At 40.0% G+C, this 115,343-nt stretch carries 106 protein-coding genes and 1 pseudogene (1 of these 107 running past the window's edge); 13 read left to right on the forward strand and 94 right to left on the reverse strand.

Features of this window, described 5'->3' with window-relative positions:
* Positions 1-117 precede the first annotated feature (117 nt).
* Entirely contained in the window at positions 118-873 is a 756-nt protein-coding gene (locus ACTWQB_RS06930; protein ID WP_443138463.1) for an ATP-binding protein, read from the reverse strand.
* Between the two features lie 138 nt (positions 874-1,011).
* Here ACTWQB_RS06930 and ACTWQB_RS06935 point away from each other — a divergent pair, with 138 nt between their 5' ends.
* A complete protein-coding gene (locus tag ACTWQB_RS06935; protein ID WP_443138464.1) occupies positions 1,012-2,688 on the forward strand; it encodes an ATP-grasp domain-containing protein in 1,677 nt (558 codons plus the stop codon).
* A 25-nt stretch (positions 2,689-2,713) separates the two neighbouring features.
* Here the strand turns inward: ACTWQB_RS06935 and ACTWQB_RS06940 are convergent, their stop codons facing one another.
* The 22 genes from ACTWQB_RS06940 to ACTWQB_RS07045 all read right to left on the reverse strand — a co-directional run bounded on the left by ACTWQB_RS06940 (position 2,714) and on the right by ACTWQB_RS07045 (position 34,571).
* On the reverse strand, positions 2,714-3,745 hold the full coding sequence (locus tag ACTWQB_RS06940; RefSeq protein ID WP_443138465.1) for a CapA family protein: 1,032 nt from the start codon (positions 3,743-3,745) through the stop codon (positions 2,714-2,716).
* A gap of 72 nt (positions 3,746-3,817) precedes the next feature.
* Positions 3,818-5,464 (reverse strand): acylphosphatase, encoded by a 1,647-nt coding sequence (locus tag ACTWQB_RS06945; RefSeq protein WP_443138466.1) that lies wholly within the window; start codon positions 5,462-5,464, stop codon positions 3,818-3,820.
* An 11-nt stretch (positions 5,465-5,475) separates the two neighbouring features.
* Complete coding sequence (locus ACTWQB_RS06950; RefSeq protein WP_443138467.1) at positions 5,476-7,092, reverse strand: acylphosphatase; 1,617 nt, start codon at positions 7,090-7,092, stop codon at positions 5,476-5,478.
* A gap of 30 nt (positions 7,093-7,122) precedes the next feature.
* Positions 7,123-8,529 carry an ATP-grasp fold amidoligase family protein gene (locus tag ACTWQB_RS06955; protein ID WP_443138468.1) on the reverse strand — a complete coding sequence of 469 codons (1,407 nt, stop codon included), beginning with the start codon at positions 8,527-8,529 and terminating at the stop codon, positions 7,123-7,125.
* Positions 8,522-10,663 carry a glycosyltransferase family 2 protein gene (locus tag ACTWQB_RS06960; protein WP_443138469.1) on the reverse strand — a complete coding sequence of 714 codons (2,142 nt, stop codon included), beginning with the start codon at positions 10,661-10,663 and terminating at the stop codon, positions 8,522-8,524. The genes ACTWQB_RS06955 and ACTWQB_RS06960 overlap by 8 nt, the downstream gene beginning before the upstream one ends.
* Positions 10,664-10,678: 15 nt before the next feature.
* Positions 10,679-12,553 (reverse strand): glycosyltransferase family 2 protein, encoded by a 1,875-nt coding sequence (locus ACTWQB_RS06965; protein WP_443138470.1) that lies wholly within the window; start codon positions 12,551-12,553, stop codon positions 10,679-10,681.
* A 15-nt stretch (positions 12,554-12,568) separates the two neighbouring features.
* Positions 12,569-14,098, reverse strand: coding sequence for an ATP-binding cassette domain-containing protein (locus ACTWQB_RS06970; RefSeq protein WP_175615277.1), 1,530 nt, complete (start codon positions 14,096-14,098; stop codon positions 12,569-12,571).
* An 18-nt stretch (positions 14,099-14,116) separates the two neighbouring features.
* A complete protein-coding gene (locus ACTWQB_RS06975) occupies positions 14,117-14,908 on the reverse strand; it encodes an ABC transporter permease (protein ID WP_443138471.1) in 792 nt (263 codons plus the stop codon).
* A gap of 29 nt (positions 14,909-14,937) precedes the next feature.
* Positions 14,938-15,741 (reverse strand): glycosyltransferase family 2 protein, encoded by an 804-nt coding sequence (locus ACTWQB_RS06980; RefSeq protein ID WP_443138472.1) that lies wholly within the window; start codon positions 15,739-15,741, stop codon positions 14,938-14,940.
* 6 nt (positions 15,742-15,747) lie between these two features.
* Complete coding sequence (locus ACTWQB_RS06985) at positions 15,748-16,869, reverse strand: glycosyltransferase (protein WP_443138473.1); 1,122 nt, start codon at positions 16,867-16,869, stop codon at positions 15,748-15,750.
* A 15-nt stretch (positions 16,870-16,884) separates the two neighbouring features.
* The gene (locus ACTWQB_RS06990; RefSeq protein ID WP_443138474.1) at positions 16,885-18,006 is read right to left on the reverse strand and encodes a glycosyltransferase; all 1,122 of its coding nucleotides are present in this window, start codon (positions 18,004-18,006) and stop codon (positions 16,885-16,887) included.
* Between the two features lie 67 nt (positions 18,007-18,073).
* Positions 18,074-19,387, reverse strand: a complete 1,314-nt coding sequence (locus tag ACTWQB_RS06995; RefSeq protein WP_443138475.1) for a UDP-glucose dehydrogenase family protein — start codon at positions 19,385-19,387, stop codon at positions 18,074-18,076.
* On the reverse strand, positions 19,387-21,105 hold the full coding sequence (locus tag ACTWQB_RS07000) for a phospho-sugar mutase (RefSeq protein WP_443138476.1): 1,719 nt from the start codon (positions 21,103-21,105) through the stop codon (positions 19,387-19,389). Before ACTWQB_RS07000 ends, ACTWQB_RS06995 begins: the two co-directional genes overlap by 1 nt.
* Before the next feature lie 60 nt (positions 21,106-21,165).
* Entirely contained in the window at positions 21,166-22,038 is an 873-nt protein-coding gene (gene galU, locus ACTWQB_RS07005) for a UTP--glucose-1-phosphate uridylyltransferase GalU (protein WP_443138477.1), read from the reverse strand.
* A 13-nt stretch (positions 22,039-22,051) separates the two neighbouring features.
* The gene (locus tag ACTWQB_RS07010; protein ID WP_091774243.1) at positions 22,052-22,990 is read right to left on the reverse strand and encodes an LCP family glycopolymer transferase; all 939 of its coding nucleotides are present in this window, start codon (positions 22,988-22,990) and stop codon (positions 22,052-22,054) included.
* A gap of 313 nt (positions 22,991-23,303) precedes the next feature.
* Positions 23,304-25,694 (reverse strand): M14 family metallopeptidase, encoded by a 2,391-nt coding sequence (locus ACTWQB_RS07015; protein ID WP_443138478.1) that lies wholly within the window; start codon positions 25,692-25,694, stop codon positions 23,304-23,306.
* Between the two features lie 601 nt (positions 25,695-26,295).
* A complete protein-coding gene (locus tag ACTWQB_RS07020) occupies positions 26,296-27,300 on the reverse strand; it encodes an NERD domain-containing protein (protein ID WP_443138479.1) in 1,005 nt (334 codons plus the stop codon).
* A gap of 950 nt (positions 27,301-28,250) precedes the next feature.
* Positions 28,251-31,310, reverse strand: a complete 3,060-nt coding sequence (locus ACTWQB_RS07025; RefSeq protein ID WP_443138480.1) for an efflux RND transporter permease subunit — start codon at positions 31,308-31,310, stop codon at positions 28,251-28,253.
* Positions 31,310-32,185 carry an efflux RND transporter periplasmic adaptor subunit gene (locus tag ACTWQB_RS07030; RefSeq protein ID WP_443138481.1) on the reverse strand — a complete coding sequence of 292 codons (876 nt, stop codon included), beginning with the start codon at positions 32,183-32,185 and terminating at the stop codon, positions 31,310-31,312. The genes ACTWQB_RS07025 and ACTWQB_RS07030 overlap by 1 nt, the downstream gene beginning before the upstream one ends.
* Positions 32,185-33,018 carry a TetR/AcrR family transcriptional regulator gene (locus tag ACTWQB_RS07035; RefSeq protein ID WP_443138482.1) on the reverse strand — a complete coding sequence of 278 codons (834 nt, stop codon included), beginning with the start codon at positions 33,016-33,018 and terminating at the stop codon, positions 32,185-32,187. The genes ACTWQB_RS07030 and ACTWQB_RS07035 overlap by 1 nt, the downstream gene beginning before the upstream one ends.
* Positions 33,019-33,051: 33 nt before the next feature.
* Positions 33,052-33,789, reverse strand: coding sequence for a hypothetical protein (locus ACTWQB_RS07040; RefSeq protein ID WP_443138483.1), 738 nt, complete (start codon positions 33,787-33,789; stop codon positions 33,052-33,054).
* Between the two features lie 296 nt (positions 33,790-34,085).
* A complete protein-coding gene (locus ACTWQB_RS07045) occupies positions 34,086-34,571 on the reverse strand; it encodes a competence protein ComK (protein ID WP_443138484.1) in 486 nt (161 codons plus the stop codon).
* A gap of 194 nt (positions 34,572-34,765) precedes the next feature.
* Here ACTWQB_RS07045 and ACTWQB_RS07050 point away from each other — a divergent pair, with 194 nt between their 5' ends.
* Positions 34,766-34,951 carry a YjfB family protein gene (locus tag ACTWQB_RS07050; protein ID WP_443138485.1) on the forward strand — a complete coding sequence of 62 codons (186 nt, stop codon included), beginning with the start codon at positions 34,766-34,768 and terminating at the stop codon, positions 34,949-34,951.
* An 85-nt stretch (positions 34,952-35,036) separates the two neighbouring features.
* Here the strand turns inward: ACTWQB_RS07050 and ACTWQB_RS07055 are convergent, their stop codons facing one another.
* The 6 genes from ACTWQB_RS07055 to ACTWQB_RS07080 form a co-directional block, all read right to left on the reverse strand.
* Positions 35,037-35,264, reverse strand: coding sequence for a hypothetical protein (locus ACTWQB_RS07055; RefSeq protein WP_443138486.1), 228 nt, complete (start codon positions 35,262-35,264; stop codon positions 35,037-35,039).
* Positions 35,265-35,697: 433 nt separating this feature from the next.
* The gene (gene fabZ / locus ACTWQB_RS07060; protein WP_443138487.1) at positions 35,698-36,135 is read right to left on the reverse strand and encodes a 3-hydroxyacyl-ACP dehydratase FabZ; all 438 of its coding nucleotides are present in this window, start codon (positions 36,133-36,135) and stop codon (positions 35,698-35,700) included.
* Between the two features lie 21 nt (positions 36,136-36,156).
* A complete protein-coding gene (locus ACTWQB_RS07065) occupies positions 36,157-36,456 on the reverse strand; it encodes a DNA-directed RNA polymerase subunit beta (RefSeq protein WP_443138488.1) in 300 nt (99 codons plus the stop codon).
* Between the two features lie 57 nt (positions 36,457-36,513).
* Positions 36,514-37,344: a flagellar hook-basal body protein gene (locus ACTWQB_RS07070; protein ID WP_443138489.1), complete on the reverse strand. Its 831-nt coding sequence runs from the start codon at positions 37,342-37,344 to the stop codon at positions 36,514-36,516.
* A 23-nt stretch (positions 37,345-37,367) separates the two neighbouring features.
* Positions 37,368-38,186: a flagellar hook-basal body protein gene (locus ACTWQB_RS07075; RefSeq protein ID WP_443138490.1), complete on the reverse strand. Its 819-nt coding sequence runs from the start codon at positions 38,184-38,186 to the stop codon at positions 37,368-37,370.
* 289 nt (positions 38,187-38,475) lie between these two features.
* On the reverse strand, positions 38,476-39,471 hold the full coding sequence (locus tag ACTWQB_RS07080; protein ID WP_443138491.1) for a rod shape-determining protein: 996 nt from the start codon (positions 39,469-39,471) through the stop codon (positions 38,476-38,478).
* A gap of 312 nt (positions 39,472-39,783) precedes the next feature.
* Here ACTWQB_RS07080 and ACTWQB_RS07085 point away from each other — a divergent pair, with 312 nt between their 5' ends.
* A complete protein-coding gene (locus tag ACTWQB_RS07085) occupies positions 39,784-41,373 on the forward strand; it encodes an acyl-CoA synthetase (protein WP_443138574.1) in 1,590 nt (529 codons plus the stop codon).
* Positions 41,374-41,480: 107 nt separating this feature from the next.
* Positions 41,481-41,957, forward strand: a complete 477-nt coding sequence (locus ACTWQB_RS07090) for a hypothetical protein (protein WP_443138492.1) — start codon at positions 41,481-41,483, stop codon at positions 41,955-41,957.
* Between the two features lie 81 nt (positions 41,958-42,038).
* On the opposite strand, the gene spoIIID is transcribed toward ACTWQB_RS07090, so the two are convergent.
* From spoIIID to spoIIR, 29 genes are all read right to left on the reverse strand, one after another.
* Positions 42,039-42,296: a sporulation transcriptional regulator SpoIIID gene (gene spoIIID, locus ACTWQB_RS07095; RefSeq protein WP_443138493.1), complete on the reverse strand. Its 258-nt coding sequence runs from the start codon at positions 42,294-42,296 to the stop codon at positions 42,039-42,041.
* 336 nt (positions 42,297-42,632) lie between these two features.
* Positions 42,633-43,301 (reverse strand): peptidoglycan DD-metalloendopeptidase family protein, encoded by a 669-nt coding sequence (locus ACTWQB_RS07100; RefSeq protein ID WP_443138494.1) that lies wholly within the window; start codon positions 43,299-43,301, stop codon positions 42,633-42,635.
* Positions 43,302-43,657: 356 nt separating this feature from the next.
* Positions 43,658-44,158, reverse strand: coding sequence for a hypothetical protein (locus tag ACTWQB_RS07105; RefSeq protein WP_443138495.1), 501 nt, complete (start codon positions 44,156-44,158; stop codon positions 43,658-43,660).
* A 48-nt stretch (positions 44,159-44,206) separates the two neighbouring features.
* A complete protein-coding gene (gene spoIID / locus ACTWQB_RS07110; protein WP_443138496.1) occupies positions 44,207-45,205 on the reverse strand; it encodes a stage II sporulation protein D in 999 nt (332 codons plus the stop codon).
* 193 nt (positions 45,206-45,398) lie between these two features.
* Positions 45,399-46,709 carry a UDP-N-acetylglucosamine 1-carboxyvinyltransferase gene (gene murA, locus ACTWQB_RS07115; protein ID WP_443138497.1) on the reverse strand — a complete coding sequence of 437 codons (1,311 nt, stop codon included), beginning with the start codon at positions 46,707-46,709 and terminating at the stop codon, positions 45,399-45,401.
* A gap of 35 nt (positions 46,710-46,744) precedes the next feature.
* Positions 46,745-47,389 carry a YwmB family TATA-box binding protein gene (locus tag ACTWQB_RS07120; protein ID WP_443138498.1) on the reverse strand — a complete coding sequence of 215 codons (645 nt, stop codon included), beginning with the start codon at positions 47,387-47,389 and terminating at the stop codon, positions 46,745-46,747.
* A gap of 70 nt (positions 47,390-47,459) precedes the next feature.
* Positions 47,460-47,693 carry a DUF1146 family protein gene (locus tag ACTWQB_RS07125; RefSeq protein WP_443138499.1) on the reverse strand — a complete coding sequence of 78 codons (234 nt, stop codon included), beginning with the start codon at positions 47,691-47,693 and terminating at the stop codon, positions 47,460-47,462.
* Positions 47,694-48,086: 393 nt separating this feature from the next.
* Positions 48,087-48,491, reverse strand: coding sequence for a F0F1 ATP synthase subunit epsilon (locus ACTWQB_RS07130; RefSeq protein WP_443138500.1), 405 nt, complete (start codon positions 48,489-48,491; stop codon positions 48,087-48,089).
* 60 nt (positions 48,492-48,551) lie between these two features.
* Positions 48,552-49,952 carry a F0F1 ATP synthase subunit beta gene (gene atpD, locus ACTWQB_RS07135; protein ID WP_443138501.1) on the reverse strand — a complete coding sequence of 467 codons (1,401 nt, stop codon included), beginning with the start codon at positions 49,950-49,952 and terminating at the stop codon, positions 48,552-48,554.
* 32 nt (positions 49,953-49,984) lie between these two features.
* On the reverse strand, positions 49,985-50,845 hold the full coding sequence (gene atpG / locus ACTWQB_RS07140; protein ID WP_443138502.1) for an ATP synthase F1 subunit gamma: 861 nt from the start codon (positions 50,843-50,845) through the stop codon (positions 49,985-49,987).
* A gap of 36 nt (positions 50,846-50,881) precedes the next feature.
* Entirely contained in the window at positions 50,882-52,390 is a 1,509-nt protein-coding gene (atpA, locus tag ACTWQB_RS07145) for a F0F1 ATP synthase subunit alpha (RefSeq protein WP_443138503.1), read from the reverse strand.
* 17 nt (positions 52,391-52,407) lie between these two features.
* Positions 52,408-52,953: a F0F1 ATP synthase subunit delta gene (locus tag ACTWQB_RS07150; RefSeq protein WP_443138504.1), complete on the reverse strand. Its 546-nt coding sequence runs from the start codon at positions 52,951-52,953 to the stop codon at positions 52,408-52,410.
* Complete coding sequence (gene atpF, locus ACTWQB_RS07155) at positions 52,950-53,465, reverse strand: F0F1 ATP synthase subunit B (protein ID WP_443138505.1); 516 nt, start codon at positions 53,463-53,465, stop codon at positions 52,950-52,952. Before atpF ends, ACTWQB_RS07150 begins: the two co-directional genes overlap by 4 nt.
* A 189-nt stretch (positions 53,466-53,654) precedes the next feature.
* A complete protein-coding gene (gene atpE / locus ACTWQB_RS07160) occupies positions 53,655-53,861 on the reverse strand; it encodes a F0F1 ATP synthase subunit C (RefSeq protein ID WP_443138506.1) in 207 nt (68 codons plus the stop codon).
* A 111-nt stretch (positions 53,862-53,972) separates the two neighbouring features.
* Positions 53,973-54,698, reverse strand: a complete 726-nt coding sequence (atpB, locus tag ACTWQB_RS07165; RefSeq protein WP_443138507.1) for a F0F1 ATP synthase subunit A — start codon at positions 54,696-54,698, stop codon at positions 53,973-53,975.
* A 1-nt stretch (position 54,699) separates the two neighbouring features.
* Positions 54,700-55,092, reverse strand: coding sequence for an ATP synthase subunit I (locus tag ACTWQB_RS07170; RefSeq protein WP_443138508.1), 393 nt, complete (start codon positions 55,090-55,092; stop codon positions 54,700-54,702).
* A 1-nt stretch (position 55,093) separates the two neighbouring features.
* Positions 55,094-55,282: an AtpZ/AtpI family protein gene (locus tag ACTWQB_RS07175; protein WP_443138509.1), complete on the reverse strand. Its 189-nt coding sequence runs from the start codon at positions 55,280-55,282 to the stop codon at positions 55,094-55,096.
* Positions 55,283-55,525: 243 nt separating this feature from the next.
* A complete protein-coding gene (locus ACTWQB_RS07180) occupies positions 55,526-57,661 on the reverse strand; it encodes a S8 family peptidase (protein ID WP_443138510.1) in 2,136 nt (711 codons plus the stop codon).
* Between the two features lie 167 nt (positions 57,662-57,828).
* Complete coding sequence (gene wecB / locus ACTWQB_RS07185) at positions 57,829-58,968, reverse strand: non-hydrolyzing UDP-N-acetylglucosamine 2-epimerase (protein WP_443138575.1); 1,140 nt, start codon at positions 58,966-58,968, stop codon at positions 57,829-57,831.
* Positions 58,969-58,981: 13 nt separating this feature from the next.
* On the reverse strand, positions 58,982-59,611 hold the full coding sequence (gene upp / locus ACTWQB_RS07190) for a uracil phosphoribosyltransferase (RefSeq protein ID WP_443138511.1): 630 nt from the start codon (positions 59,609-59,611) through the stop codon (positions 58,982-58,984).
* A gap of 155 nt (positions 59,612-59,766) precedes the next feature.
* The gene (glyA, locus tag ACTWQB_RS07195; RefSeq protein ID WP_443138512.1) at positions 59,767-61,014 is read right to left on the reverse strand and encodes a serine hydroxymethyltransferase; all 1,248 of its coding nucleotides are present in this window, start codon (positions 61,012-61,014) and stop codon (positions 59,767-59,769) included.
* A gap of 70 nt (positions 61,015-61,084) precedes the next feature.
* Positions 61,085-61,630, reverse strand: coding sequence for a TIGR01440 family protein (locus ACTWQB_RS07200; protein ID WP_443138513.1), 546 nt, complete (start codon positions 61,628-61,630; stop codon positions 61,085-61,087).
* A gap of 61 nt (positions 61,631-61,691) precedes the next feature.
* On the reverse strand, positions 61,692-62,132 hold the full coding sequence (gene rpiB, locus ACTWQB_RS07205; protein ID WP_443138514.1) for a ribose 5-phosphate isomerase B: 441 nt from the start codon (positions 62,130-62,132) through the stop codon (positions 61,692-61,694).
* A complete protein-coding gene (locus ACTWQB_RS07210; RefSeq protein WP_443138515.1) occupies positions 62,129-62,578 on the reverse strand; it encodes a low molecular weight protein arginine phosphatase in 450 nt (149 codons plus the stop codon). Before ACTWQB_RS07210 ends, rpiB begins: the two co-directional genes overlap by 4 nt.
* Positions 62,579-62,682: 104 nt before the next feature.
* Entirely contained in the window at positions 62,683-63,159 is a 477-nt protein-coding gene (locus tag ACTWQB_RS07215) for a hypothetical protein (protein WP_443138516.1), read from the reverse strand.
* 118 nt (positions 63,160-63,277) lie between these two features.
* On the reverse strand, positions 63,278-63,823 hold the full coding sequence (locus ACTWQB_RS07220; protein ID WP_443138517.1) for a manganese efflux pump MntP: 546 nt from the start codon (positions 63,821-63,823) through the stop codon (positions 63,278-63,280).
* Between the two features lie 93 nt (positions 63,824-63,916).
* The gene (locus ACTWQB_RS07225; protein WP_443138518.1) at positions 63,917-64,936 is read right to left on the reverse strand and encodes an L-threonylcarbamoyladenylate synthase; all 1,020 of its coding nucleotides are present in this window, start codon (positions 64,934-64,936) and stop codon (positions 63,917-63,919) included.
* Between the two features lie 63 nt (positions 64,937-64,999).
* Positions 65,000-65,407 (reverse strand): hypothetical protein, encoded by a 408-nt coding sequence (locus ACTWQB_RS07230; RefSeq protein ID WP_443138519.1) that lies wholly within the window; start codon positions 65,405-65,407, stop codon positions 65,000-65,002.
* A gap of 96 nt (positions 65,408-65,503) precedes the next feature.
* On the reverse strand, positions 65,504-66,100 hold the full coding sequence (gene spoIIR, locus ACTWQB_RS07235; protein ID WP_443138520.1) for a stage II sporulation protein R: 597 nt from the start codon (positions 66,098-66,100) through the stop codon (positions 65,504-65,506).
* Positions 66,101-66,247: 147 nt separating this feature from the next.
* Between spoIIR and ACTWQB_RS07240 the strand changes: the two genes are divergently transcribed.
* Positions 66,248-66,790 carry a GNAT family N-acetyltransferase gene (locus ACTWQB_RS07240; RefSeq protein ID WP_443138521.1) on the forward strand — a complete coding sequence of 181 codons (543 nt, stop codon included), beginning with the start codon at positions 66,248-66,250 and terminating at the stop codon, positions 66,788-66,790.
* A gap of 377 nt (positions 66,791-67,167) precedes the next feature.
* Here the strand turns inward: ACTWQB_RS07240 and prmC are convergent, their stop codons facing one another.
* The 20 genes from prmC to ACTWQB_RS07340 all read right to left on the reverse strand — a co-directional run bounded on the left by prmC (position 67,168) and on the right by ACTWQB_RS07340 (position 90,470).
* On the reverse strand, positions 67,168-67,995 hold the full coding sequence (gene prmC, locus ACTWQB_RS07245) for a peptide chain release factor N(5)-glutamine methyltransferase (protein WP_443138522.1): 828 nt from the start codon (positions 67,993-67,995) through the stop codon (positions 67,168-67,170).
* A gap of 7 nt (positions 67,996-68,002) precedes the next feature.
* Positions 68,003-69,073 carry a peptide chain release factor 1 gene (gene prfA, locus ACTWQB_RS07250; protein WP_443138523.1) on the reverse strand — a complete coding sequence of 357 codons (1,071 nt, stop codon included), beginning with the start codon at positions 69,071-69,073 and terminating at the stop codon, positions 68,003-68,005.
* Between the two features lie 131 nt (positions 69,074-69,204).
* Positions 69,205-69,831: a thymidine kinase gene (locus ACTWQB_RS07255; RefSeq protein ID WP_443138576.1), complete on the reverse strand. Its 627-nt coding sequence runs from the start codon at positions 69,829-69,831 to the stop codon at positions 69,205-69,207.
* Between the two features lie 386 nt (positions 69,832-70,217).
* Positions 70,218-70,463, reverse strand: coding sequence for a type B 50S ribosomal protein L31 (locus ACTWQB_RS07260; protein WP_054754793.1), 246 nt, complete (start codon positions 70,461-70,463; stop codon positions 70,218-70,220).
* Positions 70,464-70,590: 127 nt separating this feature from the next.
* Complete coding sequence (gene rho / locus ACTWQB_RS07265) at positions 70,591-71,871, reverse strand: transcription termination factor Rho (RefSeq protein ID WP_443138524.1); 1,281 nt, start codon at positions 71,869-71,871, stop codon at positions 70,591-70,593.
* 284 nt (positions 71,872-72,155) lie between these two features.
* On the reverse strand, positions 72,156-73,148 hold the full coding sequence (locus ACTWQB_RS07270) for a nuclease-related domain-containing protein (RefSeq protein WP_443138525.1): 993 nt from the start codon (positions 73,146-73,148) through the stop codon (positions 72,156-72,158).
* Positions 73,149-73,468: 320 nt separating this feature from the next.
* Positions 73,469-74,440: a class II fructose-bisphosphatase gene (gene glpX / locus ACTWQB_RS07275; protein ID WP_443138526.1), complete on the reverse strand. Its 972-nt coding sequence runs from the start codon at positions 74,438-74,440 to the stop codon at positions 73,469-73,471.
* 30 nt (positions 74,441-74,470) lie between these two features.
* On the reverse strand, positions 74,471-75,757 hold the full coding sequence (locus ACTWQB_RS07280) for a UDP-N-acetylglucosamine 1-carboxyvinyltransferase (RefSeq protein WP_443138527.1): 1,287 nt from the start codon (positions 75,755-75,757) through the stop codon (positions 74,471-74,473).
* A gap of 64 nt (positions 75,758-75,821) precedes the next feature.
* Positions 75,822-76,469 carry a fructose-6-phosphate aldolase gene (fsa, locus tag ACTWQB_RS07285; protein ID WP_443138528.1) on the reverse strand — a complete coding sequence of 216 codons (648 nt, stop codon included), beginning with the start codon at positions 76,467-76,469 and terminating at the stop codon, positions 75,822-75,824.
* Between the two features lie 255 nt (positions 76,470-76,724).
* On the reverse strand, positions 76,725-77,588 hold the full coding sequence (fba, locus tag ACTWQB_RS07290) for a class II fructose-1,6-bisphosphate aldolase (RefSeq protein WP_443138529.1): 864 nt from the start codon (positions 77,586-77,588) through the stop codon (positions 76,725-76,727).
* Positions 77,589-77,658: 70 nt separating this feature from the next.
* Complete coding sequence (locus ACTWQB_RS07295) at positions 77,659-78,027, reverse strand: response regulator (RefSeq protein ID WP_443138530.1); 369 nt, start codon at positions 78,025-78,027, stop codon at positions 77,659-77,661.
* Between the two features lie 65 nt (positions 78,028-78,092).
* Complete coding sequence (locus ACTWQB_RS07300) at positions 78,093-79,709, reverse strand: CTP synthase (RefSeq protein WP_443138531.1); 1,617 nt, start codon at positions 79,707-79,709, stop codon at positions 78,093-78,095.
* A 198-nt stretch (positions 79,710-79,907) separates the two neighbouring features.
* Complete coding sequence (gene rpoE, locus ACTWQB_RS07305; protein ID WP_443138532.1) at positions 79,908-80,375, reverse strand: DNA-directed RNA polymerase subunit delta; 468 nt, start codon at positions 80,373-80,375, stop codon at positions 79,908-79,910.
* Between the two features lie 718 nt (positions 80,376-81,093).
* On the reverse strand, positions 81,094-84,318 hold the full coding sequence (gene icmF / locus ACTWQB_RS07310; protein WP_443138533.1) for a fused isobutyryl-CoA mutase/GTPase IcmF: 3,225 nt from the start codon (positions 84,316-84,318) through the stop codon (positions 81,094-81,096).
* A 4-nt stretch (positions 84,319-84,322) separates the two neighbouring features.
* Positions 84,323-84,940, reverse strand: a complete 618-nt coding sequence (locus tag ACTWQB_RS07315; RefSeq protein ID WP_443138534.1) for a TetR/AcrR family transcriptional regulator — start codon at positions 84,938-84,940, stop codon at positions 84,323-84,325.
* Positions 84,933-85,877, reverse strand: coding sequence for a methylmalonyl Co-A mutase-associated GTPase MeaB (gene meaB / locus ACTWQB_RS07320; RefSeq protein WP_443138535.1), 945 nt, complete (start codon positions 85,875-85,877; stop codon positions 84,933-84,935). Before meaB ends, ACTWQB_RS07315 begins: the two co-directional genes overlap by 8 nt.
* Positions 85,878-86,089: 212 nt before the next feature.
* A complete protein-coding gene (locus tag ACTWQB_RS07325) occupies positions 86,090-87,229 on the reverse strand; it encodes an acyl-CoA dehydrogenase (protein WP_443138536.1) in 1,140 nt (379 codons plus the stop codon).
* Positions 87,230-87,242: 13 nt separating this feature from the next.
* Positions 87,243-88,382, reverse strand: coding sequence for an acyl-CoA dehydrogenase (locus ACTWQB_RS07330; protein WP_443138537.1), 1,140 nt, complete (start codon positions 88,380-88,382; stop codon positions 87,243-87,245).
* Between the two features lie 13 nt (positions 88,383-88,395).
* Positions 88,396-89,247, reverse strand: coding sequence for a 3-hydroxybutyryl-CoA dehydrogenase (locus ACTWQB_RS07335; protein ID WP_443138538.1), 852 nt, complete (start codon positions 89,245-89,247; stop codon positions 88,396-88,398).
* A 35-nt stretch (positions 89,248-89,282) separates the two neighbouring features.
* Positions 89,283-90,470: an acetyl-CoA C-acetyltransferase gene (locus ACTWQB_RS07340; protein WP_443138539.1), complete on the reverse strand. Its 1,188-nt coding sequence runs from the start codon at positions 90,468-90,470 to the stop codon at positions 89,283-89,285.
* A gap of 297 nt (positions 90,471-90,767) precedes the next feature.
* Between ACTWQB_RS07340 and ACTWQB_RS07345 the strand changes: the two genes are divergently transcribed.
* Positions 90,768-91,232 (forward strand): hypothetical protein, encoded by a 465-nt coding sequence (locus tag ACTWQB_RS07345; protein WP_443138540.1) that lies wholly within the window; start codon positions 90,768-90,770, stop codon positions 91,230-91,232.
* A gap of 439 nt (positions 91,233-91,671) precedes the next feature.
* Here the strand turns inward: ACTWQB_RS07345 and ACTWQB_RS07350 are convergent, their stop codons facing one another.
* The 10 genes from ACTWQB_RS07350 to ACTWQB_RS07395 all read right to left on the reverse strand — a co-directional run bounded on the left by ACTWQB_RS07350 (position 91,672) and on the right by ACTWQB_RS07395 (position 103,089).
* Entirely contained in the window at positions 91,672-92,334 is a 663-nt protein-coding gene (locus tag ACTWQB_RS07350) for a hypothetical protein (protein ID WP_443138541.1), read from the reverse strand.
* Positions 92,334-93,212: an ATP-binding cassette domain-containing protein gene (locus tag ACTWQB_RS07355; RefSeq protein WP_443138542.1), complete on the reverse strand. Its 879-nt coding sequence runs from the start codon at positions 93,210-93,212 to the stop codon at positions 92,334-92,336. The genes ACTWQB_RS07350 and ACTWQB_RS07355 overlap by 1 nt, the downstream gene beginning before the upstream one ends.
* Positions 93,209-93,586 carry a GntR family transcriptional regulator gene (locus ACTWQB_RS07360; protein ID WP_443138543.1) on the reverse strand — a complete coding sequence of 126 codons (378 nt, stop codon included), beginning with the start codon at positions 93,584-93,586 and terminating at the stop codon, positions 93,209-93,211. Before ACTWQB_RS07360 ends, ACTWQB_RS07355 begins: the two co-directional genes overlap by 4 nt.
* A gap of 249 nt (positions 93,587-93,835) precedes the next feature.
* On the reverse strand, positions 93,836-94,666 hold the full coding sequence (locus ACTWQB_RS07365) for a VOC family protein (RefSeq protein WP_443138544.1): 831 nt from the start codon (positions 94,664-94,666) through the stop codon (positions 93,836-93,838).
* A 112-nt stretch (positions 94,667-94,778) separates the two neighbouring features.
* Positions 94,779-96,629 (reverse strand): oligopeptide ABC transporter substrate-binding protein, encoded by a 1,851-nt coding sequence (locus ACTWQB_RS07370; RefSeq protein ID WP_443138545.1) that lies wholly within the window; start codon positions 96,627-96,629, stop codon positions 94,779-94,781.
* Between the two features lie 91 nt (positions 96,630-96,720).
* Entirely contained in the window at positions 96,721-97,566 is an 846-nt protein-coding gene (locus tag ACTWQB_RS07375) for an ABC transporter permease (protein ID WP_443138577.1), read from the reverse strand.
* A gap of 119 nt (positions 97,567-97,685) precedes the next feature.
* Entirely contained in the window at positions 97,686-98,648 is a 963-nt protein-coding gene (gene opp4B / locus ACTWQB_RS07380; RefSeq protein ID WP_443138546.1) for an oligopeptide ABC transporter permease, read from the reverse strand.
* 7 nt (positions 98,649-98,655) lie between these two features.
* Positions 98,656-99,585: an ABC transporter ATP-binding protein gene (locus ACTWQB_RS07385; RefSeq protein WP_443138547.1), complete on the reverse strand. Its 930-nt coding sequence runs from the start codon at positions 99,583-99,585 to the stop codon at positions 98,656-98,658.
* Positions 99,566-100,588 carry an ABC transporter ATP-binding protein gene (locus ACTWQB_RS07390; RefSeq protein ID WP_443138548.1) on the reverse strand — a complete coding sequence of 341 codons (1,023 nt, stop codon included), beginning with the start codon at positions 100,586-100,588 and terminating at the stop codon, positions 99,566-99,568. The genes ACTWQB_RS07385 and ACTWQB_RS07390 overlap by 20 nt, the downstream gene beginning before the upstream one ends.
* A 380-nt stretch (positions 100,589-100,968) precedes the next feature.
* Positions 100,969-103,089, reverse strand: a complete 2,121-nt coding sequence (locus ACTWQB_RS07395; protein ID WP_443138549.1) for a (Fe-S)-binding protein — start codon at positions 103,087-103,089, stop codon at positions 100,969-100,971.
* Between the two features lie 195 nt (positions 103,090-103,284).
* Between ACTWQB_RS07395 and ACTWQB_RS07400 the strand changes: the two genes are divergently transcribed.
* On the forward strand, positions 103,285-104,454 hold the full coding sequence (locus ACTWQB_RS07400) for a phospholipase D-like domain-containing protein (protein WP_443138550.1): 1,170 nt from the start codon (positions 103,285-103,287) through the stop codon (positions 104,452-104,454).
* Between the two features lie 68 nt (positions 104,455-104,522).
* Here ACTWQB_RS07400 and ACTWQB_RS07405 read toward each other — a convergent pair whose 3' ends face one another.
* The 3 genes from ACTWQB_RS07405 to ACTWQB_RS07415 form a co-directional block, all read right to left on the reverse strand.
* Positions 104,523-105,020: a YwgA family protein gene (locus tag ACTWQB_RS07405; RefSeq protein WP_443138551.1), complete on the reverse strand. Its 498-nt coding sequence runs from the start codon at positions 105,018-105,020 to the stop codon at positions 104,523-104,525.
* 13 nt (positions 105,021-105,033) lie between these two features.
* Positions 105,034-106,329, reverse strand: coding sequence for an HD domain-containing protein (locus tag ACTWQB_RS07410; protein ID WP_443138552.1), 1,296 nt, complete (start codon positions 106,327-106,329; stop codon positions 105,034-105,036).
* Between the two features lie 461 nt (positions 106,330-106,790).
* Entirely contained in the window at positions 106,791-107,096 is a 306-nt protein-coding gene (locus tag ACTWQB_RS07415; RefSeq protein WP_443138553.1) for a hypothetical protein, read from the reverse strand.
* Positions 107,097-107,176: 80 nt separating this feature from the next.
* Between ACTWQB_RS07415 and ACTWQB_RS07420 the strand changes: the two genes are divergently transcribed.
* Positions 107,177-107,998, forward strand: coding sequence for a lipoate--protein ligase family protein (locus ACTWQB_RS07420; protein ID WP_443138554.1), 822 nt, complete (start codon positions 107,177-107,179; stop codon positions 107,996-107,998).
* Positions 107,999-108,060: 62 nt separating this feature from the next.
* Here ACTWQB_RS07420 and ACTWQB_RS07425 read toward each other — a convergent pair.
* Positions 108,061-108,551: pseudogene (locus ACTWQB_RS07425) on the reverse strand (catalase); the annotation flags it as partial.
* Positions 108,552-108,727: 176 nt separating this feature from the next.
* Here ACTWQB_RS07425 and hemQ point away from each other — a divergent pair.
* The 4 genes from hemQ (at position 108,728) to ACTWQB_RS07445 (ending at position 111,222) form a co-directional block, all read left to right on the forward strand.
* Positions 108,728-109,471 carry a hydrogen peroxide-dependent heme synthase gene (gene hemQ / locus ACTWQB_RS07430; protein ID WP_443138555.1) on the forward strand — a complete coding sequence of 248 codons (744 nt, stop codon included), beginning with the start codon at positions 108,728-108,730 and terminating at the stop codon, positions 109,469-109,471.
* 161 nt (positions 109,472-109,632) lie between these two features.
* The gene (locus ACTWQB_RS07435) at positions 109,633-110,055 is read left to right on the forward strand and encodes a cell wall hydrolase (RefSeq protein ID WP_443138556.1); all 423 of its coding nucleotides are present in this window, start codon (positions 109,633-109,635) and stop codon (positions 110,053-110,055) included.
* 216 nt (positions 110,056-110,271) lie between these two features.
* A complete protein-coding gene (gene gerQ, locus ACTWQB_RS07440) occupies positions 110,272-110,832 on the forward strand; it encodes a spore coat protein GerQ (protein ID WP_443138578.1) in 561 nt (186 codons plus the stop codon).
* A 108-nt stretch (positions 110,833-110,940) separates the two neighbouring features.
* Positions 110,941-111,222: a hypothetical protein gene (locus ACTWQB_RS07445; RefSeq protein WP_443138557.1), complete on the forward strand. Its 282-nt coding sequence runs from the start codon at positions 110,941-110,943 to the stop codon at positions 111,220-111,222.
* On the opposite strand, the gene argS is transcribed toward ACTWQB_RS07445, so the two are convergent.
* Positions 111,185-112,855 carry an arginine--tRNA ligase gene (argS, locus tag ACTWQB_RS07450; RefSeq protein ID WP_443138558.1) on the reverse strand — a complete coding sequence of 557 codons (1,671 nt, stop codon included), beginning with the start codon at positions 112,853-112,855 and terminating at the stop codon, positions 111,185-111,187. The two genes, ACTWQB_RS07445 and argS, sit on opposite strands and share 38 nt — an antisense overlap.
* Positions 112,856-113,296 carry a DUF1934 domain-containing protein gene (locus ACTWQB_RS07455; RefSeq protein ID WP_443138559.1) on the reverse strand — a complete coding sequence of 147 codons (441 nt, stop codon included), beginning with the start codon at positions 113,294-113,296 and terminating at the stop codon, positions 112,856-112,858. It lies immediately after the preceding gene.
* A 211-nt stretch (positions 113,297-113,507) separates the two neighbouring features.
* Between ACTWQB_RS07455 and ACTWQB_RS07460 the strand changes: the two genes are divergently transcribed.
* A protein-coding gene (locus tag ACTWQB_RS07460) for a transglycosylase domain-containing protein (RefSeq protein WP_443138560.1) crosses the window boundary here: on the forward strand, positions 113,508-115,343 show its 5' portion. The gene runs 108 nt beyond the window's last position; only the first 1,836 of its 1,944 coding nucleotides appear in the window; it begins with the start codon at positions 113,508-113,510; its stop codon lies off the right edge, out of view.

Consider the following 115,343-nt stretch of genomic DNA (forward strand, 5'->3'; position numbering starts at 1 on the left):
CTGTAGTAACATGGTTCATAGGGAAGACCTCTTTTCTGTGAATTTTGTCGGCTAACTTAATTCTACAAAAAGGGTCTTCCTTTTTCTATGTTCTAAAAATCATTTACACAAAATATTTTATACTCTCAGACTGTAACCTTGTTCTTGTAAAACTTCATATACCTCATCATCAATTTTAATAGGTCTAGCGGCTAAGTATGGGTTGCTTTTACGAGATTCATTTTTTTGATCGATTAGCTCTTTAATGGTACTAACTCCATCGCCTATCACCTTTGCTGGTACTCTTTTTATTCCAGCAACTACTTTGTCTTCTATTACATATAACCTAATGTCATCACCATTAAAATATTGCTCTACTATAACATTCTTAAAACCTAATTTATTTCTTACTCGCTTTAATGCTTCTTTTAGTTCTTCATCGTTTTTAATATTAATAACAACGCCCTTACTAAGCGTTCCATACGTAGGTTTAACAATTAATGGATAACCTAATGTTTTAGACTTTTCAATGATTTCATCATTTGTTACTGATTTATCAAACTGTAAGCTATCAAGAATATTCGCTCCGCTTTCCTTTAGATACTGTTTTGTAAGTTGCTTACTTTGTGCAATTCTAACCGCTTCATTACATACTTTATCTCCTCTAGATTGATTAAAGTAATGAGTACGATCTTTTGAGGAAAAAGAATAATTTCTTCCAATTAGCTTTTTTCCTTGAGTTCTAATGTCAGAATATTGATGAATATCCACATAATAATTTAATTTTAAACCTCTTCTCCACCCTTCTAAACCTATTAAAAAAGCACATAAATTAAATCCTGTAATTCCTTCAACCATCTTTGATGTTACGAATTGATTTTTTTCCTTAGACACTATCATTCACTCCAAATTCCATAATATTTATTGATTATAACACAAAGTATTAAACGTTCTGTTATAATTTAATAGACTTAAGGTTTATGCTAAAATTAATTAGTATTATTTACAATTTGTATAAGGAGTAGATGGATTATGAGTTCCGAAGAAAAAAGATTTCTTCCTCATCTCGAAAATAGCCTTCCCAAAAGTGCTAATAATTACATGTTAAGTACATATAGTATTATATTAGAGGCATGGAGAAGAGGATTAAATATAACTATTAGGATATTAAGAGAAGCTAGTGGTAATATAGAACCTTATTTTACCCTAAGTGATGGAACTAAGAGTCATCAATTTAGTGTAACTAGAGGAGATAAAGTATCTGTTGAAGCCAAAAAACTTACTAAAAATAAATTTTCTACCAAAGAGTACTTAACAAAAAACAATGTTCCTAATCCTGAAGGTAAGTTATTTGAAGAAAATTCAACGAATCAAGAAATTATTTCATATGCAGAAACCTTTAAATATCCAGTAGTATTAAAACCTTTACAAGGTACTGGCGGAAAAGGTGTTATAGCCAATATTAAAAATAAGGAAGAACTAACTGAGGCTTTAGAATATGTTAGGGGAAAACTAAATTCTTCTGAAGTACTCATTGAGCGATTTTTTCCAGGTGTTGATTATAGACTATATGTTATAGGAGATAAAGTAGCTGCGGCATTAAAAAGATTACCAGCACATGTTATTGGTGATGGTGTGAATACTATTAGCGATCTCATTAAACAAAAAAATGTCGAAAGAACAAAAGTACCTTCTTTATCTAATAGACCTATAAAAGTTGACGATGAAACAAGAAATTTACTAAAACAAAACGGCTATAATCTGAATTCAATACCAAAGAAAGATGAAACTGTATACTTGAAAACTAAAAGTAATGTAAGCTCTGGCGGAGACTCAATTGATGTATCTGGTCAAGTGAGTGATAAAATTAAAGAAATTGCTATAGCTGCTGCAAAGTCCTTTGAAGACTTACCACATTGTGGAATAGATATGATTGTAAACGAAGATGAGGATACGGGAGTAGTCCTTGAAATTAATTCAAGAGCCCATATCACACAACATTTATATCCTTTAGAAGGACAAGCAAGAGATATTCCTTCTGATATAGTTGATTTTTATTTTCCTGAAACGAAAAACGTGGATAAAACTGAGGCAAATAAATTATATATTGATTATGATTATATTTATGATTCATGTTTACAGCGCTCTGCTAGTGAAATCAAGATACCAAAGTTACCAAGCGGACCTATTAAATTAACTAGGTTTGTTATTACAGATTGCAACTATTCTATAAAATTTGCTAAACAGATTAGAAGAATTGCTTTCAATCATAAGATAAATGGATATATTAAATCTCTTTCTAACGGAGATGTTGCAATTGTTATTGGTGGTAATGAAGGAAATGTCAAAAAATTTACCAATGCCTTGAATAAAAAGGTTAAGAAAAACTTCTCAAATGCAACTATTTCAGAAAAACAAAGAAAGAGTCCAGTCAAACACGGCTTTACAATTGTAGGCGATAATGAAGGAGATTCTGAGCAAAGTTCAAAGAAAATAAGTGATGAGTATTTCAAAAAATATAGTGATCTCAAAAATGATCACCAGAAGTTAGTTAGAAAGCTTACAGAATTCGAACAAAAAGAGAAATATTACAATCTGATGGAAAAACAAAATAAAAACCTTAAAAAACGATTGAAACAAATGGAAAGTAGTACATCTTGGAAGGTAACTAAACCTTTGAGAAAAGCTATAAAAATCATTAAAAAATAACCGAAGCAGTTGCTTCGGTTATTTTTTAATTCAATTTAATTTCTGGCATCCAATTCTTAAATCTATTAGATAGTTCACTATAAACTTCTAATGAATCAAATTCACCATGAGTTGTCCTAATATAAGGATTCTTACTAATATAATCTAGTAAATTGTGCATCTGGTAACCTGCTTTTTTATTTGCATCCACAAATGTTAACTTTAATTCTGGATTTTTTATATTTATCTGACCTTGTTTCTTTTCGATGTCTAAAGATAATGCTCCACCAATTTGTCTGTACAAACCCTTTTGTCCAGAATAGAAGTTACCTAAAGAATAAATACAGAATGTCTTCTTACCTCTTGAGTTAATAATCCATTCAGCTGGTTGAAGTACATGCGGATGGTGACCTATAATAATGTCTGCCCCTGCATCCGAAACTGATGCTGAGATTTCTTTTTGCGAAGATACAGGTAATAATGGGTACTCACGACCGTAATGTAATGACACGACTACAACATCTGGATTTTCTTCTTTTTTCAAACGTTCGATAGCTTGTCTAACAAATTTGGTTTGTCCCTTAACAATTCTGTTTAAAAGATAATTTTTTCCTTTCGGTGGGTTTTTCCCTAAAGTAACTGCAGTATATGATAAAAAACCAACCTTAATACCTTTTCTTTCAATAATGCGATGCCTTTTAGCATCCTTTTTCGATTTATGAGAACCCACATATTCTAGATTTATTTTTTCTAGATTTTCTAATGACTTTAGAACACCAGCTTCCCCTAAATCCATAGTGTGATTATTAGAATTAGAAACAATATCTGTACCAAATTCCTTTAAATTTTCTGCTAGCTCTACCGGATTATTAAATTCAGGAAATGAGGAAAGCCCCATCTCTTCACCGGCTACTAATGATTCTAAATTAACTATTGAAATATCACCAGAACTTAGAATATTTTTAGCAGGCTTAAGTTTATCTCTAAAATCATATTTTCCATCACTTGTTTTGCTTATGTTATATATTCGATCATGCAGTAACACGTCTCCTGTAGCGACTAATTTTATTGTCGACATAAATCTACCTCCAACATTAAGCACTTAATATAATACTATTAATAATTAAAATCCACCTACTTAATATAGCCTTTAATTGTGTTTACCTTTGAGTGCACCACTTATTTTTCTTAGAGGAGCTGTATATTTCCATGAGTGACTATTTAATATGTGTTGGTTATCTTTAACAACGCGATCTCTTAACCTTGTTTTTTGAACTAGTTCGCTTTCCATCTTTTTGGCTGCATATTGCACCGATTTCATACTTGTTGTTTTATAATCATATGTTATATCAAAACCAATTGTAAATGGTTCGTCGCAGTATTCTTCTTTAATTAAATCCACCCTAGATCGTTGAGGGTATTGCCTTATTCTACTTTTGAAAGTTTTAATGGCTTCTTTGTCATTACCTGCAACAAAGATTTCAATTTCATCAAATACGTTGTTGTTTACATAACCGTGTAACCCTAACTCAATGGCACTTTTCTTAAGAAACTGATGGTAACTATAGTGCTGTACATTACCTTTCACAATATATTTTCTAGAAGTAATTTTCCCTTGTGGCATCGGTGCTACTTCCACCTCTAGAGCCATTCTGTTTTCAAGTGGTTCTAATACTTTTGTAAGATCGAAATAGACTCTTGAATCGGATGTATCAAACCCTTTTGTTTCTGGAAAATAATAATCCACGATTGCTTTTGGTATATCTCGTGCCTTACCTCTAAGCGGGAAGAGGATTCCACCGATTTGGGCAGTTGGGTTTAATTCTATTACAACACCTTCTGCTTCTGTGTTGTTACTCTCATTAACAATAATATCAACACCACCATGGTAAAGGCCTGGTACAGCTTTCATAGCATTGATGGCGATGCTTTTAATTTCTTCAGATATAGTATCTGTGACATCGATCGGGTCTCCACCTGATGATACATTCGTTTTTTGTCTTAGAAGGATTTGTTCTCCTTTATCTGGAACGCTTCCTAAAGTGTAACCTGATTCTTGGATGAATTCTAAGACTTCCACATCTATATCAATTAAACAACTGTTGAGTCTGGCATTTTTTCTTCTCTCACGGTTTTTTAAGTCGATTAACTCTTCAATCGTATGAATGCCATCACCCATAACGTTAGCAGGTTTACGATTATAGGCTGCAATGACTTGGTCTTCTATAACATATACCCTATATTCCTCACCTTTAATATACTGTTCAACGATAACTTCACCATATTCTAATGTGTGACGCACATATTCAATGGCTTTTCTTAGTTCTTGTTCGTTTTTGATATTGGTGACAACCCCGTTACCAAGACTGGCATTTGTAGGTTTAAGAACTAATGGGAAACCTAGTTTTAAACTATAATTGTAAATTTCTTCATCCGTTGCATCTTCTTCAAAACCTGTTCCTAATGGTACCGGTACTCCAGCTTTTTTAAGCCACTCTTTCGTATCATCTTTCTCAGAACCGATTTCTACTGCTTCGTTCGTTACTTTATCTCCACGCGTTCTGAAAAAGTAATGGGTGCGTTCATCTGAACTTAAAGAGAATAATCGACCTGGAGGGTTTACTCCAAAGATAATCATATCTTGAAAATGCTCTGAGTCTTTAGTATACCATTTTAATTTTAGACCTCTTCTCCATCCTTCTAATGCAATAGCAAATGCATCAAGTCTTGTCTTTCTAGCATTTTTAACAATTTCATTTGTTAAATGGGGAAGACTTATACCTTGCTGTTCACTCATCATTTTTCCTCCTATTTTATCCTCTTTACGATTGCACCGAATAATCGAATTGGCGATGATACTTTCCATGAGAAACTTTGTTTAAATTTCCTTCTCTTCTTCTCTTCTTTTTTAATTTCTAAATCAAGACGCTCTAACTGTTTTTTATAGTCATTGATTTCATTAATTTGAGTTTTGAGATCTAATTTGATTTCAAAACCTACATTTAAAAAGCCTTCATACGGTTCTTCTCTTACCTCTTCAACTTCTGATCTTTCTGGATCCTCATATAATCCATTTTTAAAATCATCTACCATCTCTGGGTCGAGGCCGGCGACTACGACTTCAATCCCTTCATCCTCAATGCTCATGACATAACCATGTAATTCACGTTCAAAAGCTTGCTTTCTTAATCCTCTATGATAACCAATATTTTGCACATCACCCGTGACGATATATTTTTTAGCAAACACTTTTCCTAATGGTGCTGGTGTTACTGTTGTTGAGCTTGCTTCATAGTTAAAAAGTGGATCAAGGACATCATAGAAATCAAAGAACATTTGAGATTTCGTTCCATTTATATGTTTTGTCTCTGGGAAGTAATAATCAATAATAGCAGATGGAATATCTCGGCTTTCTCCTTTAATTGGGAATAATAAACCACCGATTTGAGCTGTTGCATTGACTTCAATCACATAAGCTTGACCATCACGATCTACCATTAAGTCCACTGCCCCATGGCTCATATTTGGTATAGCTTTTAAAGCATTAATCGCTATTTGTTTCGCATCTGGGCTAATATCATTAAGAACATCGATTGGATCCCCACCGATTGAAATGTTGCATTTTTTACTCAAGAAGATTTGTTTTCCTTCTTCTACAACCGTGTCTAACGATAAATTGTGTCGACCAATGTAGTCTTTCAGCTCATTGTTTATTTTTATTTGGCAATTAATTAATCTTGGGTTGTCCTGACGAATTAGGTTCTTTTGCTCGATTAATTGACGAATAGTATGTTTTCCATCTCCAACGACATTTGGTGGAATACGCTTCATCGCACCAACTACTTCATTTTCAATTACGTAAAGACGAAAGTCTTCTCCATCCACATACTTTTCGATGATGATTCTGTCGGTGTTTAATTGTTCTCTAAGATTTTGAACGGAGAACTCTAACTCACCATCACTCAAAACGTTAGTATAGACACCTCTACCGAAACTACCATCTGTTGGTTTTACTACGACGGGATATCCAAGACTTTCTGCATAAGCTTTTATTTCCTCAATCGTAGATTCTTCGTTAAATTCTTTGCCTTCAGGAACTTTTACATTTGCTTTCTCTAAGTATTCCTTAGTCTTTTGCTTACTCTTTCCGATTTCAACTGCTTCATTTGTAATTAAGTCCCCTCTTGTTCGGAAAAAGTAATGTACTTTTTCTCCATTACTTAACGAAAAAAGTTGACCTGGTTCGTCCACAAACCAAGTCTTGAGGTCTTTAAACTTCTCATGATCCTTAATATGCCATTTGAGTGTTAGTCCTCTGCGCCATCCCTCAAGGGCTACCATATATGAATCGAGATAATTTCCTTGAATGCCGTCTAGTATTTCTTTTGGCAGGTGTTTAAGCCAATTCTCCTGATTGTCTGCCATTCCTTTGTCCTCCTAAATAAATCCATTCTTTTATTTGTTTTTATCTTCTAATAAACGAAACTTTTTTCCATTTAATAAATCATGAGTTAATCGATTGTCCGCCTCTAAGTACTCATTACCTAACCACTCATCTATTTCATCACTGAATTCGTCATAGTTTCCTGGTTTAGGGGTAAATTCGCCAAATACTAAGCCATCTTCACTTTTTAGAAAATCTATTCTTAAAAAAGGTGCTGGGATGTTTAAGCTTAATTCTTCAACCATCTTAAGTTCTTCAGCGTCAACACCTTCACCTTTAAATAGTTCATGTTCATATTTACCTGTTTTAATCGGTTGACCATCCCTTGTCCACCAACAATATTGTAATTCTGGATAACGTGTAATTTCTAATATAAGGGCTACTTTTCCATAGAAACAATAAAATTTAATATCTCTTGCTGGGATGTGTTGGGTTTGATCTTCGTAAATTAATTCTTCAATTTTCCATTGGTCAGATTCGACCCAGCCACTGTTTAGGTCTTGTTCCATATGTTTTTTCAACTGTTCAATACTGAATAACGTTTGGTTACGTTTAATATCTGCAATTTTAGTGGAACTATGAACTAGATAAACACCACGGGAACCAGCGCCATCTTCTGGTTTAATGACGATTCCATCTTTAGTAGGTATTTTATCTAGTGAATATACCATATCATCTGTGTATGGCCTTCTAACGTCAAATTGATCTACAAACTGGTATGCTAGTTCCTTTTGATCCAGTGGCCATTCAGGTAAGGATTGGGTTAATTGTTGTTGTCTCATTCGCATCGTTAAGCTTGCTCTAAAGGATGCAGCTGGTGATAATGATACTGGATTGTCCTTAAACCCGATCCTGACCATAAATTCTGGAATATCTTCTGTCTTTAAAGCATTTAATATTTGATCATAAGCTACTTTTTGATAGTCCTCTTTGCCTTTCATTAAGAGTCGAGCTGCGTGGTGTAATGTATTTTTGTAATTTTGATCATGTAGTTCTTTTTGTTCAATCAGGTTTGAAAGGTATTGTAGTAAATTACCTCGATGATGTTCTTCAGCCAACATTTGCATTATTTTGTACGTATTGAGTTGGCGATCGTTGACGTTTAATAAATTCAGTTCTGATTTTGTTGTATACAATAACGCTTTTAGCGATTGGATCTGGTCTTCTAGTTCTTTAATTTGATATTGATTTGTTTTTTGTACAGACTTTAGCTTTTGAAACCACTTAGCCACTTTCCACATCGGGCTTTTTTGCATATTTTTCATAACTTTTTCATCATGCTTGATTTCTAAATTTAACTGTTCAATCTCTCTTTCTAGTTCGTATAAGCTGCGTGAAAGATTGACTTCTTTTTCTTTTTCCACTAACAAAGGGGAGGTGTTTTGGTCGGCTTTGTGTTGTTTATTTTGATTATTCATTCGTCACATCCCCTTTCTTAGATAATAGGTGACAGTCTATAAATTCTTTAAACGAATCATGGTTCTTCATCAAATGATTCCAGTTATGAATCGATAATTTAATGTTTTTAAGTTCTCTTAAATGTCGTTCTTTTAACTGACCTCGTACAGAATCATTTATAGGGTACCATTTACCTTTATGTCCGAAATATTGTATTAATCGATGTGAACTAACTCTGATTGGTTGCTTTTTATCAGATCTCAACTTAGTTACAATCATTTTTACGCTGCTTGGTTTAATACTTGGAATGTAGCGTTGATCTTCGTACAAAATAGATAAATCATAGACTAAAAGTAATTCGCATTCAATCTGTTCTCCAAAAACCACGACCTGAAGTTGTTCTCCATCGATTAATTGGCGATATACATCGGCCATTCTATATGGAAGGTTAAAATTATATTCACTTATTTGTGCTAATCCGACTTTGAATTCCATCTGTTTTAAAGATCGAATGTTATGAATCACTGATTCATTCAACTGTCTAAAATCCGCTGCTATTATTATATCAAACTGACGAATTTTCGAGCGATTTTTATTTGGAAGCATTGGCTCAGGTACTGGAAACAATCTCGATGTAGGTGAAATTGGATATTGTAATGATTCACCGTATTCATGGTAGTATTCAAAACTTTCAACGTATTCTTTTCTTGCACCTTTAAAATGTCCATCATACCCAAATGCCGAGCTGCTCGTTAAAGATCCTGCTGCTTGTCTTGGAAGTGATAATGGACCTGTTTCGAGATCGACAATTCGTTCTTTTCCAAATGTTTTTAACAAGCGACGTTTAAACTCTCCGTCCCCTGCAAATCTTACTTCATCCCAATAACCGATTGAATTAAGTACTTCATCTTTACGGAACATTAGAGATGACATATTTGAAAAAATGTAACGACCAAATAACCCTCTTCTATAGAAGGTTAATTCTTCTGTCAGCCTTGCGTGTTCAGATGTGTTGGCTATTACCTCTGGATGATCTATTAAATGCTGAGCTTGAATTCCGATTTTTTCAGCATGTGACCAGTCATCAGCATCGTTAACGGTAATCAAATCACCTCTGGCTTGGGCTAACGCAATGTTGCGCGCAACGTATGGTCCACTATTTTGTGGTGTTTGTAAAACTTTTACACGTTCGTCTTGTTCTTCATAACGTTTGGCTACAAATAATGTATCATCCTGACTATGGTCATCAACGATGATGAGTTCGAGATTCTTCCAGGTTTGATTTAAAATCGATTCAATTGCCGTCGCTATACCATCTTCAGCATTATAAGCAGGTAAAATGACCGTCACTTTAACATCTGAATCGGTTGTTTGTTTCCCTTGTAAAATGGTGTCTAGTTGATCATAGAGTTGATCATGCAATGCTTGATTAAACTTAATGGGACTTAATTGATACATTTCAAGTGCCTTGTTAATAAATTGTTCCTTTTTATCCTGATCTTCTTCTAGATTTGTTAGAGCAAAGTAAAGGTCTGGATGATCTCCAAGTTTCAAAGCTTCGTTAATGACATTTCGAGCCTGGTGGGCGTATCCTAATCGTTGTAAACATTCAGCTTCTATAATCGAAAGTTTTCTTAGTTGTTCGCGATTCGTTTCTTTATGACTCAACTCTTTTAAATAGGTTAGTGCTTTGTGTGAATCTTCTACCGTTAGTTGATTGGCATGCCACAATAATAGCATTTCTGCGACTGCTTTTTTGTGATACTTATTTCTAGGATTGTGATACATTTGTTCCAACTCAAATAAAACAGTAGATTCAAAGCCGTATTCGTACAAATACTTCTGGTATTTTTTGAGCTTGTTTTGTTCAAATTTTTGTTTATAGGTACGACTATACAATTGTCTAAGATCTCGTCTACCTAATAAACCTCCAACTAATGTCCGACAAACTTTCATAACTTTCCTAATTGAAGTTGATATGAACGTCCGAAACTTTTGTACTTGGTTGAAATAATATTGCTTTTCGACCATTTCTTTATGAACTTCATGACGTTCTTTTAGTTTTTGTTTTCTTAATTCATTTAGTTGGTTAATTTTTAGTTCAAGCTCTTGATTCTTTTGGCGATACGACTTTAAATCTTCGTGGTTATGCAACACAACCGTCTCCTTTTAAGTCAATAATGACGTTACGAGTCGATCAATTCTTGTACTCTCTTTATTGACAAATGTTCCTGGCTTCCCAAAATAAGTGACTAAGTGATCATTCTTACGATAATCCGCTTCACCTAGTACTTGTATCTGTTGAGCCTTAATCGTTGGGACATATTTTTGCCACTCGGTTAAGACATGTTCATTTTCAATAATTAAATAATCTGTTGAAATGTTTTCTCCATAAACCAGCATGTGAACTTGCGGGTTATAAAGTAACTGACGTATAGTTGATGGTACTTCTTGTTTGGTTTCATAATCAAATTCGTACATCTGAACTAAACCAATTCGATAGTTGGTATTCATTAATTCTCGAATTAAGCTATTCCAACCTATATCATATTCCTCTATTAATCGAAAATCAGTTGCAATAACTAAATCAAACTCACGAGATCCGCCTTGTTTATCTTCACGCTGTGGCCACATTGGTTCAGGTACAGGAAATGGTCGTACTTGAAGTGGATACGGATAATATAGTGAGTGACCATTACGTTGATAATGTTCTAAGCTTTCAACGTACTCTTTACGGACTCCCATAAAGAAGCCATTATATCCAAATGCTGAACTACCTGTTAGAGATGTCACAGATTGTCTTGGCAGTGATAATGGGCCTGATTTCAAATCGACGTACCGTGAACGGCCAAATGTTCGAATGAGTCTTCTTTTAAACTCCCCATCCGCTGCAAATCGAACGCTATCCCAATATCCAATTTCTTTTAATACGAGATCTCTACGAAACATAATCGAAGACATATTCGGGAAAATATACCGGCCAGGGTTCCCACGTCTATAGAAATTTAACTCCTCAGTTAGACGTGCGTGCTCCGACGTATTAGCGACCACATTTTTATGTTTGATTAGATGATTCGCTTGGATTTCGAGCTTTTGTACATGGGACCAATCATCCGCGTCGTTAATCGTGACAAACTCACCTGTTGCAGCTCTTAATCCAATATTACGCGCGATATAAGGGCCACTATTGACAGGTGTTTGGAGTAATTGGATTCTTGGATCCTTCTCCATGTATTGCTTGACCACTTCAACTGTGCCGTCCTGGCTTTGGTCGTCAACCACGATTAACTCTAAATTACGCCATGTTTGGTTTTGAATGGATTCGATTGCTGTTTGAATCCCATCTTCAGCGTTATAAGCTGGTAAGATTACACTGATTTTAGGTCCTTGAACGGCTGATCCTAATGAAACGTTTTCTAAATCATCATACGTGATATTTTCACCATGTTGATTGAATTGAATAGGGATTAAATCGTATTGTTTAATCGCTTGATTCATCCAGTACAGTTTATCCTCTGGCGAATCTTCTAAATTGGCTAATCCTAAGTAAATATCTGGGTGCTCTTTTTGCTTTAACGTTTTTAGTAATATTCGACATGCTGAATCACGAGCTCCTAATTGATCGAAGCATTCAGCGCTTAATATCGCATAACGTCTTTGTTGTTCTAAATTCGTTTCTTGTTTGGATAAAAATTTAAGATAGTCGATGGCTTTTCGACTATCTGCTTTGGTGTATTCATTCGCATGCCATTGAGCTAATTCCCATGCGGCTAACGATTTTAAATGCTGGTCATCAGTCGTTTCATAAATCTCTTTTAAATCTTCATAAGCTTTATGAATAAAGCCATAGTTATACAAATGACGTTTAATCTGTTTAATATATTGTTGATTTGTATGCTTTCGTCCTTTACCGATTATTTTTCTTATAACGGCTTTTTGTTGATCGGTTAAAGAGTCGGCTATTTTTTTCTTCGTTTTTTCATCTAATACTTTATATAAAACGCCATCAATAACTGAACTGACCGCTTTTTTGACTAAGTGCATCGTTGTGACACCATCCTATTGTTTCTTTTTTGCTCTTAATACTTTCTTTCCTTTTTGATTAGCCCCAGTCGCTTCTCGATAAGCTTTGACCACATCTTCTGCTTTTCCGTCCATGCGAATTTGACCTTGTTCAATCCAAATCCCACGTGTACAGATTTTTTCTACAAATGTCATACTATGAGAGACAATAATAACGGACTTCGCTTGTTCCATCATATCTTGAATACGTTCAGATGCTTTCTCTTTAAATTCGACATCTCCCGTTGATAAAGCTTCGTCAATGATAAAAATATCTGGTTTAAGTGTGGCAGCTATACTAAAGCCAAGTCTTGCTTTCATACCACTCGAGTAATTTTTAATTGGACGGTCAATGGCTTTTCCTATACCAGAGAATTCAACGATCTGATCAAATTGGTCGTGTACTTTTTTCTTGGAAATCCCTAATAGCATTGCATTTAGATAAACATTATCCCGACCTGTTAGTTGTGGGTTAAATCCTGTTCCGTATCCTAGTAACGTTGAGGTTTGACCATTGACTTCGAGTTCACCTTCATCTGGCCTCAATATATTCGTTAAGGCTTTACATAACGTACTTTTCCCAGCTCCATTGTGACCGATAATACCTACAATTTCGCCTTCTTTAATTTCAAAGTCTAAATGTCTTAAAGCCCAATGTTTCTCACCGTTATTTAAGTTGAAGCTCACGCCAACATTTTCTGCTTTCACGACGGTACGGTCTTTAACTTCTGTTTCCGTTTTCGTTAATTGTAAACTGCGTCGTTTCTTTTTCTCGATTTTAGGTAATGAGGCACGGTAATTAGCAATGACTGTTTTGGGATCACCAATTTCTTGGATATGACCTCTGTCTAACCAAATTAAACGATCACAATTACGTTGAGCATATCTTAGGCTGTGCGTCACAATAATGACCATCTTCGCCTCTTTTACCAGCTCACGCATCTTGTCTGCTGCTTTTTGCCCGAAACGAGCATCCCCTGTATTTAATGCTTCATCTAAAATTAATACTTCAGGCTGTAAATGAGCAGCTACACTAAAACCTAAACGGGCTTTCATACCGCTGGAATAATATTTCATCGGCTGATCCATAAATTTGCCAATCTCAGAGAACTCATGAATATCGTCAATGTATTGATGAATGAGTTCTTTATCAATCCCAAGCATCATACCGTTTAAATAAACGTTTTCTCGACCAGTTAATTCTTTATTAAAGCCCATACCAAATGAGAATAAAGCCGTGACTTTTCCATCAACGTCAATATCCCCTTTATCTTCAATCAATATTTTTGAGATCACTTTACTTAAAGTTGTTTTTCCAGCACCATTCGATCCAATAATTCCTAAAATCTCACCTTCGTATCCTTCAAAAGTGATATCTTCAAGTGCCCAAGTGTGCTTGGATCTTTTCTTTTTCTTCTCATTCGAGAAGATACGAAATGCTTTTGATTTTAGATCGTCCTGATCATTTTCGTAAAAAGCGACACCTACGCCTTTTGATTGAATAATTTCATTTTGTTTACTCATCATGATCAACTACTTTCTAAACTATAGAGCTTTAATGATTTTATGCTCATTCTTGCTATAATGATATAGCATGGTAATGGCCACAATGGATGACACCACAAAGATAATTCCTAATCCTACAAAATTTGGTGTTGTATTAAACATCAGAACATCACGATACGAATTAACGATGACCGCAATCGGATTATAATCAACAATCCAATCTAAATTATATTCTGATCCTTTCAATCTTCCGCCTTCCCAAATAATCGGTGAAGCGTAGAAAAAGATTCTAATGATATGCGTCATCACATTATCAATATCTCGTACGAATACATTAACATAACCTAATACAAAACCAATTGCCATTAAAAATACAAGCGTGACTAATATAATTAATGGTAAGAAAATAATTTCCCACCCTGGAACAATTCCGTTAAATGCTAAGAAGATCGCTACTACAATTAGTCCAAATAGGAAGTTAAATAACTGTGAAATCGTAAATGATAATGGGAATATCGATTTTGGTAAATAGACTTGGTTAATAATTGTGCTATATCTTAAAATGGATTTAGATGCACTATTTATACTTGAACTAATCCATCTCCAAGCAACTAAACCGATGACTAAGAATACAGCATAGTTAAAGTCATCATTCTCTCGACCTAAAACAATAACAACTAAGAAATAATAAACGAGTACGTTTAGTAATGGATCCAATAACCACCAGAAATAGCCTAAATAACTATTACGGTGTTCCGCTTTTAATCCTGATTTAACTAGGTAATATAATAAATCTTTTCTTTTTATAATCTCTTTCAAATAATTCTTCATAATGGTTTTTGCACCACCTGTAGTTCCTTTTAAGTTCGGTTTTTCAGTTTCGATTTAAGCGTGTTCTTAATCCCATAGAACGTATAATGCACGAAATAATACAGACTTTTAATTACGTTTAATTTTTCAATCTCTCTATAAACATACCATTGACTTTTCGATGCTTTAAGCTTGTTACTTGAAACCGTATTATGTCCAAGGCGATATTTCGCTAATACTTCAGGTAAACCATACGCCTTATAACCTGCTTTAGTCAATGTTAACCATAATGCATAGTCTTGTCTTCTTCTAATATTCTTCATCTGAACGTGACCGATTTGATCACGATCTAACATGACGGTTAAACACCCTATTACACAATGCTTTAATAAGTCCGTATACACCACTTCACTCGGTGCTTTTGAAATGTTTTGAGTTAATTCACCGTTTTCTTTCATTCTTCTATATTTCGTAAAAGAAAACGCGACACCTGTATCCAACATAAATGCTACTTGTTTTTCTAGTTTTTCCGGATACCACCAATCATCGCTATCTAAAAACGCAATAAACCGGCCTTCTGCGTGATTCATCGCTGTATTTCGTGCAACGGCCGCTCCTTGGTTTGTCTCAAGCTGAATCAATTTAATTTTGGGCTCTTGTTGAGCATAAGATTGGACGATTTCAACTGTTCGGTCTTTAGAGCAGTCGTCGACAATGACCATTTCATAGTTGTCATACGTTTGATTCAGAACAGATTGTATGGTTTCTTCAATATGTTCTTCTGCATTATAAGTTGGTGTAATTACTGAGACTAATGGTGTCTGACTATGTTGTTTTTCCTTATCCATCATCATCACCTTTTACGTGGTCCACTCATCATAAAGCTCGATGAGTCGATTGGCTTGTGTTTGCCAGTTCAATTGTTCTTGAACAGCCTTCTTTCCATTTAACCCCATTTGTCTAGCTTCATTCGGGTTTTGAATTAAATATTCAATCGCATCATGGATTGCCGTTTCATCGTATGGGTCCACAGCAATTCCACATTGGTACTGATCAATAATTTCTTTCCACCTATCAAAGTTCGAGCAAATAATTGGAAGACCAGCATTCATATACTCGAAAAACTTGGTGAGCTCTTTTTTTAAATAATGCTCAGTTGGTGGAAATAACGCAATACCTGCAAGCCAGTTGCGGCTGAGATAAGCCTGTTCTATGTCTTCTTTTTCAACAAAGCGATCAATACCTGTGATATGAATCCTATCTTGATGATCGCCAGCGATCTCTTTCATTTCATTCGCATAACGACTTGGACATTTTCCAATGAAATGAACCTCTACTTCTTGATGGATGTTTGGGATTTTCGGGTGTATATGAGCCCCTCTTTGAACATCCACATTACCTGTGTAAAGAAGTTTCTTTTCAATTGGCTGATTTGAACGATCATGCTGTAAAAACTGTTCGTTCACAGTTGGGTAATTTAAAACCCAATGTCCTTCAGGGTAAATTTCACTATAATATTTTTCAGCCAAAACTTTCTTGAAGTTTTTGGTAAAAAAGCCTTCAATCGTACGGAAACTTATTTTAATCAAACGTTTGATTGACTTTTTAAGATAGTCTTTCTTAATCAAACTAGTTACGAAATCTTCATGAATATCATACACGACTGTATTTCGTTTGTTCTTTAATAACCATGCAATCATCATGAGTTCTGGATCATGAAAATGATAGACATCTGCTTTTTCTTTCTTAGCTATGCGGTAGACTTCCCATGAGCCTTGAATCATTCGTTTTAATTTAGATGAATAGCTATTAATCGGGATATGCTTAATCGGTGTTTCTTTTTGACCTTCTGGTGCTTCTTGCGCAATTAATGTTACATCATATCCCGCCTCATGCAAGGATAAGCATTCTTTATGATAGATTCTTGGGTCATATGGGTGGTGAACACTCGTTAAATGCACCACTTTCTTACTTGATCGCATGATTTCAACCCCAATTTATTTCAATGTTTTCTCAAATACTTGTTCATATTGTTTAACAATTTCTTGTGCATCAAATTCATTAGCACGACTCAGACCTTTTTGGATAATGGTTTCTCGATCATCCTGAGATTTCGATAATGCTTCAATTATAGCATCTGCTAGTTGTCTTTCATCACCAACTGGTGTAATCGTACCATAATGGCCATTTTCAAGAATTTCTTCGGCGCCAGGTTTACAGTTAGTCGTTACAACTGGTGTTCCAACAGCTAACGCTTCCACGATGACATGTCCAAATCCTTCATTTTTCGAAGTTAACGTAAACAAATCTGATTGTTGTAAAAAGGCATATGGATTTGTTTGGAACCCGGCAAAATAAACATTTTCTGAAATTCCTAATTGTGATGCTAGGTTTTCAAGTTCATCTTGTAATGGTCCCTCACCTAAGATCACCAGTTTAGCTTTTTTAGTTTCAACCACTTTTTTAAATGCTTTTAATAACGTGGGATGATCTTTTTCTCGAACGAGTCGACCAGCTGTTACAATTACTTGAGCATCACCTTGATAAATTCTTTTATATTCTTCTGGTATTTGTTCAATTCCTGTACTGCCTCGGATATGGTCTAACTCGACTGGATTATAGATGACGTCAATTTTGTTGGGATTAACATCATATTTATCCATTAAGTTTTGCTTCACACCATTTGATAAAGCGACAACTCTCTTGGAGAAACGATAAAACAGTCCATATAGTTTTAGCTTTAAGTTTTCTTTTTTATTTTGACCTAAAAACGCCGCTTCTCTCACCACGTTTCGGGCTTTTGTAAAAGACAATAAACGAGCTACTATCGCAATAACATTGTAATTCGGAATCGTGCTAAAGACGACTTGAGGGCGTTCGTTTCGAATCAGTTTAGCCAAAGGTATGATGGCTGACCTTAATCGTTTTGTTGGTAGTTTTACAAACTTTATATCTTGGTTTAAATAACTCTCGTAATTTCCTTCATAATTACAAGTTACTAGAATTGGTTCAAATCTATTTCTGTCTATGTTATTCAATATATTTAGAAAGGTTCGTCCTGCTCCACCTGACCCTAAATAGTAGATAAGAAACAGGACTTTTATTTTTTTCTTTGGCATATAACTTCCCTCTTATCATTAAAAACACACTGTAAGAATTATATCATAGAGCTATTGTTGTGTAATTTTAAATTTTAGTTACGCTTGGACGTCCGATCGAATGGTATTCGACAGACGCTTTTTCAGCCTCTTTCGGGTCGTAACAATTACGTCCGTCAAAAATAATTGGTGTTTTCATTAATTTTTTAAAGGTATTGAATTCAAGTTGTTTAACTTGATCCCATTCCGTGATAATCAATGCGACATCCGCGTTAGTGAGTGCTTCTTCAATATTGGTCGTATAATTAACGTTTTCTTTGATTACTTTTTTCGCTTGATCGATCGCAATTGGATCGTAGGCTGTAATATTGACGTTATATGAAGATAGCTTATTGATGACATCAATTGAAGCCGCTTCTCTCATATCATCAGTATTGGGTTTAAACGCTAATCCTAAAACTGCGATTTTCATTTGTTCTAGGCTTGAGCCAAATCGCTCTATTAATTGATCGACGAGCTTTACTTTTTGCTGGTGGTTAACCTCAACAACTCCCTTTAAAATTTCGAAATCATAATCGACTTCTTTAGCAATATGAATGAGAGATTGCGTATCCTTTGGAAAACAAGAACCACCGAATCCGATTCCTGCATTTAAAAACTTGCTACCGATTCGGTCATCCATTCCCATACCTTTTGCCACATCAGCTACGTTCGCTCCAGTCTTCTCACAAATATTGGCGATTTCATTGATGAAACTAATTTTTGTAGCGAGAAAAGCGTTAGATGCATATTTAATCATTTCTGCACTGTTCACATCGGTGCGATAGACGGGTACGCCAAACGGACGGTTAATTTCTTCTAATGTGTTGGCTGTGTTTTCATCATCTGTTCCAATCACAATACGATCACCATTAAACGTATCATAAACTGCGGAACCTTCCCGCAAAAACTCTGGATTGGATGCGACTTTAATGTTGACGTCTTGCTGCAAGTTCTCTTTAATCCAATTTTGAATTTTGTGATTCGTTCCAACAGGTACCGTACTTTTCGTTACAACAATTAGGTCGTTTTGTGCATATTTCGCTATATCTTTTGACACTGCCTCAACGAATGTCAAATTAGCCGAACCGTCTTCATTCTCTGGAGTTCCTACTGCGATATAGACGATTCCCTTGTTAGCTAAACCAGTAGCATAGTCTGTTGTGAAGTCCAGACGATTGTTTTCAATATTATTTTGAAGGAGTTCTTCCAAGCCAGGTTCATAGATCGTTGAACGACCGGACTGTAATGTTTTTATTTTTTCAGGGTCAATATCGATGCATGTTACATGGTGCCCTATTTCTGCTAAACATGTTCCTGTTACAAGACCTACATAACCCGTTCCAATTACTGCAATATTCATTATTTAGCACCTACTTTGTTTAATTGTGATAATATGGATTCTTTTAATATAGATAACTTTCGCTGACTGTCCTCGGCTGTTTTCCTTTTTACACCGAAATAGAACTTGAGTTTTGGTTCCGTTCCAGAAGGTCTTAAACAGCACCAAGAACCATCCGTAAACTTGAATTTAACCACGTTAGCTTTTGGTAAATGAATGGATTCTGTATCGTTACTTTGAATGATGTGTTTTTTTCTTGAAACATAATCCTCTATTGAATGTAATGATAACCCATCGACCTGTAAAGCGTTTTGGTTCCTAAAATAAGTCATCGTGTCATCGATTTGTTTCATACCTTCAAGCCCCTCTAGTTTAAGAGAGTGAAGGTCTTCTAAGTAATATCCGTATTGTTCATATAATTCTTCAAGACGATCATATAACGTCATATTTTTTGCTTTATAGTAAGCAACCATTTCAGCAACGATGATAGCCGCTTGGATTGCATCTTTATCTCGCACAAAATCTTCTACAAGGCATCCATAGCTTTCTTCATAGCCGAAAACAAATTGATGTTTGGAATCCTTCTCTAAGTTTTTAATTTTTTCTGCTATAAATTTAAAGCCAGTTAAGACGTCTTGTGCGATACCGCCATGGTGTTTTGTAATGTCAGCTCCCAATTCTGAAGTAACAATTGTTTTGAACATAACGGGTGTGACGTCCCTGATCGTTCGATGAGTTAAGATATAATCTAATATAAGTGCTCCAAGTTGATTACCCGTTAAAATGCTGAATTGTTCTTGGTTATGACGGGTAGCTACGCCAATTCGATCGGCATCTGGGTCTGTCGCCATGAGGACATCGGCGTTAATGTCTTCTCCCAGCTTAATCGCTTTTTCAAATGCTTGAGCTTCTTCTGGATTCGGAAGTTCCACATGTGTGAAATCAGGATCTGGTGGACGTTGTTCTTCCACAAACGATAGATGCTGTACTCCTAGCTGTGTTAACCCTTTTTCGACAAGCTGACTTGCCGTACCATGAAGTGGCGTGAAAACAACTGAAATGTCCTCTTCCATCGCGTTTTTATTAATTGTGATTTTGTTTAATTCATTTAAGTAAGCATTGTCGACTTCATCCTCTAACCAAACTAATAGGTTTTGCTGCTCTAGATCACTCTGTTCAAGCACGTCTACCGCAAACTCATTTTCAATAGAGTTGACTTTTTCTAATAATTGTTTGGACGCTTCTAACGAAAGTTGTGCCCCTTCTTCATTGTACACTTTAAAACCGTTATACTCTGGTGGGTTATGACTTGCTGTGATCATCACTCCAGCAGCTGTTGATAAATATCGAACAGCAAACGATAATAACGGCGTCGGGCGAATATCTTTAAATAAATATGTTTTAATCCCATGAACGCCCAATACTTTTGCAACTTCTAATGCAAAAGTAGACGACTGATGTCTCGGGTCATGGGCCACAACCACTCCCTGCTGTTTCGCATCAGTACCTTGTTGCTCGATATGTAAGGCTAATCCTTTTGCCGCACGCCGAACCGTATATATGTTCATTCTGTTAATACCCGGTCCAAGCTTACCTCTCATTCCACCCGTACCGAATGTTATATGCTCATGGAAAGCTTCTTCTAATTCAGTAGAATCCATTTGGTTTAATTGTTGTTTTAAGTTTGGGTCTAAGTTTTCATATGTTAACCACTTTTGGGATGCTATTTTCCAATCCACTCACCCTACACTCCCTTCATTCTCGAAAAAATCCCCCAAATATAAACTTGGGGGAATCCTTTATCTTGTTTCATTTAGTATTTGTTTTAAGAATGGCAATAATTCTTCTCTAATATCATCACGTTGTAATGATAATTCAATTGTCGTTTTTAAGAAACCTTTTATTTCACCTACGTCAAAACGTTTGCCATCAAATTCGTAAGCATAAACAGACTGCACTTCATTCAAGCGTTGAATGGCATCTGTTAATTGAATTTCATTACCTGAACCATACTCTTGGTCCTCTAAATAACTCATAATTTCAGGTTTTAATACATAACGTCCCATAATGGCAAGGTTCGATGGTTCCTCACCTAACGGCGGCTTTTCAATAAATTGATTCACTTGATATAGGCTGCTATTTTTATTTAACGGATCAATAATCCCATAACGGTTTGTTTCACCTTCAGGGACTGTTTGAACTCCAATGATGGAACGATCTGTTTCATTGTATTGATTGATGAGCTGCTTTAAACCAGGTGTTTCGGACTGAACAATATCGTCACCAAGTAAAACAGCAAACGGTTCGTTCCCAATAAATTTCCTTGCACACCAAACGGCATGACCTAATCCTTTAGGTTCTTTCTGACGAATATAGTGAATGTCTAGGTTCGATGATTTTTTGACCTTTTCTAGTAAATCGTATTTTTCACGTTTCCTCAAGGTTTCTTCTAATTCACTTGAAGAATCAAAATGGTCTTCTATGGCTCTTTTACCTTTTCCGGTTACGATAATAATATCCTCAATACCAGACTCAATCGCTTCTTCTACAATATACTGAATGGTTGGCTTATCTACAATTGGTAGCATTTCTTTCGGTAGTGCTTTGGTTGCTGGTAAAAAACGAGTGCCTAAACCTGCTGCTGGAATAATTGCTTTTTTGACTGGTTGCATATTAAAACCTCGCTTATTTTTTGTTCATATGTTCTTCTACGACGCTTTGGATTCTTTGTTGTTCTTCATTTGGAACAACATAATACCATCCGTTTCCAATGGTTTGACCGCTTCCTTGAATTTCTTCTCGGATCGTTTTGTCACGAGTTCCTCTATAATCAAGGAATAACTTACGCATTTCGTTCATTTGAAGGTTCGTTTCAACGTTGTCTCCAACGGTCGTTAAGATTGAATCAACTTTAGTAAATGATTCGAATGACATTCCTTCTTGAATGATCGCATCTATAATTTTTTGTTGACGATCATTACGACCTAAGTCCCCACGGCTATCTTGTTTACGTTCTCGGGCGTAGCTTAGAGCTGCATCTCCATTTAGAGTGATCTCACCTTCGGGGAAATCGTGCCCTTCATAACTAAACGCACGTTCATTATTAATCGTAACACCACCGAGGGCATCAACACCATCTTTTAACCCTTCCATATTAACTTTACTATAGAAGTGGATCGTTGTATCAAGAAATTCCTCAACCGTCTGGACAGATAATTCAGCCCCACCAAAAGCATAGGCATGATTAATTTTATCTTCACCACGGCCAGGGATGTTCACACGTGTATCTCGTGGAATGCTGAACATCAACATTTCTTCTGTATCAGGGTTAAGTGATAAGAACATCATTGTATCTGAACGTCCACGATCTCCTTCACGTTCATCTACCCCTAACAGAAGAACATTAATCGTATCTTTATTACTTAAACGATCTTTAATCTCATCCTCTTTTTCCCCATCTGAATCAAGAGGTGTATACATCGTATCGACCGTATCATTCAATTTATTGTAAAAGTATAATCCATAAATTAACAGACCAACTAGTAAGACTCCAATTATAATCCATAAATATTTCCATTTTTTCTTAGTCTTCTTTTGCTTCTTGAGCTCTTTACGACTCTGCATTGGCACTTTTCCTTTCTTTTAACAATATTAGACAAATGCCTATCAACTATTATATATGATAGACCATTAGATTGGTATTAATACGAGATTACATTTCCATTAGAAAACCAGCTACTATTGATAGCTGGTTTTCTCTAAGTATTAGACGTTTGTAGAAGGAAATAGTTTCAATTGAGCCGACATTTTTTAACAAAAAACTTTCTAAATGGTATCACGGGGAGCTAGTAAATATTTTTCTTTCAATCAGTATATAATTTCTATCAAAAAACACCCTAGCCTGCAACTAAGCGTCGCAGAACCAGGGTGGGGGTAGCTATTCTTGTATTTGTAATGTGATTGAATTATAGTTTTGACCGTTTCCTAGTGGGTTGTAATTCTTCTCGATATTTCCTGCTGGGTCCACTGCAAACCAGTTAACGGTGGTCGTTTCATCGATGGTTAATGTTTCTGCTGGCTCGCGTGTACCGCCGAGTTGTAATTGTTCGGATTCAAATGTAGGGCGGCTGCCATCTAAGGTGTAATAGATGGTTGCCGGCTCACTTGTTTCAAATTCTAATTCCACTGGTTCGTCATATTCACCTTCACCAGGTGTAACATTTGATTTTGGTGGTTGGTTGTCTTTCGAGTTTTGGTAAGCGACTTCGAATAAGCCGATTAAACCGTTAGCAAATTCCATCGCTTCTTCGTGACCTTCTTCATATGGTGGTTGGAAGCCGACTGGTTGCCAGCGCTGTTCCTCGTCATTCCAAAGGTCCGCACCAACTTCGAAGTTCCACGCATAAATTCCTTTTTCATACCATAGGTAGTCGGCAGAGTTCCCTCCAGCTGAATAAAGAACGTCCGGAATTGGACCCGTTCGGCTTGGAAGAATCACGGTGCCTCTATGGTCTTGTATTTTATTTAAAATGTGATTAGACGCTGCCCAGTAGAAGGCTTCTTCGCCTGCTGTTGGTCTTGGCAGTGGTTCGCGATTTTGATCATAGGCTCCTGGTGACCACATGAAGTAACCACCGTAGCTGTGAATGTTCATTGCGAAATCGATGTTATCGAATTCATCTGCTAACCAGACTAAGTTCTGTGATTCTGGTTCAGAGTGCTCTTCTGGTCCAGCGTATACGGCACTCGTACAATTCGTAGAAGCCCCGACATAACCGTCATGAATGGAGCCAATTGAATGGTTACGGTTAAGGTCGACACCCCAGTAGTCTCTTGCGCCAAAATCGCTTAATTCTTCTGGACAGTGGTTGGTCATATTTTTACGTTGCCAGTTGTAATCATAAAAGCTATAGGTCGCACCGTCTGGGTTAACGGATGGGACTAAGAAAATATCTAAATTGTTGACTAGCTGTTTTGTCTGGCCGTCATGGGCATAGTTTCTGAGTAAACGTTCGGCCGTTTCAATCGTCACGAGTGGGGTGACCCATTCACGTGCGTGTTCTTGAGCGTAGCCAAGGACACCTGGTTTTGAACCGTCACGGTGTTTACCGATTCTTAAGGCTTTCACCGTTTGTGGTTCGCGTGATATATGCTCTGGAGCGCTTAATCCGTCTGTTAAATCAGCTGACGCTGGTTGTGCTGTGCCTGAACCTGGGTAGCCACGGTATGTTGATGCCGTAACCAAGTCCCCCGCTTCAGCATTAAGCGCATTAATAACGTCTTGTGCCGTGCTTACAACACCACCATTTTCATCCGTTTCAAGGGAGACTGCGATGTGCTGCCCTTCAACTGCCACTTCAAGGTCGGATGAATTTTCACCAGCTAGGAGTTCAACGGATAAATCATTGCCTCCTTCATGGCCCCATGCCTCTGATGTTACGACCACGGCAGAGTTTGCTTGGGTGCCTAACGTTGCTTGGGCATAGCGTCTGTAACCGTTCGTTTCGTTTGGCATTTCGATGATTTCTACAAGGTCCGGGAACTCCTCAGCGAGCTGTTCCATTCGCTCGTTCAGCTCATAAGGGTCCATGTAGTGATCGACGAATTCTTTGGCATAGTGATCATCTGGCTTGCCAGGCTTGTCCTCACCTAGCCATTCAGTCACATCTGCGGTGACGTCGTTTCCTAAATTACTCGTGACCGTCACTTCGCTTGGAACCATGTCGATCGGAATAAATAAATAGTGGTATAGATACTCGCCAAAATCCGATTTTCTCGTTAATGAAATTGGAGCTTCATTTCCGTTCCAATCAGCCGTCAAACTTGTGCTCGCAATTTCACCAGCGCTGGATTTGACCTCTAGATAGAGGAACGTTTCTGATTGATTCGTGAAGTGATTCGCACGAAGGAACTGTAGCTCTTCTTCCTCTGCTTCAATTTGATTTTGTTTGTCTATGGTTTGGGTACGTTCATCAACACGTTCTTGCCACATTTCTTCTGTGATGAGCGTGTCTTTGACCGTGATACCGTATTGCGCAAGTCTTTCAATCTCTGAATCTGTCACAACCGCATCGACTTCAATTTCACCGTCGTGGATGTGAGCGCGGTGAGTCAGGTCAATCCCTAATTCCAGTAACTGATCCAGTGCCTCCTCGTTCGGCACTTCTAACTGTACAATCTGAGATGGCTCGTTCACAACCTCAACAGGCCTGTCCTCTAAATCCGCCGAGACGGATGGACTCTCGTTATTGTTTACGTAGATAGAACCAATTGCTAGTCCCACAGCAGACGCCAACAATAACCATTTCACATGCTTAACTTTTGACAATACCTACCACCTCCATAAAAGATTAACTCTATATTAAAATACTTTTTCAGAATATTCAGTAGATAATGCGACTTAATTTTACGTGCTATTCCGACAAAGGATGACAGGGTGGGGCATTGGTCACGAAGTGTGGGAAATGATTGTTGGCAAAGGGGTTGAGGGTTAAACAGACTTGTAACGCAGTTCTATTTACCCTCGTTCGTTAGGAGTATTACAACTCTATCGACATTCCGTAGTTCTCTATCGCAATTCGGAGCTTCCATATCGACAGTTGCGGGCTCTCTATCGACAATTTGGGTGCGCCAATCGACATTCGGGGCTTCCTTATCGACATTCGAGCGCCGCCAATCAACATTCGGGGCTTCCTTATCGACATTCAGAGCTTCCTTATCTACATTGGAGCGCTGCCAATCGACATTCGGGGCTTCCTTATCGACATTCAGAGCTTCCTTATCGACATTCGAGCGCCGCCAATCAACATTCGGGGCTTCCTTATCTACATTGGAGCGCTGCCAATCGACATTCAGGGCTCTCTATCAACAAAGCGTCCTATCCTAATTGTTTTAAACACAAAATGAAGGCTCCCGGACGAGCCGGGAGCCTACCTTATTTTATTCAAGTACAATTTTTTATTGTAACTTAGTAGATATTCGAAGTCAGTTCGGTAATCGTATTCTAGTAAATAAGACCTATAACGTTTGCCGCCTTTACTTTGGAATCCTTGATTTTTTAATAGTCTACTTGCCGTTGTGGAATCAACGTTTAACCATTGGCTGAGGGTGTCGGAAGAGATTTCGGAGCCAAATATAAGATAGTAATCTTTAAGCACCTCCTGTAAGGTGTTGGTGTTTTGTGTATGGCAGTATTCACACGTGAAGTTTGAACGATAGTAGATCATTCTTTTTCTGAAACAATTAGGACAGACTGCACCTGGGGCAAGGTCGTTTTCGCTGAGCTCTAACTCTTCTAATAGGTTCATATCATAGATTTGGTTATTGCGCTGTAATTCTTGGAATATCTGCATGCGATTGGTGATTGATGGTTGGTTTTTATACATGTTTTCAAGTTGGTAATAAGCGTGGCTTAGTTTGTAACCAGAGATGACCCTCTGATCAAGTTGCTGATGGTCATGCTCAATGATTGCATTTTTGTTCGTGAAAACGACTAGCGTCTCAATTGGCACTGTTATTCCTTTTTGTCTTAACCAATTTGAGAGTAACCTTGCATGTTTTTCGACTTGAAGAATGGGGTCTTGGTAACTGGTCAGTTCCCCCTTATAGTTTTGGACCATTTGCCCGACATGGTGATCAACTGAAATTCTTCCGACTACATTCTTCACTTGTAGTAAGAGGATGAACTTTTCACAAAATAAAATTGTATCGATTTCGAAATAAATTCCGTTCAACTTTAATCTAATGTTACTTAATTTCGGAAGATTTTCTAATATGTATTTTAAATGATAATCTATTGAGACTTCACCATAATAGCCAGAGCTATACCGGGCTATCTGTTCTTCTAATACAGTTAACACCTTATGACCAGGGATAATTTGACGGTTTATGGCCAGCAGTTTTAACAGCTTAACTGATGTCGGTTGATCTTTCAATCAAATGCCTTCTTTCTTAGAGGGAGTGGTCAAGATTAGCGAAGTGGGTCGTTTGGCCTTCCCCGGAACCAAACTGTAAAAAGGAGATGATTATTTTTACACGAGACTAATTTTAGATGGAATCCTTATATTATTCTTCAACTAATCTTGACACCTTAGTTATACCCTGTGAAATTGTTTGACACAAGGTAGTGAAAAATCAATTTACTATAATATAAAAATTTAATTTTTATATGTGAAATTAAACTTTTACGTCATTTTTACGGTAGAAAATTCAATTTCGATAAAATTTGGATTTTTTATATACTAAGAGATCTGCTCTTTCTACTGTTGGGTTTTTTCTATCGGCAAGACGATCTTCTCTATTGACTATTTGGGCTTCTTAATCGACAGTCGCGGCTTTCCAATTGACATTCGGTGCTCTCCTATCAACAGTCAGCACTTCCCAATCGAAAAATTGAGACTCCCAATCGACAGTCAGCACTTCCCAATCGAAAAATTGAGACTCCCAATCGGCAGTCAGCGCTTCCCAATCAACAAATCGAGCTTCCCTATCGACATTCGGTGCTTCCCAATCAACAAATCGAGCTTCCCTATCGACATTGGCGCGTTCCCTATCGACAAACCGAGACTCCCAATCGACAGTCGGCGCTTCCCAATCAACAAATCGAGCTTCCCTATCGACATTGGCGCGTTCCCTATCGACAAACCGAGACTCCCAATCGACAGTCGGTGCTTCCCAATCAACAAATCAAGCTTCCCTATCGACATTGGCGCGTTGCCTATCGACAAACCGAGCTCCCCAATCGACAATTGGACCTGCTCTATCGACTTTTGCTGCGTCTCAATCAAAATTTCAAACAAAAATTAAGAAGCTTTTGCGCCCCGTGCGCAAAAGCCCCATCCTACTCCAAACGAAAAGCTCCCGCCGTGGCGGGAGCTTTCTTACTTTAGGCTTTTTTCTTGGTGAATTTGTTTGATAGGTCATCAAATAATGTGTAGACAACCGGGATGAGCACGAGTGTGATTAGCATCGAGAATAGGAGTCCGAAGATAATCACAACGGCTAGTGGTTGTTGGGCTTCGCCGCCTTGGCCGAGTCCTATTGATAATGGGATCATACCCAGAATCGTTGTGAGTGACGTCATTAGGATCGGTCGTAGACGGTTGGCTCCGGCTTCGATAATGGCCTCGAATCGTTCAACGCCTTTTCGTCTTAGGATATTAATGTAATCCACGAGGACGATGGCGTTGTTGACGACAATTCCGGCGAGCATAATCACCCCTATGAATGCCGGAATCGATAACGGCAAGCCTGTGACAAACAGGCCGAGAATGACACCGATGATCATCGTCGGTAGCGAGAACATGATGATGAATGGGTGCAGGAAGTTTTCAAACTGCACGGCCATGACAGCGTAAACTAAGAAGATTGAGAACACCAGTGCGAGTGCTAAATCTTCAAAGGCTTCCATCATGTCTTCTGCTTGACCACCGATGTTGTAGCTGTAACCTTCTGGGAACGTGAGTCCGCTCAGGCGTTCGTCAATTGCGGATGTGACGCTACCTAAGTCACTCCCGACGAGTCCAGCTGAGACAACGACGCGGCGTTGTTGATTTTGCCTTGTTAAGGATGTTGGTCCTTCGACTTGGTCAATGTTCGCTACAGTTTCTAAGCGGATTTGGTCACCTGTTGGTGTTGCAATTTTCAAGTCGCGAATTTCTTCTAATGTGTCACGGTCTTCTTTAGGCGTCAGTACGCGAACGTCGAGTTCACTTCCTTCTGACCTAAATTGTGTTGCGACTTGGCCGTTTAGCTGTGAGCTAATTTGACCCATGATTTGAGCGCGTGTCATGCCAAACTCAGCTGCCGCGTCACGATCGACTAAAATTTGCATTTCTGGACGTCCTTCATCGGCTGATGTGCCTGGGTTGTGAACGCCTTCGATGTCTTCAATGACAGTTACGACTTGGTCTGCTAGTTCGGATAGTACATCATGGTCGGGTCCGTTCAATTCGACTTGTACGGGATCACCTGCACTAACCGATGCCCCGAGGACACTGACGCTTATGTCTGCACCCGCAATCTCTTGAATTTGCGAATCCCATTTTTGCATGACATCTTCTGTTGATAGGTCACGCTCGCCTTTTGTTACGAGTTGAACCATGTAGGACGCACTATTCGATGTGCCGCCCATGCCCATTTGTCCGCCTGAGCTTCCAACTGTGGCAAAACTTGATTCAATCATGTCGGCGTCTTTTTCCATAATAGTGTTAACTTGTTCTACGACATTCATCGTCTCATCTAAGTTTGAACCTGATGGTGTCTCCACGGAAATTTCAATTTGTCCTTGATCCGCTTCTGGTATGAACGCGAGCCCGAGACGTGGTACGAGTGCTAAGCTTGCAGCTATGACCACAACCGCAACTAAGATACTTGTTTTTCTATAAGTCAGGGTGCGTCTTAAGATGCCTTGGTAAAAGTTAATTATTTTTCCAAGTAAGCGGTCGAACCAGTAGCGTCGACCATTCCCTTCGCCTAACTTTTTCAACATCTTAGATGACAGCATCGGAATAATTGTAAGGGATGCTGCGAGCGATGCGATTAGGGCGAATGCGACGGTTAACGCAAGTGGCGTGAAAATTTCAGACGCGATGCCTTCAACAAACACAATTGGTAAAAAGACGACTAATGTCGTGGTCGTTGAGGCGATCACGGCTGGTGCGATTTCGGATGCGCCTTTTCGTGCCGCTTCCTTCATCGAATAACCGCGTTCCCGGTATGTGACGATGTGCTCGAGTATGACGATGGCACTGTCGACCATCATTCCGATTCCGAGTGCGAGTCCACCCATCGTCAGGATGTTCACGGTTTCGCCGGTAAAGTACATTAACGTGAATGTCGTAATGACGGCGATTGGAATCGATAAACTGATGACGAGTGTTGCGCGGAAACTTTTTAGGAATAAAAGTAAAATTAGAATCGCGAACACGGCACCGAGTAATAGGTTTTGCACGACTGAGTCAATTGACATTCGAATGAAGTCGGCTGTGTCGAATACGACGTTTAGCTCGACACCTTCTGGTAAGTTCGCGCGAGCATCATCGAGCGTGCTTTGGATCGCATCAGATACTGCAACTGTGTTTCCGTCTGTCTTTTTCAAAATGTTCATGACGACGGCTTCTTGCCCGTTGACCATGGATTTGCCGGTTTCGTCAGTTACACGTCGTTCAACGGTTGCAATGTCACCGAGTTCGATCATTTCTTCTTGTGGTGTCTGAATCACTGTTTCTCTTATGTCATCGAGTGATTCGTACTCACCTAGAATACGTATTTGTAATTCCTGGGTTCCCCGCGAGATGACACCTGCTGACATAGATTGATTGGAACCTCGTATGGCTTCCATGACTTGTTGTGACGATAGACCGAATTGATTAAGCCTCTGTTGGTCTAGAACGACACGGACTTCTTCGGTGATGCCACCTTCTATTCCAACAGATCCTACCCCTTTTTGTCGTTCAAAAATCGGCTGGACTTCGGTTTCAGCTAATTCTTGTAAGGTGGCTTTGTCATCCCCGGTTAGGCCTACCCACATGACGGGCATTTGTTGTGGGTCAAAGCGCAATACGTTCGGTTCGCCGGCACTGTCCGGTAGAAAGCCTTTGACCTGGTCGACTTTTTCCCGAACATTGAGTAAGGCATTGTCTAAATTAGTGTCAGTTGAAAACATCAGGACAACGAGTGAATTTCCTGGCTGTGACTGGGCCTGAATCGTGTCGACACCTTCGATTGTAGCAACGGAAGACTCAATTGGTTTCGTGACGAGTTCCTCGACCTCTTGTGGAGCCGCGCCTTCATAGTTCGTTGCGACAACCGCAATCGGTAGGTCGATATCTGGATATAAGTCTACGGATAAATTACGGAATGAGACGAAGCCTAGCGCAAGGATCGCGAGGACAATCATCGTCACCCCGACTGGTCTTTTAATGGATGAATTGACGAGGCGCATTATTCAGCCTCCTCGTTGATTGAGATTTCTTGGTCGTCAGATAACGTTAACTGCCCACGGATAACGACTTGGTCGCCTTCTTCAAGTGTGTTATCTTCTACTGGTTTGATCGCTGTTTCTTTTGATTGCATAGCGATGACTTCAACTGGGATGCGAACAGCTTTATCGTCTTTTGCCACAAAAACGACTCGCTCTTCACCTCGCTCAACAACCGCTTCAGTTGGAACGATCAGCGCATTTTCAGCAACCATTTTTTCTAATAAAACTTGCGCGGAAACGCCTGATAAAATGTCTTGATCCTCATTTTCGATTTCTGCTTGGATTTCAAAGGTTCCCGTTTCCACAGCACTGTCGGCAACGGTAGTAATCGTTGCGGTGCCTTCTTGGTCAAGCTGGGATACGGTGAAGTTTACTTCGTCGTCTTTTGAGAAGTTTTGAACCTCACTTGCTGGCACGTTAAAAGTTAGATTTAAAGGGTCAATCGTGACGACGATGGCTGCTGGTTCTTCATTTGTTACCATACGACCTTCAGCCATATTTAATTGTTGAATTTGACCGTCCATTGGTGCTTCAAGGTCTCTGCGTCCATATTGAGGGTGGACGATTTCAGCTAAAACATCGCCTTCTTCAACGACGTCCCCTTGCTCAACATGTAACTCATCGACTTCCCCTGCGATTTCAGAAACCACTGGCATTTGATCGCTCGGCATTGTACGCGCGACAAAGGTTCTCGTTTCGGTAAAATCCGATTGCGTCACTTCCGCTACTTCCACAGGCGTTGCGACTGTTTCTGTTTCTTCCTCCTCTGGCTCATCATTACAAGCAACTAATACAACACTGAGTATTGCGATTATTAGGACTAGGAATTTTTTCATTATATTTCACGCTCCAATGTGTTTTCTAATATTAAAATGTCATCATGGATGACGCTGAGCTTTTTCAAATGTTCAAGCATGGATTCGATGATAATTTTTTGTGGTGAATCCTTTTTGATTTCGCTTTGAATGACGTCGAGTGCTTCAAGGGCCTTATTAGGTTGGTCCTTAATGCTGCTATGTATTTTCTGCCTAATTTTTGCTAACAATAGGGCACGTTCTTCAAAAACGTGCGGCAGCTTCTGAATCGGTGGTTCGCTGCCATCAGTGATGAGGCCTTGGCACATATGGTCAAGCTGGCTCGTGATGAATTGCGGTAACTTCTCGCGGTTGATGGTGCTTTCGTCCACGACAAGCCAATTCGTGTAGCTGTTAATCATGCCTTCGAGTATGATTGCCGCATCATTTTCGAATGGTTTAATCGCATCACCGTAAATGGCTACAATATTGTCGCGAGTCCAGTTAAAATTTTGCTGACGAGTCTGGATAATAAATGACTCCGCATCTCGACCGAGTGGCACCTGATCTCGCAACAACATCACGATGAGCGGTTTATTTTCAATAATAAAATCAAAGTAAATTTCGAGCTGTTTCATCAGCGCATCTCTAGGGTTCGATTCTTGCTTCGCTTCCTTCATTCTTTCCATGATCGTCGCATAATAATAGTCGTAGATCGAAACAATTAATTCATCCTTCGACTCAAAATAATTATAGAACGATCCCTTCGCAACCCCCGCATGTTCAGCTATCTCCTGAACCGACGTGGTATGGAAACCTTTTTTGGCGAAAAGCTCAATACTTCCCTTGATAATGCGTATTTTCTTTTCATTCATAAAATAACTCCTCTACTTAGGATGACCAGTCAGTCATTTTCTAATATACTCCAGTTTATTTGATGTTACAACTAAGCGGGCTTTGAAAATTTTGAAGATATCGTGAACATTAATTATGATGTTCCGACTTATTGACAGTCGGTGCTTTCCTATCGACAGACACGGCTTTCCTATCGACAGTCGCGGTTCCCAATCGACAAATGGAGCTCCCCTATCGGCATTCACGGCTTCCCAATCAACAAACGGGGCTCCCCTATCGACAGTCGCGGCCTCCCAATCAACAAACGGGGCTCCCCTATCGACAGTCGCGGAGTCCCATTCAACAAACGGGGCTCCCCTATCGGCATTCACGGCTTCCAAATCGACAAACATGGATTCTCTATCGACAGTCGCGGAGTCCCAATCGACAAACGGGGCTCCCCTATCGACAGTCGCGGAGTCCCAATCGACAAATGGGGCTCCCCTATCGACAGTCGCGGAGTCCCAATCAACAAATGGGGCTCCCCTATCGGCATTCACGGCTTCCAAATCGACAAACATGGATTCTCTATCAACATTCACGGCCTCCCAATCAACAAACGGGGCTCCCCTATCGACATTCACGGCCTCCCAATCAACAAACGGGGCTCCCCTATCGACATTCACGGCTTCCCAATCGACAAACATGGCTCCCCTATCGACATTCACGGCCTCCCAATCGACAAACGGGGTTCCTCTATCGACAGTCGCGGAGTCCCAATCAACAAATGGAGCTCCCCTATCGGCATTCACGGCTTCCCAATCAACAAATGGGGTTCCTCTATCGACATTCTCAGCTCACCAATCAACAAACGGGGTTCCTCTATCGACAGTCTCAGCTCACCAATCAACAAACGGGGTTCCTCTATCGACAGTCGCGGAGTCCCAATCAACAAATGGGGCTCCCCTATCGGCATTCACGGCTTCCAAATCGACAAACATGGATTCTCTATCGACATTCTCAGCTCACCAATCAACAATCCGACTTTTCTAATATAAAAAACCACCTCCCCCGCTCTTTTACGAGTAAAAGTTTGGGGTTGGGTGGTTTAGGAGATGTACTTATTTTTGATGAAGTAGCCGAATACGTGGGCGGCTAGCATGACTTGGTTGTGCATTTTGGATGGTGATAGGTCGACCTTGTGTGACTGGTTGTTGTAGAAGATAACTTCGGTTTCGTTTTTATGACCTAAGATGGATTGGCAATCTTTGATGTGGCAGTAGTCGATCCAAGTGCAGTCTGGGTGTCGGACTTTCATGGTAGGGATTAGGATGATGCCTTTGCTTGGGTCGACTGGTATTGGAATCATGACCTTTTTCTTGGTGACGATCTCGATGGCCTTTTTCCGACCGTCCAGAGTCGCTCCGCCCTCTTGGATACAGGAAGAGTCAATGATTTTTATCGGTGTTTGCTTTGCGAGGACGGTTCTGTTTGTTTCGATAATTTTGCTTTGATAAATGGGATCGTAATTGGGTGAAATGACCATCGTATGATTGTTAATATAGTAATGCTCAACTTTTTCAATCTGTACCATGACTACTCCTCCTCATAATCTCATTTTTACAAACATTATTTTACAATATTTTAAAATTATTTGAATATTTTTTCTCAAAATTTTAGTTCTTAAAAGGAACTTTTTGCCTATTGTTCTAGTTATTTAGTCCTGTTTTGTTAAACTTTTGGAAATTATGTCGATATTACAGGAAAGGCTCAAGTGAGGTGATTTGTATGGATGTCGCTGCGGCATCAGTGATCATGAGTCAGGCTAAGCTGCAACAACAAGCAGGTGTCAAGATGATGGGAATGACTAAGGATCAAATGGAGGCTCAGGCTGAAGGTTTACAAAAACTTATGGATTCAGCTCAAGTGCCTCAACACCCCGATTTGGGAAACCGACTGGATGTTAAAGCTTAGTTAGATTGAAAAATCCTGCGGGCACAACCGCAGGATTTTTTTAATGAAAGAAGCTTCCGCAACTAGTGCGAAAGCCTCTACATTTTTAGTTATTTTCTTCTTCTTTATTTTCTGGGTCATCCATGTCATCTTGCATCATGTCGTCTTCTTCATCACCCATGCCACCATTGTCGTCACCATTTTCTCCATTGTCGCCGCCATTATCACCATCATCATTTGGCTGTTCTTGATCTGGCTCTTGCTCATCAGTGGCACAAGCGCCTAGAGTTCCTAAGACTAACATTGCTGCCATCAGTAATTTAAGTAATTTCATTTTTGTACCTCCTAAAGTTGTATTTCTCGAGAATAGTGTTACCATAATTTAAATTATTATCATGGAATTGGAAAATTTTTTTGCTGAAATTAAAGGTTGAGGCTTTTTTCCTATAAGATGACGTTGCTTTTGCGCTTGAGGGGCAAAAGCTGCCTTTTAACTTGAATGAAAAATTCCCGCCGCGGCGGGAATTTCCTTATTTTAATTACTTGGCATTGAATTTCATGTACAGTTGAACTCGTTACGCGTACACTTGCACTCGTTTCATGAACACTTGACCCGTTTTCACGTACACTTAGCCTCATTTCATGTACATTTACACGGATTTCACGTACACTCACGCTTATTTAACGTACACATAACCTGTTATGGACGACAATTGCCCCCTCGAAACCAATAAAAAAACCTGCCACAGATCTGCGGCAAGTTCATATTATTCTTTATTTGGATCAACGACAGCAAACATGATTTCAGCTTCACAAGCCATCTCGCCATCGACGGTTGCGACAGCTTTTGCTTTTCCGATTGGTCCTTTTAGGCGAAGCATTTCGACTTCGAGTTTTAGGCGGTCGCCTGGTTTGACTTGGCGTTTGAAACGGCACTTATCGATGCCTGTGAACATGCCAAGTTTACCTTTGTTCTCATCTTTTTGTAAAATTGCAACGGCTCCGACTTGGGCGAGTGCTTCAACAATTAGTACTCCTGGCATGACCATGTATTCTGGAAAATGGCCTTGGAAGAATGGCTCATTGGCAGTCACGTTCTTGTAGCCAACGGCGCGTTTACCTTCTTCTAATTCATCGACTTGATCGATTAATAAAAATGGATAGCGGTGTGGGATGATTGATTTAATTTGCTCTATATCTAGCATGGTTTTCCTCCTTAAAGGTGGTTACTCACCTTGAATATAGCTCCACATGTCTTTCCAGAAATCCAAGCTTCGTACGGTATCGGCGTCATCTCCGTCCCCAAGCTTAGTGTATCCAACATCTAATCCTAAATAAAAAGCTACAAAACATAACACAACGACTAATACGACTCTTAACCAGACTGGGATAAAACGAATTCTCGAATTAATAAATCGTCTAATGGGTCCGTGTTGTTTACGTTCTTTCTTCGCTTCTTTGCGCTTTTTTTGTTTATTCTCTTTTGTTTCTTCTTGTGGTTGTTTCTTCTGTTCTTCTGAAGCCATAGTTAAACCTCAATTCTCAAAAACTAAATAATTTGTCAAACACTATTCTAATAAAAATTACGAGCGCATGCTACCGATGAGGCCCATCATTTGATCACCAATTGAGATTGAGCGTGAATTAAATGAGTAGGCACGTTGAGCTTCCATTAGGTCGGTTAATTCTTTACCCATATCGACGTTTGAGGATTCAAGTGCACCTGGCACTAAGTTCGCATCTTGTGGCGCGACGTCAACAACTAATTGCTCTTCTGGTACACCTAAAGCCGCTTCATCTATTCTAAATTGGTTACTACCTGTTGCTTCTAGCGCGCGTGGTTGGGCAATGTCAACGACTTGAAGTGTCGCCTCAGTTTGTGTTGTTCCGTTGCGTGTTACGCGAACTTCTCCATTTTCGGTAAAGGATATGTCGTCAAAATTGCTATCCAAAATGATTGGACCATTTTGACCTTCAACAGGTAGTCCTTCATTTGTTGTAAGCATGACCTGTTCATCTCCGTTAACCGGTTGTAGATAAAAGTTCCCTGACTTTGTATAGCGCGTTTCAGTATCACCGTTTTGTAATGGTGCATTGACGACAAAAAAGCGTTCGCCGTCTTGTGCTGCAATATCTAACTCACGTCCAGTTTGCTGAACAGCACCAGCCCCCATATGCATACTTGTGTGTCCCATTTTGGCACCTGAACCGACACGAATGCCTTCTGGAGTTAAGCGTGGTGCGTCAGCGTCTCCATTGTTAATATTGTTGATTTGTTGAAATAGCAACGATGAAAACTGTGCGCTTTTTGCTTTATATCCATATGTGTTTGAATTTGATAAGTTATTTGATGTTAAATCCATTCGTTGTTGTAGTTGATTCATGGTGGTGGCAGCGTTTAGCATGTTACGCATTGAAAAGCCCCCTTATGTCAGCGCTAATTAATGCGCCCAATTTGATTTGCGGCCATGTCCATACTTTTATCATACGTTTTGACGACTTGTTGATTGATTTCAAATAATCGATACGATCGCATCATTTCCGTCATGACTTGTTGTGGGTCAACGTTAGAACGTTCAAGTTGTCCTTGATAAACGCTGAAATTCACTTCAGCATTCTCACGTGCGTTTTGAACAGCCTCTCCTTCGTTTCTAAAAAGGTTCTCGCCTTCTTTAACGAGATCATTCGCATTCGGGTGGTAAGCTATGCCTAATAACGTATTATCAAACGGAGAAATGACTTGTCCGTTTTCTGTTACTTCAAATTGCTCAGTCCCTGTTTGAATACGGTTGTTCTCATTGTCTAACACATAATGACCTTCCGTTGTCGTTAAAAAACCTTCTGAATCAACGGTGAAATTTCCATTTCGTGTATAGCGCGCCTCTCCGTCTTCGTTCGCTACTGTATAAAACGTGAACCCGTTTTCATCTGGCATGTCCCCGTTTACAAGAGCTAAGTCTGTCGCGATTCCCGTATCACGTAAGTCACCCTGATTGAAATAAGGTGTGTCTTCTTGCATATAAACGCCTGTGTTAATAGCTCCGACTCGATAGTTGTTCGGGATCTTTGAATTATTTTTTCCAGGTAACTGTTGTTGGTCATAAGCACGGATTAGCATTTCGGGAAATGCTCTGAATGTGGAGCGGTCTGATTTGTAACCAGGTGTTAGGGCGTTTGACATGTTATTAGATAGTGTGTCTTGATAACGTTGCTGCGCAATCATGCCGGCTCCTGCTGCGTTATAGCCTCTAAGCATTTTGTGCGCCTCCTTTGGTTTATGGCCTCTTCTTGATTTATGTATAGCCAAGGCTGCGTCTCCCTTGGTTTTGGCTTGAGGGATTGCTGTTGGCTGCCTTGGCTCGTCTTTTGGCTTCTATGAATTGGCTTGCGGTTTTTTATAGATAATGAAAAATGTTCGCTTTCCTAGGGCGACCAGCAAGCCTCCTCAAGCTCGTTCCTCGCTTTTGCGGGGTCTTGCTTTGGCCGCTGGTCCCTCAGGAGTCTCACATTTTTCATTTTCCACTACTCAAAACCAAGCCTATAAATTAACCGATCTTTGCGATTTTGTCGATATTCTCAAGCATAATGCCTGTGCCTTTTGCGACGCAGTGCATGGGTTCTTCGGCGATGAAAACTGGTACTTTGAGTTCTTCTGCCATGAGTTGGTCTAGTCCGTCTAATAGGGCACCGCCACCTGTTAAGATGACACCGCGGTCGATGATGTCTGCTGATAATTCTGGTGGTGTGTTTTCAAGTACTTGCTTAGCCGCTTGAACAACTAGTGCTACTTGTTCGCGAAGTGCGCCTTCTATTTCTTCAGATCCGATTGTAATTGTGCGTGGTAGGCCTGATACTAGGTCACGTCCACGGATGTCGATCGTTTCGTTACGGTTACCTTTGAAAACAGTTGCTACGTTGACTTTGATGTCTTCTGCTGTACGGTCCCCGATTAGTAATTTGTATTTGCGTTTGATGTATTGTAAAATTTCTTGATCGAGCTTGTCACCCGCTAATTTAATAGACTCGGATGTTACGATATCACCCATAGATAGAACGGCGATGTCAGTAGTTCCGCCACCGATGTCGATGACCATGTTACCGCTTGGTTGGAAAATATCCATTCCAGCACCAACAGCGGCTACTTTTGGTTCTTCTTCTAAGTAAACTTTTTTTCCACCGCTTTTTTCTGCTGCTTCTTTGATGGCTTTTTGTTCAACTTTAGTTATGTTTGTCGGGCAACATACAAGGATGCGTGGCTTTGAGAACATGCCTTTGACATTAATTTTGCCGATGAAGTAACGTAGCATTGCTTCAGTCACATCAAAGTCTGCAATGACGCCGTCTTTTAGTGGGCGAATGGCTTCGATGTTTCCTGGTGTACGTCCGACCATGCGGCGTGCTGCCATCCCGACTTCTAATACTTTCCCTGTATTTTTATCCATTGCGACAACGGATGGTTCATTTAATACGATTCCTTTACCTTTTACGTGGATCAGCACATTAGCTGTTCCTAAATCGATTCCAATATCTCTAGCAAACATTAGTTAATGACTCCCCCTACACGTGCAAAAATAATAGTACTCTATTGACATATTTTATCACTTTTCAAGCACCGTGTCACATTGTTTTTTGATTGAATGCTTGGTTTTTTATTGGAACTTGTCTAATATTTGGACAAATTGTCAGTTGTAGTGACTTTCGGGTTCACTTACTCGCGTTTCAAAGACATTTTCGACCACTTCACGTGCACTAGCACCTTCACAAATTCATATCTTGTTTTTAAATACAAAACATAATAAACTAAAAATATAGAAAATTCAGACTTAAGGGGAGGTATTACAGTGGAGACAAAGATGATTGATTTGGATAAGCTGTTAACTCGGGCGCGTCGTAATACGTTGGGGGATTTGTTAACGAGGACGCGAGAGCGTTATCCGGACAAGTTTGCAATTGCTTATAAGGACGCGCGGTTGACGTATAGTGAACTGGATGATCTTGTGAACCAGACTGCGTATGCGTTTCGTACTGATGGTGTGAAAAAGGGTGACATGATTACGATCATGTCCAAGAACAGCCTTGATTTTGTAGTGGTTAACTTTGCCTTAGCTCGTCTTGGGGCTGTGATGATTCCAATCAACTATATGTTAACGGAGGATGATGTGGCTTACATTCTAAATCATGCTGGTGCGTCTGGTTTTGTTGCGCCTGAGGAGTTTGCACCTGTTTTAGAAAAAGCGAAGGGCGACCTCGATATTAAGTTCCGCTACTTAATGGAGTTTCCTCAGAGTCATCGTGTTTCTGAAGTTTTGCAAGACTGGAAGCCGATTTCTCATATTCAGGCTGGGCAGCCGACTGAACTTGTCGATGAGGATATTGAGGATGACGATTTGGCTCACGTCCTTTATACAAGTGGTACGGAGTCGCGGCCAAAGGGTGTGATGCTAAGCCATAAGAGTATTGTGAGTGAGTATGTTAGTTGTGTCGTGAATGGTGATATGTCGGAAAAAGATGTGTGCATCCACGCGCTGCCACTTTACCATAGTGCACAGCTTCACTGTTTCTTAGGGCCGAGTGTGTACCTCGGGTCAAGTGGAATTATTTTAGATGCGGCGACGCCTGAAATTATTTTAGAGACGATTGAACGTGAAAAAATTACTCAGCTTTTCTGTCCACCAACAGTCTGGATCGCGCTTTTACGTCATCCAGATTTTGATAAACGAAATCTTTCATCTTTAGAAAAATGCTACTACGGTGCTGCGATTATGCCTCGTGAGATTTTAAAAGAATTATCAGAACGACTTCCTCAGGCTCGCTTCTATAATTTTTATGGGCAAACAGAAGTCGCACCTCTAGCAACTGCATTGGGACCTGATGAACAGCTTTCAAAATTAGGTTCAGCTGGGAAGCCAACCTTGAACATGCAGACTCGTATTGTTGATGAAAATGATGTGGAAGTTCCACGCGGTGAAGTTGGTGAGATTGTTCATCGTACGCCTCATGCGATGAAGGGTTACTTAAACGACCCTGAGAAGACGGCTGAGGCTTTTAAAAACGGATGGTTCCATAGTGGTGACCTAGGCGTTATGGATGAAGACGGGTATATCACGATTGTGGATCGTAAAAAGGATATGATTAATACGGGTGGTGTTAACGTCTCTAGTCGTGAAGTTGAAGAGACGATTTATCAACTTGATGGCGTTTCTGAGGTGGCGGTGATTGGAATTCCTGATGAGTACTGGATAGAAGCTGTGACTGCTGTCATTGTCCCTATGCCTGAACAGAATTTGACGGAGGATCAAGTTACTCAATATTGCCAAGAACATTTATCGAAGTTTAAAGTACCTAAATACGTAGCCTTTACGGATGAACTGCCAAAAAACCCAAGTGGAAAAGTTCTGAAACGAGATTTACGAGAAGAGTTTAAAAAGCTAAGTGAAAAATAATTGTTAAAACATCCTCGCAAACAGCGCGAGGATGTTTTTTTCTTTATTGTTTTGTGCTAATGTTTTTATAGAGATAAAGTCGGTAATGCCGATTAGGAGGAAACAGAATGGATAAAAAGAGTGTTGGCCTTATTCTATTAATCATAGTCGTTGCGATCGCAACATTCTGGTTTAATCAGGATGATACGGATCAATCGAATCATTATTATGTGTATAATTTGGATGGAAAATCTACTAACTGGGAATTAAACCAATATCAAGTTGAGCTTGTCCCGACCAATCATACTGCTGGAGGTGGGTCGTTGCATCACATTGGGGATGATGGTCCAGTTGTGGACACGTTGAATTTTCGCACGGCGGCAATCATTGATGGAACGGAAGTCACATTACAAGCTGAATCAGTCCATGAGCCAATTGATGCTAGTGAAGTTAGAATTGGTTTTGCAGATAATAATTTGTTCAAACCTAATGGGGACCCAGTAATGTTCCATGATATCGAGGAAATTTTTGTTGAAGTTGAGTGGATGGATTCAAAAGGCAATTATCAAGAAGAGCGACTCGATTTATACAAGTATAGAGAATAAAAGAGTGCCCGTCACGGTTGTCATCTTGTTCAATATATGAAGTTGGTATGTTTATGTATTAGGTGACAGGCGTTGGTTTGTCTAAACCTTTGTTTGTTCTCGGTACTTTTTACGCGTCGCCTCCCCACCCCTTATATGTCGGATTGACTTATGATACTCTAACACTTCCTTGACCTCTTTTGCTAAGGCAGGATTAATTGTTGGGAGCCTTTCGGTCAAATCTTTGTGCACAGTGCTTTTAGATACGCCAAAATCTTTCGCAATGTGACGTACCGTTTTCTTTGTTTCTAAAAGGTGCTCCGCGATTCGGATCGTTCTGTCTTTGATGTAATCGTGCAAACTCCTCGCCTCCTGATGTACCTCTAAAGATGTGATGGTACAGTTTATTCAGGAAAACGATGAAATATGTTAGTCAGTTAAAGAGTTGTGAATAAGAAAAGCGCAAGCGCCCGTTTAAACACGCAGTGCGCCGACTAACTACGGCCGCGTCCTGCGCCTGCGATTACTCAGCGCAAACTTAAACAAAGAAGTAACACAAGTAGCATTTGTGGCCAACGTCGGCACTAGATATGACTAAATGCACATTAAGCAATGACTTCTGATAAATAATTTAAACTATGTAACTCTATAAACACAAAAAAACCTCGCCATTTTAGTGGCGAGGTTTTTTCCTACTTATTCAAAATTTGGATTAACAGGTTCGCCGTCTTCTAGGAGTCTGAAGTGAACTTTCGTTAATTCTTCATCTCCATAGACGTTCGTACCAGATACGCCAATCACATCACCTTGAGTGACTTCGTCTCCCTCTTCTACAGATGCTTCGGATAAGCTACCGTAGTATGTCGAGCGAGTATCGTCATGCTCAATCTCAACAACTTGACCTTCTAAATCATCTTCGTAAACCGCAGTAACCGTTCCACTAAGGGCAGCAATAACTTCGAATGGTTGTCCATCTTTAGAAGTTATATCGACACCTTTGCTTTGACGGTACGTGTTGTTGTAGAAAATTAATGCATCTTCTTGTTCCTCTTCTGAAGCTTCGGCGTCATAAAATTTTGTAATGATTTCAGCTTGATCCCCTAACAGTGTCGGCATCACTAAATCCTCTTGCTCAGCTACGACTGGTACTGTGTCCTCTTCACCGTTGTTGTCTGCAACTTGGCTTGGGTTTTCCTCATTTTGATTTCCATCTTCCGTTACATCAGAAGCTTGGAATTGGTAAACCATAACCCCTGCTAAAATTACAGCAACTAGAGTGATGTAAAGTGCTGGGTAGAACCAGCGTTGGCGCGTCAAACGTTTCCATTTGGATTGGCGCATTAATTGCCTTTCTTTTTCATTCATTTTCATCACCTCAGCAACATTCTGAACGAAAAGAAAGGAATATATACATCGAAGTCGAAAATTTTTTAAAAAAAGCTGATGTTTATTGAATTTTAGGGTAAACTAATGAAATTTTTCACTTTTTGCTGTGGAAAAATGCGTCCTCTCAGTTATGCACATGTTAATAAGTAGAGTTATTCACAATATTTGCGAGACTTATTCACTAATCCACTGATAGATTTGTTTTGGTTAGTTCAGGGAGAGCTTTATCCACAGTTTGAGCTTCTCTACCAACATTTAAAGATGTGCATTGTCAATCGATATTAGAGATCTCCCAATCGATATTTCGAGCTCTTCAAACGACATTCTGCGCTTCCCTATCGACATTCGGCGCTCTCCAATCGACAATCGAGCGTTCCCAATCCATATTTCGAGCTCTCCAATTGACATTCCGCACTTCCCAATCGACAATCGAGCATTCCCAATCCATATTTCGAGCTCTCCAATTGACATTCAGACCTTCCCAATCGACATTCGCGTGCTCTCCAATTGACATTCTGCACTCCCCAATCAACAATCGAGCGTTCCCAATCCATATTTCGAGCTCTCCAATTGACATTCAGACCTTCCCAATCGACATTCGGCGCTCTCCAATTGACATTCTGCACTCCCCAATCAACAATCGAGCATTCCCAATCCATATTTCGAGCTCTCCAATTGACATTCAGACCTTCCCAATCGACATTCGACTCTTCCCAATTGACAAACGCACGTTCTCTATCGACACTCACGTCTTCCCAATCGACAAACGTACGCTCTCTATCGACACTCACGTCTTCCCAATCAGCAAAAGTGCGTTCCCTTCCGACATTCTGCACTTCCAAATAAATAAATTAAAAGCCGCCTTCGACTAAAGGCGGCTTTCCTTATTGATTCATTGCACTGAGAGTTCCGACGATTTCTTGGATTGGGGAGATTTCGACTCCTTGATAGTAGTGTTTGACGATCTCTTGATAGGTTTTTCCTTCTTCAGCCATGCCGTTTGCACCGTACTGGCTCATTCCGACTCCGTGTCCGTATCCTTTCGTGGTGAAAATAATATGGTCACCTTTTGCTTCAATGGTAAAGTCATTCGATCTTAACCCCAAAGTCTCACGTACATCTCTGCCTGAAAATGTTTTTCCGTTTATCGTGATTTCTTTAATTCGCTCACTGTCTGTTCTCACTGTGTTTGAAACGTTAATTACATCAGAGTCTAATTCAAGTTTTTGTACGACTTCGTTTCTCGGTAATACTTGTTGTTCTAAATATTCAGGGGACTTTTTATCCCACGGACTGTCGACCATCTTTAAATATGGTACTTCATTTTGCCAGTAGTCTTCAGCATTTTCTGTATAGCCATTGCTTGTTGAGAAAAATTGTGCGGCGATTGGGTTACCACCGTAAGTAATGATTTGCCCCTTAGTTTCATCAACTGCTTGGATGATTTTGTTAATCTTCCACGAATAATCGACACCCCATGCGTTTCTGAGTTCATCCATATTTTTATAAACCTGGTGTTGAACCGTGTCCGTCACATGATAGTTTTCTCCTGCGCCACCTTGATTAAGAATCTGGGCAATGTATGTTCTTGCGGCAAGGGCTTGAGCTTTAATGGCTTCCATTTCAAAGCTTGCTGGAACTTCTGATGCGACCACTGATACGACATATTCTTCTAAAGGAACTTCCTCAATTGTCTCTGTAGCACTTCTCATGACTTGAACTGTCGGTTGTTCTTCAACATCAATATCGACCTCGACGGTATCATGTAGATCAACTGGTACGGATGCTTCACTTGAGAATGGTATAACGATTAATGCTGGAAGAATGGCGATAACTGAAACTAGAATAGCAGCTAACACGACGAATTCACGTTTTATGTTCATAGCGACAACTCCTCCTCTGTTTAAACCTGTATCTATCAATATAATTATTCCCAAAATTAATTTAATAGAACCATAAAGTAGTTTTTATTTATAGAAAGCTATCAATCGTAATGCCCTTCTACATGGAGGGTTGTCTACTATTTCTCTTAATTAGGCAAAAATAAAAAGGCGGCCTCGGCCGCCTTTTACCTTATTAACTAGATTGTGCCATTGAGTCGTTTACAACTTGGTCGACTTTTTCAGTTTCCTCGACAACGCGCTCAATCTCTGCACCTAAGTTTCTTAGTTTTTCTTCAAAGTTTACATATCCACGATCTAAGTGCTTAAGCTCTGTGACAACAGTACGTCCTTCTGAAACTAGACCAGCAATGATTAACGCTGCTGCTGCGCGTAAGTCTGTTGCTGCTACTTCTGCACCTTGCAACTCTGAAGGTCCTTCGATGATTGCACTGCGCCCTTCGATTTTAGCTACAGCATTCATACGTCTGAACTCTTCAACATGCATAAAACGATTTTCAAATACAGTCTCCGTAATTACACTTGTGCCTCTAGCTTTCATAGCCAATGCCATAAACTGAGATTGCAAGTCTGTTGGAAAACCAGGGTATGGTAGAGTCTTAATGTCGACGCCTTTTAATTCACCATTACCTACAACGCGCACACTATTCTCATATTCTTCAATCGTCACACCCATTTCTCTCATTTTCGCAATAAGAGAGCGTAGGTGATCTGGAATAGCACCTTCAACGACAACATCTCCACCTGTAATTGCTGCTGCAACCATAAATGTTCCAGCTTCAATACGGTCTGGGATAATGTTATGCTCTGCACCCTGTAAAGTCGGTACACCTTCGATACGGATCGTTTCCGTACCTGCACCTACAATCTTTCCACCCATTTGGTTAATATAATTAGCTAAATCTACTATTTCTGGCTCTCTAGCACAGTTCTCGATAACAGTCGTACCTTCTGCTAGAGCTGCAGCCATCATTAAGTTTTCAGTTGCACCTACACTAGGAAAATCTAAATAAATGCGTGCTCCTACTAGTTTCTCAGGAACGAATGCTTCAACGTAGCCGTTTCCGACATGAATTTTTGCTCCCATAGCTTCAAAGCCTTTTAGGTGTTGATCAATTGGACGTGAGCCAATTGCACATCCACCAGGCATTGCAACTTTTGCATGACCAAAGCGTGCCAATAATGGTCCTAAAACAAGAACTGAAGCTCTCATTTTACGGACATACTCAAAAGGAGTTTCCGTTTTTAATTGATTGGAAGCGTCTACTACTAATTGATTTTCAGATTGTAAAACATTTATATTCATATAACGTAAAACTTCACTGATTGTATCAACATCGGCTAAGTCAGGAACTTGCTTTAATGTACTTTTTCCTTCACTAGCCATAATGCTTGCAGCAATTACTGGTAAAACGGCGTTCTTTGCTCCCTCTACTTTCACCGTACCACGTAATTGGTTTCCACCAGATACTATGATTTTTTCCAAGGTTTTTCCCTCCGTGTCGATATTCCGTATGTTATTTAATATTCAATAACTAGGATAGGTGTTCCAATTGTTATGGTTTTTGTACCATTCTCTTGTTCCCTAATCGCGAATTGAATATTGATATGTTCATTGTCTAATGGTATATATTGTTCAAATTGTTCTGTCGTTCCACTTACAACTTTAAATTTTTCTTCATCCATTACATTAGTCTTTTGTATGTTGTAAAAGTTAATGATTTTATCAATCATAAAATTACTATTAATTTTAACATCTGTTCGTGATTGAAAACAAGAGTATATTTGTCCGTTTTTAAAAAAATGTCGAAATTCTGGGTTTAACATACGATTTTGTAACAAACCCTTCACTTTCTCACTCCATACGGCGCCTTTAAATTCATATACAACTTTTACCCTGTTTTCTGACAGGTAAACCACATTAAATGATTCGTTGATGTTTTTATTTTTTTGGGCTTGTTGTTGATTTTTTATAAACAATTTGGCTTCACTTTCATTGCTTACCTTGTGCATCGTAACACTTACACTTGAAATATCCAAGCCCTCTTCCACGAAAAACTCTTCCAGTTTCTCGATCGTTGAAACATCTGCTAATAAAGAATTACTAGATTGATAGAACAAAGAAACTGTTAACAAAAATAAAACTACTACGGAAAACCATCGCATGGCTCCATCCCCCTTGGAAAAATCATTTAGTACAAGGATGGGCAAAGCAATGCGAAGTTATACGTCCATTTTAAAGTAAATGTTGTAATTGTCTGGACCACTTGATGAAATCAATAAAGAAATTACTTACGGTCGCTCCAATTGTAATGGACAGCATAATAAATAGTATTCGGCTTTCTATGACTCTATTCTTTTTAAAAATTTGTTCAAGCTGTACTGCTTCAAGTACCTTCCATGCAAGTGTAATAAAAATAATGTGCATGAACATAAATACGATTGAATCAATCGCAAGATCTGTAAACATGTTTACACCTCGATTTTACTTATTTCAACATTTCCCGGGGAATACCGACACTAAACCTAAAATTTCATAAATAATTTAATCTCATCGTTAAATAAGTACAATATTTGAATGTATGTGCTTATTTTAAACCTAATGATTTCCTATTGTACCGCTTTCGGTGGACGCTTTCCGCGGGCACGGCTTCAGCTAACTTTGAAAAGAAATTACATTTCTTCTCAAGGAGGATCTTCAGCTCGTGCTGTTCCCGCAGGAGTCGCCACCTTCGCTCACTTTTAATAACAAACATTTATTACAATTTTATTTTAGTATATCATTTGGAAAGCAAATATTATCCCTTTATAGGCTAATACAAACAAAAGACCCGACTAGGTTGTCGAGTCTTTTAATGTTTGCTTATTTGATTTCCGAAATGTTCATACGGTTGACAGCGCGTTGTAAAGCTAATTCCGCACGTTTGTGATCAATGTCTTCATTTTTTGCTTGGTTGAGACGTTGTTCTGCGCGTTCTTTAGCTTGTTTCGCACGATCAACGTCGATTTCGGAAGGTTGTTCTGCTGCTTGTGCTAGGATTGTCACTTGCTCTGGTCTTACTTCAACGAATCCGCCGCTAACAGCAAGATAGTCTGTTTGACCTTCTTTTTTCAAGCGTACTGCACTAATAGTTAATGGAGCAACTAATGGAATGTGACCTGGTAAAATACCAAGTTCTCCACTCTCTGCTCTAACACTTACCATTTCATATGAGCCTTCAAGTGCAGGGCCGTCAGGAGTGACAACACTCACATTTAGTGTTTTCAAACTTACCCCTCCTTGGGCACGCAACAAACGGTGAAGGACTCACCGCCTATTGTCCCCTTATTACTGTTCCATTTGTTGTGCTTTTTCAACAACTTCTTCGATACGTCCAACTAGACGGAACGCGTCCTCAGGTAAGTCATCATATTTACCAGATAGGATTTCTTTGAACCCTTTGATTGTTTCTTCAACTGGTACGTATGAACCTGGTTGTCCTGTGAACTGCTCCGCAACGTGGAAGTTCTGTGATAGGAAGAATTGTACACGACGAGCACGAGCAACTGTAAGCTTGTCTTCGTCTGATAATTCATCCATACCTAGGATTGCGATAATATCTTGTAGCTCTTTATAACGTTGTAGCGTACGCTGAACTTCACGCGCAACTTCATAGTGTTCTTCGCCTACAATGTTAGGGTCTAGAGCACGAGAAGTTGATGATAGTGGGTCCACCGCTGGGTAGATCCCTTGCTCAGATAAGCTACGCTCTAAGTTTGTTGTTGCATCTAAGTGTGCGAACGTTGTTGCCGGTGACGGGTCTGTGTAGTCATCGGCTGGTACGTATACGGCTTGGATTGATGTGATTGAACCTTTATCCGTTGACGTAATACGTTCCTGTAACTGACCCATTTCCGTTGCAAGTGTTGGCTGGTAACCAACGGCTGATGGCATACGACCTAATAGTGCCGATACCTCAGTACCTGCTTGTGTAAAACGGAAAATGTTGTCGATGAATAATAGTACGTCCTGACCTTCTTCATCACGGAAGTACTCTGCCATTGTTAGACCAGTTAACGCTACACGCATACGAGAACCTGGTGGCTCGTTCATCTGACCGAATACCATGGCAGTTTGGTTAATAACTCCAGAGTCGCTCATCTCGTGGTAAAGGTCGTTACCTTCACGAGTGCGCTCACCTACACCAGCGAAAACTGAGATCCCGCTATGCTCTTGAGCGATGTTGTTAATAAGCTCCTGGATCAGTACGGTTTTACCTACACCCGCACCACCGAATAGACCGATTTTACCACCTTTTACATATGGAGCAAGTAAGTCTACTACTTTAATACCTGTTTCTAAGATTTCTGTTTCAGTCGCTAAGTTTTCGAACTTAGGTGATTCACGGTGAATTGGGTCACGGCGAACGTCAGCCGGAATTTCTTCCCCTAAATCAATGTGGTCTCCTAATACGTTAAACACACGACCTAGTGTTGCTTCACCAACTGGTACAGAGATTGGGTTGTTTTTGTTAACTACTTCAGCACCACGAATAAGTCCGTCTGTAGAACCCATTGCAACTGTACGTACTGTATCATCACCTAGGTGAAGAGCAACTTCAAGTGTTAGTTCATCGCGGTTTTCATCACCAGCGATTACTAGGGCGTTATATATTTCAGGTAAGTCGCCACTGTCAAACTTTACGTCAACAACTGGACCCATTACCTGTGTTACGCGTCCTTTACTCATCTTTTTCCCTCCTCACGAATTCATTCAATCCGTTATTCTAGCGCTGCTGCACCTGCACTAATTTCGGAAATTTCTTGTGTGATTGCTGCCTGACGTGCACGGTTGTAAGAAAGTGTTAGATCATCAATGAGCTCACCTGCGTTATCTGTTGCACTACGCATAGCTGTCATACGAGATGCGTGCTCACTTGCTTTTCCGTCTAATAATGCACCGTAAACAATACTTTCCGCATATTGTGGCAATAGTGTTTTTAGAATTTCATCTTCTTCAGGTTCATACTCATATGAAGTTAGTTGCTTGCCTTCTGTGTCAATGTCCGTTAATGGCAATACTTTCTTCTGAGTAACCTCTTGTGAAATCGCACTGATGAAATGGTTGTAGAAAATGTGCAATTCATCAATTTCACCGTCTGCAAAAAGTTTTACTGCATAGCTTGCGATTTCTTTAATTTCAGCGAAATCTGGCTGGTCTGGTAAGCCAGTAACATCTTTCACGATTGGCATACCATTCTTCTTACAAAACTCACGGCCGATTTTACCGATTGGTAGAATTGTGTACTCATCTTTAGATGAATGTTCTTTTTGCACCGTTTGGTAAAGGGCACGTAAAACGTTACTGTTGTAAGGACCTGCTAAACCACGGTCAGATGTAATCACGATATAACCTGTTTTCTTAACAGGACGTGATTGCAACATCGGGTGGTCAGCACCAGTGTTTCCGCCAGCAATACTAGCAACAACTTCTTGAATTTTCTCCATATATGGAACGAACTTTTTAGCGTTTTGTTCTGCTTTGTTTAGCTTTGAAGCAGATACCATTTCCATTGCGCTCGTAATCTTCTGTGTACTTTTCGTCGAATTAATACGATTTTTAATGTCACGAAGCGATGCCACTACGTCTCACCACCTTTTTTCGAGACTTCATCATCATTACTCACTTACAGCAAATGAATTTTTAAAGTCTTCAATTGCTTTATTGAAATCTTCTTTTTCTGGTAAGTTTCCAGTTTCGCGAATATGCGCTAATAATTCAGGCGCATGCTGATCTAAATAAGTGAATAGTTCAGCTTCGAAACGTAGAATATCTTCGATTGGTAAATCATCTAGGTAACCATTTACTAATGAATAGATGATTGCAACCTGATATTCAACTGGTTGAGGTTTGTTAAGACCTTGTTTTAGTACTTCTACAGTACGCTGACCACGGTTAAGTTTCGCTTGAGTTGCTTTATCAAGGTCTGAACCGAACTGTGCGAATGATTCTAGCTCACGGAATGATGCTAGGTCTAGACGTAGCGTACCTGCTACTTTCTTCATCGCTTTGATCTGTGCGGAACCACCAACACGTGATACCGATAGACCTGGGTTGATCGCTGGACGTACACCTGAGTGGAATAAGTCAGATTGTAAGAAAATCTGTCCGTCCGTAATTGAGATTACGTTTGTCGGGATATACGCACCGATGTCACCCGCTTGTGTTTCTACGAATGGTAGGGCTGTTAATGAACCGCCACCTAATTCATCATTTAGTTTCGCCGCACGCTCAAGTAAACGAGAGTGTAGGTAGAATACATCCCCTGGGAATGCTTCACGACCTGGTGGGCGACGTAATAATAGTGAAAGTTCACGGTAAGCTGCTGCCTGTTTAGAAAGGTCATCGTAAGCAACTAGTACGTGTTCACCGTTGTACATGAACTCCTCACCCATTGTTACACCAGCATATGGAGCTAGGAATAATAATGGAGCTGGGTCAGAAGCACCTGCATTGATGATGATTGAGTACTCTAACGCACCGTTTTTACGTAGTGTTTCAACGAATCCACGAACTGTTGATTCTTTTTGACCGATTGCTACGTAAATACAAATAACGCCAGTTTCTTTTTGGTTAATGATTGTATCCATCGCGATCGATGTTTTACCAGTCTGACGGTCACCGATGATTAACTCACGCTGACCACGACCAATTGGTACCATCGAGTCGATTACTTTAATACCTGTTTGTAGTGGCTCGTGTACTGATTTACGTGCCATTACACCTGGTGCTGGTGATTCGATTGGACGAGTTTTGCCCGTTTCGATTGGTCCTAAACCGTCAATTGGTTGACCTAATGGATTTACAACACGTCCTAATAGTTCTTTACCAACTGGAACCTGCATGATGCGTCCAGTACGACGAACTTCATCGCCTTCACGAATTTCTGTAAATGGTCCTAGGATGACGATACCAACGTTGTTTTCCTCTAGGTTTTGCGCCATACCCATTACACCGTTTGAAAACTCAACAAGCTCCCCAGCCATAACGTTGTCAAGGCCGTGAGCACGTGCGATACCGTCACCAATCTCGATAACTGTACCGACTTCGTTTGCTTCAACTTCAGAATCATAGTTTTCGATCTGCTGTTTAATTAGCGCACTAATTTCTTCTGCTTTGATGCTCATCCATTTCACCCCTATCTTTACTTGTTTGCAGTAACTAACTTCTGTTCTAAACGTTTTAGTTGTGTCTTAACAGTTCCGTCGTAGATCTCGTTTCCAACGCGGATTCTTAATCCTCCAAGAATAGAAGGGTCTACGATATTGTTAATACGAAGGGTGTTAATCGTCATTTTCTTCGCAAACGCATCTTGGATTTGTTTCTTTTCTTCATCTGTTAATTCACGAACAGAGTAAACATCAGCTTCTGCAATTCCTCTTGCTTCGTTCTTCATCTTTAAAAACTCATCGACGACATCTTCAATGATGTCAATGCGACGTTTGTCGATCATAAGTTGTAATGTATTTAATGTTTCTTTCGTTACGTCTTTGAAAACGTTACGGATCAATTCTTTTTTCTGCTCACTTGATAAACGAGGATTTTCTAAGAATTGTTGTAATGATTGGTCGTTCTTAAAAATATCTTTTACAACTAAAAGTTCTTCTTCAAGTTGATCAAGATTAGATTTTCCTTTACCAATTTCAAACAAGGCTACGGCATAACGCTTTGCTACTACTGATTGACTCATTTCGATTCGCCTACTTCTTTTAAGTATTGTTGAATGAGTTCGTCTTGTTCACTTGCAGAAAGCTCTTTTTCAATAACTTTACTAGCAATTTGAACAGAAAGCGTAGCCACTTGTTCTTGTAATGCCTGAACTGCTTTGTCGCGTTCTTGGGCAATTTCTTCGCGAGCACTTTCTTTAATGCGCTCTGCTTCTTTTCTAGCATCTTCTAACATAGAAGACTCTTGTGCTTTCGCCGTTTGTTTGGCATCTTCAACGATTTGTTGAGCGTTTTGACGTGCTTCTTTAAGTTCTGCATTTGCTTCGTTCATGAAGCGTTCAGCTTCTTGACGGTTTTGCTCTGCAGTATCTATTTCATTCGCAATGTGATTTTCACGCTCTTTCATCACTTTCATTAATGGTCCCCAAGCGAACTTAGCTAAAAGAGCCAATAGAATGATGAAGATTACTAATTGAGCGAGCATATCACCAACGTTAAATCCTGCTGCACCTAAAACCAAGTTGGTACCTAACACAGCCTTCACTCCTTTCGGCTAACTCCTCACATTTTCTCAGTATGCCTTTGCAATTAATAGAAGCCCAATCTCGTTGGAGTTTCCATCTCTTTTAAACTAATTATCTTTAATTAAGCATACACATAAAGGAATGGCGAAGTTGGTTTAATGTAACTTCGCCATTTACATTTAATTGTTCGTCGTTAAAAACTACATAGCCATAAATGCAATTACGACTGCGATGATTGGAAGCGCCTCAACTAACGCAACCCCGATAAACATTGTCGTTTGTAATGTACCGCGTAGTTCAGGTTGACGAGCGATCCCGCTTACTGTACTTTTTACGATTAAACCGTTACCAATACTTGCACCTAGTGCACCTAATCCTACTGCGATTGCAGCTGCTAACATATTCATTATGAATTCCTCCTCAAGATATATTTATAAAATAGATTTAATTGCAACTTCGCCATTTTGACGAGTTATTTTATTCAAATACTTAGACTTTGCTAAGTACTTTTAACAAAATTAGTGATCATTGCTCACTTTGTGAGACATGTAAACCATGGTTAGCATCGTAAAGATGAATGCCTGAATAGCACCGATGAAGATACTAAATCCTTGCCAAGCTACCATCGGGATAAAGCCACCAACTAACCCTGCGACAGTACCTGATGCTACCAATCCTGCTAGTAAAGTTAAAAGAATTTCACCAGCATAAATGTTACCGTAAAGACGTAGACCTAACGTCAACGTGTTAGCAAATTCCTCAATGATTTTTAACGGGAATAAGAACGGTAATGGTTTGAAGAAATCAGATGCATATTCCTTCGTACCTTTCATCTTCACACCGTAATAGTGTGTTAAGACGACTACCATCGTCGCCAACGTTAATGTAATACCAGGGTCTGATGTTGGTGATTTCCACCATAAATAATGATCAAATGTCACCATTGTGATAACCCCAAGTAAGTTGGAAACGAAGATGTACAATAATAGTGTTAGCCCTAACCCCATAAAGCGACGTCCTGTTTCGTAATCCATTGTGTTTCCAATGATGTCTTTTACGAATTCGACGATCCACTCCATGAAGTTTTGGAACCCTGTTGGTTTACGTTGTAAATTTTTACTTGCCGCTACAGCGAGTATGAATACAATCACTGATGCAACCAACATCATGAGCACGTTCGACAAGTTGAAATCAAGCCATGAGATCCCAAACACGTCATGTGCCATTGGATTTTTGTGATCCACTTCATTCACCTCTCTTCCTCGTGGTTAGTTCGGTTTGAGTAAAAAAATAATCTATGATAATGACCAAATAAGGTGTCATTAAACCAATCATCACAGCAATCATGTTAAATATTTCAGGATATTGTAAAGCAACAACCGCCGCTAAAGCAGCAGTGGCGAATCGTGTTAACATCCCTAAAGTAAGTTTTTTCTCATCTTGTTCAACAACAACTTGTCCAATTCGATTAATTTTGACTTGTAAAAGCCATAAATTAAACGTACTGATCCCAGTACCTAAAATCAGACCGGCAAATATGGTTTGATAGTCTGTAAATCCCCATCCGATAACAAAAATTGCTAAAATGTAAAACATCCATTTGAGTTGGCGACTGACCATGTATGTATAATCTTTCATCCTAATCGTCTCCTAAAAACTTTTTGACCAACAGAATCATTCCATACACGCCTGTTGCCAAACCCAGAAGTAAACCTATGATCAAGAATATTGGGGACGTGTCGAAGTAACCATCAAGCCACCTACCTATTAATATCCCGACAATTGTCGAACCGGATAAGTAACTCAAAATACTCGCTGTGATTGCCATTCCTTGAAGTGGGTGTTTATTCAGGTTAACCACTCCAATCGTGAGTTCAGTGGAAATGCTTCATCTACTTATGTAGATGCCTTGTAGATGTGGAAAAAATATCAAAGTTTAAAAACTCTCAAAACATTTGCCCACACTAAAATAGATTACAATACGAGTATTTTAAAGTCAATTGTAAATACATAGAATTTGAAACAACTTTGTGACAAAAATCACATTTATTTTGAAAACGCTTTTATGACGCTAAAATTCAGGCAAGTAAATTTCCTTTTCTTCAAATAAAATTTCGCCTTCTTGTTCAATTTTGAACACGACTTTATACTCGCCTTTGGGTAGATCGTTGATTTCAAATTCTTTTTCAAAAACGCCTTTTGCCATATTTTCTTGTGTGAATAGTTCTTGTGCATGCAAATGTTTGGGGTCTATGAGTGTGACAGATAGTGCGTCAAGTTTTTCGTTCACATAAAATCTTAATGTCAAATGTTCCATTTGAAAAGGTGCCATGTCTAATTCCATGCCGGTAATTCTTGGATAATCCGATGTTTCGTTTATAAAAAGGTATGGTAAATGCTTTTCTTGTTGATTTAATCCCACTTCAATATAGCCTTCCTGGGTTCCTCGTTCAGCCCGTTTGGAATTGATTGAGGCCCCAATTGTGAACTTACGTCGTTCAAGGGGTCCGATAGTTGAGTTAAGTGGTAAATCCCAAACGATTCCATTCTCTCTTCTTGGGATGTTCCAAGTGACTGTTAGTGGCTCATTGTCATGATTCGTAATGGTAATTGTTTGTTCAACCTCTTTTAACCCATCTTCTACTTTGCCAAAATTTAACCGATTGCGATCGATGGTGAAATTTTGCATAAGTGCTTTGTTCATGTCGATAAAACCAGTTCCTTGTTCAGAAGGAGATAATTCTTCGTCTCCTATCGTAAATAGCTCTGTTGATGTTAGAAGGCGTGCTTTTAATTGGTCTGGTGTATCGTGCGGATAAGCCTGTTTTAACAACGCCGTCACCCCGGCTACATATGGAGATGCCATACTTGTCCCTTGTAAAGAAGCGTATCCATCAGGAACCGTGCTTACAATTTCGACACCTGGGGCAATTAAGTCAGGCTTAATCGTCCATGACGATGCAACTGGCCCCCGTGAACTGAAAGGCGCAAGAGCGTTTTTAATCGTCTGATATTTTGTTTTAAGCCAGTCATCACCTTGTATCAGTTGGTCCGCTTCTTCCTCTGTTACATAGGCCGTTGGAAATGGTGCTTCAATCCACTCCCATTCGTTTGGGTCATCTTCAGGATGACTGTAAATAATCGCAGCTGTGACACCTTTTTCGTTAAGTTGTTGGATTAATTCGTAATAGGGCGTCTCACCTTTTCTAATTAAAACGACCCTGTCGTGAATCGTTTCCTCTAGTTCCTCAATAGAGTTAGGGGAAACTAAAGGTTGGTCACGACTAAGATCCCATTTTTCGGATAATGGTAACTGACGTACTGGAATTAGTTGTTCTTCCTTGGTGAAAACTTGTGCGACTTTTTGACTAGTGATGGCCGCTCCTACTGAAATAGCTTTTTCCGATGTTGCGGGTGAGCCGACTGTCCAATCTTCTGGGCCACTATTGCCGTTTGCGACGACAAGAATTTTTCCTAAATCAACAGCTTTGTTTACCGCTCGCGTCATCGGATCATCTGGACTATTCGTTTCACTTCCAAGAGACATATTAATAATGTCCATGTCGTCTTTGACGGCTTGCTCGAGGGCAGCGATTACCTGCGCAGTAGTCCCAGACCCCCCAGGTCCAAGCGCACGATAGGCATAAAGATCTGCTTCTGGCGCCACACCTTGCATCGTGCCATTTCCAGCGATGATTCCAGATACGTGCGTCCCGTGTAACGTCGGCATCCCCTCTTCTTGTGTCGTTTCCATCGGATCATCATCGAAATCAACAAGGTCAAAGCCACCATGGTAACTTTTTTCAAGGTCCGGGTGTTGATGGTCAATCCCCGTATCAATTACCCCCACCTTCACTCCTTTACCTGTAAACGGTAGGTGATTTGGGTGATAGCGCGCACGTTCAGGATGAAGATCATCTTCTTGTTTTTGCTCAGCTTGCGGAACTGAATACACTTGAACAGGTGTCATTTTTTTCACAAAAGATTCTTCGTGTAGGCTCTTGATGTGACGCTGCTTTCCGGTTACTGCGAGTGCCTGCATTAGCGTATCGTACACATACTCCACCTTAACAAGCGGATGATAAGTTTCGATGTATTCTTTTGTTTCGTGTGGATCCTCTTCGACCTCCATAATCCATGTCATTTCTTCAGCTTGTGTATAAACGGGTGTTAGCGTGATCAATATCAGAGCTAGAATTAGTCGCATAAGTCGCACCTCTTCTGGAGTTTTATTTTTATTGTGTGGAAAAAATGGGAAGTCATGCTTGGGATTTTAAGAAAAAATGTATAATGTGACAATATATATTTATTTCTGCTTCGTCAAAATGCTTCGCTTTCCAACATAAAAAAACCAGGGCGAGCCCTGGTTTTGTCCTATAGGAATTCATCTGGTTTTTCTGGTGCTTGTTTAAAATAATAGCGAATGGCATCTGCAATTCGACGTGAGGCTTGTCCGTCACCGTATGGATTAGATGCACGGGACATCTCCTTATGCTCGTCTGGATTCGATAGTAGTAAATCTGCCATCGAGAAGATGTTCTCTTCATCTGTGCCAGCGAGTTTTAACGTGCCTGCCTCTATTCCTTCTGGGCGCTCTGTTGTGTCGCGCAATACTAATACAGGAACCCCTAATGAAGGAGCCTCCTCTTGTACCCCGCCTGAATCCGTCAAAATTAAATGGGCATTGGACGCAAAGTTATGGAAATCGATGACCTCAAGTGGGTCAATCAATTGAATGCGATCGTGATCGCCTAACCATTTTTTCGCCGTCTCTTGAACGACTGGATTCAAGTGAACTGGATAAACGACTTCTACATCTTCGTGAGCATCAGCAATACGACGAATGGCTCTAAACATTTGGTCCATATTTTCACCAAGATTTTCTCTGCGGTGCGCCGTCACCAATACTAGGCGTTTTCCTTCTGCTTTTTGTAAAACTTCATGCTTATAATCGTCGGAAACGGTCGTTTGTAATGCATCAATCGCCGTGTTCCCTGTAATAAAGATGTCTTCTTCGGTTTTATTTTCCTGAAGAAGGTTATTTTTTGACTGAGTCGTTGGTGCAAAGTGCAAGTCAGCAATAACACCTGTCGCCTGACGGTTAATTTCTTCAGGGAATGGTGAATATTTATTCCACGTACGAAGTCCCGCCTCAACGTGTCCGACTGGAATTTCATTATAAAAGGCAGCTAAACTCGCTGCGAATGTTGTAGTTGTATCACCGTGTACGAGTACGATGTCAGGCTTCGCTTCCTTCATAACCTCGTCTAAACCTTCTAGAGCTCTAGTTGTAATCTGTGCTAATGACTGTTTCTTTTTCATAATATTCAAGTCAAAATCTGGCTTAATATCAAAAATCGACAGTACTTGATCGAGCATTTCACGGTGTTGTGCTGTAACTGTTACAATCGGTTCAAATTCGTCTGACCTTTTTTGTAATTCTAGTACAAGCGGTGCCATTTTGATGGCTTCAGGTCTAGTACCAAAAATCGTCATGACCTTTAATTTACTCATCGTTTCACCCCAATTATTTCGTTCCAAATAGTCGATCTCCTGCATCGCCTAATCCAGGAATGATGTAGCCTTTTTCGTTTAGCTTTTCATCAAGTCCTGCGACATAGATGTTGATATCTGGGTGTGCTTCTTTAACTGCTTCTACGCCTTCTGGTGCTGCGATTAAGCACATAAGACTGATTTGTTTTGCACCGCGTTTCTTAAGAGACTGAATCGCTTCAATAGCAGACCCACCAGTTGCTAGCATTGGGTCCGTCACGATTAACTCACGCTCCTCAATATCCGATGGTAACTTGATATAATATTCAACTGGTTTTAGTGTTTCAGGATCACGGTATAATCCAACGTGGCCAATTTTTGCTGCTGGAATAAGTTTCACGATGCCATCAACCATTCCAAGTCCTGCACGTAAAATAGGAATGACACCTAGCTTCTTACCAGCTAAAACTTTTGATTTTGCCGTTGCAACCGGAGTCTCCACCTCTACTTCTTCTAACGGAAGTTCACGTGTAATCTCATACATCATAAGCGTTGCGACTTCATCTGTTAGTTCACGAAACGCTTTCGTACCTGTGTTTTTATCACGAATAATCGTTAATTTGTGTTGAATTAAAGGATGATCAAAAACATATACTTTTCCCACGAGCCAATCTCTCCTTTTACGAAAATATCTATTGAATTGTAGCGAAATATGTGTGAAGTTGCAATAGATATAGGGATTTTGTTATTGAATTAACATATCTTAAATTGCCCTTATTCCACTATTGCATGAAAAAAGTAGCGGAAAACCCGCTACTTTTATTTATACATTGGGAAACGATCCGTCAGCTTCTTCACGCGAGCTTTTGCTTCTTCAAGCTTAGATTCATCTTCATGATGCTTAAGCGTAAAGGCGATAATTGAAGCTACTTCGTCCATTTCCTCGAGGCCAAAGCCACGGCTTGTGACAGCTGCTGTTCCGATTCGGATACCGCTTGTGACAAACGGGCTTTCTGGGTCGAAAGGAATTGTATTTTTGTTAGTTGTTACACCAACATCGTCTAGAGCTTTTTCAGCCACTTTACCTGTTAAATCAAGTGGACGAACGTCTAGTAATAATAAGTGATTGTCCGTGCCGCCTGATACTAGACGAACACCTTCTTTTGTTAAGGCTTCCCCTAAGCGTTTTGCATTATCTATAATTTTTTGAGAGTAATCTTTAAATTCAGGTTGAAGTGCCTCTTGAAATGCAACACCTTTTGCCGCAATGACGTGCATTAATGGGCCACCTTGCATACCAGGGAACACATTTTTGTCTACTTTTTTCGCAAACTCTTCTTTACATAAAATCATTCCGCCACGAGGGCCGCGTAATGTTTTATGAGTCGTTGTTGTGACAAAATGAGCGTGTGGTACTGGGCTTGGATGATGTCCTGTTGCAACAAGGCCAGCAATGTGTGCCATATCTACTAATAAATAAGCGTCTACTGCATCAGCAATCTCACGGAACTTTGCAAAATCAAGTGAACGTGGATAAGCTGAAGCACCTGCAACGATTAATTTCGGCTTCACTTCTTTAGCTTTTTCTAAAACTTTGTCGTAATCAAGTTGCTCAGTATCTTCCTCAACACCATAATCAACCACATTGTAAAGCTTACCACTGAAGTTTACAGGGCTACCGTGAGTTAAGTGACCACCATGGTTTAGGTTCATGCCTAAGATTGTGTCACCTGGTTCTAACACTGAAAAATAAACCGCCATGTTCGCTTGTGCACCAGAGTGCGGCTGAACGTTTGCGTGATCAGCACCGAATAGTTTCTTCGCACGGTCGCGAGCTAAGTTTTCAGCAATATCAACATATTCACAACCACCGTAGTAACGGCGACCTGGGTAACCTTCTGCATACTTGTTTGTTAAAACGGATCCTGCAGCCTGCATGACCGCTTCAGAGACAAAGTTTTCTGATGCTATTAATTCGATTTTGTCGTTTTGACGACCTTTTTCTAGATTAATAGCTTCCAGCATCTCCTGGTCTACTTCGTGTAATTGGTTCGATAAATGAGTCATAGAGAAAGCCTCCTTATGTATGTAAATTTAATGATTCATAAGTTTAGCGTAACTGCACGGGTTTCAACAGTTACTTTTGATACATCGCGCGTTCGCCACCGATTAGCTTGGGCCTCGTGTAGGCAAACGTCGCATGAGCCTGTCCAACAGACTTTTGCGTGAGTCTAAATGGAACCACAACATGCTTTAAGTGCATGCCAATAAGCGTGTCACCTAAATCCATACCATAATCGGCTTGAATGTGTTCGACTAACACAGGGTCTTGGAGCTGTTTGTACGCATGGGATGCCATTGAACCGCCTGCTTTTGGGTGCGGTACAGCATTGACCTCATCAAGCCCAAGTCGTTCCATCACATGACGTTCGATCAAAACAGCTCGGTTTAAATGTTCGCAACACTGAAAAGCGAGCTCAACACCTGTTTGATGCTGAAATGCTTTTAGTTCGTCAAAAATGACTTCCGCAATGTCTGTACTTCCGAAGGTTCCAATGCGCTCACCGGCGATCTCACTCGTCGAACAGCCTAGAATGAAAACCCCTTTTGAACGTAAGAAGTTTTGATCCTTCCACTCGTTCATTATAACATGAATTTCATCCCTTATCTTCTCTATTTTCAAAACATTCCCTCCTTTTGATGTCTTGAAAAAATACCTGTCCCACTACGGAACAGGTATCACATTATTGCTCTTCGTAAGCCATCATTTTTTCAACACGGTTTGCGTGACGGCCACCTTCAAATTCAGATTCTAAAAATGCCTTAACGATTTCACGCGCTAATCCAGGACCGATAACGCGCTCACCTAATGCAATCACATTCGCATTGTTGTGTTGGCGTGTCATTTTTGCACTGAACACATCGTGAACTAATGCGCAGCGTACGCCTTTTACTTTGTTCGCAGACATAGACATACCAATGCCTGTCCCGCAAACTAAGATCCCAAAGTCATACTCGCCTTGAGCAACTTTTTCCGCAGCTGGAATGCCATAATCTGGATAGTCAACAGAGCAATCCCCTGCACAACCTAAGTCATCATACGCAATGTTCATGTCGTCTAATAAGGATGCGATTTCGTTACGAATGTTCACACCACCGTGGTCTGATGTTAATACGATTTTCATGATTCTTCCCCCTTATCTTGAATGCGATCAATATATTTTTCAATTTCTTCAAGTGTTTGCTTATACGTTTCATTTGAAAGGCCGATTGGGTCGGCAATGTCTGGATTCAAATCCTCATCTTCTCGTCGTGTGAATTCTTTTAACGTGAAAACTTTCTTGCGATATTTAGGATAATCCATTTCGATATTGAGTTTGTGGGTCGCCGTCATGGTTAAGATGACATCTGCCCAATCTAATAAATCGTCAGTTAACGGTTGGGAACGGTGGCTGCACTCGATTCCTTTTTCACTTAAGGCTTCGACTGCTTTAGGATTGGCTTCTTGGCCAAGCCCTGCAAAAATTCCTGCCGATTGCACCTCAAGGTTCGGACGTTTATGTTTTAAAATCGCTTCAGCCATTGGCGAGCGACAAGTATTTCCTGTACATACGAACAACACGCGTTTCAACTAAGAAACCTCCTTCAAAACTCTTCAATTGAACTATATCATAAGATGGGGGTCAAGTGATAGATTTTTGCAATGAGGCTTTTGCGACAGGTCGCAAAAGCCTTTCAATCTAAAAAGGAAGGTTCTATATCGACAGTTGAGCGGGGCCAATTGACAAATGAGGCTTCCTTATCGATAGTTGAGCCATCCCAATCGATAAACGTGGCTCCCTTATCGGCAATTGAGCTGCCCCAATCGATAAACAGGGCTTCCTTATCGACAATTGAGCAGCCCCAATCGACAAACGTGGCTTCCTTATCGACAATTGAGCTGTCCCAATCGACAAACGTGGCTTCCTTATCGACAATTGAGCTGTCCCAATCGATAAACATGGCTCCCTTATCGGCAATTGAGCAGCCCCAATCGACAATCGTGGCTTCCTTATCGACAGTTGAGCTGTCCCAATCGACAAACGTGGCTTCCTTATCGACAATTGAGCATCCCCAATCGATAAACAGGGCTTCCTTATCGACAGTTGAGCTGTCCCAATCGATAAACATGGCTTCCTTATCGACAATCGAGCTGTCCCAATCGATAAACATGGCTCCCTTATCGGCAATTGAGCAGCCCCAATCGACAAACGTGGCTTCCTTATCGACAATCGAGCGGCTTCTTTCTACATAAAGGTAAAAAACCTCCTGCGCTCGCTGCGCAAGAGGTTTACAATGCCATTTGGATTCCTAAAAATATGAGGACGATGCCGCCAAGGGCTTCAGAGTATTTTCCGAGAAGAGTTTTGCCTCGTCTTGCAAAAATGATGCCAAGGGTTGCCATGAACATGCTCATGAGTCCAAATAAAATAATGATGGCCACCTGGTTCAGACCGAACATCCCAAGGCTTAAGCCGACCGAAAAGCTATCGAGACTGACAGTAAAAGCTAAAATAGTAAAGCCTGTTAAGTGCATACTTCTGGTCATTTCTTTTTCTAACATCGTGGCGATCACCATTTGTGCGCCAATTATAATCAAAATCCATCCACCGATACTTTGAGCGATCAACCCGAGTTTATGCGACAGCAAATGACCGAGTGTCACGCCGGCAAGTGGCATGAGGACGTGAAACAAGCCGACAAGCATAATAAAGGTTGCGATGATTCGGAGTCTCACTCTCATAAGTCCTACTGATAAACTTACGGAAAAAGCGTCCATTCCGATTGCGACTGACAATAAAACGATGGGAATTAAGCTCTCATAAAAATACGTCACAAGCGTACCTCCTAGCCTTGGACATGCTAGTTAACTTTATGCAAGTCCAACTGCAATTAGAAGTACACGAGTGACGTTTTTTAAAAATCTAATTTATTCAATGACTTTGGTTGCAGCACGCTCTAGGCGGTTCATTAATGCTTCACCGATGCCATCTTTTGAAAAACTTTCTGCTAACACGAGGTCGGTATCCATTTGATCTATTTGACGAAGCGCATCATATAAGTTGCTTGTGATGGACGACAAATCATCGCGTGAACCGAGAATAAGTGCATCATTGACCCCGAGCTCATCTGCTCGTTCTTGGCTTACTAAAAATGTCACGCGTCCAGCAACTTCTTCAGCTACATTTTTCATCCTATCTGCGCCCCCACGAACAATCCAAATTGGAGCGTCTGGCGCGTAATGTTTATACTTCATGCCTGGGGAACGTGGTTGTTCATCTTTTTTCACTTTTGAAGGTGCTATATCGACTGCTCCGATTACCGCTTCAATATCGGATTGGGTCACGCCACCCGGACGTAAGATCATCGGACGATCAAGTGTACAATCAATGACGGTTGACTCAACGCCAACACCGGTTCTTCCACCATCGACAATGCCCGCAATTCGTCCATTCAAATCATGATAAACGTGATCAGCCGTCGTAGGACTCGGCTTACCTGATCGGTTTGCACTCGGTGCCGCAACGGGTAGTTCGCTCGTTTTCAGTAAGGCAAGTGCAATTGGATGGTCTGGCATGCGCAGGCCCACCGTTTCAAGTCCTGCCGTCACGTTTTTGGCAAGTGTGCCATTCGACGGTAAAATAATCGTTAACGGCCCAGGCCAAAAAGCATCCATCAATTTGGATGCTCTTTCTGGTATATGCGTTACATATTTTTCTAAAACATCGGTCGAACCAATATGAACAATCAGTGGGTTATCCGCAGGACGACCTTTTGCATCAAAAATGGCTTGTACTGCTTGTTCATTGGTTGCATCCGCTCCAAGGCCATAGACGGTTTCTGTCGGAAAAGCGACCGTTTGTCCTTCCTTTAACTGGTTCGCCGCTTCCTCAATTTGTGTATCTGGTAAAGTATCAATTTTCCAAACGTCTGTATGTAAATGAGCCATACGTGATCTCCTTTGCTGCTAGGTCATATTCACATGATATTATATCACGCATGGCTGGTAAACTTATAACTCCTTCACAAACCAATCCACATCGCTTGGGTCGTGAACCGGAGCTTCGTACGTTTCTTTAAAACGATTCATTTCTAGAAGTGGAGACGTCGATGAATCTTGAACGTGTACATATAATTCTTTGAACTTTTGCGACCTTGCCTTTTCCGACACCCAATCGAATACCATAATCAGCATGGCTGGATTCGTCTGTTCGCTCATTACCAGGCGGCGTAGCCATACTTTTTTATCATTAATTGGGTAAAGCACGAAAAATCCCAGTTGCTGACCGTCCAACTCCAAGAAGTAGCCATGTTCTTTTACCCAAGATTCTTTGAAAAGTTCCTTATCCTTCTCCTGCTTAAATAACGAATCGTAATCCTTAGGTTCTTGTTCCTTTACCGGCGTAATATTGACCATCATCTCACTCTCCTCAAATCTAGTATCTCTATCAATTTATGTACGAGTATGAGTAAATATGATGATTTAATAGAAAAAATTTAATAGTTTGTCCGATCGTTAGGCAAAAATTCCTTTGAGCCAGTCCCATAAAAAGAATGATACTTCAACTTCTTCCTCATCATCTTCTTCTGACTGCTCCTCCTCTTCCTTATCGTGTTCTAAAACGGTCGTGCCGTTATCAAAATCAACGAAGCAAAGTGGCGGGAATAGAACGCACCACCAGTTGTCACCATCACCTTTACCTATCGTGATTAAAATCGCTTCATATGTGCCGCCTGGGTACACGTAGCGATCGTACACTTTATCTGGAAATTCAACCTCTCCAAAATCTACTGAGAAAGATTGATTGCCAACCGTGTCAGCCACAATTGATTCAATTTGATCAAGATTAGTTTGGATAATCTCGCGCGCATCCTCAATCGATGTTAATTCCTCGACCCATTCTGTAATCTCTGCGTTTACTTTGTCACGAACTTCGCGCTTCAACTCTTGATCCGTATCACTATTTGAGTTTGCTAGAATGCGTAGACGAATCGCCTCATCTGGAATGACTTGGTACCCTGATTCTTCTGTAGGCTGCGACTCTGCTACTGACTCCATATAAACGAATTGAATGACTAGAACTAGTGCAATCCCCATTAGAATGTACTTCATCTCAATCAACCTTTCTCGTAATCTAGTAATTTTACAATCATTATGAACAGGGTTGATAGAGTTTATACATGGATCCCAAAAAAAGTCTTGCCACTTTGGAAGATTATGTTTATGATAGTTTTTAAAAACTTATGAGGGGGCGTTTTCATGTTTGTGCATCAAGTAGATGAGAAAGTGTCGTTAAGGTTGGTGGACCTCGGGGATGCTGAAGAACTTTTTAAATTGACCGATGCTTCGCGTGACCATCTTCGTACTTGGCTGCCTTGGCTCGACAAGACGAAGACGAAAGACGATACAGTCGAATATATTAAGTTTAGTAAAAAGTTATATGCTGAGAATAAGGGCATGAATGCTGTGATTTTATATAACGGCGAGATGGCTGGAGTTGCAGGTTTCAACGAACTAGATTGGACTAATGGCATTGCCTATATTGGATATTGGCTTGGAGCTGATTTTACCGGGAAAGGGATCATGACACGTGCAGCTGGTGCTTTAACGAATTATGCGCTAGGTGAGCTTGGTATGAATAAGGTTGATATTCGAGCGGCTGAACATAATCGCGGCAGTCGTGGGGTACCAGAGCGACTTGGATTTACTCAAGAAGGCCGCATTCGGAGTGGCGAGTGGCTTTACGATCATTATGTCGACCATATTGTTTATGGCATGTTGAAAGATGAGTGGATGAAATAAAAGGAAGAGGCTGGGACAAAAGATATCTTATCCTTAGAGAAGACGAATATTAGGAGTCAAGTTACTCCTAATATTCGTCTTCAATTTTTAGCTGCGTCAAAATGCTTCGCTTTCCGCAGGCACGACTTCAACTTCCCCAAACTCACTTTCGTTCGTTTGGCGTGATTTTCAGCTCGTGCTGTTCCTGCAGGAGTCTGCGCATTTTGACTACGCTAATAAAACTCAATATTCGTTTTTTTGTTAAGCTACTTTTCTTTTGTCCCAGCCTCATTTTTGGGACATTAGGATGTGGTTTTTGGGCTCGAAATTTGTCGAAACTGGGCATCACCTCAATTTTATGAGACATTGAGAGCCATTTATAAGACATTCAGCTGTTTTTATAGGACATTGTGCCACATAACTATACGATTTTTGCCATTAATGTCTTGTAAAACTTGAAATCTAGCTTCAGGAAAAGCTTTTTGGATAAGCTTTGGAACCGATTCCCCTTGATCGTGACCAATTTCAAACGCAACAAGCCTTGGCGTTTTTTTCAAAAGTCGAATTTGCTTAATGATTTCGTGGTAAGCCGCAAGCCCATGGTCATCTGCAAACAATGCGAGCTCTGGGTCGTGCATCACCGTTTCCGATAACGTCGTTCGATCGGACTCCGGAATATATGGTGGATTGGAGATTACGACGTCTATATTCTCATTCATGACGGGTTCTAAAAAATTCCCTTGCTCAAACTGGACATCGGCATCCAAACGATTGGCATTGTCCTGTGCGACCAAGAGCGCGTCCTGACTAATATCGGTTGCAATGACATTAAGGTCCGGTAGCTCTTTTTTCAACGTAAGAGCGATGATGCCACTTCCAGTCCCGACATCAACAACCGTGTCATCAGGCTTAAGCTCTGGCTTCACAGCTTCAATTAATTCCTCGGTCTCAGGGCGCGGAATCAACACATGTTCGTTCACCTGAAACGTCCGACCGTAAAATTCGGTTTTACCTGTAAAATGCTCAAGCGGCTTTCCGGTTTTGGCATGTTCGAGAATCCATGACTCATACGTGTTCCATTGATTAAGCGGTTCACGCTGGATTAATAAAAACTCTGCTAAATCCATGTCCAATAAATGCATGAGCATCAAATCAGCCACACGTGGTTCTCGATTATGTTTTTCTAAAAAAGAAGAAGCCCATACGCGGGCCTCTTTAACAGTCATACTCACTTTATTCACCGACTTCTTCAAGTTTCTTCGTCTGCTCTTCGATGATGAGCGCGTCTAGAACCTCATCTAGCTTACCTTCCATCACTTGGTCTAACTTGTTGATGGTCAAACCAATGCGGTGGTCGGTAACACGACTTTGCGGATAGTTATATGTGCGAATACGCTCAGAACGATCGCCCGTACCGACAGCTGACTTACGGTTTTCATCATACTCAGCCTGCGCTTCTTGTTGGAACTTTTCATAGATACGCGCACGAAGTACTTTCATCGCTTTTTCTTTGTTTTTAATCTGTGACTTTTCATCCTGACAAGACACTACAACGCCTGTCGGTTCGTGAGTTAAACGAACAGCTGACATTGTCGTGTTAACACTCTGCCCACCTGGACCAGATGAAGCGAACGTGTCAACGCGAATATCTTTTTCATTAATATCCACTTCAACTTCTTCTGCTTCAGGCAAAACAGCTACTGTCGCAGTCGACGTGTGTATTCGGCCACCTGATTCAGTTTCAGGTACACGTTGTACACGGTGAGCTCCGTTTTCATATTTTAACTTCGAATAAGCACCACGGCCGTTTACCATGAAAATGATTTCTTTATAACCACCCATGTCGGCTTCGTGATAATCGATAACTTCTGTTTTCCAGCCCTTGCTTTCCGCGTAACGCGAGTACATACGGTATAGGTTTGCTGCGAATAATGCCGCTTCCTCGCCACCCGCTGCACCACGGACTTCCATAATAACGTTTTTCTCATCGTTCGGGTCTTTCGGAATAAGTAACAGCTTCATCTCTTGCTCAAGCTCTTCCACTTCCGGTTCAAGCTCGGATAATTCCTCACGGGCCATTTCTCGAAGGTCCTCATCCGATTCATCTTCTAAAATACTTTTAGATTCTTTAATCGACTCCGTTACCTCTTTGTAACGACGATATTTTTCAACCACTTCTTGTAAATCCGATTGTTCTTTCGAATACTCACGTAATTTTTTTGAATCATTGATGACTTCAGGGTCCATCAACAGTTCCGTTAATTTATTATAACGGTCTTCAATATGCTGTAATTTATCGAACATTTCCGTACACCTCTGCTTTACTATACATACTCCACATTATATCATATCACAAATGTGAAAAATATTTCGCATGTTATCGGTAAATTTATGAGACATTACTGGTAGAAAAAAGCTTAAATGCAGTTCTGCATTTAAGCTTTATAGCTTGTGCGCTTTGTATAAACACGTTTTGACGATCTTGGGTGGTTTGGAACTTCGTGATGGTGACGACAACGAGGCTCGTACGATTCGGATGCACCAACTAAAATAATTGGGTCATCGTATGATGCGGGCTCACCGTCAATTAGGCGCTGCGTTCTGCTGGCGGGAGAGCCGCAGACCGGACAAATAGCATTTAGTTTCGTTACCGTTTCGCTAAAAGCCATTAAGTCTGGCATCGGGCCAAACGGTTCACCACGGAAATCTTGGTCAAGACCTGCTGCAATCACGCGAATACCACGATCCGCTAAATTTTGGGCGACTTGTACAATGCCATCATCAAAAAATTGGGCTTCATCTATGCCAACGATGTCGATTTCTTCTGTGATGTACTGTTCGATTTGGCTCGAGTCATCAATAGGACGAGCGATCACTGAATCTCCGTTATGGGATACGACCGATTCATCGTCATAACGGTTATCCAATGCTGGTTTAAAAACAATTACCTTTTGATTACCATAAGTCGCACGGCGAACGCGACGAATTAATTCTTCTGATTTTCCAGAAAACATACTTCCACAAATGACTTCTAACCAGCCTTTGTGTTCCATCACATACATCATGATTGGGCACCTCTTTGCATTCGTTATTGTTATTATAGGTAAATTAGGTCCTATGTACTAATTTTTCGTGTAGAAAAATTTGGCTCCACCAAATTAGGTGAAGCGAATCTTTTCTTATTAAAATTAAAGCAATAGGCGGACGCTTTCCGCGGGCACGGCTCGAGCCTCCTCGGCAGATAAGCGCTGCCTGTGGGGTCTCGAGACTCGTGCTGTTCCCGCAGGAGTCGCCGCCATTTTCCTTTTACAAACAAATATATAAAGTAAAATTAAAAAAGCTGACCGTTCTTGCTAAGACACCATGTGTAAGGTTATATCTTGTTATAACGTTTACGATGGTGTTCAGCAATTGTGAACGGCCAGCCTCATTTTTAAAACACCCTAAATTAGTTAAGGTTGTATTTCTTCTTGAATCGATCTACACGTCCACCAACTTTGTCAGCTTTTTGCTTACCAGTGTAGAACGGGTGAGAAGCTGAACTGATTTCAACACGGATTAATGGGTACGTGTTACCGTCTTCCCATTCAATTGTTTCTTCAGATTCTAAAGTAGAACCAGTTAAGAATTTGAAATCAGAGCTTGTGTCTAAGAATACAACTTTACGGTATTCTGGATGGATATCGTTTTTCATGCTATTACACTCCTTCTTGCCCTGAATCCTGTGGAAACAGAGTTGTTTAACCGTCTTTTGACGGGAGAAAACTATCTTTTCATACAGAGTGATTATATCAACTGCTTATCATTTTTGCAAGAAGTTTTTATCTACGAGAACCTTTCATTTCATCATCCATGATTTTGAAAAATTCATCGTTCGTTTTCGACTGACGTAGGCGACGTAGGAATCGCTCTAAGAAATCGTTTTGATCCTGCATTGTTTTGCGGATGGCCCACATTTTATCCAGCTGTTCTTTTGGTAGTAAAAGTTCTTCTTTTCTTGTACCAGAACGTAATACGTCGATCGCTGGGAAAATTCTTCGGTTCGCTAGATGACGGTCTAAGTGAAGCTCCATGTTACCTGTACCTTTGAATTCTTCGTAAATGACGTCGTCCATGCGTGAGCCAGTATCAACGAGTGCTGTTGCTAAAACGGTTAAGCTTCCGCCTTCTTCGATGTTACGCGCCGCACCAAAGAATCGCTTCGGACGGTGGAATGACGCTGGGTCAATACCACCGGAAAGTGTACGACCACTTGGCGGGATTACTAAGTTGTACGCACGTGCTAGTCTTGTAATCGAATCTAGTAGGATTACAACATCTTGCTTGTGCTCAACTAAACGCATTGCACGCTCAAGAACAAGCTCAGACACTTTAATATGGTTTTCTGGTACTTCATCAAAAGTTGAGCTTACAACATCAACATCGTCCCCAACAGAACGCTCGATGTCAGTTACTTCTTCAGGACGCTCATCGATAAGTAAGATAATTAATTTAGTATCAGGATGTTTTTCCGTAATACTGTTCGCCACTTCTTTAAGGATTGTTGTTTTACCCGCTTTTGGCGGCGCAACAATTAATCCACGCTGACCAAAACCAACCGGCGCCATCATATCAATAATTCGCGTTGATAGCATATTACTCTTTGTTTCTAATGTCATTTTACGATCTGGATATAGTGCTGTTAGACCTGGGAAGTGAATACGTTCTTTTGCACTTTCCGGATCATCCCCGTTGACAGCATCGACGTGTAGAAGTCCGAAATAACGCTCATTTTCCTTAGGCGGACGCGCTTTACCCGACACTAAATCCCCATTTCTTAAATCAAAACGACGAATTTGCGATGCCGATATGTAAATATCCTCAGGGCTCGGCGCATAGTTAATCGGTCTTAAGAAACCAAAACCTTCGTTCGGAATGATTTCTAACACGCCATCCACGAACATCTTGCCGTCCTTCTCTGCTTGCGCTTTTAATATCGCAAAAATTAATTCTTTTTTATTCAGTTTTGCATAATAAGAAACACCAAAATCACGCGCAAGAGCATACAGCTCCTTCAACGTCTTCGTTTCTAATTCTGCAATCGTTAAAGTCTGTTCAGCCACAATTACACCACTCTTTAATATATTTTATTTTTATCATTTTATATGGATTAAAACTTGGAATGTCTCATGAAGTGAGATTAAGGGATCCATTGAGGTTGGCTACCACTCTATTCTATCCTTTTTTGCGGGAGGTTACAAGTGAGATTTTGAAATACTTGTGGCAGTGCGAGGTTATCTAATACTTTTTGTGATTTATCTACCCCTTTTTAAAATATATCTACCCCGAAATTTGTCGACGGAGTAAAAATGGCTATTTTATCTACCCCAAAATTCAATTTATCTAACTAAAGTTGACGTAAATAAGAAATCATGTGATTAAAGTCTTCATCATAATTAAAATCTAATATATATGTGGTTCCTTTATTAGTTCCGATTTTCTTATCCGTAAAGCGATATAGATTTTTTCTCATGAAGTGCGTGTTATTTTCGCCGAGCCACAATCGAGCTTTTTCATTGGTGATTTGTGGACCATAGATAAGGAAATAATCCTTTAAACCTCTCATTAATCCACCAGGGTCTTGGTTACTACAATTTTTGCAGATGTAGGTGTTTCGCTCTCGCACCATCGATTTCTTAAAACAATTTAAACAGACCACTCCTGGTGCGAAGTCATTTTCTTCAATTTTATATTTATGCATAAGTGATGGATCTAACGGATTATTCTCGGTGATGAGTATTTCCATTAAGTTTTCTGGATTTATGACGTGAGGATGATTTTGATAACGTTTCTGTAACTCCTGATACTCATAGGCAAGTTTATGGCCGTAAATAATTTGTGAGCTCGTTTGATTATCGCGCTTTAGAATTCCATTTTGATTTACTAGACATACTAACGTTTCGATCGGCACGTGATACCCTTTTAGTTTAAGCCATTCGCTAAGTAATTCTCGTTGGCGTTCAACCTGCAGTGTGGGATCTTGATAAAGCTTTACCTGGTCTTCAAATACTTGAATTAATCCGCCTGAGTCATGATCCAAATACAGTGTACCTCTGTAATTTTTCACTTCAATAATGAGTAAAAATTGGTTTGTAATAAGTAGTAGGTCGATCTCAAAATTTTGACCTTGATAATAAAGTCGAAGGTTATAAAACCTGAGGTAGTTTTTATAAACAATGGGGTACAGAAAATAGTTGATGGATTTTTCACCTTTGTGGCCAGCTTTATACATGGATAAATCTTTCTTCAGTAATGTGTAACCTACATGCGTCGGATTCAAATTAAACAAATAAGCAAGTTGCCTTAGTAATTTAATTGGTAAATCAGAAGTTTTTCCCATAGTTCACCCTCCTTTTGATAACAAAAGGATTGCGTATCTAAATTGTGGTGTCAACGGGTAGAAAATTGGATTTTCTCTTATAGGAAAAACGGTTTTTCTGGGTGAAAATGTCGCAAACAAACAATTTCTAATAGGAAAATTAAAAAACACACTTTTTATCTAACCCTTTTTGTAATTTATCTACCCCTTTTTAAAATATATCTACCCCGAAATTTGTCGACGGAGTAAAAATGGCTATTTTATCTACCCCTAAACACAATTTATCTAACTTTAGCCAAAAAAAACGTTTCCGACCCAAGCCGGAAACGCTCCATGTGGAATTATTGATCAGTAAACACGAGGTTTGGTTTTTTCTTTAGGCTGTGTTTGCCGTCGATGAAACGGACGGTGCCTGATTTGGCACGCATAACGAGTGTTTCGGTTGTTGCGATGCCGCCTTTAAATTGAACGCCTTTAAGGAGTTCGCCGTCAGTGATGCCAGTTGCAGCAAAGATAGCGTCGTCGCCTCCACAAAGGTCTTCCATGCGTAACACTTTATTGACGTCTTCGATGCCCATCTTGCGGCAGCGCTCGACTTGTTCATCGTTTTTTGGTACGAGGCGTCCTTGGATTTCACCGCCAAGGCACTTCAATCCAACTGCTGCTAATACGCCTTCTGGTGCACCGCCTTCTCCAAATAAAATGTCAACGCCTGTGTCATCAAAGGCTGTGTTAATGGCACCTGCTACGTCGCCTTCTGGGATCAATTTAATGCGGGCGCCCGCTGCACGGATTTCATCAATGATTGCTTGGTGACGTGGGCGGTTTAAGACCGTGGCTACGACATCTTCAACGTCCTTGCCTTTAGCTTTGGCAACAGCTTTTAAGTTGTCCGTCACTGATGCGTTTAGGTCAATAGTACCAACGGCTTCTGGGCCAACAGCGATTTTTTGCATGTACATGTCTGGTGCGTGTAACATTTTGCCACGGTCAGCAATGGCAACAACTGCTAGAGCATTCCATGAACCTTCTGCTACAATGTTCGTACCTTCAACCGGGTCTACTGCGATGTCCACTTTAGGATTTTCCGCACTCCCTAGCTCTTCCCCTATGTATAACATCGGTGCTTCGTCACGTTCACCTTCACCGATGACAACACGGCCGTCCATAGGAATTGTGTCAAATACTGTACGCATTGCTTCTGTTGCTGCGTTATCGGCTTCTTCTTTTTCTCCGCGACCCATCCAACGTGCTGAAGCTAATGCTGCGGCCTCAGTCACACGTACAATTTCCATTGATAAACTTCTTTCCATGTTAAAAAGCTCCTCCCCTAAAATGACACGTTATGAATTTTGGTACTGCTTGATTTCTTCATCCGTTAAATCTTCACGCCAAACTTTCGCGCCTAAGTTTTCTAACTTCTGACTTAAATTTGCATATCCACGATCAATGTGTTCAACACCAACAATTTCAGTAACACCTTTGGCCATGAGACCGGCAACCACAAGTGATGCCCCTGCGCGTAGGTCGGTTGCTTTAACTTTTGCACCTTCTAATTGCGTTGGACCTGTAATTACAGCCGAGCTACCCTCAACTTTAATATTCGCATTCATTCTGCGCAGTTCATCTACGTGTTTAAAACGAGCTGAATAAATCGTATCAGTCACAATGCTTGTTCCTGTCGACTGTGTTAACAGTGCTGTAAAAGGCTGTTGCAGATCTGTTGGAAAACCTGGGTAGACTAGCGTTTTAATATCGACGCTCGATAAAACTTTATCCGTCGTAATAATTAAACGGTCATCTTCTTCAACGATTTTAACACCCATTTCGCGCAATTTAGCCGTTAACGACTCTAAGTGAATCGGAATGACATTATCAACGACTACTTCTTTCCCCATAGATGCCGCGATAATCGTGTACGTCCCTGCCTCAATACGGTCTGGGATGATCGTGTGCTGACAACCGTTTAGTTTATCAACACCTTGAATTCGAATGACGTCCGTACCGGCACCCTTAATGTTGGCACCCATGCTGTTCAGAAGCGTTGCTACGTCAATGATCTCTGGCTCTTTTGCTGCGTTCTCAATAACCGTTTTCCCTTTTGCGCGAACAGCTGCAAGCATAATATTAATCGTTGCGCCCACACTAACAACATCTAAGTAAATTTTAGCGCCACGAAGCTCATCTGCTCTTAAATAAATCGCACCTTGTTCGTTGGTTACTTGAGCACCTAATGCTTCAAATCCTTTAATATGCTGATCGATTGGTCTAGGGCCTAAGTTACAACCTCCAGGCATACCAATAACAGCCTTCTTAAAACGCCCAAGCATTGCGCCCATAAAATAGTAAGACGCTCTTAACTTTTTAACTCGGCCGTTCGGTAAAGGCATTGAAACCATGCTTGAAGAATCAATGGTGACATCTTCACCATTTTGCTCTACCTTACCCCCGATATCTTCTAAAAGGCCTTTTAATGTTTGGATATCTGAGATGTCTGGGAGACCTTCTAAAGTTACTTCACCTTCAGCCAAAATCGTTGCCGGGAGTAAAGCAACGGCACTATTTTTGGCTCCACTAACTCGCACTTGACCTTGTAACGTGTGTCCACCTTCGATGAGTAATTTTTCCATTAAATAAGACTCCTCTTAAAATAATCTACCCTTATTATGTGAAAAAGGTTGAAAAAAATGCTTGTTACTTATTGGCTTGCTCCCAATCCGCTAAGAACTTCTCGATTCCTTGATCTGTTAAAGGATGCTTCACTAATTGCTCAATAACTTTAAATGGAATTGTCGCGATGTGCGCACCGTGTAACGCTGCTTCTGTCACGTGCATTGGGTGGCGTACACTCGCTGCGATAATTTCTGATTCAATTCCGTGACGGTCAAAAATTTCTGCAATCTCAGCAATTAAATTCATACCATTTTGACCAATGTCATCTAGACGGCCTAAGAATGGCGAAACATATGTCGCACCTGCACGAGCTGCTAGTAACGCTTGGTTTGCTGAGAAGACTAGAGTAACGTTTGTTTTTACTCCCTGGTCTGTTAAGGCTTTACATGCTTTTAAGCCTTCTAATGTCATAGGTAGTTTAATCGTGATGTTCGGAGCGATTTTTACTAGCTCCTCTGCTTCTTTTAACATGCCTTGAGCATCTTCAGAAATAACTTCTGCGCTGACTGACCCTTCTGTCACAACTTCAGTAATTTCTTTTAAACGATCGTGAAAAGATACGTTTTCTTTTGCCACTAAAGAAGGGTTTGTTGTGACACCTGCTAAGATGCCTAAGCTATGCGCTTCTTTAATCTCATTAATATTCGCTGTATCAATAAAAAATTTCATGATTTGCCTCCTAAAAAATTTTGCTACGTCAAAATGCTTCGCTTTCCTCAGGCACGGCATCAACTTCCCCAAACTCACATCCGTTCGTTTGGCGTGATTTTCTGCTCGTGCTGTTCCTGAAGGAGTCTCAGCATTTTGACTACGCTATTAACACTCACATCTATCTTACTTTTTATACCATAAACTTTATTCGCCTAATTAAAACACGAAAAGGCCAACCCAAAATCTTCAGGATTAGCCATCTTCATAATATTATTAAGCTTTTTTCGACGAACCGAATTCGCGCATTTTACCAATAACGGTTTCTTTAATCTTGTCGCGACTTGGTCCTAAATATTTGCGTGGATCATATAGGTCAGGCTTTTCAGCTAACACTTCACGAACCACTTTTGCTTGAGCAATCTGGTTTTCAGTGTTGACGTTAATTTTTGCCGTACCTAATGAAATTGCACGTTGAATATCTTTTGTTGGGATACCAGTTCCGCCATGAAGAACTAAAGGTACTCCAGTTAACTGTTGAACTTCTTCCATTCTGTCAAAACCTAAGTTCGGTTCACCCTTATAAGGACCGTGTACAGAACCTAACGCAGGCGCAAAGCAATCGACACCTGTTTCGCGTACCAAACGGTCACATTCAGACGGGATTGCATAAGCAGCTTCAGCATCATCAACAATAATGTCGTCCTCTTGTCCACCAATTCGGCCTAATTCAGCTTCAACCGATACACCGTGTAGGTGCGCTAGTTCAACTACTTTTTGTGTTAATGCAATATTTTCGTCTAACGGTAAGTGAGAACCATCAATCATAACAGATGTGAATCCTGCATGAATGGCTTCCGCACATTTTTCAAAACTTGAGCCGTGATCTAAGTGAATCGCCACTGGCACAGTTGTTTTATATGAATTCATCAGTTCTTTTACTAACGCCACGACGACATTAAAGCCACCGCAATATTTCGCTGCTCCTTCTGAAACACCGATAATAACTGGAGATTGTTCTTCTTCAGCCGCTTGTAAAATTGCCTGAAAATACTCTAGGTTGTTAATATTAAATTGCCCAACAGCATAACCTTCTTTGTTTGCTTTATTGAGCATCTCTGTCATAGATACTAATGGCACAACTGGGTTCCTCCTTGTGATGTAAATCATACCTAATTAATAGAATACCAATTGCACCTTAAAATCGCAACTATATCCTAACGCTTAGTCCTTCTAAAATTTGATGAATTTGTTGAACCGAAAAAGGTTTTTCTAACACATCATAAACCTTTAAATCTCCAATACTTTTTCGGACCTCTTTTTCTGCGATCCCACTCATTAATACAACTGGAATGTCAGCATGTTGATCGTTTAGTTTTTTTGCGAATTCATCCCCGCGCATTGGTTCCATTAAGTAGTCTAAGAAAATGATTGTTGGTGATTTTGTTAAAGCTTCACTCAAGGCTTGATCTGAACGTTCAAATGAAGTGACATTATAATCTGCACGTCTAACAATTTCAGATAATAAGAGTCGAATACCTGGTTCATCGTCCACGACAAATACCTCATCTTTAATCATCATAACCCCCCAATTGTTTTGCCAACTAATTTAACTTTACCAAATATGGGGAGTTAATCAATAAGTTATTTTGTCGAAACTTGTTGCTTAACACTTAAACTATGTTCGATAAAATCTCTAAACAACGGCTGTGGGCGAGTCGGACGTGATTTGAACTCAGGGTGGAACTGTGTCGCCACAAACCATGGATGATCTTTGACTTCAATAATTTCGATTAAGCGATCGTCTGGGCTTTTGCCTGAGAATACAAACCCTGCGTCTTCCATCTGTTGACGATATTGATTGTTAAATTCATAACGGTGACGGTGTCGCTCGTATACAACCTCTTCACCATAAGCGTCGAGTGCTTTTGTACCGTTTTGAAGGCGACAAGCATAAACACCTAGACGAAGTGTTCCACCTAAGTCTTCTACATCCTTTTGTTCTGGTAAAAGGTCAATGATTGGATGTGGTGTACTTGGGTCGATTTCAGCTGAGTGAGCACCTTTTAGTCCTAATACATTACGTGCATATTCAACTGTTGCTAGTTGCATACCTAAACAAATTCCTAAGAATGGAATTTTGTTTTCACGTGCATATTTTATGGCAGAGATTTTACCTTCAATGGCACGATCACCAAAGCCGCCAGGTACTAAGATACCGTCAACGTCTGATAGATAATCAGCCGCATTGTCATCATTTACATCTTCAGAGCTGATCCATTTCACTTCGATATCTGCATCATGTGCAAATCCTGCGTGTTTCAAGGCTTCAACGACAGATATATATGCATCCTGTAGTGATACATATTTACCGACTAGACCGATTGTAACTGATTCAGATAAGTTTTTAACCTTTTGAATAAGCCCTTCCCATTCGTCCATGTTCGCTTCTGGATAGTTAAGGTTGAAGTGATCTAATGTCAGCTGGTCCAACCCTTGCTTTCTAAGTTCTAATGCTACTTCGTATAAAACATCACAGTCTAAAGCTTCGATGACAGCTTTTTCATTAATATCACAGAAAAGAGCAATTTTCTCTTTCATTTCTTTACTGATCTCCATGTCTGTTCTTAAGACAATAACATCAGGTTGTATACCAAGAGAACGAAGCTCTTTTACCGAGTGCTGGGTCGGCTTTGTTTTTAACTCACCTGCAGCTTTGATGTATGGAACTAGCGTACAGTGAATATACATAACATTGTCGCGTCCAAGGTCACTCTTAAGCTGACGAATCGCTTCTAAGAATGGAAGACTTTCGATGTCCCCGACTGTACCGCCAATCTCAGTGATGACGACGTCTGCATTCGTTTCTTTACCCGCTTGGAATACTTTATTTTTAATCTCGTTTGTGATGTGTGGGATGACCTGAACTGTTCCACCTAAGTAATCCCCTCGACGCTCCTTGCGAATGACGGATGAGTAAACTTTACCTGTTGTGATGTTGCTGTATTTATTCAAATTAATATCGATAAAACGCTCATAGTGACCTAAGTCTAAGTCAGTTTCGGCACCGTCTTCTGTGACGAAAACCTCACCGTGTTGATAAGGACTCATAGTACCTGGGTCCACGTTTAAGTATGGGTCGAATTTTTGGATCGTGACGTTGAGTCCGCGATTTTTTAATAAACGACCAAGTGATGCTGCTGTGATTCCTTTGCCTAGTGATGAAACCACTCCACCTGTTACGAAAATATACTTTGTCATTTTGCATCCTGCCTTTCTATTACATAAGTCGGGGAGTTTTTATGTTAGTTTTCCTTATAACGTTTTTTTAACACTTACCGAAACTAAGAATTCCCATTAAAAATAAAAAAAGCTCCCGAACTAAGTCGGGAGCTTGTCCTTTTTTTGAGAGCCCACATAAAATCTTAAAGTTTTCTATTTGATAAGTCAAGCTAAACTTTATAAATCTTCTTCGTCGTCATCTTCAACTATTTCTTCGTCGTCATCATCGTCGAAGAGTTCTTCGTCATCTTCTTCAATGGTGAAATCTTCTTCTCCAAGTTCAGGTTCCACTTCATCCTCAAGAAGCTCTGCATCATCTTCTTTTTTCTTTTTCTTCTTCTTTTTCTTAGGAATTTCTTCGTTGAACGAAATCGTGTCATCTTCTTGTTGATCATATGGGTACCACTTTTTTAGGCCCCAAATGTTTGAGCCAACAGACATGAAACGTCCATCAATATTTAAATCTGTATAAAATTGAACGATATATTCTTCTTTTTCCTCTTGGGTGAATTCTTTCGCTTCTGCAATTAATTCAAAGATTTCATTAAAGTTCATAGCTTTCTTTTCTTCTGCTAAGATCTCATAAGCTACTTCAACCATTGAAACCTCTTTTAATTCCTCTTTGGTATATTTTTCCAACGTCACTTCCAGCACTCCTTTACCCAATGTCGATGGTGGAAACCATAATTATGCTATTTTTCTAGTTTACAGAATACCACAACGGTAAGTCAATTCAAGTACAAAATTAATTTTAGACATAAAAAGAAGGATTTATTCAATGTGGATAAGCTTGTGACAAAATATTTATTAAACTATAAGAATCAAATTCTGTTTTTAGCTTCGTAAAAATGCTTCGCTTTCCGCAGGCACGGCTTCAACTTCCCCCAACTCACTCTCGTTCGGAGTTTAAGGATGTTCGGCTAAATACGCAACATCCATGTTGCAACGCCGAACTGACCCACATCCTGTGGCCCCTCATCTCGTGCTGTTCTGCGACGACCTGGACGGTCTAGTGTCGGCGTTGGCCACAAATGCTACTTGCATTACCTCTTTGCTTAAGTTTGCGCCGAGTAATCGCAGGCGCAGGACGTGGCCGTTTTTAGCCGACCAGGAGTCTTGCATTTTGACTACGCTAATAACAAGTGATTTTAAATTTACTATATCTTCTATCCCAGATTAAATAAATAAATTTTCTTGTGATATATCTACTTTGTTTTGGAGTTTATCTACCTCTTTTTGAAATATATCTACCGTGAAATTTGTCGACGAAGTAAAAATCGCTATTTTATCTACCCCTAAACTTCATTTATCTAACTTTTTTCATTAAAAAACCACCAACAGCGAGGTTGGTGGTTTATTCCTATTACATGTTACGACGGTATTGGCCGCCGACTTCGTATAAGGCGTTTGTGATTTGGCCTAAACTTGCGACTTTAACGGTTTCCATGAGTTCTTCGAAAATGTTACCGTTTGAAGCCGCGACTTCTTTAAGGCGTGCTAATGCTTTGTCTGCTTTATCAGAGTTACGCGTCTGGAAGTCACGCAGATTCTTAATTTGTTGCTGTTTCTCTTCTTGCGATGCACGAGCCACTTCCATTGAGTTGATCTCATCTTCAGATGGTGGGTTCGGATTCACATATGTGTTCACCCCAACAATTGGAAGTTCACCTGAGTGCTTTTTACCTTCATAATATAGAGATTCTTCTTGAATCTTACCACGTTGATACTGGCGTTCCATCGCACCGAGTACGCCACCGCGGTCGTTAATGCGTTCGAACTCTTGTAAAACCGCTTCTTCAACAAGGTCTGTTAGTTCTTCTAAAATAAATGAGCCTTGTAGTGAGTTTTCGTTTTTCGTTAGGCCGAACTCTTTATTAATAATCATCTGGATTGCCATTGCACGACGAACGGATTCTTCAGTTGGTGTTGTAATGGCTTCGTCATAAGCGTTCGTGTGTAGTGAGTTCGTGTTGTCCTGAATCGCGATTAAGGCTTGTAGCGTCGTACGGATGTCGTTGAAGTCCACTTCCTGTGCGTGTAGTGAACGCCCAGATGTTTGGATGTGATACTTCAACTTCTGACTACGTTCGTTAGCACCGTATTTATCTCGCATCGCAACTGACCAAATGCGGCGTGCCACACGGCCAATTACCGTATACTCTGGATCTAATCCGTTTGAGAAGAAGAACGACAAATTCGGTGCGAACTTATTAATATCCATGCCACGGCTCAAGTAGTACTCAACGTACGTGAAGCCATTCGCAAGTGTAAACGCTAGCTGACTGATTGGATTCGCTCCCGCTTCTGCGATGTGATACCCAGAAATCGAAACCGAGTAGTAGTTACGAACTTCATTATTAATGAAGTATTCCTGAATATCACCCATCATACGTAGTGCAAACTCAGTTGAGAAGATACACGTGTTTTGGCCTTGGTCTTCTTTTAAGATATCTGCCTGAACCGTGCCACGAACAACCGAAATCGTTTCAGCTTTAATTTGTTCAAATTCTTTTTGATTTGGATCGCGCCCATTTTCGTCTTTGAACTTCTTCAGCTGCTGGTCAATCGCTGTGTTAAAGTACATCGCCAAGATAATCGGTGCTGGTCCGTTAATTGTCATCGATACAGATGTCATTGGATCCACTAAATCGAAGCCATCATAAAGTTTCTTCATGTCATCTAACGTACAAATGCTGACACCAGACTCCCCTACTTTACCGTAAATGTCTGGACGCTCATCCGGGTCTTCACCGTATAATGTTACGGAATCAAATGCCGTACTTAAACGTTTAGCCGCTTCATTTTTCGATAAGTAATGGAAACGACGATTAGTACGTTCAGGCGTTCCTTCTCCAGCAAACTGACGTGTTGGGTCTTCCCCTTTACGCTTGAACGGGAAAACACCTGCCGTGAACGGGAAGGCACCTGGCACATTTTCCATCAGCATCCAATATAAACGGTCGCCCCAGTCGCGATATTTCGGTAACGCAACTTTCGGTACTTTTATACCTGATAAGCTTTCTGTGTTTAAATCGACGGTAAATTCTTTGTCTCGAACTTTATAAGACAGTTGATCTTTCGTGTATGTTTCTTTCAGTTCATCAAATTTCTCTAATTTAGCCTTGTTGTCGGCTTCTAATTCTTTTTCGTACTTCTCGATTAGTTGTTTCAGCTCTTCAACTTGACCGATTTCCTCTTCGGTCCCTTTTAATTGATAAAGCTTACGCGCAATCTTGCTTTGTTTCTTCGCATCTTCTTTATAACCTTGAACCGTTTGAACGATGTCACGTAAATATTGACGGCGCTCAGGTGGAATGATTAAGTTTTGCTTTTCGACTAACTTAATTTTTGTCTCGAAAGGCACTTCAACATTCCAGTCGTAACGGTCATTAATCGTTTCTAAAATGGATGCAAACAACGTGTTCGTTCCAGGGTCGTTAAACTGTGACGCAATTGTACCGAATACCGGGAACGTCTCAGGATCATCATGGAATAGCATGCGGCTACGGCTGTACTGTTTACGCACTTGGTTAAACGCATCCTCAGATCCTTTTTGTTCGAACTTGTTAATGACGATGAAATCCGCAAAATCGATCATATCGATTTTTTCTAACTGAGTCGGCGCACCGAATTCAGCCGTCATCACATACATCGATAAGTCTGTGATTTCGGTAATTTCAGCATCCCCTTGACCGATTCCACTCGTTTCAACGATGATGAAGTCAAAATCAGCTGCTTTCACGACACGAATCGCATCTAAAATGGCTTGTGACAGCTCTGTTTTAGAACTACGCGTCGCAAGGGAGCGCATATACACGCGTTCATTAAAAATCGCATTCATACGAATACGGTCACCAAGTAGTGCACCACCTGTTTTCTTCTTCGTTGGGTCAACAGATAAAATCGCAAGCTTCTTATCAGGAACCTCATTGATGAAACGACGAACAAGCTCATCTGTTAATGAACTTTTACCAGCACCACCTGTACCTGTAATCCCTAGAACCGGTACGTCTTCACGAGTAATTTTTAATAAATCTTGAAGTTTGTCACTCGTTACGTCTTCATTTTCAACGTGAGAAATTAGTCGCGCAATTGCTTGGTAATCTCCCTTTTGTGCCTTTGTCGCATCGGACTCTAGCTCAAGCGGTGTAGGATGATCACATTCTTCTAGCATTGTGTTAATCATGCCTTGTAAACCAATCTGACGTCCATCCTCTGGTGAGAAAATACGCGCCACACCATGGTCGTGAAGTTCTTTAATTTCACGAGGTAAAATAACCCCGCCTCCACCACCGTAAACACGGATATGTCCTGCACCTTTTTCATTGAGTAAATCAACCATGTACTTAAAATATTCCACGTGTCCACCTTGGTAAGATGAAATCGCAATCCCTTGTACGTCTTCCTGAATTGCCGCGTTCACCACTTCTTCAACCGAACGGTTATGCCCAAGGTGAATGATTTCCGCTCCACTCGCTTGTAAAATACGACGCATAATATTAATCGATGCATCGTGACCATCAAACAAGCTTGAAGCCGTGACAAAACGAACAGGATGCTTCACTTTGTACACTTCCTGTTGTTGCATAACATCATCCTCCTCTCGTCAGCTCAAGCTGACTTTTTAGTAATTCAAATTGTAGATTTGTGTATTGTTCTAATGAAAATTCTTTTTGTAACATCCAACGTCTGAAGCCCCACATTTGTCCTTGAATAAAAATGTTATTCGCAATAATGGTGAGCTGATCGCTAGATAAATTCGGATAATTATTTTGAATGACACGTTCCAGAAGATGAACCATCTGCCGTTCTTTCTCTAAAACATACTCTTGAGCATCCTTTGGTAGGGCTTTTAATTCCTGATATAACACCAAAACCTCATCCTGCATATCATCCATCAGCTCGTAATAAGACTTAACCGCTTGATATAGCGTGTCTTCTGACGTCTCTTTTGTGTTAAAAACGGCTTCCATCCTCGCCTTTACTTCATCGTAAATGGCATCACAGACGAGAAAAAGAACGTCTTCTTTTTTCCTGATATATTCATAAAGCGTTCCAATTGAGAAGCCTGCTGCTTTTGCGATTTCTCTTGTTGTTGCACGGTGGAACCCCTTTTGGGTAAAAAGAGAAACCGCACCTTTTTGCAACTGTTCACGACGCTTTTGAATTAATTGTTCATCCTTAATTGATGAATCAATGGGTTTAACCATTCGCTCCACCTACTTTACGCCATTCCGATAGCCACTGTTTGGCTAACTGGTAAGGATCATCAGACTGTTTAAGTTCTTCTTGTTTATCGGGGTCGTCTGATACAAACTGATATACATCCTTCCACAATGCTTCCTGCATGAGTTCATACACTTCATAACGAAGCTGCTCACTTCGTTTTTCCTGACCTGTATTCGTTTCGTCTAAGTAATGACGGTGTTTTCGGAATGCATCGAACAGTTTATCGAAACCGAAATTCTCAGTCACACTCGTTTCAACGATTTGCGGTTCAAACCCACGATGGCCAGCGATATGAATTAAATCACGCAAGGTGTTCTTTAATTTTTTAACACCAGGTAAATCAGCTTTATTCAGGATAAAAAGATCCGCGATTTCCATAATGCCAGCCTTGAAAATTTGAAGGATATCGCCACTGTTTGGTGTCAGCATAACAGCGGTCGTATCAGCCACCTTCATGATATCGAGTTCAGACTGCCCAACGCCGACTGTTTCCACGATAATGTAGTCAAACCCATATGCATCACAAGCACGAATCGCATCTTTGGTTGCTCTTGCAAGACCCCCAAGGCTACCGCGCGTTGCCATACTGCGGATGAATACTTCTTGGTCAGTAAAATGTTTATGCATGCGCACTCGGTCACCTAGAAGAGCACCACCGCTGAAAGGACTGGTTGGATCAACTGCGATGACTGCTACATTTTTACCTTTTTCACGTAAAAGTGTAATGAGGCGATCAACGAGCGAGCTTTTGCCGGCACCTGGTGATCCCGTGATGCCGATGTAATGGGCGTGTTTCTTACGCGCATTGAGTTGGCTCATGAGCTCGAGTTTGTCTGGGTGGTCGTTTTCAATGAGTGTGATGGCTCGTGCTAAGGCGCGTTGATCTTGTTCGGCAATGCGGTCTGCTAGTTGATCCATTGGTTTCATCCTTTCTTGATTAAAATTAATGAATGTGAATTGCGATTTATGGTGCACGAAAGAAATGATTCGGGATTAGTTTGCGAAAGGCGGCGACTCCTGCGGGAACAGCACGAGCTGAAAATCACGCAAAACGAATGTAAGTGAGTTTTGTGAAGTTGAGGCCGTGCCCGCGGAAAGCGTCCGCCTGTAGCAAAACTAAAATACACTAATTACTTCGTCACCATTCGTCCGATCACGAGACGTTGGATTTCTTGTGTGCCTTCGTAAATTTGAGTAATTTTCGCATCACGCATGAAGCGTTCAACTGGGTAATCTTTCGTGTAACCATAACCACCATAAACTTGAACCGCTTCAACCGTTACTTTCATCGCTGTATCACCTGCATATAACTTTGCCATCGCCGATTCTTTCTGATACGGCAGGCCTTCTGACTCGTTATACGCCGCTTGATACGTTAATAGACGAGAAGCTTCAACTTGAGTCGCCATGTCTGCAAGTTTGAACGAAATTCCTTGGTTGTTCGCAATTGGCTTACCAAACTGTTCACGTTCTTTTGCATAGTCCGTTGCTGCGTCTAATGCACCTTGAGCAATTCCAACAGCTTGTGCGGCAATACCGTTACGACCGCCGTCTAATGTTGTCATCGCAATTTTGAACCCTTGACCTTCTTCACCTAGCATGTTTTCTTTAGGTACTCGGCAGTTTTCAAAAATTAACTCCGTTGTAGGGGATGAACGAATCCCTAACTTCTGTTCTTTTTTACCAAACGAAAATCCGTCTGTGCCCTTCTCAACGATAAAAGCAGAGATTCCTCTATGCTTCGCGTCAACATCTGTTTTCGCAAACACCACATAGATATCAGCTACGCCACCATTTGTAATCCATACTTTGCTTCCGTTTAGAATATAGTCGTCACCGTCTTTTTTCGCAGTCGTGCGCATGGATGCTACATCACTACCAGCACCTGGCTCAGATAATGCGTAAGCACCTAATGCTTCACCTGTTGCAAGACGTTGTAAGAAGTTTTTCTTCTGATCTTCATTTCCGTAAGTATAAATTGGCCAGCTTGCTAGTGAAATGTGAGCCGACAATGTTACCCCAGTAGAGGCACATACACGAGATAATTCTTCAACGGCAATCGCATAGCTCACAAAGTCTGAGCCAATACCACCGTACTCTTCTGGCCATGGAATTCCTGTTAGGCCAAGTTCAGCCATGGTGTCAAAAATTTCTCGATCAAAGCGCTCTTCTTCATCACGCTCTGCTGCTGTTGGTGCGACTTCATTTTCTGCAAAGTCACGAACCATTTTACGTAACATTTGTTGTTCTTCTGTTAGTTGAAAGTTCATGTCAAAATTCCTCCTATTTAAGTAAATGCCTGCTAATGACTAGATTTTGAATTTCAGTTGTGCCTTCGTAGATTTGAGTGATTTTCGCATCACGCATATATCGCTCAACCGGGTAATCTTTCGTGTAGCCGTAACCACCGTAGACCTGCACAGCTTCAATTGAAACATCGACTGCCGTTTGAGAGGCGAATTTTTTAGCCATTGAAGCTTCCTTCGCACAGTCAACTCCCGCTTCATGCATGGATGCTGCGTTATAGATTAATAGTTTTGATCCTTCAACAGCCGTTGCCATATCGGCTAACTTAAACGAAATACCTTGATTATGTGCAATTGGCTTTCCGAATTGTTCACGCTCTTTTGCATAACCCGTTGCTGCGTTTAAGGCTGCTTCTGCGATCCCTAATGCTTGTGCCCCAATCCCGATTCGGCCAATGTTAAGGTTCGAAAGTGCAATTTTATACCCTTCGCCTTCTTCACCTAACAACTGGCTTGCTGGGACTCGGCAGTTATCAAACGTTAGTGGAACCGTTGCTGAACCGTGAAGGCCCATCTTTTCTTCAGGCTTTCCAACTTCAAAACCTGGTGTGTCTTTTTCAACGATAAACGCGGAAATCCCTTTACTTTCAGCATCTTGGTCCGTCTTGGCAAACACAATATACGTATCAGCGTAACCACCGTTAGTGATGAAGATTTTTGATCCGTTTAATACGTACTCATCTCCATCTTTTACAGCACGAGTTTTTAGTGAACCAGCATCACTACCTGCACCTGGTTCTGTTAAAGCAAAAGCCCCTAAGTACTCACCTGAAGCTAGCTTTGGAATGTAGTGCTTCTTTTGCTCGTCTGTTCCGAATTTTAAAATTGGAAACGTTCCGACTGATGTGTGTACCGATAAAATAACACCTAATGTTGCACTTACTTTAGACAATTCATGAATCGCAATGATGTACGAGACATAATCCATCCCTGCGCCACCGTATTCTTCTGGAACAGGAATACCAAGGATCCCTAGCTCACCCATTTTTTCAATAAGCTCTACTGGAAAACGATCCTCAGTTTCCATACGCTCTACAGCTGGTGCGACTTCTTGCTGAGCAAAGTCACGCACCATCTTACGCATCATGTTCTGCTCATCTGTGAAGTTTAAATTCATCTAAGGTGCCCTCCTATTCGTACACGTAGAAACCGCGGCCAGATTTTTTACCTAACCAACCGGCGCTAACATATTTCTTAAGTAATGGACATGGACGATACTTGCTGTCACCAAATCCTTCGTAAAGGACTTCCATGATGTATAAGCACGTATCAAGTCCAATAAAGTCTGCTAAGGTTAATGGACCCATTGGATGATTCATACCGAGCTTCATTACTTCATCGACTGCTTCTGGCTCTGCAACACCCTCATATACTGTGTAAATCGCTTCGTTAATCATCGGCATTAATACACGGTTCGAAACAAATCCTGGGTAGTCATTTACTTCAACCGGTGTTTTGTTCAATGCTTTTGCCGCTTCTTCAATCGTTTTATAAGTTTGATCTGATGTTTGTATCGCACGAATAATCTCAACCAGCTTCATTACTGGAACTGGATTCATGAAGTGCATCCCAATAACTTGTTCAGGACGATTCGTTACTGCAGCGATATCTGTAATTGGTAGAGATGATGTATTCGTTGCTAGAATCGCGTGTTTTGGCGTCACTTCATCTAACTTTTGGAAAACTTGAGTTTTAACATCCATGTTTTCAACGACTGCCTCAATAACTAAATCACGGTCACTTGCCTCATCTAATGAGGTTGTCGTCTGAATACGGTTTAACGTTTCTGTCTTTTCTTCTTCAGTCATACGACCTTTATCAACGTTACGAGATAAAAGCTTCTCCATCGTTGCAAGGCCTTTTTGTAATGCTTCTTCAGATAAATCGTTTAGTTTAACATCGAAACCAGACTGGGCAAAAACTTGTGCAATCCCCGAGCCCATTTGTCCAGCTCCAATGACCATAACGTTCTTAATTGTCATGAAAAACCCTTCCTTTCAATCTCTAAATCTATTATCTACTGTTTTGGTACTTCGATTAATAACGCATCACCTTGACCGCCGCCAGAACAGATTGACGCGATCCCTAAACCGCCACCACGGCGTTTTAATTCATAAGCTAACGTTAAAACGATACGTGCACCACTTGCACCAATCGGGTGACCAAGTGCAACTGCACCACCGTTCACGTTCACTTTTTCCGGATCTAAGCCAGCAATTTTTCCACTTGCTAATGAAACTGCTGCGAAGGCTTCATTAACTTCGAATAAATCAATATCATCTAGGCTATAGCCTGTTTTTTCTAGTAATTTATTAATCACGATTCCTGGTGTTTCAGGGAATCGGTCTGCTTCAACTGCTACTTCAGCATGGCCAATCACTTTTGCTAGTGTTTCTTTACCTTCTGCTTTCGCTTTTTCTTCAGACATTAACACCATTGCAGCTGCCCCGTCGTTAACACCTGGTGCGTTACCCGCTGTAATTGTGCCGTCTTTATCAAAAGCCGGGCGAAGCTTTGCTAGTTTTTCAGCTGTTGTGCCTTGGCGAGGTGCTTCGTCTGTATCTACGACTATTGGGTCACCTTTACGCTGAGGGACTTCAACTGGAACGATTTCATCAGCTAGCTTACCTTCTTCAATTGCCTTAAGCGCACGCTCATGGCTTTGAGCTGCCCAATTATCTTGATCTTCACGAGATAACTCGAACTTATTCGCAGTTCGGTTACCGTAAGTTCCCATGTGGACATTTTCAAACGAGCAAGTTAGACCGTCATGCACCATCATGTCGACCACTTTTTGATCGCCCATACGCATTCCCCAACGCGCGTTTGGCATAAAGTATGGCGCATTACTCATGCTCTCCATTCCACCTGCTACGATTGTGTCTTCCTCTCCTAAACGTATCATCATATCCCCTAGTGCCACACTACGCATACCTGATGCACATACTTTGTTGATTGTTTCCGTCTTTGTCTCCCAAGGAATTCCTGCATAACGTAATGCTTGACGAGATGGAAGTTGACCTTGACCACCTTGTAAAACTGTCCCCATGATCACTTCCTGTACATTCTTTCCTTCAACAGAAGCTCGATTAAGCGCTTCTTTAATGGCGATTCCACCTAATTGAGCTGCTGTTAACGGGGCAAGACCTCCACCAAATTTACCGAAAGGCGTTCTCGCACCTGCTACAATCACTGTATTTGACACTATGATTCCTCCCTTTACTTGACTCTTTGTAAACGCTAACATAATTATAACATAAAACCGACTGAACGCTCGCTCAATGGCATAATTTTATGAATTTTATTATTAGAAAGATTTAATGAACCATCTTTCCCCATCGAATGGTCCTTTTGCACAGGTTAATAGGTCTTTTTCTTACTTCAACGGTTTTAAAAATATGTCTTTTGAATCTTTTAATCTATGGATTGGTCCTTTTTAATAATAAACTTGTACATTGATTAATAAAATGAACTAGAGATTGCTTTTTTAAGGGGGATCCTTATGAGAAGAGGGAACGGTAAAGCTTTTATTATATTAATAGTGTTTTCTGCGATTGTCGTACTATTATTTATTAGTTTTATGAATTTCACCAAATCCCCTGAAGATCAGGCAACTGAAGCAATTCATAAGTTTTATCAGTTTGAACAGGAAGGCGCCTTTTCTCATTCATGGGAAATGTTCCACCCTCAGATGCAACAAAAATTCGACAAAGCACATTATATACAAGACCGAGCCCACGTGTTTATGAACCACTTTGGTGTACAAACTTTTGCGTATAGTCTAAGTGGTCCCACTGAGGTCACAGATTGGACGATGGAAGACGGTGCGGAACGAATTGACAGGCTATACAAATTTGACGTCTCCAAAACTTACAAAGGCAAGTACGGTAACTTCACAATCGTACAAGGTGTGTACGCAACGGAGGTAGCTGGTGAGTGGAGAATATTATGGGATTATAATAAATGAGGCTGGGACAAAAGATATCTTATCCTTAGAGAAGACGAATATTAGGAGTCAAGTTACTCCTAATATTCGTCTTCAATTTTTAGCTGCGTCAAAATGCTTCGCTTTCCGCAGGCACGGCTTCAACTTCCCCAAACTCACTTTCGTTCGAAGTTTAAGGATGTTCGGCTAAATACGCAACATCCATGTTGCAACGCCGAACTGACCCACATCCTGTGGCCCCTCAGCTCGTGCTGTTCTGCGACGACCTGGACGGTCTAGTGTCGGCGTTGGCCACAAATGCTACTTGCATTACTTCTTTGCCTAAGTTTGCGCCGAGTAATCGCAGGCGCAGGACGTGGCCGTTTTTAGCCGACCAGGAGTCTGCGCATTTTGACTACGCTAATAAAACTCAATATTCGTTTTTTGTTAAGCTACTTTTCTTTTGTCCCAGCCTCTTTTTTTACATTTTTATTGGAACATCTTTTATCATTTTGTAACTAAGCCAAAGTCCTAATGCAATCAAAGTATAATCTCCTAATGAACTCAATAGAAAGTCGAATTTAGCGCCAGTTAAAATGTCTGAAATAAGATGTGAAATAAAATCCGCAAACACTTTCGATATAAGTAAAACTAGAATAAAAAGCAAACCAATGACCCAATGGTAACGATAAAACCCTAACGCAATAAATATACCCGCAAGGAAGCTTAGAAATAGACTGATGACATAGTACCATACATCTGCTAGGGCAATTGAATTAATGTTAGAAGTTTGCATCACAGTATACTCAATAAACGTTAAGCTAAGATTTACTAATGTATAACTTAAAATTAAGGCTAAAACGGTATATACCATTCCTATAAAGAATGATTTTCTGGTTCCTCCTAGTTTTATAACTTGTGGTAGAAATCCATAGATTGCGATAATCCCTAATATTAATAACCCGATTGTCATTGGATCAAGCGTAAAATCTAGAAAATGACCTAACTCTGACGCTTCTTCCACGAAGTAGTTAATTAAATAAGTAACGACTCTTACCACAATTGATAGTATCACTAAAAAAAGCAGCCACTTAAATAGATCACGATAGTAGTCTTTAAAAACTATTTTTGATGTTTGATCCATTAACTCTCACCCCCAGTAAGATATGTGAATAAATCCTGAAGTTTAGCATTTTTAATTTCGAGTCCAACCTCTTTTGCTTCTTGTAAATCGCGTTCTGTGAAACTCTTGTAGATTAATACAGATTTCATGCCACCAATTGTTTCTTCGTATAGTACTTCCTTCGATGAGGTAAACTCATCAACGATTTCAGGACTACCAGTTATGAAGAAGCCTTGATCAATAATGGACTGATAATCGTCATGTAGCAAAAGCTCGCCATCGTGAATCATCATAACTTCATCAAATAAATACTCCATTTCTGATACAAGGTGCGTTGATAAAATGAACAATCTTGGATGTTTTTCTTGTTCTTTTAATAGTTCTTTATAAAACATTGCACGTGTCGGAGCATCCATACCTAGATAAACTTCATCCATGATAGTAATTGGCGTCCTGCTTGCTAATCCTACAATCATGTTAAAGGCAGATAACTGACCTTTAGAAAGTTTACTTAAATTTTTATTACTAGGAACTTTAAAACGAGCCATTAACTCATTAGCATACGTTTCATCAAAATTAGGACGGTATAATTTTAATTTCTTAAAGAATTTTTCTGCCTTTTGATCTTGAAGGTCTTTTACTGGCGCTTCATATAAAAAAGTCAGGTCCTTCATGTATTGTGAATTCTCAAATGTGAGTTCCCCATTTGCTTCAATATAACCGACAGTTGCATCACTATAAGCGGACAGTATGGAGAGTAACGTAGTTTTACCTGCACCATTACGCCCAATCAACCCAACGATTTTATTACCTTCCAATGTGAAAGATATATCTCTTAATGCTTTGAAATTCCTATAATGCATCGAAACATTCTTTGCCTCTAATTTGTAAGCCATCATTCTTCATCCCCCTTTTTAACTTTCCGAATCATCTTCAACATTTCATCTTCTGAGATCTTTAACTTTTCTGCTTCTTGCACTAGTTGAACGATATAAGTTTGTTGAAATGTTCTCCTTCTCTTTTCTATCAATTTCTCTTTTGCTCCTTCAGATACAAACATCCCCACACCACGCTTTTTGAAAATAATATCTTCGTCTGCTAACTGGTTAATCCCTTTAGCTACGGTAAGATGATTAATCTTGTAGAAGTTCACTAATTGGTTTGTTGACGGGATCTGGTCACCTTCTTTAAGTTGATCATTTAGTATTTGATCTTCAATCCGTTCCCTAACTTGCTGGAATATTGGTTTGTCTTCATCAAATTCATGACTCATTTTCATCACCACTCTATATGGTTATATAGTTAAGTATATAACCATAATACAATTAATGTTCTTAAAATGCAATACTCATTAGAGAATTATTTTATGGGGAAAAATTACGATATATGGGGAAGTTTTTGATTTTATGGGGAAATTTTCTGATTTATGGGGAAGTTTTTAAATATATGGGGAAATCTTAATGACTTATGGGGAATTTATTCAAAAATAAAAGACCACGATCGAATCGAGGTCTCTCATCTCTTAAAATTTAATTGTTATGCCTGCAGGGTCACTCACAAAATACCCTTCATCTGATTGTTTCACTTGATCACCAAAAGATTTTTTAACTTGTTCTCGGTCTTCTTCTGTCATTTTAACTGAATACCAATTTAAGCCGATTTGATCATCATCCTTAGGTCCACCGTTACGGCTGTTCCAGACATTTAAGCCAATATGATGATGGTACTTGTTGTCTGACATGAACAAAGCTTGTGGACCATATTTAGCCACAACTTCAAACCCTAACCTTTCATAAAAGGGTTGTACACTTGGCAAATCGTGTACCTGTAGGTGGATGTGGCCAATCGTTGAGTTTTCAGGGAAACCGGTCCACCCTTTTTCCGTGCGTTCTTTTAAAAGACCTTCAATGTCTAGTGGTGTTGTGTCCATTGCAACCTCTTCTCCATTCCACCGCCATTCTTCTGGTTCACGATCTCTGTAAATTTCAATTCCATTACCATCTGGGTCTGCTAAATATAAAGCTTCGGAAACATGATGATCTGATGCACCTTGTACTGGCAGTTGGTTACGCCAGAAGTGGTAAACAACGTTCGCAAGGTCTTGGCGTGTAGGGACTAGGTATGCAATATGAAAAAGACCCGTTTTTTGACGATCTAAAGGTTTGGCATCTTTTATTTGTTCCAATGTTAGAACTGGCGTTACACCATTAAAGGTAAAAACAGCCTGTGAGTCTGTTTGTTTAATTAATGTCATTCCTAACATATCTTTATAGAATGTTATAGACTTATCAAGGTCCGAAACAATTAAAGAGATTTGATCAATATATTTTGTCGGTAATTCATGATATCCCATTTAAATCACTCACTTTCTGTAGTATGAATACATTGTAACACAATCACTTACAAAAAGTAAGTAACTTTACAAAAATAGACTCAAGGATTAACCTTGAGTCTATTAATAGTCCTTATTCTGTTACACCGACTTCGTAACGGTAAACTCCAGAACCAACAGAGATGTCATAGTTTGTAACACGCTCGTTGACTGGGATTAATACAGAACGGTATAGAGTAGGGAATACAGGAATTTCCTCTACCATGAATTCTTGCCATTCACTGTAAACTTGTTGACGGTACTCAGTATCGAATGCTTCATCAGAGATACCTTTCTCTAGAAGTTCAGTGTTCTTCTCACTTTCATAACGTGGGAAGTTGAACATAGCTTCTGGGCCGTATAAACCACTAGGGTCTACATCATAACCAACACCCCAAGCACCTTGGTAAATGTCAACTTCAGGATCGTCATTACCACCGTTACCTACACGCTCATAGAACGAGTTAAACTCTAGAAGACGTCCGTCAATTAACTGTACGTTTAGACCAACGTTTTCCCAAGATTGGATGTAGTAACGAGCTAACGGTTCAGCAACGTCGCCACCTGACATAGAAGCGAAGTTAATAACTAACTCTTCACCGTCTGGATCTTCACGGAATCCGTCACCGTCTACATCTTCATATCCATTCTCATCAAGAATACGATTAGCTTCATCTGGATCGAATGTTGGCGTTTCAATTGAATCATCATGATAAGCAGGGTGTGATGGAGCAATTAAAGTAGTTGCATTCCAACGTAATCCGTTGTAGAACTCTTTACCAACTGCATCGTTATTGACTGCATACCACATAGCACGACGTAAGTTTACGTCACCCATTTTCATTTCATCAGGCTTATAGTTTACGCGACCTTCTTCTTCATTCCAGTCACCTAATTTGAAACCAATATAAGTGTAAGCTAAGTCAATGTCACCTAACCACTCTACGCCTTCCATTTCAGCGTTGTCAGGGAACTGATCAACAGGGAAGCTGTCTACTAAATCAACTTCACCAGTTTCTAAAGCATTAGCAACTGTACTAGGGCTAACAACTTTAAGTGTTACTTTATCTAATGCAGGTTCGCCTCTCCAATAATCTTCGTTTTTAACGTAAGTTACAGACTCACCAGGAACAATGCTATCAACTTTGTACGGACCAAAACCAATTGGTTCTTGACGTACTGCGTCAGATGCAGACATATCTGCTACTTCCATATCGCCAAAGATATGTTTAGCTAACGGATAAGACCAAATACCACCTGTTAATAGAGAAGGAGTTAAACGCTCATAGTGGAACGTAATTGTCTTCTCATCTACAACTTCGATCCCTTCAATTTCGTCAGCTTCACCATTCACATATGCATCGTGACCTTTTAATAATGTGAAACCAGGCGTGCTTCCACGAGGACCATCATAGTCAGGATGTTTGATAACTTCGTAAGCGAATTTCCAGTCTTCAGCTTTTACTGGTTCGCCATCATGCCAGTTAACATTGTCACCAATCGTGAAAGTAATTGTGTTTTCTTCCTCATTTACTTCATAAGTTGCAGCACCATCATTAGTCATTGTGTAGTTTTCATCATAAGTAAATAATGATTCGTCAAACCAAGCAATAACCTCTGCATCTGGTGCACCAGAATAGAAGTTCCAGTTTAGTGTACCTTCAAATGCTGTATCAGTTACTAAACCGAAAGTTAATTCTCCACCATCAATAGGATCACCATTGTTTGATGTTGAAGTACTGAAGTCATCAATACTGTAAAGTCCGTCAGTATTTTCTTCTTCTTCAGTTTCTTCTTCCTCTTCTTCTTCAGAAGATTCTTCTGTGCCTTCTTCACCTTCAGAAGGCTCTTCGTTACCTTCTTCACTGCTATTACATGCAGCGATTAGAAGAACGAAAGCGAGCATTAAGACAAATAGAAACTTGCCAAGTAATGTTCTGCTCATTATTAATTACCTCCCCCTAAAAATTTTGCTCAGCCTTTTTTGACTGAAAATTTTATACTCAACACTGGATTTGCCAGTGTAGGTACCACCATTAAGCTCGTCTTTGTCGAGCATCTGCCGCACGTTTTAACGCCTCACCGACGTTACGTACAGCTAACATTAATAATAGAATTAGAATTGCTGCTGGAACCCAAATCCACCAACGCTTTTCCAATGTTGTTGGATTCGTAGTGTAACTTAACAATGTTCCAAGACTCGGCGTTTCCTCTGGGAACCCAAATCCTAAGAATGATAAGCCTGACTCAATTCCAATATTAGCAGCTAAGTTTAGAGTCATTGTTACAACAATAAGTGATGTGATATTCGGTAATACTTGCTTAAAAATAATCTTAGTATGAGAAGAACCTAATGTTCTTGATGCTTGTGCATAATCAAGCTCTTTCTCTTGTAATGCCTTAGAACGTATTAACCTTGCAATTCCCATCCATAAGAATGCTGTCATAATTAACGAGAATGATACAATGCTGTATTCAGGAACAATTGCAACGAATACGATTACTAACATAATGAACGGTAATACCATAAAAAAGTCAACGACACGCATTAACGCGTTATCTATATGTCCACCGAAGTAGCCTGAGACAACTCCAACTACAACACCAATGATCCCAGATAGGATTGTTACTAAGAAACCTATAGCTAATGAGTTTCTTGTCCCTATGATTAATTGGCCAAATACATCTCGCCCACCATAGTCTGTTCCTAACCAATACTCACTAGAAGGTGGTTCGTATAAGGCGAATAAATCTACTTTAACGATTTCCTTTAAATCTAGTATTAGTGAAGCTCCAAATACAAATAACGTTATTAACGTAAAGAATATTAACGACACAAGCGCTAATTTATCCTTTTTAATTTCATTCCAGAAAATTCTCATCCCTGATGGACTTTTATGTTCAGTCTCTTTTTGACTTTCATTGACTGCTTGTTCAATATCAACATCTTGTTGTCTATTATGCTGTGCCAAATGTCTCACCCCCATTGATGTCAATCAATTTATTTAATACGAATACGTGGATCTACAATACTTAGAATAATATCTGATAATAATGCACCTAAGATTGCTAGAATACCAGATAAAAGAACCAGCGCTGTTACAACAGAGAAGTCACGTAACATAATTGATTCGATAAACAAGTTCCCCATTCCTGGGTAACTGAAGATTCTTTCTATAAAAACTGTACCGTTAATTAGGTTTACAATTTCATAACCAAAGAACGCAGCAATTGGTAAAATTGAGTTTCTGAAAATATGGCGATTATATACACGACTTTCAGAAGCACCTTTTGCGCGAGCTGTTAAAATGAAATCTCTTTGCTTCGTATCAATTATTTCACTTCTTAAGTACTGTACCGTTCCAACCGTACCAATCAGGGCGATCGACAAGGATGGTAGTAATAAGTGGTGCAACTTACTTAGAATGTACTGAAGCGATCCAGGTTCTAGTCCAGGTGCTACTGATCCTCCTGTTGGGAACCAACCTAGCATAAAACCAAATACCCATAGAGCAACTAAACCGAAAATGAAAATTGGTGTCGCAAAACCGATATAAGTATAACCAGTAATTAATTGGTCGATTAATTTGTCATTGTAACGACCACTGATAATTCCTAGTGGTAAACCAATTGCATAAATCATAATTGTTGAAACAAGTGATAACCAAAATGTATTAACAACACGTTGCCAAATCAAATCTGATACTGGCATCTTATATTTAAATGATTGTCCAAAATCACCTTGTAAAGCACCAACAACCCAATCTTTATATTGCACGTGCCAAGGATTATTCAGCCCTAATTTTTCTCTCATTTCAGCAATTCGTTCTGGTTTGATATTTGGATCTATCAGTCCAGTTAATGCATCCCCTGGCATTAATTTCGCTAATATAAATACGATGATACTTAATAAAATGATTTGCGGTGTAGTGATCAATAATCTTCTAACTATAAATTTCCACATAGTCTGATCAACCTTTCTCTGGTAACGCTACCCGATGCGTATCGGAAACTGGTGTTAAGTTATACGCCAAGCCATTTTCATCAAAATAGTCATAGTAAGAGTTAGAGAACTCATGCTTGACTTGTTCACGGAAGTTAAGGTTTTCTTGACGTCTTTTTGGATTAATGTCTGGAATTGCTGCTACAAGACGTTTTGTATAAATGTGTTGAGGAGAATTGAAAATTTCTTCTTTAGTCCCCTCTTCCACGTAACGACCGTTGTACATAATTCCGATCCTGTCACACATATGTTTAACTACACCTAAATCGTGGGATATAAATAAATAAGTTAAATTTAATTCCTTTTGTAAATCTTGCATAAAGTTTAGAACCTGTGCCTGTACAGATACATCAAGTGCTGATACAGGCTCGTCCATGATAATCAGCTTTGGTTTTAGTGCAATTGCTCTTGCAACCCCTATACGCTGACGCTGACCACCCGAGAATTCGTGTGGATACTTTAGAATACTTTCAGGTGATAAACCTACTTTTTCTAATAGTTCTTGCACACGTTTTTTCTCTTCTTTTTTAGAAAGTTTTTCATAGTTTCGAAGAGGTTCTGCGATAATATCTAAAACGCGTTTTCTTGGATTTAGACTAGAATACGGATCTTGGAAAATCATTTGAATATCTTTACGGATATCTACTTTTTTACCTTTATTATTTAGAAGTTGTTCCTCGAAGTAGATTTTACCGTTTGTTATATTGTTCAATCCCATTACAGCTTTACCCGTTGTTGTTTTACCAGAACCTGATTCACCGACTAATCCATAAGTCTCACCAGGTTTGATTTCAAAACTAACACCGTCGACAGCTTTGATTGAATCTATTTTCCTATTAAGAATTCCACCGCGAATCGGGAAATGGATTTTCAGATCATCAACTTTGAGCAGTGTCATGGTTCTGTTCCTCCTTGCTCTCTTCTGGGAAGTAGAAATGCTTATAGCATGTGCAACGTACGTAGTGACCTGGGCTAACTTCATTTAGCTGAGGATGTTCCTCATGGGCACTTTCATCAATCCATGGAATACGTGCACTAAATCTACAACCTTGACGTGGTAAATGTTTTAGTGATGGAACAATACCGTGAATAACATGCAGCTTATCCTGCGCATCGTCAACTAGTGGGATTGAACTCAACAATGAACGGGTATAAGGGTGTTGAGGGTCTTCGAACAATGTCTCAACATCTGCAATTTCAACAATTTCACCAGCATACATAACGGCTACACGGTCAGCCATCTCTGCCACAACACCTAAGTCATGGGTAATTAGGATGACTCCAGAACCAAGATCATCTTTCAATTCACGCATCAAATCTAAAATCTGAGCTTGAATTGTAACGTCTAGTGCCGTTGTTGGCTCATCGGCAATTAATAATTCTGGCTGGTTAGCAATTGCGATTGCGATAATGACACGCTGTCTCATACCCCCAGACAGTTCGTGAGGGAATTGATTGTATACGTGTTTTGGTCTAGGTATTTCGACCTTCTCTAAAAGCTCTATAATATATTGCTTACGCTTTGATTTTGGCATATTTTTATTATGCAGAATAAGAACTTCGTCAATCTGTCTACCAACTTCCATTAATGGGTTTAAAGCCGTTAATGGGTCTTGGAAGATCATCGCAAGTTCATTTCCTCGGAATTTATTCATCTCTTTAAAAGGAAGGTTAGCAATGTTTCTACCTTTAAAATTGATTTCACCTTCTATTTTTGCACGGTTGTGAAGTCCCATGACCGAAAATGCTAAAGCACTTTTACCTGATCCAGATTCCCCAACAATAGCTAGGACTTCATTCTTATTTACGTTCAGTGATACGTCATCAACTGCTGCGTAATACTCTTCCCCGATTCTGAAGGATGTTTTCAGATTTTTTATCTCTAGCAATGGATTACTCAACTCAATCACCCTATAGTTATATTTTCTCGATGACTAATCATAAGGGTCTAAATTTCAATAATTTTTAGATAATTATAATTAGATAAAGTCTGTCCATGTTATAAAACCCGTAAGTCTATTCGAGAATCCCCATTTTTTCTCTTTTCAGATAAGTTTAACACCTTTAATTTTATGAAACTCGTCATCAAATTGCAACATCTTTTTTAAATTTTTCTAAAAATAGCAATATAAAAAATTGGAAAACACTTAAATCTTTGTAGAAAATTGTGCTTATTTTATAGCATCAAAAGGGCACTTCACGTGGGCACGGCCAAAAGTATCTCAATATAAAGATCCCCCTAGCAACTCGTAGAAGCTAGGGGGACAGATCAGTTAAACTATTATGCTGGTTGATCCACCTTTGCCGGCTCTCCAAAAATAGAACGTTCGAGAACTTCTGCTACATCTTGAGTTGTCACATCTTCCTCGACTTCCTTAGCTTTCGTACCATCTGTTAACATCGTTAAGCAGTAAGGGCACGCACTTGAAATTGTGTTAGGTGAAACCTCTAAAGCTTGTTCTGTACGAGCGACGTTAATGCGGTTACCAGTCTTCTCTTCTGACCACATCATACCGCCACCAGCACCACAACACATACCGTTTTCTTTATTACGCTCAATTTCTACGTATTGTACACCCGGTATAGATTCTAAGATCTTACGAGGTGGGTTATAGACATCGTTATAACGTCCTAAGTAACAAGAATCGTGGAACGTTATTTTTTCATTAATTGCTTGTTCAGGCTGCAAGCGCCCTTCATCAATTAATTGAGCTAATAATTCTGTATGGTGGTAAACTTCACCTTCAAAGCCGAAGTCAGGATATTCATTTTTAAAGATATTATAAGCGTGAGGATCGATTGTAACGATCTTCTTAACATCATTCTTTTCGAATTCTTTAATATTCTTCTCAGCTAGCTCTTGGAATAAGAACTCATTTCCTAAACGACGAGCTGTATCACCAGAGTTACGTTCTTTGTTACCTAAAATCGCAAATTTAACACCTGCTTTGTTCATTAAACGAGCAAATGCCATCGCAATCTTTTGACTACGGTTATCATATGAACCCATTGAAGAAACCCAGAATAAGTATTCGAACTCTTCGCCTTCTTTCTTAAGTTCCTTAACTGTTGGAATGCGAAGTGTTTCGTCTTGCTCTCTCCAGTTTTCACGGTCTTTTTTAGATAAGCCCCATGGGTTACCTTGACGCTCAATGTTCATCATTGCACGCTGAGCTTCAGGGTCCATTTTACCTTCAGTCATAACTAAGTAACGACGAAGGTCAATGATTGTATCGACGTGTTGGTTCATAACTGGACATTGATCTTCACAGTTACGACAAGTCGTACAAGCCCATAATTCTTCTTCTGTAACGACATCACCAATCAAATCTTTTTCCATGACCTGTTGTGCTAAAGAACCGTTTGGATCTGCTGCAACTTGGTTACCTTGCGTTCCTGCAAACGCATATGAAGGTACCCATGCAGATTTACCTGTCACAGCAGCACCTTTTTCAGTTAAGTGGTCACGTAGCTTCACGATAATGTCCATTGGCGATAGCATCTTACCCGAGCCTGAAGCTGGACATACATTTGTACAACGACCACATTCAACACAAGCATATAAGTCTAATAACTGTAATTGGTCTAAATCTTCAACTTTACCAACACCAAACGTTGGTTCTTCATCCGACTCTTCCATCTCATCAATATCAAAGTCAATTTTCTTAAGCTTTCCGTGCTGTTTATCTTTCGTTAGGAAAACGTTAGCCGGCCCAGCAATTAAATGAGCGTGTTTCGATTGTGGTACATACACTAAGAAACTTAGTAGTGCAATCAAGTGAATCCACCACATCACATAGAACAGCGCAGCTGATGCCGTTGTTCCCATCCTTCCAAAGACGACTGCAAACATAGAAGCAACTGGTTCTGTCCAAGTTAATTCATGGCCATGCCAAACGATGGCTGCACCATTACCCATAAGAACAGACAGCATTAACGTTCCAATAAAAATAAGAACAAGTCCTGCTTTAAAGCCACGTTTTAAACGGACAAGCTTTTCAATGTAACGACGGTAAAATGCCCATACTACCGCTACTAAAATCGTTAAGGTTACAATCTCTTGGAAGAACGTAAATCCTGGATAGAAAATTCCTAATGGAATATGAGAATCCGGTGCTAATCCCTTCCAAATAAAATCGATTGCTCCAAATTGAACTAATAAGAAACCATAAAACATCATGACGTGAATCGCGCCTGATTTTTTGTCCTTTAATAGTTTCTTCTGACCAAACACAAACGTCATAATATCTCTAACGCGTTGTTTCATCTCTTGGTCGAAATCTGCTTTCTTCCCCATTTTAATATAAGCGATACGCGTACGTACGACTTGTACAAAGAGGAAAATGCCGTAAGCGGTTACACCTAAAAAGGCTAACCAGTTGATTAATAGTAAAGTGTTCATAAAAACTTCCCCCCGCTTAATTCTCGACGTTGTCTATAAACCATCTTACCATAAAATGTTCTAATTTAACGAAAATTCTTTTTCTTATCTTTCATTATACAATGAATGAGCATTCAGTCAATGTTAAATTTAAGTAACTGAGTCGTATAAATGACCCGTTTTTCTCGCATAATACTTGAGAAGGGGGTGCTACGTGTGTGGGTTCTTGTCGTGATTATCGTTGTTATTATAATTTTTTTAGTTAAACAAAAATATGAAGTTGAACCAACGGACCATACATATCCCCACCGCCTTGCAAATATTAATTTTTATAATCATGGCGAGGAATTGTATGACCAATATTTTAAAGATATCAATGCAGCAACAAAGTATGTCTGCGTTTCTTTTTTTATTGTTAAAAGCGATCACTTTAGTGAAGCTTTTTTTAAATTGTTATCAGATGCTAGTTCAAGAGGGGTCAAAGTGTATTTATTGGTCGATCGCTTAGGATCGTTTGCTATTAGAAAAAAAGACCGTGAGGAGCTAAAACGGGTTGGTGTCCAAATTGAGTATAGTAATCGATTTAAATTATGGTCGCCACTTCGATCGATTAATCGACGTAACCACCGAAAAATCTCAATTATCGATGGACATACTGCATACATTGGAGGTTACAACATCGGGGATGAATACATTAATGTAAACTCTAGATTTTCTTTTTGGAGAGATTACCACTTACGTTTAAAAGGTGAAGTCGTTAAAGATCTATTAGATTTGTTTAAAAATGACTGGGATTCTAATACTTATGAGTACCTAAATCTTAAACCTAATATTGATACTAAAGGTGAGTACAAGTGTCAGCTTATTCCTACATCCAATGGCAACTTGCGAGAGGTTTTTTTAAATCTTATTAGGCAGGCTGAAACTCGAATTTCAATTGGTTCACCTTATTTCATTCCAAACCGTGACCTATTGGAGTTATTAGAGGAAAAACTATCACAGGGTGTTCAAGTACAAGTGATTTATCCTCATGACTCTGACCACGTTTTAGTTAAAGAAGCTTCTGCACCATTTTTATCAAGACTACACCGTGCAGGAGCTGAAGTGAAACTTTTTAAGGAAGGTTTTTACCATGCAAAGGCATTATTTATCGACGACAAGGTATGTGATATTGGCACTGCGAACTTTGATCGTCGCAGCCTCTACTTTAACCGTGAAGTTAACTTTATTGTGTTTGATGATGAACTCGTTAAAGAGTTATACCATTTTTACGAAAAAGACTTTAACTATTCTACTCCGCTGTATAAAGAGTGGTATAATTATCCGAATAGTAAAACACATGCCATTAAAATGTTTTTAGCGAGAATTTTTCATCCGTTATTATAGAAAAAGCACCGACCGAGAGTTCATCTTCTCGATTGGTGCTTTACTAGTTAACGGGCGCTTGCCCTTTTTTAGTGACTTTGCATTTCGTCTATAAATGCCCATGCTTCTTGAAGGTCTTCATCTGTATAATTCTGTTTACTTTTTACCGTTAAAACCTTCTGTTCCACTTCCTCTTTAGGAAACGTATCAAAGAACAGCATAGTCGAAACAAGTTCTAGGAATTTCGAGCTTTTTGCGTTCATTTTCTCGATTAAATCGGACATGTTTGGCGCTTGAATCATAGAGTCGTCTAAAAAGCTCGTCCCTTGATTGGTTAATGTATAGCGGTATTGATAATAACCTTTCTCTTTCTCTTTTTCTTCAACTAAAAACCCTAAGTTACATAACTCTTCAATACGAGTCGTTAACTCTTCTGAATATGGTCCATAGAAATGGAACGAATAACGTTCAGAGAAATCAAAGCCAGATTTTTTCAATATATATACCATTTTCTGTAGACGTTTACGTCCAACTACTTCATCCGCCTGTTCAAAAAAAGCCATCAGTTTAGCGTGATCTTCTAACATACGGTTTCAGCCCCTATCCCTTTAAAATTTCTAATATTCTACGTTTGATGTCACTGTCTTTGGGTAGTTGGTCGATCAAATCTTTAGCAAAATATAATTTATGATCTGTTCTCTTTTTACCAGAAATAGCTTCAACAATATCAGACTGCCTAGAGAGTTCTTTCAAATCTCCGTTAGGCATTTGAAGAAGTATAGGTAGTCGTTCTTCATCTTCACCCTGGCGATAAAAGTCGTACGGCAAATCCGAAGACGAATCAACTTCTAAATAATAAGCAGGGTCAACACCCGCTTCAATAAAGCATTCTTTTAAATCCATTAAAGCCCGATATTGATTACCTGGATTAAATTCTACATATTTAAATAAGTCTCGATCCACAAAGCGACGACATAAGTCGGCTAATATATGATCATCCTCATCTTGCCAAATATGAAAATAATAAAACGCTACATTTTCATCCAGCTTTAAATAATCGCTTAAAGACACTTCTTTTTCAAAAAAGCTTACGAAATGTGTTGGTGCTAATTTAAACAGGTAATCTGAGTGATAAAGCTCTTTTGCACGATGTAGAATCTTAGTCAAAATAACCTCAGCACTACGCGTTACAGGATGGAAATAGACTTGCCAATACATCTGATAACGGCTCATGATGTAATCTTCAACGGCATGCATCCCACTTTCCTTAATGACAGCTTGGTCTTCCATTGGGCGCATCACACGAAGAATGCGCTCCATGTCAAAGTGACCATAACTAACCCCTGTAAAGAAAGCGTCTCTTTGTAAGTAATCCATACGGTCAGCATCAATTTGGCTCGAAATTAAGCTAACCACTAATTTGTTACGATATGTCTTATTAATGACATCGGCAACATCTTGAGGAAAGTTTGGGTCAACCTTCGAAAGAATTTTATTCACTTTCGTGTCACCCAACACAATTTCACGTGTGAAATCTTCATGGTCTAAATCAAATACTTTTTCAAATGAATGTGAAAAAGGCCCATGCCCCAAATCATGTAGTAGCGCAGCACATAAGCATAATAACCGTTCATCTTCACTCCAGTTTGGTTTACCCTTGAAGTTCTCAACAATTCGGCGAACAATTTCATAGACACCTAGCGAGTGACTAAAACGACTATGTTCAGCACCATGGAATGTTAAATAGGTCGTTCCTAACTGCTTAATACGTCGCAAACGCTGGAATTCCGGAGTTCCAATCAAATCCCAAATGACGCGATCACGAACGTGTATGTAGCGATGGACTGGGTCTTTAAATACTTTTTCTTCGCTTAATTGCTCATGGCGATATGACATAGATTCCGACCTTTCTACAATATATATCATTCATTATAACGATTTTTATAATGAATTACATCCTTATCTCGAGAAATTTTTTTATTAATAGTTTTCTTGATTTTTTAAATGTAAGCTGCTCGTGTTTGAGTGACACTTCGCTTCATTTCACGTTAATGTTCCGTGTATGAGGGATGCTTTCTACTATAGTTCTCCACTACTCATCGACAATCACGGCTTCTCTATCTACATTACAATGGTCACGATCGACAGTTTTGGTCTCCCAATCAATATTTAGACACTCTCTATCGACAAAGATGACTTCCCTATCGACAGTTCGGTGCTTCCAATCGACAATTACTCACTCTCTATCGATAAAACTAATTTCCCTATCGACATTTCGGGGGTTTCTATAGACAATCGCCCAGTTCCTAATAGTTCATAAAAAAACGCCCTCCTTTATGTGAAGGGCTGAATTTACTCTAACCTTTTGCTTTAGCTTGTTTATAGTTATAAATTCCATCAAATAATATTACGAAAAAGGCGACCCAGTGTAAAATCATGCCTACTACTGGAACGATAGCTAATACTGATACGGCCATTCCTGTGATCGCACCCCATTTTGCGTATTTGTAATTGATTGATAAGATTAGAATTCCTAAATATAGCAAGAACATAAATAATAGCGGTCCCCATGCGTTAGCAAAAATAAACGCACCACCGACAAACGGGATTCCCAAAAAGAACTCGATCCCAGCTGCTACGAATTTCAATAAAGCTGTTAACATGTACATCACATCCTTTTCATCTACTGTATTCTGTTATAATATGTTGATGGAACAAAATTACTGATTGAAGGAACGATTTTATGAACCATCCAATGTTGGATATTCAACATATAAGAAAAATTAATCGAAGTAATGCGCGTGATTCTGAAATTATAGAATCATTTGCTATTGATGATACATTATGTTTAACCGCAAGTCACCTACGTGAAACCGCAATTCATTATTGGGTACATAAACCAACCGTTGTTTTAGGTATTCCCGATAGCAGGCTACCTTATTTAGAAGACGGCATTGAATTTTTGAATAGTCAAGGATATGACGTGCTTATTCGTAATTCAGGTGGACTGGCCGTTGTATTAGATGAAAATGTTTTGAATATATCGCTAATCTTCCCAGATGCCAAACGCTACGACATTCATGACGGGTATGAAGCCATGGTTAGCTTTATCAAACGGATTTTTGAAAATAAAAATCAAACTATTGAAGCTTATGAAATTGAAAGATCTTATTGCCCTGGTACATATGATTTAAGTATTGGTGGAAAAAAGTTTGCTGGTATCTCACAAAGACGTGTTAAAACTGGGTCTGCTGTTCAGATTTATTTAGATGTGGAAGGTCAAGGAGATGAACGCGCTCAATTGTTAAAAAGCTTCTACGACGTAGCGTTAAAAGGTGAAGACACGAAGTTCAAGTACCCTAATATTGATCCAAATGTCATGGCGTCACTCGGTCAATTATTTAGTCAAAAATTAACCGTGCAAGATGTCATGAATCAAGTCGAGCAAAAGTTCCATAACCAAGGCATAGAAATTGAAGAACGACCATTTTCAGACCAAGAATCTGAATGGTTTGATAATCGATTGGAATTAATGCAACAAAGGAATAGACGTATTAATAAATAAAAGAGCCTTGAACAAATTATTTATTAACCAAAAGGAGCCGATTGTTAGGCATTAATTAAACACATAACATGTTCTTTCTCAGCTTTACTCATACTGTTCCAGAACATCGTCGCTTGAGTGAAGTGATCTTTAAAACTTTCACAACGAGCTCTAACTTTTCTTCCTTCAACCTTTTCTTGGTACTTCTTCAGGTGTTGCTGGTTGAAGTGTATTATCGGCTAATGAATTTTTATGGTAACTAACTTGTCCTTTATTAATAATCATTCTATTATAACCGTCACGTTGATTGTTATGGAACGGGCAAACTGGGCGGTTAATCGGAATCTCATGGAAGTTCGGACCGCCTAGTCTAATTAATTGTGTATCTTTATATGAAAATAAGCGTCCTTGTAATAATGGATCATTTGTAAAATCAATACCAGGTACAACATGCCCTGGATGAAATGCCACTTGTTCTGTCTCAGCGAAAACGTTATCTACATTTCGGTTCAACGTCATCTTACCAATAATTTTAACTGGCACCTCTTCTTCAAGGCCAAAGTTTGATAGGATCCTCCTTTGAAATGTTATAGTTATGTACCCGAGTATTTTTAATAAAAAACAAGTTAGACATGAATTGAGACGAACGTCTTAGTTTTGTTAACAAAACGTTCATATGCGTTTTCATTAACCATTCTTAACCCTTTATGATATAGTTGAATTGGAAAATGATTTGAAGGAGTGAAACCAATGCCAGAGGCTGTAGAAACGTTTGATGGTTGGTATTGTTTACATGATTTTCGTAAGGTTGATTGGAATGCCTGGAAATTAGCTTCTCAAGAAGAGCGTGACCAAGCATTACAAGAGTTTAATGAACTAGTACAAAATTGGGAAGATATTGAGTCAAATAGAAACGGTAGTGTTGGCTTGTATCAGATTATTGGTCAAAAAGCTGATTTATTAATTATGAATTTACGTCCGACAATGGACGAGCTAACAGATTTAGAAACTGATTTTAACAAAACCAAATTAGCTGAATTCTTAGTCCCTGCTTATTCATTTGTTTCTGTCGTTGAGCTTTCTGCTTATATGGCAAAAGGGAAAGACCCTGAAACAGATCCAGAATTCCAAGCACGTCTTAAGCCTGTGCTTCCTAAGTGGGAACACATTTGCTTCTATCCAATGGACCGTAAAAAAGGTGAAGCAAACAACTGGTTCATGGAAGAAAAAGATGAGCGCGGCCGCTTAATGTATGAGCATGGTATGACAGGGCGTAAATACGCAGGTAAAGTCCGCCAAATCATTACTGGTAGCATCGGTTTTGATGATTGGGAATGGGGCGTGACATTATACGCTCACGAAATGCTTCAATTTAAGAAATTAATCTATGAAATGCGTTTTGATGAAGTTAGCGCGCGCTTCGCAGAATTCGGTGAGTTCTTCGTCGGACATCGCAAAACAAAAGAAGATTTTCAACAAATCATGTCAGTATAACTGAGTCACTTAGGTGGCTCAGTTTTTTTGTCCAAAAAACTCAACTCCTCCCCTCCTACATTTTTCTATTTTTTAGTTAAAAAGTACAAGCGGCTATATCAACATTTACCCATCTATACATATACATGAACTAGTGATGGGTATGAAAGAGGTGGTATGGTTTGGCAGTTATTGCCTACAACGAAGCACAGCTCAAGGAATTAGCCAGGTTAATGCGTGCAGAAGCTGAGGGTGATGGAAAACTCGGTATGCTACTGGTTGGAAATGTTGGCGTTAATAGAGTACTAGCTGAGTGTTTAGACTTCCCAGGCATTGATACGTTATCAGATATGATTTACCAGTCGCCAGGTGGGTTTGAAGCCGTCACGCAATCTTATTTCTACCAGAGGGCACGTCCTAAAGATATCCGTCTAGCTCGTCGTACGGTTAACGGAGAAGAGTTTGACCCTGGTGATGATTCACTATGGTTTTATCGCCCAGAAGGAGAGTGCAGGCCACGATGGTATGGACAAACGAATGTTGGTCGATATAAGTCTCATTGTTTTTACCAACCTTCACAAGCAGATTGTCCAGAAATTTTTTAACATAAATTAAAATTAGGAGGTTGATGATCATTGGATCAATCAAAAGGCAACAATAAAGGCGGAGGGAAATTACCTGATAAAAAATCGTTTAACAACCCCAATAATTTAAAAGGTAAATCAGGTCAATGGCCAGGCAAAAACCAGAAATGGTCTGGCGGTAGTGAGAAAAAAGTATCTCTTCCTGGTAAAGGTCAAAAAGGTGGTAAAGTTCAAGGGATGTTTGGAGGCGGTTCAAAAATGGGTGGTACGCAGAATAAATTCGGCCAAGGTCAATCTCAAGGGAAAATGCCTGGGATGGTTCAAGGTATGCAGCAAGGATCTATGATGCAAGGCATGCCTGGCATGGGTGGACAGCAAATGATGCCTGGCATGGGTGGTCAACAGGGGCAGATGATGCCTGGTGGCCCACAAATGATGCAGGGAGGTCAGCAACAAGGTCCTGGCCCTATGATGAATGGAGGACAACAGCAAGGCCCTATGATGCAAAATGGCGGCCAAGGTCAAGTGCAAGTCCCAATTGGTGGCGGTCCAATCGGCAGAGAACTCTCTTACATCGAGAATATTTTAAGACTAAATCGAGGTAAAACCGTCAGAGTCTATATGACGTTTGAAGGTCAAGATACTCAAGACGTCTTTACAGGTACACTAGAAGAAGCAGGTAAAGACCACATTGTCGTCGCAGACCCTGAAAGCGGCAGATGGTATTTACTACTTATGATTTATTTAGACTATGTTGTATTTGATGAAGAAATCGAGTACGAATACCCGTTTGGATAAAATATTTCTTAAATAAAGAAGCCGAATGTCGGGGTTCACCCTAACATTCGGCTCTATTATTATTTGAAGGGAAGCTTCGGCGAGATTATGCTTCATTTCGGCGAAATCATGAGCCATTTCGGCGAGATCATGCCACACTTCGGCGAGATCATGCCACACTTCGGCGAGATCATGCCACACTTCGGCGAAATCATGCCACACTTCGGCGAAATCATGCCACACTTCGGCGAAATCATGACCCTCTTCGGCGAAATCGTGACCCTCTTCGGCGAAATCACGACCTACTTCGGCGAGATCCTGCCCCACTTCGGCGAAATCACGACCCTCTTCGGCGAAATCACGTACCTTCGTTTTACATCTTCTCAGGTGCTTCTACGCCAATTAGCTTGAGCGCATCTTGGATCACAACGCGAACAGCTTTCATGAGCGCGATACGTGCTTGTGTTAGGTCAACGTTTTCAAGGTCGATGACTTTTTCTGCATTGTAAAAGCTGTGTAGGTCTGACGCTAGGTCAAACACATATTGTGGTACTCGATGTGGCATACGTTTTTCGGCTGCATCAGCGACGACCTGTGGGTAGTCTCCAAGTCGTTTCAATAACGCGACTTCTTTTTCAGCTTGTAGTAGAGACGTGTCCGCTTCAGCGTTAACATCGACACCTTTTTCTTCTGCTTGACGTAGCATACTGCAAATGCGTGCGTGAGCATACTGAACGTAATACACTGGGTTTTCGTTCGACTGTGATTTAGCTAAATCCATGTCAAAGTCTAAATGAGCGTCGTTCGAACGCATAATAAAGAAGTAACGTGTTGCGTCTAAGCCGACCTCTTCAATTAATTCCTTCATCGTCACGGCTTTACCTGTTCTCTTACTCATTTTCACTTTTTCACCGTTTTCAAACAGGTTCACCATTTGAGCAATTTTAATATCTAAAATCTCTTTAGGATACCCGAGAGCCTGAATAGCGGCATGCATACGAGCAACATATCCGTGGTGGTCGGCACCCCAAATGTTGATCAACTCATCGAATCCGCGTTCAATTTTATTTAAGTGATACGCAATATCAGGTGTTAGATACGTGTAAGAGCCATCTTGTTTAACTAACACACGGTCTTTATCATCACCGAATTCTGTTGACTTGAACCAAGTCGCACCTCCCGCTTCATACACATAACCCTTTTCACGTAGCTTCTCAACCGCTTCAGCTACTAAGTTTTCATCATATAACGACGTTTCCGAGAACCATGAATCAAACGGCACACGGTACTCCTTTAAATCTTGCTCGATGCGATCAAGTAGATGCTTTAAACCGTACTGACGGAATTCAGATAAACGCTCGTCTTCTTCTTTTTTAGTAAAAGAATCCCCATGCTGATCCACAAGATTTTTCGCTAGTTCAATAATGTCTTTACCGTGGTAGCCGTCTTCAGGCATTTTCATATCCTGTCCAAGCGCTTGATAGTAACGGGCATTAATCGAGCGCGCTAGATTATCGATTTGATTGCCTGCGTCATTAATATAATATTCACGTTCAACTTCAAAGCCGGCTTTTTCCATGACATTTGCTAACGCATCACCGAAAGCAGCTCCACGCGCGTGTCCTAGGTGGAGGGTTCCAGTTGGGTTAGCTGATACGAACTCGATCTGTACACGCTTGCCGTTACCCGCGTTTGTTTGGCCATACTCATGACCTTGGCTTAATACCGTATCCACCACTTCTGTTAAAGAAGACTGGTCGATGAAAAAGTTAATGAACCCCGGGCCTGCAATGTCCACTTGCTTGACCGACGCTTTTTCTGTATTTAAATGTTCGACCAATTCTTCTGCAATTTGGCGTGGAGCTTTTTTCGCAATACGTGCTAACTGCATTGCCATGTTCGTTGCATAATCACCGTGTGCTTTATCTTTTGGCGTTTCTAGGACCACATCTGGCATGTCCTCTTTTGACGCTAAGCCTGCCTCCATAACAGCCGACTCTATTTCTTGTTTTAATGTTTCTTCTATTTGACCTACGATACTCATCTAGGCTACCTCCTCCTGAAAGTGTAACTCGAACTTATGACGTCTAGGCTCTTGGTCATTTAAAACAACATCATAATTTAAATAAATTTTACCAGAGCGATTTCCGATGCCCTTTATAAACTGCATGTGGTGAGTTGTGGTCTCCATTCGAAACTTACCGAATGGGTGATGATAAACGCACTCAGTGCTTGATCCGATCCGAAACACTTGGTGCATTTGCAGAGTGCCTTCTCGTTTGATAGATACGCGATCGTCCTGAATGACAATCGTGGTATTGACCTCGCCTAAGTCTTCCATCTCCTCGTTATATTTAATCATGTGAACTTTCCCTCTATGAATATAAGTCCCATGTTCAGTTCTTGTGATATTTTCATTGCCGTGTTCATCATCGACAATTTCCGTATCAATCTTAATATGAACTGGGATCTGCTTACTCGACAACTCGAATCTTCCTTTCTATCTTAACCAACCATTAGCATTTAAAATCTTGTTTGTTTATACCTTAATATATTTTGCCATAAAATCTGCTTTATTGAAATAAAACAAACTGATTATATTGAACAATCGCTTTAAAACAGAGTTATACGTTTAAATCAGTTCCATTTTTTACATACTAGTAAAAGCAACTAGTTGACGGACAGGAGACATGCTCATGATTAAACGATTGTTTACTTATATAATTGTCGCCCTTGTATTTGCAGCGTCTGCGGGAGCTGTCATACTCGTCTATTCTGTTTTCCAAGGCCCACCTGAGATTAATTTAGACGAAAATACGGTTATTTACGATCAAGATGGACAGATATTATCCGTCGAACACGGGGTCCAAAACCGTTTCTGGGTTGAATTAGACGAGATGTCCCCATATATCATTGACGCCTTCTTAGCAGCTGAGGATGAACACTTCTATGACCACTACGGTTTCGACATTAAACGAATTCTTGGCGCGACTTATTATAACATTTTAGCCATGGATAAACGACAAGGCGCAAGTACCATTACGCAGCAATATGCTCGTAATGTTTTTTTAACGAACCAAAAAACTTGGAAGCGTAAAGCTCAAGAAGCATTGATTGCTTTAAGGTTAGAAATTTTTCAAGATAAGGATGAAATTTTAGAAGGCTATATTAACACAATTTATTTTGGTCATGGCCAATATGGGATTCAGGCGGCAAGTCAGTATTACTTTGACAAAGACGCTGAAGACTTAACATTAGAAGAATCTGCTTTACTTGCTGCAATTCCTAAAGGTCCATCAGTATACTCTCCACTTGTTTCATATGAAAATGCGATTGACCGTCAACAATGGATTTTAGAACGAATGCATGTAACAGGCAAAATTACTGAAACGGCTATGAAACGGGCAAAAGGAAAAGACTTAAATTTAGTAGCTGCTGCCTCAGACCAAGAGCCTGAAATCGGCAAATATTTTCAAGATTATGCGATGAAGCAGGCGTCAAAACTAATAGGAATTGATAGGCAAACACTAGATAGTCAAGGTTATCAAGTTTATACCACGATTGATCAAGAAGCACAAAAACAATTAGAACAGACTATCCAAGAAGAGCTTCCAGAAGACTCAGAGGAACTACAAATAGGCGCTGTGACCATTGATCCTCAGTCTGGAAAAATTGTCGCCATGCAAGGTGGACGAAATTTTGACGAAACACCATACAATCGAGTAACTCAAGCAGAGCGAATGACCGGGTCAACTTTCAAAACGTTTTTATATTATGCCGCTTTAGTCTATGGTTTTACTCCATCCACACTCGTTGAAAGTCGTGAGACTAGCTTTACGTTAGAAAATGATACTGTTTATTCGCCTAATAATGCTGGCGATTTCGCCAACAGACCTGTGACACTGGCTCAAGCACTTGCTGTATCAGATAACATTTATGCGATTAAGACTACTTACGAGTTAGGGCCAGAAAATGTTGTCGAGGCTGCTGAAGCCTTTGGTCTTAATGCCGAGCTTGAGTCTGTACCATCAATCGGGATTGGAACATCTTATGTATCACCATATGAGATGGCGAAAGCTTACAGCGTATTAGCTAATGAAGGTTGGTCAGTAAACCCATACGTAATAGAAAAAATCGTGGACCGAGATGGCAACATTGTTTATCAACACCAACCTGAAACACCTAAACGAATGCTAGAAGAAAACCATGCTTTTGTGTTAACCCATATGCTAACAGGCATGTTTGATAGTAGGTTTAGCGATTATATGAGCGCAACAGGCGCGAATGTCGCTCATTACTTGAAAGAACATCAATATGCAGGAAAATCTGGTAGTACTAAATATGACAGCTGGATGATTGGGTACAGTCCTGAATATACGACTGCTGTTTGGACTGGGTATGATGATCATCGTGAAATTAAGAAAGTTCAAGATTTAAGGGTCGCCAAGCAAGTTTGGGCAAAATATATGAACCAAATCCACCAAGAGCTCCCAACCTTAACGTTCAATGCACCAACGGGAGTAATTGGCTTA

Source organism: Piscibacillus sp. B03 (assembly GCF_052246295.1).
In the GTDB taxonomy this organism is placed as follows: Bacteria; Bacillota; Bacilli; order Bacillales; family Alkalibacillaceae; genus Piscibacillus.

Excerpts from the sequence above, each read along its gene's own strand:
- opp4B (WP_443138546.1), bottom strand. The coding sequence starts at position 98,648 with ATGTGGAAATTTATAGTTAGAAGATTATTGATCACTACACCGCAAATC.
- ACTWQB_RS06940 (WP_443138465.1), bottom strand. The coding sequence starts at position 3,745 with ATGTCGACAATAAAATTAGTCGCTACAGGAGACGTGTTACTGCATGAT.
- ACTWQB_RS07070 (WP_443138489.1), bottom strand. The coding sequence starts at position 37,344 with ATGCGTAACATGCTAAACGCTGCCACCACCATGAATCAACTACAACAA.
- ACTWQB_RS07065 (WP_443138488.1), bottom strand. The coding sequence starts at position 36,456 with ATGGCTTCAGAAGAACAGAAGAAACAACCACAAGAAGAAACAAAAGAG.
- argS (WP_443138558.1), bottom strand. The coding sequence starts at position 112,855 with ATGAGTATCGTAGGTCAAATAGAAGAAACATTAAAACAAGAAATAGAG.
- ACTWQB_RS07150 (WP_443138504.1), bottom strand. The coding sequence starts at position 52,953 with ATGAGTCAATCAGTAGTAGCAAAGCGTTATGCCGTAGCCTTGTTTGAA.
- ACTWQB_RS07335 (WP_443138538.1), bottom strand. The coding sequence starts at position 89,247 with ATGACAATTAAGAACGTTATGGTCATTGGAGCTGGACAAATGGGCTCG.
- galU (WP_443138477.1), bottom strand. The coding sequence starts at position 22,038 with ATGCAACCAGTCAAAAAAGCAATTATTCCAGCAGCAGGTTTAGGCACT.
- ACTWQB_RS07025 (WP_443138480.1), bottom strand. The coding sequence starts at position 31,310 with ATGCGCCTCGTCAATTCATCCATTAAAAGACCAGTCGGGGTGACGATG.
- hemQ (WP_443138555.1), top strand. The coding sequence starts at position 108,728 with ATGCCAGAGGCTGTAGAAACGTTTGATGGTTGGTATTGTTTACATGAT.
- ACTWQB_RS06950 (WP_443138467.1), bottom strand. The coding sequence starts at position 7,092 with ATGGCAGACAATCAGGAGAATTGGCTTAAACACCTGCCAAAAGAAATA.
- fsa (WP_443138528.1), bottom strand. The coding sequence starts at position 76,469 with ATGAAATTTTTTATTGATACAGCGAATATTAATGAGATTAAAGAAGCG.
- ACTWQB_RS06945 (WP_443138466.1), bottom strand. The coding sequence starts at position 5,464 with ATGAGTGAACAGCAAGGTATAAGTCTTCCCCATTTAACAAATGAAATT.
- ACTWQB_RS07325 (WP_443138536.1), bottom strand. The coding sequence starts at position 87,229 with ATGAACTTTCAACTAACAGAAGAACAACAAATGTTACGTAAAATGGTT.
- ACTWQB_RS06955 (WP_443138468.1), bottom strand. The coding sequence starts at position 8,529 with ATGAATAATCAAAATAAACAACACAAAGCCGACCAAAACACCTCCCCT.
- ACTWQB_RS07415 (WP_443138553.1), bottom strand. The coding sequence starts at position 107,096 with ATGTTAACAGCTTTATTGAAATTCGTAGCAGCTGGGATCGAGTTCTTT.
- ACTWQB_RS07375 (WP_443138577.1), bottom strand. The coding sequence starts at position 97,566 with ATGAGAATTTTCTGGAATGAAATTAAAAAGGATAAATTAGCGCTTGTG.
- ACTWQB_RS07405 (WP_443138551.1), bottom strand. The coding sequence starts at position 105,020 with ATGTTAGAAGATCACGCTAAACTGATGGCTTTTTTTGAACAGGCGGAT.
- ACTWQB_RS07360 (WP_443138543.1), bottom strand. The coding sequence starts at position 93,586 with ATGAGTCATGAATTTGATGAAGACAAACCAATATTCCAGCAAGTTAGG.
- ACTWQB_RS07100 (WP_443138494.1), bottom strand. The coding sequence starts at position 43,301 with ATGAATGAAAAAGAAAGGCAATTAATGCGCCAATCCAAATGGAAACGT.
- fabZ (WP_443138487.1), bottom strand. The coding sequence starts at position 36,135 with ATGCTAGATATAGAGCAAATTAAATCAATCATCCCACACCGCTATCCA.
- ACTWQB_RS06965 (WP_443138470.1), bottom strand. The coding sequence starts at position 12,553 with ATGCACTTAGTCAAAAAAGCGGTCAGTTCAGTTATTGATGGCGTTTTA.
- ACTWQB_RS07445 (WP_443138557.1), top strand. The coding sequence starts at position 110,941 with ATGAGCCATTTCGGCGAGATCATGCCACACTTCGGCGAGATCATGCCA.
- glyA (WP_443138512.1), bottom strand. The coding sequence starts at position 61,014 with ATGACTCATTTATCGAACCAATTACACGAAGTAGACCAGGAGATGCTG.
- ACTWQB_RS07330 (WP_443138537.1), bottom strand. The coding sequence starts at position 88,382 with ATGAATTTAAACTTCACAGATGAGCAGAACATGATGCGTAAGATGGTG.
- icmF (WP_443138533.1), bottom strand. The coding sequence starts at position 84,318 with ATGCAACAACAGGAAGTGTACAAAGTGAAGCATCCTGTTCGTTTTGTC.
- ACTWQB_RS07420 (WP_443138554.1), top strand. The coding sequence starts at position 107,177 with ATGAACCATCCAATGTTGGATATTCAACATATAAGAAAAATTAATCGA.
- ACTWQB_RS07075 (WP_443138490.1), bottom strand. The coding sequence starts at position 38,186 with ATGCTTAGAGGCTATAACGCAGCAGGAGCCGGCATGATTGCGCAGCAA.
- ACTWQB_RS07365 (WP_443138544.1), bottom strand. The coding sequence starts at position 94,666 with ATGGGATATCATGAATTACCGACAAAATATATTGATCAAATCTCTTTA.
- meaB (WP_443138535.1), bottom strand. The coding sequence starts at position 85,877 with ATGGATCAACTAGCAGACCGCATTGCCGAACAAGATCAACGCGCCTTA.
- ACTWQB_RS07125 (WP_443138499.1), bottom strand. The coding sequence starts at position 47,693 with ATGTTTACAGATCTTGCGATTGATTCAATCGTATTTATGTTCATGCAC.
- atpD (WP_443138501.1), bottom strand. The coding sequence starts at position 49,952 with ATGAGTAAAGGACGCGTAACACAGGTAATGGGTCCAGTTGTTGACGTA.
- glpX (WP_443138526.1), bottom strand. The coding sequence starts at position 74,440 with ATGGAAAGAAGTTTATCAATGGAAATTGTACGTGTGACTGAGGCCGCA.
- ACTWQB_RS07255 (WP_443138576.1), bottom strand. The coding sequence starts at position 69,831 with ATGTATGTGATGGAACACAAAGGCTGGTTAGAAGTCATTTGTGGAAGT.
- ACTWQB_RS07240 (WP_443138521.1), top strand. The coding sequence starts at position 66,248 with ATGTTTGTGCATCAAGTAGATGAGAAAGTGTCGTTAAGGTTGGTGGAC.
- ACTWQB_RS07035 (WP_443138482.1), bottom strand. The coding sequence starts at position 33,018 with ATGAATGAAAAGAAAATACGCATTATCAAGGGAAGTATTGAGCTTTTC.
- ACTWQB_RS06990 (WP_443138474.1), bottom strand. The coding sequence starts at position 18,006 with ATGCCAAAGAAAAAAATAAAAGTCCTGTTTCTTATCTACTATTTAGGG.
- ACTWQB_RS07170 (WP_443138508.1), bottom strand. The coding sequence starts at position 55,092 with ATGAAAGATTATACATACATGGTCAGTCGCCAACTCAAATGGATGTTT.
- ACTWQB_RS07120 (WP_443138498.1), bottom strand. The coding sequence starts at position 47,389 with ATGCGATGGTTTTCCGTAGTAGTTTTATTTTTGTTAACAGTTTCTTTG.
- spoIID (WP_443138496.1), bottom strand. The coding sequence starts at position 45,205 with ATGAACATAAAACGTGAATTCGTCGTGTTAGCTGCTATTCTAGTTTCA.
- ACTWQB_RS07085 (WP_443138574.1), top strand. The coding sequence starts at position 39,784 with ATGATTGATTTGGATAAGCTGTTAACTCGGGCGCGTCGTAATACGTTG.
- ACTWQB_RS07225 (WP_443138518.1), bottom strand. The coding sequence starts at position 64,936 with ATGGCTCATTTACATACAGACGTTTGGAAAATTGATACTTTACCAGAT.
- ACTWQB_RS07315 (WP_443138534.1), bottom strand. The coding sequence starts at position 84,940 with ATGGTTAAACCCATTGATTCATCAATTAAGGATGAACAATTAATTCAA.
- ACTWQB_RS07050 (WP_443138485.1), top strand. The coding sequence starts at position 34,766 with ATGGATGTCGCTGCGGCATCAGTGATCATGAGTCAGGCTAAGCTGCAA.
- ACTWQB_RS07345 (WP_443138540.1), top strand. The coding sequence starts at position 90,768 with ATGAGAAGAGGGAACGGTAAAGCTTTTATTATATTAATAGTGTTTTCT.
- ACTWQB_RS06935 (WP_443138464.1), top strand. The coding sequence starts at position 1,012 with ATGAGTTCCGAAGAAAAAAGATTTCTTCCTCATCTCGAAAATAGCCTT.
- ACTWQB_RS06985 (WP_443138473.1), bottom strand. The coding sequence starts at position 16,869 with ATGCGATCAAGTAAGAAAGTGGTGCATTTAACGAGTGTTCACCACCCA.
- ACTWQB_RS07030 (WP_443138481.1), bottom strand. The coding sequence starts at position 32,185 with ATGAAAAAATTCCTAGTCCTAATAATCGCAATACTCAGTGTTGTATTA.
- ACTWQB_RS07080 (WP_443138491.1), bottom strand. The coding sequence starts at position 39,471 with ATGTTTGCTAGAGATATTGGAATCGATTTAGGAACAGCTAATGTGCTG.
- ACTWQB_RS07010 (WP_091774243.1), bottom strand. The coding sequence starts at position 22,990 with ATGCAGAGTCGTAAAGAGCTCAAGAAGCAAAAGAAGACTAAGAAAAAA.
- gerQ (WP_443138578.1), top strand. The coding sequence starts at position 110,272 with ATGTTTGGAGGCGGTTCAAAAATGGGTGGTACGCAGAATAAATTCGGC.
- atpE (WP_443138506.1), bottom strand. The coding sequence starts at position 53,861 with ATGAATATGTTAGCAGCTGCAATCGCAGTAGGATTAGGTGCACTAGGT.
- ACTWQB_RS07370 (WP_443138545.1), bottom strand. The coding sequence starts at position 96,629 with ATGAGCAGAACATTACTTGGCAAGTTTCTATTTGTCTTAATGCTCGCT.
- ACTWQB_RS07350 (WP_443138541.1), bottom strand. The coding sequence starts at position 92,334 with ATGGATCAAACATCAAAAATAGTTTTTAAAGACTACTATCGTGATCTA.
- ACTWQB_RS07090 (WP_443138492.1), top strand. The coding sequence starts at position 41,481 with ATGGATAAAAAGAGTGTTGGCCTTATTCTATTAATCATAGTCGTTGCG.
- ACTWQB_RS07230 (WP_443138519.1), bottom strand. The coding sequence starts at position 65,407 with ATGATGGTCAATATTACGCCGGTAAAGGAACAAGAACCTAAGGATTAC.
- ACTWQB_RS07055 (WP_443138486.1), bottom strand. The coding sequence starts at position 35,264 with ATGAAATTACTTAAATTACTGATGGCAGCAATGTTAGTCTTAGGAACT.
- ACTWQB_RS07300 (WP_443138531.1), bottom strand. The coding sequence starts at position 79,709 with ATGACAAAGTATATTTTCGTAACAGGTGGAGTGGTTTCATCACTAGGC.
- ACTWQB_RS07395 (WP_443138549.1), bottom strand. The coding sequence starts at position 103,089 with ATGAACACTTTACTATTAATCAACTGGTTAGCCTTTTTAGGTGTAACC.
- ACTWQB_RS07270 (WP_443138525.1), bottom strand. The coding sequence starts at position 73,148 with ATGGGAAAAACTTCTGATTTACCAATTAAATTACTAAGGCAACTTGCT.
- ACTWQB_RS07385 (WP_443138547.1), bottom strand. The coding sequence starts at position 99,585 with ATGACACTGCTCAAAGTTGATGATCTGAAAATCCATTTCCCGATTCGC.
- ACTWQB_RS06995 (WP_443138475.1), bottom strand. The coding sequence starts at position 19,387 with ATGAATATTGCAGTAATTGGAACGGGTTATGTAGGTCTTGTAACAGGA.
- ACTWQB_RS07175 (WP_443138509.1), bottom strand. The coding sequence starts at position 55,282 with ATGGCAATCACAGCGAGTATTTTGAGTTACTTATCCGGTTCGACAATT.
- rpiB (WP_443138514.1), bottom strand. The coding sequence starts at position 62,132 with ATGAAAATCGTATTAACATCAGACCACGGTGGTGTGAACATTCGTAAC.
- ACTWQB_RS07260 (WP_054754793.1), bottom strand. The coding sequence starts at position 70,463 with ATGAAAAACGATATCCATCCAGAATACCGTAAAGTTGTATTCTTAGAC.
- ACTWQB_RS07180 (WP_443138510.1), bottom strand. The coding sequence starts at position 57,661 with ATGCGACTAATTCTAGCTCTGATATTGATCACGCTAACACCCGTTTAT.
- ACTWQB_RS07355 (WP_443138542.1), bottom strand. The coding sequence starts at position 93,212 with ATGATGGCTTACAAATTAGAGGCAAAGAATGTTTCGATGCATTATAGG.
- atpA (WP_443138503.1), bottom strand. The coding sequence starts at position 52,390 with ATGAGCATCAAAGCAGAAGAAATTAGTGCGCTAATTAAACAGCAGATC.
- ACTWQB_RS07295 (WP_443138530.1), bottom strand. The coding sequence starts at position 78,027 with ATGATTAAAGATGAGGTATTTGTCGTGGACGATGAACCAGGTATTCGA.
- ACTWQB_RS07410 (WP_443138552.1), bottom strand. The coding sequence starts at position 106,329 with ATGTCATATCGCCATGAGCAATTAAGCGAAGAAAAAGTATTTAAAGAC.
- prfA (WP_443138523.1), bottom strand. The coding sequence starts at position 69,073 with ATGTTCGATAAATTACAGCATATTGAAGACCGTTATAATAAATTAACG.
- ACTWQB_RS07280 (WP_443138527.1), bottom strand. The coding sequence starts at position 75,757 with ATGGAAAAATTACTCATCGAAGGTGGACACACGTTACAAGGTCAAGTG.
- ACTWQB_RS07045 (WP_443138484.1), bottom strand. The coding sequence starts at position 34,571 with ATGGTACAGATTGAAAAAGTTGAGCATTACTATATTAACAATCATACG.
- wecB (WP_443138575.1), bottom strand. The coding sequence starts at position 58,968 with ATGAGTAAATTAAAGGTCATGACGATTTTTGGTACTAGACCTGAAGCC.
- ACTWQB_RS07215 (WP_443138516.1), bottom strand. The coding sequence starts at position 63,159 with ATGTTTATCGATTGGGACAGCTCGATTGTCGATAAGGAAGCCATGTTT.
- ACTWQB_RS06975 (WP_443138471.1), bottom strand. The coding sequence starts at position 14,908 with ATGAAGAATTATTTGAAAGAGATTATAAAAAGAAAAGATTTATTATAT.
- spoIIR (WP_443138520.1), bottom strand. The coding sequence starts at position 66,100 with ATGAAGTACATTCTAATGGGGATTGCACTAGTTCTAGTCATTCAATTC.
- ACTWQB_RS06980 (WP_443138472.1), bottom strand. The coding sequence starts at position 15,741 with ATGATGATGGATAAGGAAAAACAACATAGTCAGACACCATTAGTCTCA.
- ACTWQB_RS06970 (WP_175615277.1), bottom strand. The coding sequence starts at position 14,098 with ATGATGAGTAAACAAAATGAAATTATTCAATCAAAAGGCGTAGGTGTC.
- prmC (WP_443138522.1), bottom strand. The coding sequence starts at position 67,995 with ATGACTGTTAAAGAGGCCCGCGTATGGGCTTCTTCTTTTTTAGAAAAA.